The sequence below is a fragment of the Sinanaerobacter chloroacetimidivorans genome, assembly GCF_018128545.1.
GTDB classification, from domain to species: Bacteria; Bacillota; Clostridia; order Peptostreptococcales; family Anaerovoracaceae; genus Sinanaerobacter; species Sinanaerobacter chloroacetimidivorans.
Genome location: NZ_JAGSND010000014.1, coordinates 1 through 115,343 on the forward strand (window position 1 = coordinate 1; position 115,343 = coordinate 115,343).

At 41.6% G+C, this 115,343-nt stretch carries 106 protein-coding genes, 1 tRNA gene and 4 pseudogenes (1 of these 111 running past the window's edge); 96 read left to right on the forward strand and 15 right to left on the reverse strand.

Annotation, left to right across the window (positions count from 1 at the left end):
* Positions 1–220: 220 nt before the first annotated feature.
* The 3 pseudogenes from KCX82_RS16800 to KCX82_RS23275 form a co-directional block, all read right to left on the reverse strand.
* Positions 221–550: pseudogene (locus KCX82_RS16800) on the reverse strand (IS66 family transposase); the annotation flags it as partial.
* A 193-nt stretch (positions 551–743) separates the two neighbouring features.
* Positions 744–913, reverse strand: a pseudogene (locus KCX82_RS16805) (transposase); the annotation flags it as partial.
* A 42-nt stretch (positions 914–955) separates the two neighbouring features.
* A pseudogene (locus tag KCX82_RS23275) lies at positions 956–1,084 on the reverse strand (transposase); the annotation flags it as partial.
* 290 nt (positions 1,085–1,374) lie between these two features.
* On the opposite strand from KCX82_RS23275, the gene KCX82_RS16815 reads away from it, so the two are divergent.
* From KCX82_RS16815 to wecB, 19 genes and pseudogenes are all read left to right on the forward strand, one after another.
* Entirely contained in the window at positions 1,375–1,785 is a 411-nt protein-coding gene (locus tag KCX82_RS16815) for a transposase (RefSeq protein WP_227019658.1), read from the forward strand.
* On the forward strand, positions 1,782–2,126 hold the full coding sequence (locus tag KCX82_RS16820; protein ID WP_264373312.1) for a transposase: 345 nt from the start codon (positions 1,782–1,784) through the stop codon (positions 2,124–2,126). Before KCX82_RS16815 ends, KCX82_RS16820 begins: the two co-directional genes overlap by 4 nt.
* Before the next feature lie 248 nt (positions 2,127–2,374).
* Complete coding sequence (murJ, locus tag KCX82_RS16825) at positions 2,375–3,892, forward strand: murein biosynthesis integral membrane protein MurJ (RefSeq protein ID WP_227019659.1); 1,518 nt, start codon at positions 2,375–2,377, stop codon at positions 3,890–3,892.
* 179 nt (positions 3,893–4,071) lie between these two features.
* Positions 4,072–5,533, forward strand: a pseudogene (locus KCX82_RS16830) (IS5 family transposase).
* 54 nt (positions 5,534–5,587) lie between these two features.
* Entirely contained in the window at positions 5,588–6,529 is a 942-nt protein-coding gene (locus tag KCX82_RS16835; RefSeq protein ID WP_227019660.1) for an ATP-grasp fold amidoligase family protein, read from the forward strand.
* A gap of 14 nt (positions 6,530–6,543) precedes the next feature.
* Complete coding sequence (locus KCX82_RS16840) at positions 6,544–7,635, forward strand: Gfo/Idh/MocA family protein (RefSeq protein WP_227019661.1); 1,092 nt, start codon at positions 6,544–6,546, stop codon at positions 7,633–7,635.
* A gap of 3 nt (positions 7,636–7,638) precedes the next feature.
* Positions 7,639–8,781: a glycosyltransferase gene (locus KCX82_RS16845; RefSeq protein WP_227019662.1), complete on the forward strand. Its 1,143-nt coding sequence runs from the start codon at positions 7,639–7,641 to the stop codon at positions 8,779–8,781.
* Between the two features lie 13 nt (positions 8,782–8,794).
* Positions 8,795–10,114 carry a UDP-glucose dehydrogenase family protein gene (locus KCX82_RS16850; RefSeq protein WP_319633363.1) on the forward strand — a complete coding sequence of 440 codons (1,320 nt, stop codon included), beginning with the start codon at positions 8,795–8,797 and terminating at the stop codon, positions 10,112–10,114.
* Positions 10,089–10,694: an acyltransferase gene (locus KCX82_RS16855; protein WP_227019663.1), complete on the forward strand. Its 606-nt coding sequence runs from the start codon at positions 10,089–10,091 to the stop codon at positions 10,692–10,694. The genes KCX82_RS16850 and KCX82_RS16855 overlap by 26 nt, the downstream gene beginning before the upstream one ends.
* Positions 10,695–10,711: 17 nt before the next feature.
* A complete protein-coding gene (locus tag KCX82_RS16860; protein WP_227019664.1) occupies positions 10,712–11,842 on the forward strand; it encodes a DegT/DnrJ/EryC1/StrS family aminotransferase in 1,131 nt (376 codons plus the stop codon).
* 73 nt (positions 11,843–11,915) lie between these two features.
* On the forward strand, positions 11,916–12,575 hold the full coding sequence (locus KCX82_RS16865) for a hypothetical protein (protein WP_227019665.1): 660 nt from the start codon (positions 11,916–11,918) through the stop codon (positions 12,573–12,575).
* 20 nt (positions 12,576–12,595) lie between these two features.
* Positions 12,596–13,597 carry a hypothetical protein gene (locus tag KCX82_RS16870; protein ID WP_227019666.1) on the forward strand — a complete coding sequence of 334 codons (1,002 nt, stop codon included), beginning with the start codon at positions 12,596–12,598 and terminating at the stop codon, positions 13,595–13,597.
* A 21-nt stretch (positions 13,598–13,618) separates the two neighbouring features.
* Positions 13,619–14,716: a DegT/DnrJ/EryC1/StrS family aminotransferase gene (locus KCX82_RS16875; protein ID WP_227019667.1), complete on the forward strand. Its 1,098-nt coding sequence runs from the start codon at positions 13,619–13,621 to the stop codon at positions 14,714–14,716.
* A gap of 3 nt (positions 14,717–14,719) precedes the next feature.
* Complete coding sequence (locus KCX82_RS16880; RefSeq protein ID WP_227019668.1) at positions 14,720–15,130, forward strand: sugar 3,4-ketoisomerase; 411 nt, start codon at positions 14,720–14,722, stop codon at positions 15,128–15,130.
* Between the two features lie 13 nt (positions 15,131–15,143).
* Positions 15,144–16,163 (forward strand): dTDP-glucose 4,6-dehydratase, encoded by a 1,020-nt coding sequence (gene rfbB / locus KCX82_RS16885; protein WP_227019669.1) that lies wholly within the window; start codon positions 15,144–15,146, stop codon positions 16,161–16,163.
* A gap of 11 nt (positions 16,164–16,174) precedes the next feature.
* Positions 16,175–17,050, forward strand: coding sequence for a glucose-1-phosphate thymidylyltransferase RfbA (gene rfbA, locus KCX82_RS16890; protein ID WP_227019670.1), 876 nt, complete (start codon positions 16,175–16,177; stop codon positions 17,048–17,050).
* A 13-nt stretch (positions 17,051–17,063) separates the two neighbouring features.
* On the forward strand, positions 17,064–18,089 hold the full coding sequence (locus KCX82_RS16895; RefSeq protein WP_227019671.1) for a polysaccharide biosynthesis protein: 1,026 nt from the start codon (positions 17,064–17,066) through the stop codon (positions 18,087–18,089).
* Positions 18,086–19,198, forward strand: a complete 1,113-nt coding sequence (locus tag KCX82_RS16900) for a capsular polysaccharide biosynthesis protein CapF (protein WP_227019672.1) — start codon at positions 18,086–18,088, stop codon at positions 19,196–19,198. The genes KCX82_RS16895 and KCX82_RS16900 overlap by 4 nt, the downstream gene beginning before the upstream one ends.
* Positions 19,199–19,208: 10 nt before the next feature.
* Positions 19,209–20,333, forward strand: a complete 1,125-nt coding sequence (gene wecB, locus KCX82_RS16905; protein WP_227019673.1) for a non-hydrolyzing UDP-N-acetylglucosamine 2-epimerase — start codon at positions 19,209–19,211, stop codon at positions 20,331–20,333.
* Between the two features lie 40 nt (positions 20,334–20,373).
* On the opposite strand, the gene KCX82_RS16910 is transcribed toward wecB, so the two are convergent.
* The 6 genes from KCX82_RS16910 to KCX82_RS16935 all read right to left on the reverse strand — a co-directional run bounded on the left by KCX82_RS16910 (position 20,374) and on the right by KCX82_RS16935 (position 26,037).
* Positions 20,374–21,618 (reverse strand): glycosyltransferase family 4 protein, encoded by a 1,245-nt coding sequence (locus KCX82_RS16910; protein WP_227019674.1) that lies wholly within the window; start codon positions 21,616–21,618, stop codon positions 20,374–20,376.
* A gap of 16 nt (positions 21,619–21,634) precedes the next feature.
* Entirely contained in the window at positions 21,635–21,952 is a 318-nt protein-coding gene (locus KCX82_RS16915; protein WP_227019675.1) for a nucleotidyltransferase family protein, read from the reverse strand.
* Entirely contained in the window at positions 21,949–22,353 is a 405-nt protein-coding gene (locus tag KCX82_RS16920) for a nucleotidyltransferase substrate binding protein (protein ID WP_227019676.1), read from the reverse strand. Before KCX82_RS16920 ends, KCX82_RS16915 begins: the two co-directional genes overlap by 4 nt.
* A 63-nt stretch (positions 22,354–22,416) precedes the next feature.
* A complete protein-coding gene (locus KCX82_RS16925) occupies positions 22,417–23,361 on the reverse strand; it encodes an SDR family oxidoreductase (protein WP_227019677.1) in 945 nt (314 codons plus the stop codon).
* Positions 23,362–23,383: 22 nt separating this feature from the next.
* Positions 23,384–24,001 carry a sugar transferase gene (locus KCX82_RS16930; RefSeq protein ID WP_227019678.1) on the reverse strand — a complete coding sequence of 206 codons (618 nt, stop codon included), beginning with the start codon at positions 23,999–24,001 and terminating at the stop codon, positions 23,384–23,386.
* Positions 24,002–24,024: 23 nt separating this feature from the next.
* The gene (locus tag KCX82_RS16935; protein WP_227019679.1) at positions 24,025–26,037 is read right to left on the reverse strand and encodes an O-antigen ligase family protein; all 2,013 of its coding nucleotides are present in this window, start codon (positions 26,035–26,037) and stop codon (positions 24,025–24,027) included.
* A gap of 167 nt (positions 26,038–26,204) precedes the next feature.
* Here KCX82_RS16935 and KCX82_RS16940 point away from each other — a divergent pair, with 167 nt between their 5' ends.
* Together KCX82_RS16940 and KCX82_RS16945 are read left to right on the forward strand one after the other, a co-directional pair.
* Positions 26,205–27,326 carry a hypothetical protein gene (locus KCX82_RS16940; RefSeq protein WP_227019680.1) on the forward strand — a complete coding sequence of 374 codons (1,122 nt, stop codon included), beginning with the start codon at positions 26,205–26,207 and terminating at the stop codon, positions 27,324–27,326.
* The gene (locus tag KCX82_RS16945; protein ID WP_227019681.1) at positions 27,311–28,192 is read left to right on the forward strand and encodes a protein phosphatase 2C domain-containing protein; all 882 of its coding nucleotides are present in this window, start codon (positions 27,311–27,313) and stop codon (positions 28,190–28,192) included. The genes KCX82_RS16940 and KCX82_RS16945 overlap by 16 nt, the downstream gene beginning before the upstream one ends.
* 47 nt (positions 28,193–28,239) lie before the next feature.
* Here KCX82_RS16945 and KCX82_RS16950 read toward each other — a convergent pair whose 3' ends face one another.
* Together KCX82_RS16950 and KCX82_RS16955 are read right to left on the reverse strand one after the other, a co-directional pair.
* The gene (locus KCX82_RS16950) at positions 28,240–29,217 is read right to left on the reverse strand and encodes a hypothetical protein (protein WP_227019682.1); all 978 of its coding nucleotides are present in this window, start codon (positions 29,215–29,217) and stop codon (positions 28,240–28,242) included.
* A gap of 217 nt (positions 29,218–29,434) precedes the next feature.
* Positions 29,435–29,671, reverse strand: a complete 237-nt coding sequence (locus KCX82_RS16955; protein WP_227019683.1) for a permease of phosphate ABC transporter — start codon at positions 29,669–29,671, stop codon at positions 29,435–29,437.
* Positions 29,672–29,856: 185 nt separating this feature from the next.
* Here KCX82_RS16955 and KCX82_RS16960 point away from each other — a divergent pair, with 185 nt between their 5' ends.
* Positions 29,857–32,991, forward strand: coding sequence for a DEAD/DEAH box helicase (locus tag KCX82_RS16960; protein ID WP_227019684.1), 3,135 nt, complete (start codon positions 29,857–29,859; stop codon positions 32,989–32,991).
* Positions 32,992–33,126: 135 nt separating this feature from the next.
* Positions 33,127–34,167 carry a copper amine oxidase N-terminal domain-containing protein gene (locus KCX82_RS16965; protein ID WP_227019685.1) on the forward strand — a complete coding sequence of 347 codons (1,041 nt, stop codon included), beginning with the start codon at positions 33,127–33,129 and terminating at the stop codon, positions 34,165–34,167.
* Between the two features lie 119 nt (positions 34,168–34,286).
* On the opposite strand, the gene KCX82_RS16970 is transcribed toward KCX82_RS16965, so the two are convergent.
* A complete protein-coding gene (locus KCX82_RS16970; protein WP_227019686.1) occupies positions 34,287–34,430 on the reverse strand; it encodes a hypothetical protein in 144 nt (47 codons plus the stop codon).
* 139 nt (positions 34,431–34,569) lie between these two features.
* The gene (locus tag KCX82_RS16975) at positions 34,570–35,823 is read right to left on the reverse strand and encodes a TolC family protein (RefSeq protein WP_227019687.1); all 1,254 of its coding nucleotides are present in this window, start codon (positions 35,821–35,823) and stop codon (positions 34,570–34,572) included.
* Positions 35,824–36,029: 206 nt separating this feature from the next.
* Here KCX82_RS16975 and KCX82_RS16980 point away from each other — a divergent pair, with 206 nt between their 5' ends.
* The 7 genes from KCX82_RS16980 to KCX82_RS17010 all read left to right on the forward strand — a co-directional run bounded on the left by KCX82_RS16980 (position 36,030) and on the right by KCX82_RS17010 (position 43,137).
* Positions 36,030–37,430: a sigma-54 interaction domain-containing protein gene (locus KCX82_RS16980; protein ID WP_227019688.1), complete on the forward strand. Its 1,401-nt coding sequence runs from the start codon at positions 36,030–36,032 to the stop codon at positions 37,428–37,430.
* 271 nt (positions 37,431–37,701) lie between these two features.
* The gene (gene speB, locus KCX82_RS16985) at positions 37,702–38,664 is read left to right on the forward strand and encodes an agmatinase (RefSeq protein WP_227019689.1); all 963 of its coding nucleotides are present in this window, start codon (positions 37,702–37,704) and stop codon (positions 38,662–38,664) included.
* A 49-nt stretch (positions 38,665–38,713) separates the two neighbouring features.
* Positions 38,714–39,469, forward strand: coding sequence for a creatininase (locus KCX82_RS16990; protein ID WP_227019690.1), 756 nt, complete (start codon positions 38,714–38,716; stop codon positions 39,467–39,469).
* 12 nt (positions 39,470–39,481) lie between these two features.
* Positions 39,482–40,933 carry an APC family permease gene (locus KCX82_RS16995; RefSeq protein WP_227019691.1) on the forward strand — a complete coding sequence of 484 codons (1,452 nt, stop codon included), beginning with the start codon at positions 39,482–39,484 and terminating at the stop codon, positions 40,931–40,933.
* A complete protein-coding gene (locus tag KCX82_RS17000; RefSeq protein WP_227019692.1) occupies positions 40,926–41,588 on the forward strand; it encodes an SDR family NAD(P)-dependent oxidoreductase in 663 nt (220 codons plus the stop codon). The genes KCX82_RS16995 and KCX82_RS17000 overlap by 8 nt, the downstream gene beginning before the upstream one ends.
* Positions 41,585–42,367 carry an SDR family NAD(P)-dependent oxidoreductase gene (locus KCX82_RS17005; RefSeq protein ID WP_227019693.1) on the forward strand — a complete coding sequence of 261 codons (783 nt, stop codon included), beginning with the start codon at positions 41,585–41,587 and terminating at the stop codon, positions 42,365–42,367. Before KCX82_RS17000 ends, KCX82_RS17005 begins: the two co-directional genes overlap by 4 nt.
* A 20-nt stretch (positions 42,368–42,387) precedes the next feature.
* The gene (locus tag KCX82_RS17010; RefSeq protein ID WP_227019694.1) at positions 42,388–43,137 is read left to right on the forward strand and encodes an SDR family NAD(P)-dependent oxidoreductase; all 750 of its coding nucleotides are present in this window, start codon (positions 42,388–42,390) and stop codon (positions 43,135–43,137) included.
* A 118-nt stretch (positions 43,138–43,255) separates the two neighbouring features.
* On the opposite strand, the gene KCX82_RS17015 is transcribed toward KCX82_RS17010, so the two are convergent.
* Entirely contained in the window at positions 43,256–44,146 is an 891-nt protein-coding gene (locus KCX82_RS17015) for a DUF2935 domain-containing protein (protein ID WP_227019695.1), read from the reverse strand.
* A gap of 224 nt (positions 44,147–44,370) precedes the next feature.
* On the opposite strand from KCX82_RS17015, the gene KCX82_RS17020 reads away from it, so the two are divergent.
* The 8 genes from KCX82_RS17020 (at position 44,371) to KCX82_RS17055 (ending at position 51,497) form a co-directional block, all read left to right on the forward strand.
* On the forward strand, positions 44,371–44,730 hold the full coding sequence (locus tag KCX82_RS17020) for a DUF2512 family protein (RefSeq protein ID WP_227019696.1): 360 nt from the start codon (positions 44,371–44,373) through the stop codon (positions 44,728–44,730).
* A 288-nt stretch (positions 44,731–45,018) separates the two neighbouring features.
* Entirely contained in the window at positions 45,019–46,998 is a 1,980-nt protein-coding gene (locus KCX82_RS17025; RefSeq protein ID WP_227019697.1) for an MASE3 domain-containing sensor histidine kinase, read from the forward strand.
* Positions 46,999–47,132: 134 nt separating this feature from the next.
* Positions 47,133–47,209: transfer RNA gene (locus KCX82_RS17030), tRNA-Val, on the forward strand.
* A 211-nt stretch (positions 47,210–47,420) separates the two neighbouring features.
* The gene (locus KCX82_RS17035) at positions 47,421–49,016 is read left to right on the forward strand and encodes a transglutaminase domain-containing protein (RefSeq protein ID WP_227019698.1); all 1,596 of its coding nucleotides are present in this window, start codon (positions 47,421–47,423) and stop codon (positions 49,014–49,016) included.
* A 20-nt stretch (positions 49,017–49,036) separates the two neighbouring features.
* Entirely contained in the window at positions 49,037–49,552 is a 516-nt protein-coding gene (locus KCX82_RS17040; RefSeq protein ID WP_227019699.1) for a transcription repressor NadR, read from the forward strand.
* Between the two features lie 185 nt (positions 49,553–49,737).
* Positions 49,738–50,115 (forward strand): helix-turn-helix domain-containing protein, encoded by a 378-nt coding sequence (locus KCX82_RS17045; RefSeq protein WP_227019700.1) that lies wholly within the window; start codon positions 49,738–49,740, stop codon positions 50,113–50,115.
* Between the two features lie 92 nt (positions 50,116–50,207).
* Positions 50,208–50,741, forward strand: a complete 534-nt coding sequence (locus tag KCX82_RS17050; protein WP_227019701.1) for an RNA polymerase sigma factor — start codon at positions 50,208–50,210, stop codon at positions 50,739–50,741.
* The gene (locus KCX82_RS17055; RefSeq protein ID WP_227019702.1) at positions 50,742–51,497 is read left to right on the forward strand and encodes a hypothetical protein; all 756 of its coding nucleotides are present in this window, start codon (positions 50,742–50,744) and stop codon (positions 51,495–51,497) included.
* Between the two features lie 118 nt (positions 51,498–51,615).
* Here KCX82_RS17055 and KCX82_RS17060 read toward each other — a convergent pair whose 3' ends face one another.
* Positions 51,616–52,053 carry a hypothetical protein gene (locus tag KCX82_RS17060; protein WP_227019703.1) on the reverse strand — a complete coding sequence of 146 codons (438 nt, stop codon included), beginning with the start codon at positions 52,051–52,053 and terminating at the stop codon, positions 51,616–51,618.
* Between the two features lie 244 nt (positions 52,054–52,297).
* On the opposite strand from KCX82_RS17060, the gene KCX82_RS17065 reads away from it, so the two are divergent.
* The 58 genes from KCX82_RS17065 to KCX82_RS17355 all read left to right on the forward strand — a co-directional run.
* A complete protein-coding gene (locus KCX82_RS17065; protein ID WP_227019704.1) occupies positions 52,298–53,701 on the forward strand; it encodes a hypothetical protein in 1,404 nt (467 codons plus the stop codon).
* A 101-nt stretch (positions 53,702–53,802) separates the two neighbouring features.
* Positions 53,803–55,716 (forward strand): polysaccharide biosynthesis protein, encoded by a 1,914-nt coding sequence (locus KCX82_RS17070; protein WP_227019705.1) that lies wholly within the window; start codon positions 53,803–53,805, stop codon positions 55,714–55,716.
* Positions 55,717–55,805: 89 nt separating this feature from the next.
* Entirely contained in the window at positions 55,806–57,146 is a 1,341-nt protein-coding gene (locus KCX82_RS17075) for a glucose-6-phosphate isomerase (RefSeq protein ID WP_227019706.1), read from the forward strand.
* A 162-nt stretch (positions 57,147–57,308) separates the two neighbouring features.
* The gene (locus KCX82_RS17080) at positions 57,309–58,157 is read left to right on the forward strand and encodes a 3-hydroxybutyryl-CoA dehydrogenase (protein WP_227019707.1); all 849 of its coding nucleotides are present in this window, start codon (positions 57,309–57,311) and stop codon (positions 58,155–58,157) included.
* Positions 58,157–59,137: an LCP family protein gene (locus tag KCX82_RS17085; protein ID WP_227019708.1), complete on the forward strand. Its 981-nt coding sequence runs from the start codon at positions 58,157–58,159 to the stop codon at positions 59,135–59,137. Before KCX82_RS17080 ends, KCX82_RS17085 begins: the two co-directional genes overlap by 1 nt.
* A 331-nt stretch (positions 59,138–59,468) precedes the next feature.
* Positions 59,469–60,443 (forward strand): LCP family protein, encoded by a 975-nt coding sequence (locus KCX82_RS17090; RefSeq protein ID WP_227019709.1) that lies wholly within the window; start codon positions 59,469–59,471, stop codon positions 60,441–60,443.
* Positions 60,444–60,515: 72 nt separating this feature from the next.
* The gene (locus KCX82_RS17095) at positions 60,516–61,679 is read left to right on the forward strand and encodes an S-layer homology domain-containing protein (protein ID WP_227019710.1); all 1,164 of its coding nucleotides are present in this window, start codon (positions 60,516–60,518) and stop codon (positions 61,677–61,679) included.
* A 135-nt stretch (positions 61,680–61,814) separates the two neighbouring features.
* Positions 61,815–63,374: a transcription termination factor Rho gene (rho, locus tag KCX82_RS17100; protein WP_227019711.1), complete on the forward strand. Its 1,560-nt coding sequence runs from the start codon at positions 61,815–61,817 to the stop codon at positions 63,372–63,374.
* An 80-nt stretch (positions 63,375–63,454) separates the two neighbouring features.
* Positions 63,455–64,492: a DUF1385 domain-containing protein gene (locus KCX82_RS17105; protein WP_227019712.1), complete on the forward strand. Its 1,038-nt coding sequence runs from the start codon at positions 63,455–63,457 to the stop codon at positions 64,490–64,492.
* Positions 64,493–64,499: 7 nt separating this feature from the next.
* The gene (prmC, locus tag KCX82_RS17110) at positions 64,500–65,393 is read left to right on the forward strand and encodes a peptide chain release factor N(5)-glutamine methyltransferase (protein ID WP_227019713.1); all 894 of its coding nucleotides are present in this window, start codon (positions 64,500–64,502) and stop codon (positions 65,391–65,393) included.
* Between the two features lie 169 nt (positions 65,394–65,562).
* Positions 65,563–65,730 carry a hypothetical protein gene (locus KCX82_RS17115; protein WP_227019714.1) on the forward strand — a complete coding sequence of 56 codons (168 nt, stop codon included), beginning with the start codon at positions 65,563–65,565 and terminating at the stop codon, positions 65,728–65,730.
* Positions 65,708–67,372 carry a propanediol/glycerol family dehydratase large subunit gene (locus KCX82_RS17120; protein WP_227019715.1) on the forward strand — a complete coding sequence of 555 codons (1,665 nt, stop codon included), beginning with the start codon at positions 65,708–65,710 and terminating at the stop codon, positions 67,370–67,372. The genes KCX82_RS17115 and KCX82_RS17120 overlap by 23 nt, the downstream gene beginning before the upstream one ends.
* Positions 67,373–67,388: 16 nt before the next feature.
* Positions 67,389–67,952, forward strand: coding sequence for a propanediol/glycerol family dehydratase medium subunit (locus tag KCX82_RS17125; RefSeq protein ID WP_227019716.1), 564 nt, complete (start codon positions 67,389–67,391; stop codon positions 67,950–67,952).
* A gap of 45 nt (positions 67,953–67,997) precedes the next feature.
* Complete coding sequence (gene eat, locus KCX82_RS17130) at positions 67,998–69,338, forward strand: ethanolamine permease (RefSeq protein ID WP_227019717.1); 1,341 nt, start codon at positions 67,998–68,000, stop codon at positions 69,336–69,338.
* Positions 69,339–69,375: 37 nt separating this feature from the next.
* On the forward strand, positions 69,376–69,798 hold the full coding sequence (locus KCX82_RS17135; RefSeq protein WP_227019718.1) for a diol dehydratase small subunit: 423 nt from the start codon (positions 69,376–69,378) through the stop codon (positions 69,796–69,798).
* Positions 69,799–70,074: 276 nt separating this feature from the next.
* The gene (locus KCX82_RS17140) at positions 70,075–71,925 is read left to right on the forward strand and encodes a diol dehydratase reactivase subunit alpha (protein ID WP_264373313.1); all 1,851 of its coding nucleotides are present in this window, start codon (positions 70,075–70,077) and stop codon (positions 71,923–71,925) included.
* Positions 71,926–71,953: 28 nt separating this feature from the next.
* Positions 71,954–72,355, forward strand: a complete 402-nt coding sequence (locus KCX82_RS17145; RefSeq protein ID WP_227019719.1) for a glycerol dehydratase reactivase beta/small subunit family protein — start codon at positions 71,954–71,956, stop codon at positions 72,353–72,355.
* A gap of 37 nt (positions 72,356–72,392) precedes the next feature.
* On the forward strand, positions 72,393–72,905 hold the full coding sequence (locus tag KCX82_RS17150) for a YbhB/YbcL family Raf kinase inhibitor-like protein (protein WP_227019720.1): 513 nt from the start codon (positions 72,393–72,395) through the stop codon (positions 72,903–72,905).
* A 70-nt stretch (positions 72,906–72,975) separates the two neighbouring features.
* Complete coding sequence (locus KCX82_RS17155; RefSeq protein ID WP_227019721.1) at positions 72,976–73,326, forward strand: Na-translocating system protein MpsC family protein; 351 nt, start codon at positions 72,976–72,978, stop codon at positions 73,324–73,326.
* Positions 73,323–74,984: a propanediol/glycerol family dehydratase large subunit gene (locus KCX82_RS17160; RefSeq protein WP_227019722.1), complete on the forward strand. Its 1,662-nt coding sequence runs from the start codon at positions 73,323–73,325 to the stop codon at positions 74,982–74,984. Before KCX82_RS17155 ends, KCX82_RS17160 begins: the two co-directional genes overlap by 4 nt.
* A gap of 11 nt (positions 74,985–74,995) precedes the next feature.
* Entirely contained in the window at positions 74,996–75,577 is a 582-nt protein-coding gene (locus tag KCX82_RS17165; protein WP_227019723.1) for a propanediol/glycerol family dehydratase medium subunit, read from the forward strand.
* Complete coding sequence (locus tag KCX82_RS17170; protein ID WP_227019724.1) at positions 75,577–75,996, forward strand: diol dehydratase small subunit; 420 nt, start codon at positions 75,577–75,579, stop codon at positions 75,994–75,996. The genes KCX82_RS17165 and KCX82_RS17170 overlap by 1 nt, the downstream gene beginning before the upstream one ends.
* 63 nt (positions 75,997–76,059) lie before the next feature.
* Positions 76,060–78,309, forward strand: a complete 2,250-nt coding sequence (locus KCX82_RS17175; RefSeq protein WP_465250675.1) for a propanediol/glycerol family dehydratase large subunit — start codon at positions 76,060–76,062, stop codon at positions 78,307–78,309.
* A 131-nt stretch (positions 78,310–78,440) separates the two neighbouring features.
* Positions 78,441–78,641 carry a 50S ribosomal protein L31 gene (rpmE, locus tag KCX82_RS17185; protein WP_227019725.1) on the forward strand — a complete coding sequence of 67 codons (201 nt, stop codon included), beginning with the start codon at positions 78,441–78,443 and terminating at the stop codon, positions 78,639–78,641.
* 104 nt (positions 78,642–78,745) lie between these two features.
* Positions 78,746–79,813 carry a peptide chain release factor 1 gene (gene prfA, locus KCX82_RS17190; protein WP_227019726.1) on the forward strand — a complete coding sequence of 356 codons (1,068 nt, stop codon included), beginning with the start codon at positions 78,746–78,748 and terminating at the stop codon, positions 79,811–79,813.
* 15 nt (positions 79,814–79,828) lie between these two features.
* Positions 79,829–80,923 (forward strand): L-threonylcarbamoyladenylate synthase, encoded by a 1,095-nt coding sequence (locus tag KCX82_RS17195; RefSeq protein ID WP_227019727.1) that lies wholly within the window; start codon positions 79,829–79,831, stop codon positions 80,921–80,923.
* An 82-nt stretch (positions 80,924–81,005) separates the two neighbouring features.
* The gene (gene rpiB, locus KCX82_RS17200; RefSeq protein WP_227019728.1) at positions 81,006–81,437 is read left to right on the forward strand and encodes a ribose 5-phosphate isomerase B; all 432 of its coding nucleotides are present in this window, start codon (positions 81,006–81,008) and stop codon (positions 81,435–81,437) included.
* 70 nt (positions 81,438–81,507) lie between these two features.
* On the forward strand, positions 81,508–82,137 hold the full coding sequence (gene upp, locus KCX82_RS17205) for a uracil phosphoribosyltransferase (protein ID WP_227019729.1): 630 nt from the start codon (positions 81,508–81,510) through the stop codon (positions 82,135–82,137).
* Positions 82,138–82,190: 53 nt separating this feature from the next.
* The gene (tyrS, locus tag KCX82_RS17210) at positions 82,191–83,438 is read left to right on the forward strand and encodes a tyrosine--tRNA ligase (protein ID WP_227019730.1); all 1,248 of its coding nucleotides are present in this window, start codon (positions 82,191–82,193) and stop codon (positions 83,436–83,438) included.
* A gap of 133 nt (positions 83,439–83,571) precedes the next feature.
* Entirely contained in the window at positions 83,572–83,739 is a 168-nt protein-coding gene (locus KCX82_RS17215) for a hypothetical protein (protein WP_227019731.1), read from the forward strand.
* 197 nt (positions 83,740–83,936) lie between these two features.
* Positions 83,937–84,449 (forward strand): RNA polymerase sigma factor, encoded by a 513-nt coding sequence (locus tag KCX82_RS17220; protein WP_227019732.1) that lies wholly within the window; start codon positions 83,937–83,939, stop codon positions 84,447–84,449.
* 188 nt (positions 84,450–84,637) lie between these two features.
* On the forward strand, positions 84,638–85,582 hold the full coding sequence (locus tag KCX82_RS17225) for a hypothetical protein (protein ID WP_227019733.1): 945 nt from the start codon (positions 84,638–84,640) through the stop codon (positions 85,580–85,582).
* Between the two features lie 367 nt (positions 85,583–85,949).
* Positions 85,950–86,855: a hypothetical protein gene (locus tag KCX82_RS17230; RefSeq protein ID WP_227019734.1), complete on the forward strand. Its 906-nt coding sequence runs from the start codon at positions 85,950–85,952 to the stop codon at positions 86,853–86,855.
* A 189-nt stretch (positions 86,856–87,044) separates the two neighbouring features.
* The gene (locus KCX82_RS17235) at positions 87,045–87,971 is read left to right on the forward strand and encodes a PfkB family carbohydrate kinase (RefSeq protein WP_227019735.1); all 927 of its coding nucleotides are present in this window, start codon (positions 87,045–87,047) and stop codon (positions 87,969–87,971) included.
* A gap of 19 nt (positions 87,972–87,990) precedes the next feature.
* Positions 87,991–88,707, forward strand: a complete 717-nt coding sequence (locus KCX82_RS17240; RefSeq protein WP_227019736.1) for a GntR family transcriptional regulator — start codon at positions 87,991–87,993, stop codon at positions 88,705–88,707.
* A gap of 15 nt (positions 88,708–88,722) precedes the next feature.
* Complete coding sequence (locus KCX82_RS17245; protein WP_227019737.1) at positions 88,723–89,478, forward strand: GntR family transcriptional regulator; 756 nt, start codon at positions 88,723–88,725, stop codon at positions 89,476–89,478.
* Between the two features lie 344 nt (positions 89,479–89,822).
* Positions 89,823–90,833 (forward strand): SIS domain-containing protein, encoded by a 1,011-nt coding sequence (locus KCX82_RS17250; protein WP_227019738.1) that lies wholly within the window; start codon positions 89,823–89,825, stop codon positions 90,831–90,833.
* 19 nt (positions 90,834–90,852) lie between these two features.
* Complete coding sequence (locus KCX82_RS17255) at positions 90,853–92,019, forward strand: ABC transporter ATP-binding protein (RefSeq protein ID WP_405127711.1); 1,167 nt, start codon at positions 90,853–90,855, stop codon at positions 92,017–92,019.
* Positions 92,020–92,030: 11 nt separating this feature from the next.
* Positions 92,031–92,936: an ABC transporter permease gene (locus KCX82_RS17260; RefSeq protein WP_227019739.1), complete on the forward strand. Its 906-nt coding sequence runs from the start codon at positions 92,031–92,033 to the stop codon at positions 92,934–92,936.
* Complete coding sequence (locus tag KCX82_RS17265; RefSeq protein WP_227019740.1) at positions 92,937–93,770, forward strand: ABC transporter permease; 834 nt, start codon at positions 92,937–92,939, stop codon at positions 93,768–93,770. It abuts the gene before it with no gap.
* A gap of 38 nt (positions 93,771–93,808) precedes the next feature.
* The gene (locus tag KCX82_RS17270; protein ID WP_227019741.1) at positions 93,809–94,870 is read left to right on the forward strand and encodes an ABC transporter substrate-binding protein; all 1,062 of its coding nucleotides are present in this window, start codon (positions 93,809–93,811) and stop codon (positions 94,868–94,870) included.
* Positions 94,871–95,245: 375 nt separating this feature from the next.
* Positions 95,246–95,992 (forward strand): ABC transporter ATP-binding protein, encoded by a 747-nt coding sequence (locus KCX82_RS17275; RefSeq protein ID WP_227019742.1) that lies wholly within the window; start codon positions 95,246–95,248, stop codon positions 95,990–95,992.
* Positions 95,993–96,073: 81 nt separating this feature from the next.
* Positions 96,074–98,119, forward strand: a complete 2,046-nt coding sequence (locus KCX82_RS17280) for a COG1361 S-layer family protein (protein ID WP_227019743.1) — start codon at positions 96,074–96,076, stop codon at positions 98,117–98,119.
* Positions 98,112–99,443 carry an ABC transporter permease gene (locus tag KCX82_RS17285; protein WP_227019744.1) on the forward strand — a complete coding sequence of 444 codons (1,332 nt, stop codon included), beginning with the start codon at positions 98,112–98,114 and terminating at the stop codon, positions 99,441–99,443. Before KCX82_RS17280 ends, KCX82_RS17285 begins: the two co-directional genes overlap by 8 nt.
* Positions 99,440–101,767, forward strand: coding sequence for a PAS domain-containing sensor histidine kinase (locus tag KCX82_RS17290; RefSeq protein ID WP_227019745.1), 2,328 nt, complete (start codon positions 99,440–99,442; stop codon positions 101,765–101,767). The genes KCX82_RS17285 and KCX82_RS17290 overlap by 4 nt, the downstream gene beginning before the upstream one ends.
* Positions 101,745–103,109, forward strand: a complete 1,365-nt coding sequence (locus KCX82_RS17295) for a sigma-54-dependent transcriptional regulator (protein ID WP_227019746.1) — start codon at positions 101,745–101,747, stop codon at positions 103,107–103,109. The genes KCX82_RS17290 and KCX82_RS17295 overlap by 23 nt, the downstream gene beginning before the upstream one ends.
* Before the next feature lie 291 nt (positions 103,110–103,400).
* On the forward strand, positions 103,401–104,747 hold the full coding sequence (locus KCX82_RS17300; RefSeq protein ID WP_227019747.1) for an APC family permease: 1,347 nt from the start codon (positions 103,401–103,403) through the stop codon (positions 104,745–104,747).
* Between the two features lie 70 nt (positions 104,748–104,817).
* Positions 104,818–105,519 (forward strand): cysteine hydrolase family protein, encoded by a 702-nt coding sequence (locus KCX82_RS17305; RefSeq protein WP_227019748.1) that lies wholly within the window; start codon positions 104,818–104,820, stop codon positions 105,517–105,519.
* A 152-nt stretch (positions 105,520–105,671) separates the two neighbouring features.
* Positions 105,672–106,478 (forward strand): response regulator transcription factor, encoded by an 807-nt coding sequence (locus KCX82_RS17310; protein ID WP_227019749.1) that lies wholly within the window; start codon positions 105,672–105,674, stop codon positions 106,476–106,478.
* A 78-nt stretch (positions 106,479–106,556) separates the two neighbouring features.
* Positions 106,557–107,180: a manganese efflux pump gene (locus tag KCX82_RS17315; protein WP_227019750.1), complete on the forward strand. Its 624-nt coding sequence runs from the start codon at positions 106,557–106,559 to the stop codon at positions 107,178–107,180.
* A 298-nt stretch (positions 107,181–107,478) separates the two neighbouring features.
* The gene (gene speB, locus KCX82_RS17320; protein WP_227019751.1) at positions 107,479–108,375 is read left to right on the forward strand and encodes an agmatinase; all 897 of its coding nucleotides are present in this window, start codon (positions 107,479–107,481) and stop codon (positions 108,373–108,375) included.
* A 58-nt stretch (positions 108,376–108,433) separates the two neighbouring features.
* Complete coding sequence (locus KCX82_RS17325) at positions 108,434–109,900, forward strand: amino acid permease (protein ID WP_227019752.1); 1,467 nt, start codon at positions 108,434–108,436, stop codon at positions 109,898–109,900.
* A gap of 74 nt (positions 109,901–109,974) precedes the next feature.
* Positions 109,975–111,726 carry an amidohydrolase gene (locus tag KCX82_RS17330; protein ID WP_227019753.1) on the forward strand — a complete coding sequence of 584 codons (1,752 nt, stop codon included), beginning with the start codon at positions 109,975–109,977 and terminating at the stop codon, positions 111,724–111,726.
* A 362-nt stretch (positions 111,727–112,088) separates the two neighbouring features.
* A complete protein-coding gene (locus KCX82_RS17335; RefSeq protein ID WP_227019754.1) occupies positions 112,089–112,793 on the forward strand; it encodes a DUF421 domain-containing protein in 705 nt (234 codons plus the stop codon).
* A gap of 155 nt (positions 112,794–112,948) precedes the next feature.
* Positions 112,949–113,377 (forward strand): 50S ribosomal protein L13, encoded by a 429-nt coding sequence (gene rplM / locus KCX82_RS17340; RefSeq protein ID WP_227019755.1) that lies wholly within the window; start codon positions 112,949–112,951, stop codon positions 113,375–113,377.
* A 19-nt stretch (positions 113,378–113,396) separates the two neighbouring features.
* Positions 113,397–113,792 (forward strand): 30S ribosomal protein S9, encoded by a 396-nt coding sequence (gene rpsI, locus KCX82_RS17345; protein WP_227019756.1) that lies wholly within the window; start codon positions 113,397–113,399, stop codon positions 113,790–113,792.
* A 220-nt stretch (positions 113,793–114,012) separates the two neighbouring features.
* A complete protein-coding gene (locus tag KCX82_RS17350; protein WP_227019757.1) occupies positions 114,013–114,624 on the forward strand; it encodes a stalk domain-containing protein in 612 nt (203 codons plus the stop codon).
* A gap of 150 nt (positions 114,625–114,774) precedes the next feature.
* Positions 114,775–115,343: the 5' portion of an N-acetylmuramoyl-L-alanine amidase gene (locus KCX82_RS17355; protein WP_227019758.1), read on the forward strand. The gene runs 4 nt beyond the window's last position; 569 of the gene's 573 nt are visible here — the first part of the coding sequence; it begins with the start codon at positions 114,775–114,777; its stop codon lies beyond the right edge, outside the window.

Sequence of the window (115,343 nt, forward strand, 5' to 3'; positions counted from 1 at the left end):
TGTTTAATTCGAAATGCGTTTCCACAATTCATTCAAAATTTTTCATTTTGAGACTTGACTTTTAATAGTTAGTCTACACTGCCGTTAGTTGGCAGTAGTCAATGATCAACTATTGCTGCAAGTTCCTGCATATCTGCGGCAATTCCTTTGACCAGGGCAGATATTTCTCGAGAATTTCAGGGCTATGAATGTTTATGTTTGGAAGCTGCTCAAAAATGTATTACAGATATGGGAACGGATTCAGATCATTCTCCTTGGCCGTTTCAATTAAGCTATAAATTACTGCGCTAGCATCAGCTCCCTTTAGAGTGTTAGAGAAAAGCCAGTTTTTCCGACCGATAACAAAGGGTTTGATGGATCGTTCCGCCCGATTGTTGCTGATTTCCAGCCGCCCGTCAAGAAGGTAGCTTTCAAGATATTTTCTCTGCTTTAGGCTGTAGCTGATGGCTTCTCCAAGTTTGCTCTTAGGCAGCACAATCTGCTCATTTTTTTCTGCCCATGCAAAATATTCCTCAAGAAGAGGTTTCGCTTTCTTCTGGCGGCGTTTTGTCCGATCTTCAGGGAAATATCCCTGATTTCTTCATTGGAGCGCATTTACTCATTTGTCTGCATGAATGCAATTCATTACAAAATCAGAGAAAATCATCAAATTGTTTCTAAAGCAGCTTGGCATCGTCATTTGAAAACACGGATTTGGTCTTTGTAACCTTCTTGAACTGACCGGTGAAGTCCCTCGATAAATTCTGGTGAATGATGCACCTTTGATTTCGGCTTTTGGATATACCGCACCTATGGCTTCTCTAAATCCGTTAAGTCCATCTACACAGAATAGATATACATACGCCTCGACTTTTAATTCATTCAGGACTCAAAGCCAGAATTTGCTGCTATCATTTTCACCAATCCAAATACCAAAATCTCCCCTGTTCGAAGACAGATTTGCAGGCTGATCCCGTTAATTCTGCTCCGTAGAAAGTTGTTTAATCCATTTGTAAATAGTCATATCTGATACGACATACTCGCGACTCAAGTAGGATACTGACTTGCCTGAGCGATAAAGGTCTACAATTTGCTGTTTGAATTCGTCCGAATATCGGACACCGTTTTTTGAAACTGTTTGACACGCACCATTCCTTTTTAAATTTTAACCTGTTAAACTTCTCGTGGCTACACTTATATACTAGCACCAGTACCTATAAATAATAAATAATATATCAAATTTCAACAGAGCTTATTATCTGAGGAAATTGCATAATTCCTCAATCATTGAAAAACTGAATAAAATTTCGTGCTAACAAAAAGGATTTTACCCCTTTATGTCGAATATAGTAAGTGACTTAATCAAACCATCCGAAAGGAGTAAAATCTCTCACTATGTATATTCGACAAGAAACGCTGTTTTCCTTTGAAGAAATTTTAAAATTTCAGAAGGAAACCAGACTTGAATTGATTTTTTCCAAGTTGGACCTTTCCAAGTTATCAAAGAAGCTTGGAAAATCCAGCTATGCCAGAGGACCTAAAGGCTATTGTGTTATGAATCTGATCTATGCACTCATCGCGATGCAGGTTGAAAGGATTCCCACAATGAAGGATTTGGTTCAAAAGCTGAACGAGAATCCAGTCCTCCGTTACAACTGTGGTTTTGATATTCTTGGAAGTGTTCCATCCGAATCCACCTTCAGCAGATTCATGAGCGGACTTTCTTTGTCTGACGAGCTTTCCTCCTTGTTCAGGAAGATTGTCCTTCAGGTTTTCAGCCAATTTGCTCGGCAGGCTATCCAATGACCTATTATGGCGTAGACGGAGATTATCTGAAATTCAGATGCCCTCACGTTACAGGCCACTGCGATTGCCCGTTCGGTAGCAACTGGTGCTCCAATTCAAACTATGGATTAACCACGAAAATCAACTGGAAACAAAATCCCAGACATTACGGCTATCCATACAGAGGTTCTAAAAACTGGCAAAAGCTTTACAATTCGAGGACTTCCGTTGAGCGTATGTTTTTCCGGATGAAGGATTATCTCAATCTTGATAACATCCGATCGAAAGGAATTCTCAAGGCAAAAGAGTATGCGCTTTTAAACTGTATTGCTCTGGTTGCCGGAACCATTGCAGTAAACTAATTTTCAATCAAAACAGATTACACCGCAATGCGGTCTGTTTGTGATACATCAAATCATTGGGAAATACCATATTTACAGTCTGAAATTGAATTCAAATTCAAATTTCATAGTTCTATATTAATATGTTTTGTTTTTTAAATTAACCGGATTTGTAATTATGCAATTTCCTCATCTAAGCATTTACTGATAATAAAAAATAAAGTATAATAAATAGAGACAAAGGGGCACTATACCCATTAGGAGGATAAATGAAAACTATTGCTCAGACTGCAGTTTTGATGTCTATTTTAACCTTAGGATCAAAACTTTTAGGTTTTTTAAGAGAAATGGTAATGGCAGGTCTTTTTGGCGCAAATTATATAACAGATGCATATGTAATGGCACAAACAATTCCCAGCATTATATTTGCAGGAATTTTTGGTTCAATTGCAATAGCATATATGCCGCTGTATTCTAAAAAAATTGAGAAAGAAGGTAACAATTCTGCTAATCTATTTACAAGCCAAATTTTAAATATATTATTGATTACGTCAATTTTTTCATCTGTTTTAGGTATCTTTTTCTCAAATGCTATTGTTGGCATTTTTGCAAGAGGGTTTCAAGGAGAAGTTGCACAATTAACAAGTTTTTATATAAAGGTGACTTTCTCTTATGTAGTATTTTCTTCTGTTGCAAGCATTTTAGATAGTTATTTACAATATAAAAATGTATTTTTACAACAAATTATCATTGGATACGCGCAAAACATTATTATAATAGGTGTTATTATAATAAGTGCTTATACAACATATTATTTTTTAATTTTTGGTTTATTAATCGGATATATTATAAGAGCTATTTTAATATGGTTACTTGCTAATAGAAAAGAGTATAAATATTATTTTAAATTTAATATCAAAGAAACTCTTAAAGTAATATTACCATTAACCATACCCGTTTTCATTGGGAGCAGTTTCACCCAAATAAATATGTTTGTCGATAAGTCTTTAGCTTCAGGGTTAAAAGAAGGTAGTGTTGCAGCTCTAAATTATGCTACACTTCTCAATACCATGGTTTTAGCTTTGTCTGTGTCAATTCTAACAACAATTGTTTATCCTAAAATAACACAAGCATATTCATTAAACGATAATCAAAAATTAAATAGTATTATTCAAAGGAGTTTTACTGTTATATACATGATTGCCCTTCCTTTTTCAATGGGGGCAATTTTATATAGTAAGGAAATTGTTCAAATTGTATTTGAACGAGGAGCATTTAATTCAAATGCAACATATCTAACTGAAACAGCATATATGTACTATTCCATAGGCCTACTTTTCATGGCTATAAATGAATTATTGATAAGAATATATTATTCAAAACAAGATATGAAATCGCCAATGCTATTTAGTGCTGTTTGTGTTTTCATTAATATAATACTAAGTTTAATTTTTATAAAAAGTATGGGGCATAATGGCCTAGCACTTGCTACAAGTATAGCAACAATAAGTAATTCCGTGCTATTATATTTAGGTATAAAAAAGCATACAAGTATAAATATTATTCAATCCAAAATTAAAATTTTTAAAATAACTGTTGCAGCTACATTGTCAATAATTATATCATATATAGTGTATCTATTTATTAATTCACTATTTGTTGATAAAATAATAATACTTAAACTAGGTTTGACAATTATTCTAGCTATAATTATATATTTGATTTTATTGAAAATACTTAATATAAAAGAAATAACAAATATCAAGCAAATTATCTTCAAACAATAATTCAGATTTTATTGTGAAGGTAGGTTATTGTTTGCTCTATTAATTAGGGGCTGCTGAATAATCCGATACACGTTGAAAACATTGAGTTTATCGCCATTTTCTGATATAATAAGTGCAAGGAAAACAGATGAAAAATCGAAAAAGCTTGCACTTCAGTCACCGAAGATGGGAGAAAAGTCATGTATAAGAACAACGCAGGTCAAACAACATTGTTTGATGATTCAACAAACTTTATCGGCGCAAAATTGAATCCTGAGAATCGCTGGGTTAAGATGGCAGCGTTGATTCCCTGGGATCTGCTGGACTAAAAATATAACGAACAATTCCAGAACAAGAAAGTTGGAAATTTAGCCAAAGCCGCCCGAATGGCACTCGGATCCCATATTATCAAGGAAAAGTTTGCAATTTCGGATGAAGAAACCGTTGAGCATATCAAGGAAAGCCCATATTTACAATGGTTTATCGGATTGCCGGAATTCACGGACAAAGCTCCTTTCGATGCGAGCACCATGACGTGGTTCCGAAAAAGGCTCACAAAAGAAATGCTTGCGGAAGTCAATTCATACATCATCAATGATGGTAAGAAAAGCAAAGACGATGATAATCAACGTGGACCCGGACAGAAAAGCAGATGCAATGACGAGGAAAATACAGCCATTGAGAACAAAGGTACACTCATACTCGATGCGACCTGTGCACCGGCAGATATTAAATTTCCAACGGATGTATCATTGCTCAATGAGGCAAGAGAAAAGCTTGAGAATATGGTTAAAAGTCTTCACCAGCAATCAGGTCAAGGCAAGAAACCGAGAACATACAAAAAGAGGGCCAGAAGAAATTATCTCCGCTTTGCCCGAAGCAAACGGCCGACAATCAAAAAAATCCGCAAGGCAATCAAGCAGCAGCTTGGTTATGTGAGTCGGAACATTAAAACTGTTGGACGGTTGCTGGAAGAAGGCCTGCACCTCTCGGAAAAAGAAGAATCGCTGTTTTCGACGATCAAAACCTTGTACCGACAGCAGGAAGAAATGTATCGGGATCGAAAACATCAGATTGAAAACCGGATTGTGAGCCTCAGCCAGCCTTGGGTAAGGCCGATTGTCCGTGGAAAGACAAATGCAGCGGTGGAGTTTGGAGCCAAGGTTTCAATCAGCATGGTTGATGGATATGCGCAGATCGAGAAGCTGGACTGGAATGCGTATAATGAAAGTACAACCCTGATTGAAAGCGTTGTGCGATATCGGGAAGACAAAGGATGCTATCCGGCAAGAATTCTTGCAGACAAGATTTACCGCACAAGAGACAACCTAAGCTACTGCAGTAGGAATCAAATCAATATGAATGGTCCGGAAGACCTCCCAAAATCAAGGCGATCTACAGAGAACAGTGTCTGCAGGAAAAATCTGAAGCAGGCGAAAGAAACGCTGTAGAGAGCAAGTTTGGTGAAGGTAAACGAACTTATGGATTGAACCGAATATATGCAAAGCGACAGGATACAAGCGAAACCAGCATCTATCTGGTGTTCCTTGTAATGAACCGGAAAAAAGACTTCGTGTCTTTTTATACTCAAATATCAACCCATGGAAAAACAGAGTTTTTCCATACAGTATGATAAAAAACTGGGCGCTGATAAGCGTATAATGCGGATTATTCAGCAGCCCCTAATTATTAAGTTTATAGTCATTGGAGAATGGAATGAGAAAAATTGATATTGATATTTTAAATATTAAGATAGCATTTGAAAAAATAATATATATTTTACTTCCCGAAAGAATATTTAGAAGTTTAAGGTATTTTGTTTGTTATAGACATTGGTTTAAATTCAATGACCCAAAACTGTATTCAGAGAAAATCTGGTGGTTGAAATACTATAATAAAAAGTGTAACAAAGAATTACTTCAAAAATGTTACGACAAGCATAATGTAAGGGATTTCTATAAACAAGTGCTTGGGCCATTAGCTGAAAAATACCTAACGCAAGAATATGCAGTTTTTAATAATGCAAATGAAATCGATATAGAAAAACTACCAGACAGATTTATTCTAAAAGTAACTCAGGCTAATGGATTTAATATTATTTGCAAAGACAAGAAGAAACTGGATATGGATAAGGCGCGAACTACTTTGAATAAATGGCTAGACCAGTCAAAGCGATCAGGGAGATTCTTAGATGAAGGGTACTTGTTTGACGGTAAGCCTCTAATCCAATGTGAAGAACTATTAGAGGACGAAGATGGAAAAATTCCGAATGATTATAGAGTTCTTTGCTTCAATGGTGATCCTCAATATATCTGTGTTGATATAGATTCTATTGATCAAAATGGTGAAAAATCTGATTTTTATTTTAGAAATTTTTATGACACGGATTGGAACTTTATACCTCTATCCTATGGCAGACCTTTTAAAGAGGATGTTATTATAGAAAAGCCTCAAAATTTATTAGAAATGTTGAATGTTGCGAAAAAAGTATCTAAAGATTTTATATTTGTACGAGTCGACCTATATAACTTTAACGGACGAATTGTATGTGGTGAATTAACATGGACACCGCAAGGGGGAACCGGAAAATTAGAACCAATTAGTTATGATAGAATATTAGGACAAAAATTAACAATTCCTTCAAATATGAGGATATAAGCAGGAGAAATTAAATGATTAGAATAGCATTAATTGGTTGTGGGCGTATTTCCTATAAACATATACAAGCTATAATTCAAAACAAAGAAAAATTACAGCTAGTTGCAGTGTGTGATAAGTTTATAGACAGAGCAGAAAACAGAGCTAGTGAGTATTTCAATGAAACTAATCAAATTGTTGAAATTTTTACAGAATATAAGCACATGCTAGATGAAATTAGTTGTGATTTAATTTCCATATGTACAGAAAGTGGGTATCATTCTGATATTGCTATTAATTGCATGAATAAAGGTAAGCATATTATAGTTGAAAAGCCAATGGCCTTATCTAAATTTGATTCAGTGAGGATGTTAGAAACTGCTAAGTTTAATGATGTGAAACTCTGTGTATCTCATCAAAATAGATTTAACCCTTGTATACAGAAATTAAGAGAAGCAATTGAGCAAGGTAGGTTTGGCCGAATCTTTGCTGGAAATGCACGCGTTTATTGGAATAGAGGAGAGGATTACTATGCACAAGCGTTATGGCGTGGATCATACAGACTAGATGGAGGCTGCCTGATGAATCAGTGTATTCATAATATTGATCTATTACAGTGGATGCTGGGTGGAGATGTTGATTGGGTACATGGTCATGTGTCTAATTTTATGCATCCCTATATCGAAGCTGAGGATTATGGAAGTATTCAAATAAAGTTTAATAATGGAGCCATTGGTAATGTTGAAGGAACTGTATGTACCTATAATAAGAACTTAGAGGAAACGCTTACAATTATAGGCGAAAAGGGTATTGTAACAATAGGGGGATTAGCAGTAAATAAAATACTAACGTGGAGATTCCAAGACAATGGAGATAATGAAGAAGAAAAGATTAAAGTGTTCAATGAAGAAGTGGAATCAATATATGGAAATGGACATGCTTTTCTATACCAAGATATGATTGAAGCCATTAACAATGAAAGAGAACCTTATATTAATGGCTATGAAGGTAAAAAAGCGATGGAAATTATACTAGCGGCTTACCTATCGGATAAGGAAGAAAGAAGAGTTTCATTTCCAATAAAGGATATAAATTCTGAAGATTTTACAAAGCAAAGGGAAGGATAGATATTGAACATTCTACACATAGCTTTAGCCAGTGCTTTTACTGAGGGAATGACTTATCAAGAGAATTTCTTAATAGAACAGAATCTAATCGATGGACATAATGTAACTATTATTACTGACTGTCATAAATTTGTTAATGGAAAGATGGTTATATGTGAAGAAGAATATTCAAAAATGAGAAATGGAGCTACATTAATACGACTGCCATATGATCGTATAATAAATAGTTTTGTTTCTGGAAAAGTAAGAAAATCATCTAAATTAAAAAATATTATAGAATTAATAAGGCCTGACGTTATATTATTTCATGGTTTGGCTTCATGGGAATTGTATACTGTAGCTGATTATAAACAGAAGAACCCTAGCATAAAATTATATGCGGATAGTCATGCTGATTATTATACGTCTGCAACAAATTGGTTGTCGAAATATCTTTTACATGGATTTTTTTATAGAAAAATAATTAAAGATTGTCTTTTTTATATAGATAAAATATTTTATATTTCTGTCAACTGTAGAGTTGTACTTAAGGATTTATACAAAGTTCCAGAGAAAAGAATGGAATTTTTGCCTCTGGGAGGGATAATATTAGATAATAATATTAAAGAGAAAAATAACAAATTAATAAGAAGAAAATTAAACCTTACAAATGACGATATTTTTTTAGTTCATGCTGGTAAGTTAGATAAAAATAAAAAAACTATTCAGCTTTTGAATGAGTTTTCAAAAGTAAAATCAGATAAACTAAAATTAGGAGTTATAGGTAGCGTTTCTGAAGATATAAAGGAGACATTTTATAATTGCATAAAGTCTGATCAAAGAATAACCTATCTCGGTTGGAAGTCATCTGATGAAATAACAAATTATTTAAATGCATGTGATATATATATCCAACCGGGTAAAGTTTCGGCCTTAGCTGCTAACGCTATTTGTGCGGGTGCTGCCGTAATTTTAAATGATGTACCTGATTATAAACCATTTGTTATTAATAATGGCTGGCTGATAAAAGAGACTGCAGAAATAATTAAAATTTTAGAGTGCATAAAAGATGATAGAGAGAAAATACAACGCATGAAAGTGCAATCCATTGCCATAGCTAAAAAATACTTAGATTATAATCTAATATCACAACGTTTGTATTTCTAACAGGAGGAGTATTGTGAAAATTACTGTTATAGGAACAGGTTATGTTGGATTGGTAGCCGGTTTGGGCTTTTCTGACTTTGGAAATGATGTCGTTTCACTAGATACTGATCAAGAAAAGATAGATAAACTTGTCAATGGACAAGCACCGATTTATGAACCTGGAATTGAAGAATTATTATCGAGAAATTTAAAAGCTAAAAGAATAATTTTTACAACAGATAAAAAATATGCAATTGAGCATGGAAATATAATATTTATTTGTGTTGGTACTCCACAAACTAATGAAGGAGATGTTAATCTAGATTATGTATATCAGGTTGCACATGATATAGGAAGCTATATCAATCAGTATAAGATAATCGTAAATAAATCAACTGTTCCAGTAGGTACTGCTAGGGAGATAGGCAGAATCATAAAAAACACCATAGAAGAAAGAGAGGCATTAATAAAATTTGATATTGCCTCTAACCCTGAATTTCTGAGAGAGGGTAAAGCAATTAATGATTTTTTTAATCCTGACAGAATAGTTTTAGGAACTGATAATGCTCAATCATTAATAGAATTAAATAAAATATATAGAGTTTTCGCTAGATCTAATAAACCAATTATAAAAACTTCAATTGAAACAGCTGAAATGATAAAATATGCTACAAATTCCTTCCTTGCAACTAAAATTACATTTATAAATGAAATGGCGAATCTTTGTGAGAAGGTTGGCGCTAATGTTTTAGAAGTTGCGTCTGCAATGGGTAAAGATGGTAGAATTTCTCCAAAGTTTTTACATCCAGGCCCAGGTTATGGAGGCTCTTGTTTTCCTAAAGACACCAAGGCATTGGTAAATATAGCCAAGAAGCATGGGGCTAAACTTTCAATTTTAGAAAGCGTAATACTAGCAAATGAATTTCAAAAGAAATTAGCGTCTCAAAAAATTATTAAAAGATTTCCTACTGGGGGAACGATAGCGTTACTTGGATTAGCTTTTAAGCCTGATACAGATGATGTGAGAGAATCGCCTGCTTTAGAAATTATTAGAACTTTAGCCAGTACTGGATTATTTCAATTAAATGTTTATGATCCTCAAGCAATGATTCAATGTAAGAATGCGCTAGCCCCTTCCTCTTCGGAATTTATAAAATGGTGTTCAAGCGCATTTGAAGCATGTAGGCAAGCTGATGCAGTAGCAATAATTACAGAATGGTTTGAATTTAGAAATATGGATCTTGAGGAACTGAAAATATTATTAAACTCACCAGTTATCTTTGATTTTAGAAATATTTTTAGAAAAGATGACTTGGAATCACTAGGTTATGAATATTATGGAGTGGGAATATAATATGGAATATTTTGCACATAGCACCGCCGTTATAGACAGAGGGGCTTATATTGGCAAAAACACAAGGATTTGGCATTTCTCACATGTCAGTTCAAAAGTACGGATAGGAAAAAAATGCAATATTGGACAAAGTGTTTTTATAGACAATAATACAACAATAGGAAATTATTGTAAAATACAGAATAATGTTAATATATATGAAGGTGTAGTATTGGAAGACTTTGTATTTTGTGGACCTTCAATGACCTTTACAAATGTTAAAATCCCCCGGGCTCGTTATCCAAGAGAACGAGGAGGATGTTACTATTTAAAAACTCTGGTCAAAGAAGGTGCATCAATCGGAGCCCATGTGACGATTGTCTGCGGAGTTACCATTGGAAAGAATGCTTTAATTGGTTCGGGGGCAGTTGTTACAAAGGATGTACCTAATCATGCTATAATAGTAGGAAATCCAGGGAAACAAATTGGCTGGGCATGTGAATGCGGGAAAAGGCTTTATAAAACAGAAGATGTCTTTCATTGTTCGGATTGTGAGAAAAAGTATAAAGAAAATACGGTAGGGTTAGAGGAGCTAAAATAAAAATTAAGAGAAGGTCGGTGACACTATTGCAATTTATAGATTTGGGAAAACAGTATGAGGCTTTGAAAGATGAGATTGATGCACAAATTCATAAAGTGCTACTTTGTAATCAGTTTATTATGGGACCTGAAATAGATGAGCTGGAAGGCAAATTAAAAACATTTATAGGAAGGAATCATTGCATTACTTGTGGTAGCGGAACAGATGCTCTTCAGATAATTTATATGGCCTACGGCCTAGGTAAAGGAGATGCGGTTTTTTGCCCAGATGTCACATTTATCGCGAGTATCGAGCCAGCCTGCCTTTTGGGAGCAACACCGATTTTTTGTGATATTGATAAGAAAACATATAATATAAGTATCGAAAGTTTAAAAGAACAAATTAATAGAATTGAAAATGAGGGAATTCTAAAGCCAAAGATGGTGGTAGCGGTTGACTTCTTAGGAAATCCTGCAGCTTTTGAGGAACTTAACAAAGTGTGTAAAGAGCACAATTTAATACTGATAGAAGATGCGGCTCAAGGAATGGGGGCCCAATATAATGGGAAAATGTGTTGCAGCTTTGGACAGGCAAGTGCAACATCTTTCTTTCCTGCAAAGCCACTGGGTTGTTATGGAGACGGTGGTGCAATTTTTACAGATGATGACGAAATAGCTGATATTTGTCGGTCGATTAGAGTTCATGGAAAAGGGGAAACAAAATATGATAATATTCGAATTGGAACGAATGGACGCCTGGATACTCTGCAAGCAGCTGTTCTTCTTCCAAAACTTAAGGCGTTCCAAACTTATGAAATGAAACGTAGAAACATTGTAGCTAAAAGATATGATAATTATTTAAAAGAGAAATATATTATTCCATATATAGAATCTAAGGCAGTATCTATTTATGCACAATATGCGCTTTGCGTAGAGAATAGAGATCAGAGGGATCTAATCTTAAAGAAACTAACAGAAGCAGGGATTCCAAATATGATCTACTACCCAACGCCGATGCACCGGCTGAAAGTTTTTAGTGCGCTTGGTTATCGGGACGATGAGTTCTCAATTTCAAATCATTACTGTAATACAACATTTTCTATTCCAATACATCCTTATTTGAATGAAAAGGAGCAAGATATAATAATTAATACTCTACTAAATATTTAAATAAAAAATAAGGAGAATAAAAATGCTTTATACTTCTAAACACTATTTTAATTTTGGTAAGCAGCTTAATTCTATGAATGTACTTATCAACGAGGAAGGATGGGATGTTGTAAGGTGTGACGATAATAATACTCCTTTTTCAATTCCAAATAAGGAAAAATTTTTTATTGAAAAAGCGATAGGACTATATAAAGAAGAAACTGAAGATATAGCAAACTTGATTTCTGAAATAGGATTTAAAGAGATCTTTTCAGCTGGTTGCGGCTGCGGATTCTTGGAATATAATCTAAAGAAAATAAACCCGGAGTTAATTGTAAAAGCCACTGATTTTAACTCAAAATCAATAGAAAGATTAAAAAGTGTTTTTAAATTATGTGATTCCATAGAAACGTTTAACATATTAACTGATAATTATAGAAGTTCTGATGATTTGCTTTATCTTTTTTTTAGAATTGATACCGAAATACATGATGCCGAGTGGTTAAATGTTTTCCGTAGAATGCATACTGATAAAGCTAGATATATTCTGATTGTTGCAACAGAATTTCTTACTTTTGAAAGGTTCATTAAAGAAACAATAAAAGGGGTACTTAGAGGAATTAAAGGATATACTTTTTGTGGATATATCAGAACAAAAGATAGCTTTGAAGCACTTTGGGGTGACTACTATAAAATTGTAAAACTATTGAAGATAGGTTCTCTTAATGGATACTTACTTAAAATCAATAAATAAACAATAAGGAGAAACTAACCGTGAATCATCTTTGCACATTATTTGACAGATTCTATCTTGACAAGGGTTTGGCACTCCATCGTTCACTTTTAGATACAGGAGATGATTTTACTTTATTTATTTTTGCTTTTGATGACATATGCTATGACATATTAGTCGATATGAAGCTTGATAAAGCCGAGGTCATATCTTTAAAACAGTTCGAAACGGAAGACCTCTTAAAGGTCAAGCAGAACAGAACAAAAGCGGAGTACTGCTGGACGTGTACCCCTTGGGTAATCCGGTATGTTTTAGATCATTATAACGTTGATATGTGTACCTATATTGACGCAGATTTGTTTTTTTTCCAATCACCAGATATTTTACTAACTGAGATACGAGATAAAGAAGACAGCGTCATTATTACAGAACATAGATTTAAGAAAGACCATAATTACGAAAAACTGGTACAGGATCATGGCAAGTATTGTGTTGAGTTCAATACTTTTAAAAATGATGAAAAAGGGAACCTTGTTTTAAATTGGTGGAAAGACAGATGTTTGGAATGGTGCTATTTTACGAAAAACGGTGACTTGCTCGGGGACCAAAAGTATCTGGACAAATGGACAAGCCAGTTTGAGGGGATCCATGAATTGCAAAATCTCGGTGGTGGTGTAGCGCCTTGGAATCTTGATCAATATAATCTTTGTAAAATCGAAGGAAAAAAGATTAAATTGATTGAAAAGATAAGCGGAAATGAATTCGATTTAATATTCTATCATTTTCAGAATCTCAGATATATTACAAATAGACTAATTAACATAAAATCTGGGACTAAAGATAGATATCTTAAATATTCTATCTATTTCCCGTATCTTACATGTATCGAGCAATGTAGAGAAATGTTAAAAAATAATTACAGTATTACGTTTGAGACTCAAAAGAGCTGTTCGGGAAACAAAATAATATCATTTATTCAACGAAATTTTATGCAGTTTAAATGTAAAAGTTTATCGGATATAATTGATCTGAAAAAGATTTAATACAATAGGAGAAGGAAGAACATGATCGTCCCCTTTAATGATCTTCAAAGAGGATATAATTTATTTCAAGCAGAATATGAATCAAAAGCATTAGAGATTCTTCGATCTGGCTGGTACATTCTCGGACAGGAGGTAAAATGCTTTGAGAACGAGTTCTCGGAAGCTAATGAAGTAAAGTATTGTGTCGGTGTCGATAATGGGTTAAATGCACTTACATTAAGCTTACTTGCACTCGGAATTGAAACAGGTGATGAAGTAATCGTTCAATCGAATACTTATATCGCTACAGTTTTAGCGGTGACACATAATCATGCAATTCCAGTTTTTGTAGAACCTGATAAGTATTACAATATAGATGTTAATCGGATAGAAGAAAAAATCACTTCTAAAACAAAAGCTATATTAGTGACACATTTATATGGACAAGCTTCTCAAATGGAACGCATTGTAGAATTATGTGATAAGTATAAATTGTTTTTAGTTGAGGATTGTGCACAGGCTCATTTTGCTCAATATAATAACCAAAATGTAGGAACTTTCGGGCAAATAGGATGCTTTAGCTTTTATCCAACTAAGAATTTGGGCGGATTCGGAGATGGGGGAGCAGTGCTTACTAATAATGAGGTCCTTGCGACTAAAATAGCAACATTAAGGAATTATGGAAGCAATAAGAAATATAATAATGAAATTGAGGGATTCAATTCTCGTTTAGATGAACTCCAAGCCGGTTTACTTCGTATAAAATTAAAGCATTTTAATGATTTAAAAAGGAATCGAATAAAAATTGCAGAGCGTTATTTACAAGGAATTGACAATTCTATTGTTTATTTGCCTAACGTTAGAAAAGGCTCAACAAGCATTTGGCACCTTTTTGTTGTTCGAGTTGAGAATCGGAAACGTTTTAGAAAATATTTACAAGATTACGGAATCACAACAGAGATTCATTATCCAATACCACCATACCTTTCGGACGCATACATGTATTTACAATATCAAACGGGAGATTATCCATTAGCTGAAGAATATGCTAATACAGTTGTATCACTTCCTATATTTGATGGAATGACATTAGCTGAAGTTGACTATGTAATAAATATAATTAATCAATTTAGGGGTTAAGTTATGGATTCAAATAGTAAAAGACATTATCAGTACGAACTAACAGAATTAGGTGATAACAGAGGCGGATTAATCGTTTTAAATAGTGAAGGTGAGATTCCATTTAGAATAAAAAGAGTGTTTTATATTTACAAAACACAATATGGTTCAATAAGAGGCAATCACTCTAATATTGACTCGAGTTTTGTTATGATAAGTGTTAATGGTTCTTGTATTGTTGAGGTAGATGATGGTTTTCAGAGAACCACTTACAAGTTAGACAGCCCCACTAAAGCATTGTATATTGAAAAAGGCTTATGGAAGACTATGAAAGATTTTTCGGATGATAATGTACTTTTAGTGTTCTCTGATAATGAATATAATCCAAATGAATATATTAACAATTATGATGATTACGTCAAATTGATGAAATAAAAAGGAGATAAAGATGAGGGTTCTAGTAACAGGCGGAGCTGGATTTATTGGCAGTAACTTTATTTATTATATGCAGCAGAAGTACCCAGACTATGAGATCGTTTGCCTAGACAGTCTGACCTATGCGGGGAATTTATCTACTTTAAGCGAAACTTTAGGTAAAAGCGGATTTGAATTCATAAAAGGGGATATAACAGATAAGGCTAATGTTTATAGACTTTTTAAAGAAAAGAATTTCGATATCGTAGTAAATTTTGCAGCCGAATCTCATGTCGACCGTTCCATTGAAGACTCAGGTATATTCCTTTCTACAAATATTTTAGGAACTCAGGTTCTAATGGATGCGTGCAGAAAATTTAATACTAGAAGATACCATCAGGTTTCAACAGATGAAGTATATGGAGATTTACCGCTTGACAAAATCGCTCTATTCTTTACAGAAGATACACCTATCAAGACTTCTAGCCCATATGCTGCATCAAAAGCATCTGCAGATCTCCTAGTCTTGGCTTATTATAGAACATATAAGCTGCCTGTTACAATTTCAAGATGCTCTAATAATTATGGGCCATATCAATTCCCCGAAAAGCTTATTCCGCTAGTTATTTCCAGAGCATTAGCAAATGAGACAATACCGGTATATGGAAGAGGTGAAAACGTCCGAGATTGGCTTTATGTAGAGGATCATTGTCAAGCTATTGATTTGATTATACATCATGGAAAAGAAGGGGAAGTGTACAATATTGGTGGACATAATGAAAAAGCCAATATTGATGTTGTACGAGAAATTATTTTTATTCTTGGGAAATCAGAATCTCTAATCACCTACGTTACGGACAGGCCCGGGCATGATATGAGGTATGCTATTGATCCAAATAAAATTTATAACGATTTAGGCTGGGTACCTTCAACAAAGTTTGATAAAGGTATCCAAAAGACAATTCACTGGTATTTAGATAATAGAGAATGGTGGGATAATATTATCAGCGGTGAATATAAACATTATTACGACAAGATGTATTTAAACAGATAGGGGGTATTTTTTTGAAAGGAATTATTCTGGCAGGCGGAACAGGAAGCAGGCTTTTTCCAATCACAACAGCCGTATCTAAGCAACTTTTGCCGATTTATGATAAACCTATGATATATTATCCATTATCTGCTTTAATGCTAGCAGGGATTAAGGATATACTCATTATTACCAATCCTGAAAACATAGGAAGTTTTCAAAAACTTTTGGGAAGCGGAAATGATTTAGGAATAAAAATCTCTTTTAAGGAGCAAGCAGAACCAAGAGGATTAGCGGATGCTTTTATAGTTGGGGAGGACTTTATTGGGAAAGACCATGTAGCTCTGATCCTTGGTGACAATATTTTTTATGGACAAGGCTTTAGTGATTCTCTTGAAAAAGGAGCATCTATAAGGCAAGGGGCTATGATTTTTGGTTATTATGTTAATAATCCTGCCAGTTATGGAGTTGTCGAATTTGCAGAAGACGGTAGTATAATCTCTCTAGAAGAAAAGCCTAAGCATCCGAAATCCAATTATGCGATACCAGGATTGTATTTTTATGATAATAATGTAATTGAAATTGCAAAAAATGTTAAGCCCTCAGCTAGAGGAGAGCTTGAAATAACTAGTATTAACGAGGAATACTTGAAAAGAGGAAATCTGAAGGTTGAGCTTCTTGGAAGAGGACTTGCCTGGTTAGATACAGGGAATAGTACCTCCTTGTTACAAGCCGCCAACTATGTTGAAGCTGTGCAAAACAGACAAGGTTTATATATAGCTTGTATAGAAGAAATTGCTTATAGAAAAGGCTTTATCAATAGCGATCAGCTATTAGCGATAGCGGATAAGTATAAAAATACAGAATATGGAAACTATATTAAGCTACTAGTAAACCTATTAAATAAATAGAAAGGTCTTCTTTATGTTTAGAAACAAAATCTTACTTATCACCGGCGGTACCGGCTCTTTCGGACATGCCGTCTTAAATAGATTCTTAAAAACGGATATCACAGAAATCCGTATTTTTTCACGTGATGAAAAAAAACAGGATGATATGCGAAAGGAATATAATAATGACAAACTGAAATTTTATTTAGGAGACGTAAGGGATCTTGCTAGCGTAAGGAATGCAATGCATGGAGTAGATTACATTTTCCATGCTGCAGCATTAAAGCAAGTACCTTCCTGTGAGTTTTTCCCTATGGAAGCAGTAAAAACCAATGTAATAGGGACCGATAATATCCTGACTACGGCAATTGAAGCAGGTATTAAAAAGGTCATCTGCCTTTCAACCGATAAAGCAGCATATCCGGTTAACGCCATGGGAACATCCAAGGCTATGATGGAAAAAGTGCTGATTGCAAAAGCAAGAACCGTGAGCCAAAAAAAAACCCTAATCTGCGGTACCCGGTATGGCAATGTCATGTACTCCAGAGGATCTGTTATTCCACTTTTTGTGGAACAAATCAAATCCGGACAACCTCTGACAATAACCGACCCCAATATGACCCGGTTTATTATGAGCTTGGATGAGGCTGTAGAGTTAGTACTTTTTGCTTTTGAAAATGCTGAAAGTGGAGACATCATGGTTCAAAAAGCTCCGGCTTCCACCATTGGTGATCTGGCGCAGGCTGTAAAAGAACTCTTTAACGTTAATAATGATATCAAGATTATTGGTATCCGTCATGGCGAAAAAATGTATGAAACACTTCTTACCAACGAAGAGTGCGCTCATGCAATAGACATGGGAAGCTTTTACCGAGTACCTGCTGATAAACGGGATTTAAACTATGATAAATATTTTATTTCTGGAGAAAAGGAACGCAGTACCCTGTCAGAATTTAACTCCAATAATACAGAATTGCTCAATATTAAGCAGATTAAAGAAAAACTGATGCAAATAGAGGAAATCAGGTTAGAACTGGATGCCTGGAGGAAATTGAAGTGAAGATACTTGTTACAGGTGCGAATGGTTTCATTGGGAAAAATCTGATAGAAGAACTGAAAAATCAAAAATATGAAACGATTTATGAATATGATGTTGATAAATCCGAAGATGCTCTTTTTGACTACACGAAAGACTGTGATTTTGTATTTCACCTGGCAGGTGTCAATAGACCAGATAACGAAAAAGAATATATGGAAGGGAACTTTGGTTTCACTTCCTTGCTGCTTGACTATCTCAAAAAGAATCATAATAAATCCCCAATTCTGATCACTTCTTCTATTCAGGCTTTACAGGACAATCCTTATGGACAAAGCAAGAAAGCCGGTGAGGAATTGCTGTTTTGTTATCAGCAAGAGACAGGCTCAAAGGTATATGTATATCGCCTGCAGAATGTTTTCGGAAAGTGGTGCAAGCCTAATTATAACAGTGTAGTCGCTACCTTCTGCCATAACATATCCAATGATATTCCTATTACAATCAGAGACAGGGAACATATTATAAGCCTTGTTTATATTGATGATGTAGTTAAAACATTTATTTCTGCCATGGAAGGAAAAGAATGCTGTGCTAATGATGGATTGTACTATGTAATGGCGGTGAACCCGGTAAAGCTGGGAGAGCTGGCTGACTTACTTTATGCTTTTAGAGAATCAAGAAATAATCTGATTGTTCCTAACATGGCGGAATCTTTCGTTAAAAAGCTATATAGTACGTATTTGAGCTATCTTCCCGAAAATCAGTTTTCTTATCCTCTAAAGATGAATATGGATGATCGAGGGTCATTTACCGAGTTTATTAAATCTCCTGATAGAGGACAGGTCTCGGTTAACATTTCCAAGCCGGGTATAACAAAGGGAAACCATTGGCATCATACAAAAAATGAAAAGTTTTTAGTCGTTAGCGGAGAAGGTGTCATTAGATTTCGTAAAGTGGATGGTGAAGAAATTATAGAATACAAAGTTAGCGGAGATAAATTGGAGGTTGTAGATATCCCTCCGGGTTATACGCACACAATTACGAATATCGGCGTAACGGATTTGGTTGCCATCATGTGGGCAAATGAGCCCTTTGATCCGGAGAAGCCGGATACAATTTTTTTGCAGGTGTGAGGTTAAACAAATGAAGAAACTTAAGGTTATGACAATAGTAGGTACCAGACCGGAAATAATACGGCTCTCAGAGGTCATAAAAGCCTGTGACAGACATTTTGAGCACGTCCTGGTGCATACGGGCCAAAATTGGGATTATACCTTAAATCAGATATTTTTTGAGGATCTGGAGCTTCGAGAACCGGATTACTATTTAGAGTGTGTTGGGGAGCATCTGGGTGAAACCATGGGAAATATTATATCCAAATCCTATGAAATCATAGCAGATATAAAACCGGATGCCCTACTTATTCTTGGCGATACCAATTCGGCCTTGGCAGCGATTTCTGCAAAACGGCTTAAAACTCCTATTTTTCATATGGAAGCAGGAAATCGGTGCTTTGATCAGAATGTTCCGGAGGAGATTAACCGCAAAATTGTGGATCACATATCCGATATCAATCTACCTTATACGGAACATAGCCGAAGATATTTACTTTCGGAGGGATTCCGGAAAGAACATATTTACGTTACCGGATCTCCTATGAAGGAGGTTCTTGCAAAGCATCGGGATAAGATTGGGAGCAGTGATGTTTTGGAACGTTTAGGACTTGAAGAGGAAAAATATATCCTGGTATCCGCCCACAGGGAAGAAAATATAGACAAGGAAGAAAACTTCATGTCCTTAATGACCGCTATCAGCAATGTGGCTGAACGATATCAGCTTCCAGTCATATACTCAACTCATCCAAGAAGCATGAAATTCATAGAAAAGAGAAGTTTTCAATTTCATCCGTTGGTGAGAAATATTAAGCCTTTAGGATTTATGGATTATAACAAGCTGCAAATGAGCGCTTTTTGTGTTCTCTCGGATAGTGGAACTCTCTCAGAAGAAAGTGCCATGCTGGGCTTTAAAGGGGTACTGATTAGAACATCAACGGAAAGGCCGGAAGTCCTTGACAAGGGCACCATTGTTATCGGGGGAATTCAGACAGAAGACATCGAGCAGGCGATTGAATTAGCCGTATCATCGGTACCGGTTGGTAAGGATTTTAGTCTTCCTTACGACTATGAGGATGAAACAGTTTCGATGAAGGTTGTAAAAATCATTCAAAGCTATACTAAGATTATCAATAAAGTAATTTGGGACAAATAATTGCCTTCTATCTCTATTTTAGGAGTTTACAAAATTTCGTCTATTCTTGAAGATAACTGATTAAAGAACTGAAAAAAGCTTCAGACGAAAAATTTTTCTCATAATATGCTTTGGAACAATCGCCGTATTTCCGGCGATTTTCTTTATCCTGAGCGAATTCAAGAATAATCTCGGCTAATCCTTCATCATCCTCGGCTGGACAGCAAAGCCCGCATTCGGCGTCCTTTATAACCTCAGAGACTTCTCCGTCAATGGCAGCCAGCAGGGGCTTCCCTGCAGCCATATAGGATTGTACCTTACCAGGTAACGTATAAGAAATAAATTCATTCTTTTTCAGTGTAACAAGAAAAGCATCCGCCATTTCATAAAAATAGGGCATTTCTTCCAAAGGGTGTCTCCCGTGAAAGGTTATATTTTTTACACTCAGGTCTTTAGCCATTTGGATACATCTTTCCGATGCAGATCCATCCCCTACAATATGAAAGTGAATATTGCTGCAGCTTTCCAAATGCTTGGCGGCTTCTATAATTGTTTCGACACTTTGCATTTCCCCAACATTACCGGCAAAGACCAGATTTATATTATTTTCTTGATCCTCTGAACTCTTTACAACAGTATTGGTAACTGCAGAAAACAAGGCTTCCGCGTAGATTGGAAGGTAATAAATATTTTGATAAATACCTAATTTATTTTGAAAGTAGGTACGAAAGTTTTTAGAGCTAATGAAAATTTTATCTGCTTGTTTATAAATCCATTTACTTAGAAAATATATTAGCTGATAAAGTACACCATGATTTGGCAGACCAGCAGAAACGATGCTTTCCGGCCATAAATCAAAGCAGTATAAATAAAGAGGCTTTTTCAGCTTCCTTTTTAATATAATTCCAGGCAGTACCATGGTAACAGGAGAATATTGAAAAACCAGAATCTTGTCAAAGGATTCCAAACTTTTCTTGGCTAAATTATATGCTATTTTGGAAGTATGGTATGCAAAGCTGAGATAATTCAAAATTAAATTCTTCTTTCCACTTTTACGGGGAGATAGTTTGGATCGAATAATCTCTACACCATTGATTTCTTCCAAATAAGCCTTTAATTTTGGAGAGTAATTACTTTTTGTCGTTAGAGAGTCCCACTCATAGTCATCAAAGATATTACCGCTGGGGTAATTCGGTAAACCGGTAAGGACAATAACCTCATGACCCATCTCGGCTAACTGAAAGCAGACATCGTTGATACGAAATTGTTCCGGATAAAAATATTGACTGATAACCATCAGCTTCATAAAAGTCTCCCCATAATTATTTAAAATTTTTATTTTCCCATATAGAGATACCGATGTCGTCGATATGTTTTTTTAGAGCTTCGTTAGTGATTCCATGATAATCAATAATGTCAAAATGATATGGCAAATTTAATACTTCATTTAATTGATCGTATAAATCTAGTATTGTCTTGCGGCTTATTCCTTTTCCAAACAGTGCTAAATCAATATCCGATCCGGTCTTATAATTACCCATAGCTCTGCTGCCAAAAACAATAGCTTTTTCGAGCTCCGGACATTCAGCCAGGGTACGTTGAATGATTTGAACCTCATTTTCATTCAGCCCGAACATCATTCCAATTCCTCCGTTAAAGTATCGTGAAGAGCTTCTAATAATGGAAAGTAGTCATCTTTTATAATAGAAACCAGTTCTTCCACTTTTGATTTATCGTAGGTGTGAACCGTGATATTTCTATGTGCTAAAGCTTCCAGCCATATTTCTCCATCCTCAATCAACTGGATTTCGAATGATTTTTTGACCGCTTCTCTAGGGGAGTTTACCTGATAGCCTTCAGACTCAAGGTAATCCTTCATGACCTTCCAAGCTAATTCAAAGGTGGTTTCAAAAATCTGAATGAGACCTGCCTGCTCTAATTCGGAAAACTCCTCCTGATCAACATATTTATCCAGAAGTAAATAGGAACTCCGGAAATTTTCATATCGCTGTTTCCACCGGACCTCCTTCAGGTTAGACATCTTATCACCCTCCCCCTTCTTCTTAATATTTATAAACATTATACCGAATTTTTTCTTTAGAGTCTAATACTTAATATCGGTATAATCCACACGAACTCCACTTAAATATTCTTCAATCTCCTCCTGGATTCCGGCTTCAAAGGAAATGGGGCTGTAACCAAAGTCCTTGGCTGCAGCTTCATGATTAAAGGCTTTATCTTCCTGCATCCGCATAACCTGTTCTACCGTAATAATAGCGTTTTTAAAGACGGCATTATATACTCTTGCAGCTAAAATAGATAAAGATATTGGAAGCTTTATAATTCTTACCCTGCTGTTAAGGAAAGTTTTGATTATCAGTATAATGCTAAGATAAGAGAGAGGTTCCTTGCCTGATAGGTCATATTGCTTGTTTTTCGTGGTCTCGGAATGGGTAATTACGTCATAGTAAGCATTTCCCAGATCCCTGGCATGGACAGGCTGCATAAGGTTGCTTCCGTTACCAAACAGAGGGAAAAATCTATGTTTGCTTAGATACTCTACTAGCCTGTACATGTTCTTATCCTTGGAGGAACCATAGATCATAGTAGGTCTTAATATGGTACAATTCAGAACACGGTCACCTTGATTATTAGCGCTGCATCGTTCCAAAATCCCATCTTCCATCCTTATATACTCTTCGGAAGCACTTTTGTATTTTGAAAAACGTCCCGTCGTATGGACTAGTATTGCCCAGTCCACTTGATTTTTTATTGCAGAAGATACAAGTTGCTCTGATAAACCTATACCTGCAATGTGAACAATAGTGGTTACTCCTTTTAAGGAATCCTCTAAAAATTTTTCATCTTCTAATTGGCCAACGGCATATTCAACATCTAGTTTGCACCCATCAAAAATCTTATACTTTTCAGGTGCATGTTTTTCGTCTTCTCTCATAACACAACGAATTTTACCGTTGTACCCTTCCGCCTCCAGACGTTTTAAGAACCATTTGCCGCTATGACCGGTTATCCCAGTAATGTATAGCATATTTTTTATCTCCTGTACCAAATTAAGAGTGCTTAGGGCCCCCTTCAGAGACTCCTTTGCTCGTTAAAACACTTCCGATGGTCATAAATAAAATTTTTATATCAAGTATTAAACTTAGATTTTTTGCATAATAGCCATCCAAATCAGCCTTAACGTCAATGGGAAGTTCGTCCCTGCCATTTACCTGGGCCCAGCCGGTTATCCCCGGCTTTACAGCATTGGCACTTACTCCGCTTTTTTCAGCTTGATTTTCCCTAGCCTCTAAAAGATCATACTGATTCCATAGTGCCGGTCTTGGCCCAATAAAGGACATTTCACCTCTTAGAATATTAAAAAGCTGAGGTAGTTCGTCCAAACTGGACTTCCTTAGTATACTACCCGAACGTGTAATAAAGCTCTCGGCATTTTGAAATAAATGAGTAGGCATATCTTTAGGCGTATCAGTTCGCATGGTTCTGTATTTGAGAATCATGAATTTTTTTCCGTTTTGCCCAACTCTTTTCTGACGAAATAAAACCGGACCCTTAGAATCCAGTTTTATGATGATCGTGATCAATAAAAGTAAAGGTAATAGTATGATGGTCAATAATACGGCAAATAAGAAATCCAGTATTTGCTTAACCACTTGGTATCTATTCATGGACTTCACCTTTCATTGTTATATTATTCTACTGAAGCGTTCCTTTTGTTTAGCATCATGTTAATTGCAATCCCTGTACCAAGTAAACCATAAAACATAGGCATTACGGATACGGTACTGTCATTTACAAGCCCGGAGACAAGGAAACCACATATTCCCAAAAAAATGCCAGCTCCAACATAGGAGACAAAGCTATGATATCGTTCTTTTTTATAGATCAGGTAGCTCTGTATTATATATATGCCCCAAAGTGCTAATAATGCCAGCATTGAGATACCGCCTGTACCGATAATAGCTCCGAAATACATGTTGTGAGGTTTATCGACTACAATATTAATTTCGTTGCTAAATGTCCCTGAATTATACTTTCCTACATAATCATCGTGAGGGAAATAAATACAGAAAGTATCTGCCCCATGCCCCAAAATTAGAGTCTCTTTCAACATCGGGATAGTTCGGGACCAGATGTAACCACGCCCACTACCAAATTCCAAGTTATTTTCCCAGCCTATGGAAGGAACTCTACGAAGATCCATAAGCTTACCTAAACCTGTAAAATACTTTGGACCTTCTTCTGTAAGCTGGAAAGGCCATTCATTTCCGTCAGTGCCAATAACAATATAGTTATTTCCAGAATCATCCTGAGCAGGTCTTACTGTAATCCGATTAAATCTTTCATCATCTACTTTATAAATCGGTGAAATATTGGTCGGAACAATAGATAGCCTTTCACCAGAAGAATCATTGACTTTTAGGGCAGTAGGATCTTCAGGATAAGTTGTAAATATAATTTCATTTCCATTAAAACTGATTTCAATTGCATCACCTGATGTTACCATATAATCTATGGTGTGTCTTTCATCAGCAGATTCTGTTATCCCAGAAGAAGTAACTTCTTCAATCTCCTGTGAGATTCCCTCTTCCTTAGTATCTTGAACAACCTGCCTTCCAAGCACGCTATTAATAGCACCAGTAAGCTCAGGTACCCATCGTTCATAACTTAATCCAGCCACTATAACTGTCAGTATCAACAACATCGCCACTGGTTTCCACCAGTTTAGGATTTTTTTATTTAGAACTATAATAGCAGCAATAACAACCACTGCCATACCCATCAGACCCCCGGAGGAAGCAGATCCTATTAGGTTGAAAACCTGCAATGTAAATAATGCCGCCCAAAGGACTTTTTTCCAAACCGGTTCCTCCTTTCCCAGCATAAGGGATCGAATGAAAAGCAATCCGAAGAGTGGGATGAGCAATGTGAGATAGAAGGACACGTAGTTAATATTATATACCGTTTGATAAATCTCTCTATTTTGGAAGGTGAAGTTTAAATTATCTACTTGATCCCAAAACCAACTGGGCGTAATTAGTTTTTTTCCAATGGCTGTTCGGAAAAAGTCATGATCCAGTGCTTGCGTTATACCCAATAATCCTAAGAGAGTGCTGGTTACAGCCAAGGGGTAAATGATCCATTTTACGTTCTTCTCTGAATTAACTGAGTTAATAATAAAGAAAAGAAGAACCATATAGCTTAATAAAGTCAAGGTCCCCTCAAATCGGTCATTCCAACCCCAGAGAGCAAATAAGTTATAATCAGAAAGAATATAGGATAGCAATACAAGTATAGAATATACTATCATCGGAATATAAGCAAAGCTTCGCTTTATATAAAAACTTTGGGTAAAAACTCTATATAAAAGCAACACTAAAGCCAGGATTGCACAGACGAGAATGGCCACCATCTTATAATAGCTGAAGAAGTCAGTGAGGTTATTGTCTCCTCCGCTCCAAAAAAACTGCTCCATTGGTCTTTGATAGGTGTGCATTCTAGTAATCATGATAATCACAGCTGTAAAAAATGCTGCCACTAGCATTTGGAACCAATGAGTGCTTTCCTTAATTCCCGGCGCCAGGCTCATGTTAAACAGATAGTCCTTCGATGAGTGATTATATAGATTGTCATTAACTTTATTCGCTTCTTTCTTACTTTGGTTTTTCTCATTTTTCTTTATATCCTTCGTCCCTTTTGACATTTGTTCTCCTCCTGATTAGAATGAATATTTATTTGAATTTTAAGCATTTGCAGCTATAATATTATATAATAAGATGGATCAATGGACAATACAAATTTTGGATTGTACTTATCATACGCGTTTTCTATCGGAATTATGAAAAACAAAAGAAAGAAGGCTCTATAGAAATGAAAACAGAGGTAGTAATGGAAACTATAGAAGATTTGAAGGAATTTATGAAGCAGCTTCCGGAAGAATCCAGGAGAGAATATGAACTAGCTATTACAAAATTAGTGACTCAAAAACAAAACCCTGAATTTACATACTGGTTAAAACAGCTTATGGAAAATGAGGATGAAACCATTGCCTATGCTGCCTTTGTCTGTTTGAATATTTATTATCGGAGGGATCATGACTATACACAACTGGAACTTTTGATTAACTCTCAGCGTTCCAGATTTCAACACCATATCAGCTTTTCTCACATAGAACTTCTTTCTCTTATCGGAAATGCCAGAAAGGAACCTACTATGGCAAATCTGATTCAAGGCCACCAGAATATCAGCAAAATGCCCTCCAATGCAGGGATTCTACATATATTCGCAGATCTTACTGCAACGTATTATGAGTTAAAGGACACCTATCAGAATACCAAAACAGAAGTGATAGAGAATGGTGAAGCTGAAAACATGCAGAAGCAGGAATGGCTAAGCAAGGCATTCTACGCTGTAGAGGAGGCTATTCAACTACAGAATTACGCGAAATTCTTTTGTACCAGAGGTAGAATTTTGGCGTTAATGGGTAATTTCGATGAGGCGATGGAGTCAATCAAGGATGCTATCGATTTTGAGGATTCGTCCGAGAGGGATTATGCTATCCGCATCGGAAACTACCAATATCATAAACTGTCGATTTTGGCAAGAATGCAGAATCAACAGATTAAGAATCTTGTAGAGCATTATGAAAAAAGAATAAAGCAAGAGAACCAAAAAGTGCAGCAAGAGCTGATAGAAACAACCAAGAAAATAGAGAACTCAACCATAAAGAATCTGGAATTTCTGGGGCTCTTTGCCGGAATTATCGGATTTACTATAGGAAGCATCAGCATTGCTGGAAATTTGGCTGAAAAGTCCTTCGCAGGAGCCGCAGGACTCATTATCGTTCTTATGGGGGCATTGCTTTGTGTCTTTTCTGGTTTTGGGGTTATTCTACATGGTTTGGAAAAAGGAAAGCGAGGCAGAAATATCGTTGTGTTTTTGGCAGGGCTTACTGTGATGGCAGGAGGGCTTCTATTGTGTTTCAATCTATAAAGTACATATCAAAACCAGGAAATATCATTAACGAAGACTATGTTGGCTATTCGGATTCATTTTTATTTGTACTGGATGGGGCAACGGGATTGGGAAATAGAAAACCAAATGAAAAAGGAACGGAAGCCTCAAGATTTGTTTCCCTTGTGGGAGAACGGCTTCAATCATGTTTAGAGGATCTTTCAAAGAATACAAAAGAAATTTTACAAAAAGCTGTAAGAATATCGGAGAATTATACAATAGACAAGACCTTCTCTGACTCTGAGCATGCTGAACTTATTGAGCATAGCCGAGGACAAGCTTATCTTAGCCCATCTGCCAGCATATCAATTTTTCGAATCAACGGTACTCTTCTGGAATATTATGGTTTGGGCGATTGTACGGCAACCATTCAATTTCAGGATGGCAGTATAAGAACAATCCATGAAGATACCATTACCTTAATGGACCAGAAGGTAATCGCAACCATGGCGGAACTTGCCAGAAAAAAGGCAGTTACTGTTAGAGAAGCCAAAAATGAAATAATCCCTTTCCTAATTGAGAATCGAAATAAAAAAAACACCCAAGAGGGATATTGGACTTTGGATGCCACTGGCATAGGCATTGCGCACGGAATACATTTGACTTTTCCGCTTCAGGAGGTACAAAGTGTTTCACTGATGTCTGATGGGTTTGCCCAAATCTGCGATACTTTTTACCTGGTAAGGAATTTTGATGAGCTTCATGAAAAGATGGCTAAGGAGGACTTGTCTGATATGGTGAAAGAACTGTTTGATATTCAGGATACGGATCCGGATTATAACCAGTATCCTCGGTTTAAGCATCGTGATGATACGACAGTAATCTTTAGTATTCTTAATGGTTAACATTACCATATTGAGAGGCAAGGCAGCCGGGAGGCTGCCTTTATTGACTAAAATACATAACCGGTTATATCAATACTTGTAAAATATCCAATAAGGTTTTGTGAAACTTCCAGGGTAAAAGAAAAGGAATTTTCAGTATAGCTAAAATATCCTACGCTGACATAAGAATTGCTGGGGTTGGTATATTTCTGGAAGAAAGAAGAGCCGCCTTCATCATATAATCTGCCATTGCTTTCTCTTCCCGTTCGAAACACATCATCAACAGTTATCCTTTCGTCATGCTGGGTATATTTTTTGGCCACGGTCTCCCCGGAACCTAAAGGAATGCCTAAATAGTTTTTATCTACATAAGAACGTTTAATAGTACCGTCCGAATTTTTAACAATATAAAACTCTGCCACTAAAATATCATCGCTGAAATAGCTATCAACCAGGCGAATCATCTTTGGAAAATACCCCGGTATACCTGTATCAAAGTTAAAAGTATACCGTTTTCCGGTATTGGTACCCGAATAGGTCCATTCAGCCGTGGTTTCCTGATTGTCTTTTATTTCAAAAGAACACTTATACCCTCCAAAATTTCCGTTACGTGCATCCGCGAGACCTTCGTTGATTTCATCCAGCTCAGTTTGCAGCCATTTATCTTCACCTTGTACATTAATTTGCCTCGTATCCAATTCCGCCAGGATATGAATAGGCGGAACGAGAAATTGGCCTGTTTGTCTGTTGTACCATTTACCAATTAAAGAAGTGTCATTCGTCTGGATTAAGATTTTATTCGGATCCGTGATTTCTGTTTCTGAAGAAATTACTTCCGTAACAATATCTTTCTCTCCAAGAACTGCATAATAGAATAAAATAACGTCTTCAAACTCACCGGTATTTCTGTTGTATCTCTTGCCAATCAGAGTTTGGTCGTTTGACGGAATCGAAATATATTTGTTATCCGTTATCTGTGAGGGGAGTGCAATAATCATTGTAACGATATCCCTGTCATCCAGATAAGCATAATAATACATATTCATTTTTTTATCCTCTTTCTATTTTTCACAAACAAAAAGGCATATTTCACGCCTTTATTTTCTTGTCGTTTGTGTGATGGAAGGTTGGTTTACGACAATCCCGCTAACCACCTTCTCTACCATAGTATAAAGCACCCCTGAAAGAGGTGCTAAAAAACGACATGTTTTATTAGTTTAACTTATTTGTAATAAAATTATAATATACATACTACGAACCTGATTATAATAATTTCTTTTCCGGATCATCGGATACAATTCTTAATAATTTCGTGATCAGCGGCGCATAACTAAACACAAAGAAAATACTCGCCCAGGCAGCCGTCTTCTTTTTGTGCTTTCTGGGGATCGCCAGTCCCCACAGGATTCCAGCCGAGCATAAACAAACCTTCAGCAATGCCATATCCGCTACGCTCATCTCATCTTTGTATTTCTGCGCATATTTACATAATGTTTTCATCCCATATCCCTCCTTATAAAATGTTTTTTCTTTCGTTTGATCGTCCATGATAGTATAAACAGTTTTACTAATTATATCACATTCGAGGTTTGGAAGGGGATTCTGTGGTATAATTTTAAGAGATAGAATAAAATTATAAACTGATATGGAATTGAATTCATAAAATCGATGGAGGACAACCTTTCATGCATATAAAGTCAAAGCTTCTTCTGAATCATACACAGGATTTTAATGATTATCAGGGAATGGAAACCAAAGAAGATATAGAAATGAAGATAAAAGTACTGAAAGAACTCAACGAATTTCATGAGAGATATAAACCGGTAAAAAATCAAAATTCATCCCCAGCCGTATATACCGATCCAAGGATTAAGTCGCTGATCAACCGTTACGTAATGGATGAAGTGGTAAAGGCTACTTCAGACGAGAATGTAAAGGTGATTCCCAAACTGGAATTGGAGGACGGCGAGGCATTTTTAAGTATCACTGTGGGGAGCGGCAGGCAGTATGTCGTAAGGAATCTGGAAACCTTCTGCAATCATATGAAGACAAGAAGCCGGACTTCCTATGGCAAGGAGTTGGATTTGCTGCATCATATCAATTCTTTTGAAAAAGAGTCCCAGCCGTTGGTGAACTTTGTCCTTCAGAAATTGGAGGATAAAACCCAATATCCAACAGAAGGCATCAACTCGGCAACTCGTTATGGCTATCATTATGGAATCAGAAGTTATGGCCTTGCAGGTGACAAGAAGTATATGAAACTTTTGCCCTATGGCCTCGACGAATTTTTTCAGCTTTATCTAAACAACAAGGTCAACATCAGTGTGAACGGCAGTACGGAGGCAGCACTTTTTCAGGACAGGACCCCGGAATTTTATCTGGAAATCAAGAAGCTTGAAAAGCAGAAAGGCTATGCTTTACTGCTGCCGGATTGCCATTACATGCTTGGTAAAAACCATATTTACCTGTACTGCAGTGATCATTCCCAATATGGAAGAGAACAGGGCATCAGCAATACCCTTTGCCGATGCAGCCGGGATTTCTCACGAAAACTGGAGGATATTATCAAGGCAAAGCTGGAATCCCGATATCTGCTTACCATCTCAAATGAAGACATGGCCTCTTTCTGCATCAATGTCTTGTCAGAATTGAAAGAGTATGCAGAGATCAGAGGTGACGTTGAAGAACTGAAAGAGTTTGCTCCCGATGAGCTGCAGACTGCTTTTTATCTGGATGCACCCCAGCATGATATGGTAACCGCTGTGGTGAAATATCAATATGGAGAATTGGAAATCAATATAAACTCTTTGGATTCTTATGTATCCAAAGGGATCACCAGAGATGAGAAAAAAGAGAAAAAAATAGCCGCCATCGTACAGAAATTTTTTAAGAATCAGGATCCTGCCCATCGGTTTCTTTACTTGACGGGGGATGAAGAGATTTATCAGTTTATCAGCGAAGGGCTGGGAGAATTTTTGAAGCTGGGCCAGGTATTTGCCTCGGAACGGTTTAAAGGTATGGGAATCAAGAGGCCGCCTCAGATCACCGTAGGAGTACAACTGGAAAGTGATCTCCTGAATATAGAACTGGACACGGGAGGGCTTCCGCTGAGTGAAGCCATGGCTGCTTTGAGTCAATATAAACAAAAGAGAAAATATTACAGGATGAAGGACGGCAGCTTTATAAAATTGGAGGATGCCGGTTTTTCCGAACTGTCTGAAATGGTAGAGGGGCTCGGACTATCACAAAAGGAATTGAATGAAGGCCGAATTGCCGTACCCAAATATAGAGCCATGTACCTGAACCAATTGCTGAAAGCATCGGATAATATCACCTTTGAAAGAAATGGACACTTTAAAAACCTGATCAGGAACATGAAGGCGATTGACGAAAGTGATTTTACGGTGCCGCCAAGCCTGGACCGCATTATGAGAGAATATCAGAAAGACGGCTTTCGTTGGCTGGCTGCCATGGACAGCTTTGGCTTTGGGGGGATCCTGGCAGATGATATGGGCTTAGGGAAAACGCTGCAAATTATTTCCCTGCTACTCTCAAAAAAGGAGGAGGATGAGGATAGTAAGGCCCTGGTGGTCTGCCCTTCTTCTTTGATTTTAAACTGGCAGAACGAGATTCAGAAATTTTCCCCCCAATTGCAAGCATTGGCAGTCATCGGAACGTTGGAGGAAAGAAAAGCCTTAATAAAAGAAATTGACGATGCAGACATCGTCATTACTTCTTATGACCTTTTGAAACGGGATGTAGAACGGTATCAGCAGATTCTGTTCCGGTATCATATTATCGACGAAGCTCAATATATCAAAAATCACGGCACCCAAAATGCGAAGGCAGTGAAGGCGATCCGAAGTCAGCAGCGTTTTGCCCTCACCGGAACCCCGATCGAGAACCGATTAAGCGAGCTCTGGAGCATTTTTGACTTTCTCATGCCTGCTTATTTATTCAGCTATAAAAAATTTAAAGATTCTTATGAAACAGAGATCGTCAGAAACCAGGATCAGGCAAAAATCGCCATGCTGAGTAAGCAGGTTGCTCCTTTCATGCTTCGTCGCTTAAAGACCAGCGTTCTGAAGGAATTGCCGGAAAAGATCGAAACTGTAGTCTTTTCTCAGATGGAGGGAGAACAGAAGAAACTCTACCTTGCCAATCTGGCAAGAATAAAGGGGGAAATCAACCAAAATATTCAGGAAAAAGGTTTTGAAAACAGCAAGATCATGATTTTAGCCTTGCTTACCCGGCTGCGTCAGCTTTGCTGTCATCCTTCCCTATGCTACGAGGATTATAAGGAGGGGAGTGCCAAGCTGGAGGCCTGTTTGGAACTGGTGGCGGAAGCGACATCGGCAGGGCATAAAGTTCTTCTTTTCTCTCAATTTACTTCCATGCTGGAGCTGCTTCGGAGCAGGCTGGGGGAAGAGGGGATTTCTCACTATCTTCTGACGGGCGCCACTTCAAAGGAAATGAGAATGGAACTGGTGGAGCGTTTTAATCAGGATGAAACAAAAGTATTCCTGATTTCTTTAAAAGCCGGAGGAACCGGCTTGAATCTAACCGGGGCTGATGTGGTTATCCATTATGATCCCTGGTGGAACATTGCGGCACAGAATCAGGCTACGGACAGAACCCACAGGATCGGTCAGAAGAACAGCGTACAGGTCTATAAGCTGATAGAAAAAGGAACTGTTGAAGAAAAAATACTGAAGCTCCAGGAGAGCAAAAAGGATCTCTCTGATGCCATCATTAAGGATGACATGGCAGGCTTGGGCAGCTTGTCCAAAGAGGCGCTGATGGAGCTGCTGCAGCCCTAGGTCAGCCCTGAGGGAAAGCTAAGGAATTGTAAAAATTAGCACTTTTATTTATTGACCTTGTCCTGATTGTGGTTTATAGTAGAGATGTATTTGGGAATCGCATCCGGGAAGATGCGTATAGAGGGGGAAAAGGACATGAAGAGATTTGCAGTTTTATTTGCAGCAGTGGCATTACTACTCAATACCTGCACCATAGGAGTTTACGCCGATGCTTCCGGCACAGCCGTACAGAAGAAAGTCATGCTTTATTTGAAGCCGGACGTTACGGTGGAATTAAACGGTGTCAGGCAGATTTTTAAAAATATAAAAGGTGAAACCGTCTATCCCATCATATACAATGGGACAACCTATCTTTCGGTACGTGCGGTTTCCGCCTTAATGAAGGAACCTATCGAGTGGGACAGCGGGAGTAAGACCGTGTTTATCGGAAAGACACTGTCCTATCCAAATAAATCTTCAGCACCAATCCCTACCGGTGCTGCCATTTCCGCCGATGAAAAGGATACTGAAAAGATAACGGCTGCTTCAAGTCTGGTAACGGGATATTCGAAACCGGATGTTCTGGTTATGTATGACTTTGTCATCCAATCCTTTCAGGATGTCAACGGTGCGACCGTATACCCGATCATCTATAACGGTACCACCTATCTGCCGGTGAGAGCCGTATCCAACCTTATGAATGAGCCTATAACCTGGGATGCAGCTGCTAAAAAAATATGTATCGGGGATGGGAAACAAGATACGGAGGAACCAAAGGAGCAGGAACCAGCTGAAAAAATCAGCGCAGCTGCAGCAAAGCTAAAAGACCTCTATGACAGAGAAGAGACATTGTATTATGAAGCTACGGCAAAGATCACAAACCTGAAAACTGCCGAAACCACCGAGGATAAGCAGGTCATTGCGGCATCTGCCAGTGAAAACTATGTGAGAGCACAGGCAATTACCGTTGAAATCAAATCCATAGATCTGTCTTCTTTCACGGTCGAAGAGAAAGCGGCTCATGAAAAGCTCCTGGCTTTTGCGGAAAGTACGGAATATTATGTGCTGGTTCTTGAAAATATCGCTTATCTTGCCGCTTCGGATGCGGACTACTCTATGCTGGCGGAAACCTTCCTGTATTTTGCCATGGAGTCTCAGACCAAAATGAATGAAGCAAGAGCCGTGATTGTTCAATAAAAAATAACTACAAAAGGAAACAACTTCGGAACCGCCTTAAACTAAAAAATAAATATAATTTAAAATAAATCAGAAAAAACGCCCTATGTAATCATAAGGCGTTTTATTATTCATCACTTTTATCTTTGCGAAGCCCAAAAGGGCAGTTCATCGTTTTCAGTTACTTTTTCATTTTTACTATATTCAAATTCTTCCTTCAAAGATTGGAAGAATTTTTCACTTTCTTCAAAATAAAAGTCCTGCTGTTGGTTCTCCATGTTCATGTAATCGATCTCCTCTCTATTTTTGTCCACCCTATCATTCTATGCTCTATATTGTAAAATATGATTCGGGTTTTGGTAATAGCTATTAACATCCAAAAATAGGAGATCTTTCGACATGTTTCCGGCTAGGAGTTACCTCTTACGGAATCAATGCCGGCGTTGTTCCAACACCGCTTGAAAGCTCGTAATCGTTTACGGCAAGATTATACTCCAGCAGTGTCTTTGAGTAGGTAAGCTGTGCGTTATAATAACCAAGCTGGGCCGTCTCCACATCGGAAAGGGTTGCCATTCCGGCATCGTACTGGAGCTGTGCCAACCTTTCGGTTTCTTTTGCGTTTTCCACAGTCTTTTTCCCGGTCTGTACAGCTGCATATTTTTGGTTCATTTCCATATATTTATTTCTGACATCGCTTTCTACCGTTAGCGGCGCATTTTTATATCCTGTTTCTGCCTTCAAAACATCCATCTGCGCTTTGATATATTTGGAAGAATTTTTTGGGTAAGCGGTATAGTTTTTAAATGCCAGATTTGCTACCTGTAAGCCATAGGCTGCTTCAGAAATTTCATTTCGGCTGGCAAGAGCTCCCTTAATGGAATCAGCAAGGGACTTACTTGATAAAGGAACTTCTTTAATAATATCAGTAAGGGTTACATTTTGCATTAAATTATAGCCCATAAACTGATTAAAAGCCATCTTCATGGTTTTTAATCCATTTTCAGCAGCCAGCAGCTGATCCTTTGCCTCATTTACGGAAATCTCAGCCTGAAGAACATCGTTCTTGGATACCGTACCCAGCTTGAACTTTAACTGGGTATTCGTCAGGAGCTTTTCCTTTAAAGCAAGGTTGTCTTTTGCTATTTTTGCCTGATTTTCAAGCTCTTTTAAAGTATAGTAATTTTTCAGTGTATTGGTTTTTAAATCATTGATCTCTGCCTCGTAATTCTTGGGCCCTTGGGCAGTGGCATACTCTCTGTTTGCTTTTGCCATCTCTTTATTTGAGGAATCATAAGCCCAGGAACCTGATTTTTCCATTTGCTTTAACGTTTGTACCGATTCTCCATAACCCTTGGCAACTCCGTCTGCGCTCTGTCTGTTCAGCTCAGCCAACTTTGCCCCTGGGCTGTCTGCCAGCATTTTTTTGTAGGCAGCTTCCAAGGAAAGCTTCACCTCTTGTCCGGTGAAATTCATATCAGGAATCACAGTAACGGCAGGGGTGGTGGAGGTATCCCCTTCTACTGCTGCGGGTGTTGCTGTGTCTGCTGCCGCTACGGCCTCAGAAGTCACGGCAGATGGGCTGGCAGTATTGTCCGCCGGTTTTTCTGCTGCAAATGCCGCCGATATTCCTCCTAATATGAGTAACAAAACAAGGCTTGTACTAATAATTCTCTTCATGTAATCTCAAATCCTTTCTTTTTTGTTCACACTTCGTTCATATTTCTGACTCGTCGGTCAGTAAATTCATTTTACTCCTAAAATGTGAGTTCTGTCAATATACAGTTCACTCTTTCTTGTCGGTTAGAGCATTGATTTTTTTGGATTTCTAAGATATAATTGGTGAAATCATAAGAAACAGGAGCAAGGGGGAAGAGGAGCCGAAAATGAAAGAAATCAAAGCCGTATCCAGTGAGGTAGAATTGTTAGAACAAATTGACATCTTTCAAACAGCTTTTGAATCTTCATATGATGGGATTCACATTCTTGATAGTGCCGGCAATACTCTTTATATTAACAAAGCCTGTGAAAGAATTGAAGGAATTACCATGAAGGATGCCTATATGTTTAATATCAGGGAAATGGTAGACCAGGGAATCTATTCGGAATCGGTGACCTTAAAGGTCCTTGAGACCAATGCGGCGGCTACCATTATTCAAAAGGTGAAGAACGGGAATACCGTTTTGGCTACAGGCACCCCAATTTACAAAGATGGTAAAATTGACAAGATAGTCGTAAACTCCAGGGATGTTACGGAATTGAATTTTTTAAGGAAGGCATTATCTGAAAAAGAAGAACTTACCGAAAAATATCAGGAGGAGATTCGTTTATTAAGACTGGAGAGTCTGAAAAACCTTGGGTTTATTTCAAAGAGCCCAAACATGGAGAAAATAAAGGATCTGGCAGTAATGGTTGCCAAGGTTGATTCTACTGTTCTGATAAGCGGCGAATCCGGGGTCGGGAAAGGTGTTCTGAGCAAGTACATCCATCGCTTGAGCAGCAGAAAAGAAGGACCTTTCATAAAAATTGACTGCAGTGCCATTCCTGAAAGCCTTTTTGAGTCGGAAGTGTTCGGGTATGAAAAAGGAGCCTTTACGGGAGCGGAAAAAAGCGGAAAAGTGGGTCTTCTTGAGCTCGCCAACGGGGGCACTGTATTTCTTGATGAAATCGGAGATATGCCCCTGCATCTGCAGCCTAAATTGTTAAGAGCCATTCAGGACAGAGAAATTGTTAGAGTAGGGGGAAAGCAGGCCGTTTCCATTGATGTCCGTTTTATCTCGGCTACCAACGGGGATTTAAAGCAGATGGTGAAAGACAAAACTTTCCGTCCGGACCTCTATTATCGACTGAATGTGGTGCCTATTTTTATCCCTCCTTTAAGGGAAAGAAGAGAGGATATGATACCTTTAATCCAGGATATCACAGAAAAAATAAATAGCCGTTATAACTTGGACAAAAAGATCTCCAAGCAGGTAATCGAGATGATGCTGCAGTATGACTGGCCGGGGAATGTAAGAGAACTGGAAAATATAATTGAAAGAATGATGGTTACCGAAGAGGATGAATTCGGCGTTCTCCAAAACTTGATCGGCAAAAAGGAGCAAGCGGGTTCGGCTGAAAGCTACCGGCAGAAACTGGAGGAATACGATAAAAAACTTCTGTTGGACTGTATCAAAGAGAAAGGCAGTGTATTAAGAGCGGCAGAAGTGTTAGGGATGGATCCTACAACCATGAGACGTAAGCTGCATAAATATAAAGTACCAAAGGCCTATTGGGCTGAAAAATGAGAATGTTGATAAATGCATAAATGCATTTAAGGTGCATCGTTGCATTTAGTTATAAGATTTCGTTTAAATGATAGTAAAAGAAAGGTACGGACGAGGGCCCGAAAATGCATATTTGCATTTTCGGGCCCTCTCATCAATTCTATAGGATGCGTACTATATGTTATAAAAGATTGATATTCCAATAGGATAGTAATGGAGGCCGGTCATTTTTAAATTGGCATAGATGTTGCGTAATTTATAATTGCAAATGTAAACGTATAAAGGAGGAATTATGAAATACGTACCTATCAATTCTTTAGAAATCCCTAGATTTGCTGAAGTGAAAACCTTTATGAGATTACCCAATGTAAAAACGGTAGAGGATATTGATTATGCGGTAATTGGGATCCCCTTTGATACAGCGGCAACCTACAGAACCGGAGCAAGATTTGGACCCTCGGCAATACGGGAAATATCCTCTCTGATCAAACCCTATAATGTTCCCCAGGATGTCGATGTAACAGAATGGCTTTCCGGTGTTGATTACGGCGATATTCCGGTTGTTCCGGGATATATCGAAGATACCTATACAAGAATCGAAGCAGGATTGGATCCCATTGTGGCAGCTGGTGTGATTCCTATTTGCCTGGGGGGAGATCATTCCATTACCCTTGGTGAATTGAGAGCTGCGGCGAAGGTACACGGACCTCTTGCGTTGGTTCATTTCGATTCGCATTTTGATACGATAGATTCCTATTTTGGCAATAAGTATAATCATGGAACCGTGTTTAAAAGGGCATTGGAAGAAGGACTTCTTGATGTAGAGCACTCTGTTCAGGTAGGGATGAGGGGAACCTTTTATTCGCCGGAGGATCTGAAGGGATCTCGTGAACTGGGTTTTCATGTTATCACCGCTTTCGAAATGAGGAAGCTTGGTCTTCAGGAGGTAACAAGGCAAATCATAGAAAGAGTCGGAAAAACCAAGGCGTTCTTTACCTTTGACATTGACTTTGTAGATCCTGCCTTTGCTCCCGGTACCGGGACCATTGAAGTGGGCGGGTTCACAAGCTATGAAACATTGGATATGATTCGGGAACTGAGGGATATTGATTTTGTAGGATATGACCTGGTTGAAGTCTTGCCAAGCTTTGATCCGACTCAAATTACTGCATTTTTAGGCAGTAATATAGTTTTTGAGTTCATTTCTATCATTGCTTACCAAAAGAAGATGAGGCAAGGGTCTCAGATAAAATAAGGCAAGGCAGATGATGCAAAACAGATTCGTTAATAAAGGAGGAAACAAAATGACTTGTAAAATGCAGGAGATGACCTGGCAGGATTTTGATGAAATAAGGAAAGAAGGGATTGTGATATTGCCCGTGGGATCAACAGAGCAGCACGGTCCTCATTTGCCGCTTTCTGTGGACGCTATTATTTCGGAGGGGTTGGCAGTCATGATAGCAGAAAAAGTCCGGGGGGCTGTTGCTCCAACCATTTGCTATGGCTACAAATCTGCTCCGCTGAGCGGAGGAGGTCCTTTCTTTCCGGGTACTTTGGATTTAAACGGTCTGACCCTGATGAACCTGGTAGGAGATGTTTTAGAGGAGCTGATTCGTGACCAGGTCAAGAAGATTTTAATTGTCAACGGCCATTATGAGAACGAAGCCTTTATTCTGGAAGCGGTAGATCTGATTTCGAGAAAATATCCGGATGTAAAGATTGTTGAAGCCAGCTGGTGGGATCAGATATCTCAGGAGGTTATGGACCGTGTCTTTGACGAAGTCCCATTTCCTGGCTGGGCACTGGAGCATGCTGCTATTGCGGAAACCTCTTTAACGATGTTCTTCAGACCTGACCTGGTGAAATTCGACCGTTTAATCGAAGATGGAGTAGAAGAGGAGTTAACTTATCAGGTGTACCCTGCACCTAAGGAGATCGTCCCGAAATCAGGGCTCCTTGCAACTGCCAGAACAAGCTCTCTGGAAAAAGGGAAATGGCTTGCTGAAGATATTGCGGAGTTCTATAAAAAGATCGTATTAAAAGAATTTAATAAAAGTTGAAGGAGGAATACCATGAGTATGGATGTAATCAAAACGAAAGGGAAACCATTTGTAGATTCTGAAGTGGATGGAGCCCAGAGAAGACTTGAGGAATTGGGCTACCGGCAGGAACTAAACAGAAATTTATCCATTACAGGGAATGTCGTAATGGCATTGTCTAACGTATCTCCGTTAATGGCAGCCTTTGTATATGCTTTAGCTGCCTTTGCAACAGTTGGAATTGCGACAGCTCCGGCTGCTTTGATCCAGGGATTTAATGTTATCTTGATTGGATTTATTATTGCTGAGCTGGGGTCTATTTATCCGGTATCAGGCGGCCTTTACTCCATTATCAGTTATATACTTCCGAAACCCCTTGTATTTGTAGCGGTATTCACCTTTATGATACAGGCATTTATTTATCCTCCTTCCATCGCTTTGGGTGTCGGACAGTATCTTCAAATCCTCTTTCCGCAATTACCGCAAAGCGTATTTGCAACCAGTGTCATTGCAGCGATAACATTTATTGCAGCGTTATTTATTGGACTGAACAGCATTGTAACAAATAACCGACTGGCAAAAATACTGCTTCTATTGCAGCTGCTGGTTATTGCGGTATTTTTGGTGGTATGTTTTGCAAATCCTCAGAGATCATTAGGAGATATTGTTTTTTCACCGCAAATGCTTGATGGCCAGGGAAGTGGATTGACACCGGCAGGATTTGGTGCTGTGTTAATGGGAATTGGAATCTTGTGCGCGTCCATTGACGGCTATCCTGCATCGCTGGGATTTTCAGAGGAAACCAAGGGATCCTGCAGAAACATCGGCAAGGCCGCTTTGATTTCTGCCGTTTCAACTGCTGTTCTTATTGTAATCGTCCTGATCATGAGTATGATTGCCGCTCCTGATCTGCAGCAGTTTTTAACGGCTCCATCCCCTCTGCTGTACACCGCTGAGACTTATCTGGGCGCCTTGGGTTCAACTCTGGTCAATGTAGGTATCATTATTGCATCCTTTAGCTGCCTTGTTGTGATTATCAACTACATGGCAAGAGTTATTTATACCGGGGGCAGAGATGGAATCTGGCCGAAAAAGATCAATGAGTTTTTGACAAAAGTATCTTCAAAATCGCAGATTCCCTGGGCTGCAACTACACTGATTGCTGTGGTAGGATGCTTCCTTGTATTTTACTCCAACCTCGTTGTTTTGGTGATTTATGGGGGCCTTGCTGCCGCTACGGTCTATCTGCTCCTTGCAATAGGATCCATTAATAGCAGAAGAAAAGACCCGGAAATTACAAGGCCTTTTAGAATGCCCCTGTTTCCGATACCATCGATCCTCGTCATTCTATTTCTTATCATTGCTATAGGTTCACAAACTCCGGATGTTATGCTGGCGGTAGGGATCTTTATTATCCTGGCTTTGGTGTATTATTACGCTTATATAAGGCCTAGAGACATGAAAGGAGAGAAGACAAGTGAATAATATCAGCCCCAAAACAGCTTTGATAGCAGGAATCAACAATGAGGCGGGAGCAGCAGCGGCATACAGGCTGAAGGCTTCGGGATGGACTGTAATCGGTACGGATATTGTTGCGGCAGAGGACCTGAATCGTAAGGAGTTGGACGGTTATTTCAGTCTCGATATGACGAAAAGGACCTCTTTCCTTGATATTGCTTCAGAAGTAGAAAGAGAATATGGTCCGGTTAAGGCACTCTTTTGTGCTACCGGTTTTGAAGCTGATAGGCAAAGTCGTTCCTTTTCAGATACTTCCATGGAGCAGTGGCAAAGAACCTTGGAGGGCTGGCTGAAAAGCAGCATCAATGCATGTGCTGCGGTGGCACCTTATATGATTGGAAGGAAAGAAGGAAGAATTATGATTCTTTCTCCCGATTACAGCAAGGTAGCGCAAGAGAATATATTAAATGCCGCAGCGGCCGGTACCCTTCATGGATTTGCAAAGAGCTTTGGGGTGGAGGCGGCAAAAGAGAATGTGTTGGTGAATTGTATTTTTGCAAACCTGCCTTTTGATACGGAAGCGATAGCGGCTGCGGTACATTTTTTAGCAGAGAGCGGCAATTACGTATCGGCCCAAGTGATTTCAATACACGGCAAAGAAAAAGGGGGTGCGGAGGAATGATTACATATGAAGAATTAAAAGGCAAGGCAGTCCTGATTACCGGCGGGACTCAAGGCATTGGTGAGTCGGTAGCACAATATTTTTCAGAGCAAAAGTGCAAGGTGGCTATAAACGGCAGACGTCTGGATGAAAAGGTGCAAAGGGTTCTGGACAGAACCGGGGCTTTCCCTGTCATGGGAAATATTTCGGATCTGAATGCAGCAGTAAAAATTGTAGAAGATACTGTAAACGAATTTGGGAAAATTGATATCTTTGTTGCAAATGCAGCAGGTATGAGCATGAAGCCATTTCTGGAGCAGGACGAAGCAGAGTGGTGGGATCAGGTAAATATTAACCTGACCGGCCATATCGCCTGCATTAAGCCTGTTTTACAAAATATGATTCAAATAGGAGGGGGCACGATTATCATTGTCAGCTCATTTTTCGGAACCTTGGGATGGAATAATGCAACAGGTTACGGGGCTTCCAAATCCGGTCTTTTAACCTTGGGCCAATATCTGGCCAGAGAATATCAGAAATATAACATAAGGGTTGGAATTATCGTGCCGGGAGTGATCAGAACACCGCAATTAAACATTGATGCCAAAGATTTGGGGATCTCGTATGAAGAGGTATGTGACATGTATGCAAGTGAAATCGCTATGGCCCGACTGGGGAAACCGGAAGAAATTGCTGAAATGGCAGTATTTATGGCAACTGAAAAAGGCGGAAGAGCCCTTAGCGGAAGGCATATACAAGTAAGCGGCGGAGAATATCGGACGACACCATATTATATTTAACATAGAAAAGGAGAGAAAGAATGGGTAAGTTAGATAACAGGACGGCAGTAATCACCGGAGGAAGCCGCGGAATAGGCAAGGGAATCGGCATGTGTCTGGCAAGAGAGGGAGCCAATGTTATATTCTCATACTTAAAGAATGAAGAGGCAGCGGCAGAAACAGTAAAAGAACTTGAAAAATTAGGCGTGAAGGCCCTGACAATCAAGGCAGACGTAAGCAATGAAGCGGATGTGGTACATATGAAGAATATCGTGAAAGAAACCTTCGGCAAGATCAATATTCTGGTTAATAATGCCGGAACCATAGGTCTGGAGGTAAGTGTTGCCGATATGGAAACGGAAGAATGGGATAAGGTAATCGGAACGGACTTAAGAGGAGTGTTTTTGACTACGAAGCATTTTATCCCGCTCATAGAAAAGGATCCCGTAGGAAAGATCATGAATATTTCTTCTGAACTTTCTAAAAAAGGAAGAGAGAAATATGCGCACTACGCTGCGGCAAAAGGCGCGATTAATGCATTTACAAAATGCCTTGCCCTGGAATTGGCACCGGACATCCTGGTGAATATTATTGCACCGGGGCCCATTGAAACGGACATGATCCTCTTGGACATGGAGCCGGAATGGATTGAGAAGGAAAAGGAAATTCCTCTGCGTAGATTGGGTAAGGTAGAAGAGATTGGCGCTGTGGCAGTACTCCTTGCTTCTGACGATGGAAATTTCTTCTGCGGACAGTTTATCAGCCCCAATGGCGGAGCTGTGTTTGTTTAAAATATTGCAGGAAGAATATAACGACAATGGTGGTGCCCTCCTGGATGTCGGCCAGGGCATTGAGTTTCTTTTCCTGAAGCTTTACAAGGTCAAGTTTCAGGGCGCCACCCATACCGTCCTATTGATAAGTCTGCAACAGCCTGATGTAATGATTTGCTTCACGCAAAAGATGGTCAGTGTAAAGGGACAGCATAATGGCTTCTACTTTACAGGAGATGAGACCTTGCGTGATCAGTCCTTTAAAATCCCCGAATTCTCTTACTTGAATCAGGGGATTTTCATCGGTTGGGGGAATCAAAAAGGCTTTTTCCAGGAGTTCGCTAAAGTAGTTGGCAAATCGGTTGGCTTCGTAAAATAAGTCTGATTCCACTGGGTCCAGGAGGCCTCGGATTGCCTTTGCGTGATCGGCCATCAGGCGGTTCCAGAAAAATTCATCCTGGGGCAGAAACATGTCGGCAGTTTTATTTTGAAGATTTGTCAAGGTTCTGTAATAATCTCTTCCTTCCAAAACCACATGCTCAATGACGGAAGTGTATAGTAAGGTAAAAATCTGGCAGGAAGCCTGGCGATTCAGTAAATTGGTCTGAAACTGCAGAAATGCTTGCATTTGCGATAGAATCCGTTGATTTAACGCAAAAACCTCCTGTGCCTTTAGATCTGTTACCATTGTCGAGGGATTCATGGGTTCGATATTCGTTTCCATCAGCGTCAGGTTTCTGTTAATGGCAATCCCGGTGTATTGCTGGGTTAATCTTTCTGCTTCATCCGTATATCGGGTATAAAATTCTCCGGAGTGTAAGGCTTCTCTTGTGACAAAACCATTTGATTGGCTGATAACGGCTTCCAGCAAGGCTTCGAATTGCTGTTTAAAGTTATCCGCTTCCAAAGCCAGCTGCCTCTCTGGCGGAAGAATGACGCTTTCGATAAAAATCGCGTGTTCTTTCATAATTCTGATCCAAAAAAGATTTGCTTCAAGAGACATTCGTACGAATTCTTCGCTGGTTAACATAATAACCCCCCAAATACCTTAAATATTATATAATATGTTGGCATAAATGAAATATTCCTGCGACGGAAAATCGAAACCACGATAGATTTTTTGTTCCGGCAACAAGATGTCAATCTGGTCATCGATTGCCATTACAGCAAGCTGCCGATCATCGAACTTCGCGTCGGAGAATACATAATCTTTTTGAGATCAGAGATAATAAGAATAGAAGGAGGTGGAGAAAAATGAAACATGCAATCGCTTTATTGATTAAATTTGCCATGGTTACCGTGATATTGGAAATCATACTATTGACTTTTACTAATCTGGAATTTTGGAATATATTTTGGATATCTGTGACAGTATCCCTGCTGACGTATCTGCTGGGAGATATCATTATCCTTTCTTCCACAAATAATACACTGGCTATTATCGCCGATATCGGCTTGTCGTTTTTTCTCATTTATATGTTCAATTATATTTGGTTTGATTCAGAGGTTACATTTGTCAGCTGCCTCGCCGCATCTATCTTGCTGGGAATCGGTGAACAGTTTTTCCATAAGTATGTTGAAAAAAACGTATATCACAAAACAACCTATGCTTAAGTGTTATACTGAAAATGCAAAATAAACAACAAAAAATCAAACGCCCGAATGCAAGAAAGCTCTAAAAATCGATAAAATCTTATTAGAGTTGTTTCAAAAAAAAGGCGTTTGCTTTTTTTATGCTTGCATTCTTGTCTAAATTTGTCGCATAGACTTACTTTATGCAGATAATTTCTTTATTAACAAGTTTACAAATCTGTCGATTAATAATACAATATGTAGTTGTAAGTTTTACCAATTTGAAAAGGAAATGAAATCATCATGCCCCAGTTTTTTACACACAAATCCATGACCCAAGAGACTCTGCTGGAAAAAATAAATACAATCTTCATCCCGATCGTCTTCTTCATTGGGATTATTATGATAGGCTTTTATAACTTTCTGTTATTTCACAGTATTGCAGAACTTTTCAGCATATCCATTGCTTCGGTTATTTTTATCATCTCAATTAATACCTATAAATTCAACCACAGCAGCTATAACCTTTCGCTGCTTGGAATTGCCTTTGGCTTTATCGGGATCATTGATCTTTTACATACGTTAGCCTATAAAGGCATGGGTGTTTTTCCCGAATTTACTGCGGACCTGCCAACCCAGCTATGGATTGTCGGCAGATTTATAGAAAGTATTTCCCTGCTTCTCTTCTGTACCTTAATGAGCAGAAGAGGCAAGCTATTGCAATTTTTTTACATATATTTTGCGATTACCGTATTTTTATTGTTATCTATTTTTCATTGGGGTATCTTTCCTTCTTGTTATATTGATGGTACCGGTTTGACGTCTTTTAAAATTGCCAGTGAATATATCATCTGCGGAATTTTGGCGGTAACAATTTTCTTGTTGTACCGCAATAAAAAACGTTTTATACAGAAAGCCTTTCGATATTTGATTTCAGCCATTCTCTTTATGATTCTGTCGGAGATCTGCTTTATGTTTTACCTAAATGTATACGGAATAGAAAATATGGCAGGCCATATTTTGAAAATTATATCGTTCTATTGTATATATAAATCCATTGCGGAGGAAAACCTGAAGAAACCATATAGAGAACTCTATTATAGAGGAAGAGACTACTACAAGCTGATCAAGCTGCTGCCGGAGGCAGTGTTAATCCATGTGAAGGGCAGGATCGTGTTTATCAACGATGCCGGCTTAAAGCTTTTCGGTGTTTCCAACTCAAATCAAATTTTAAATACCTCCATATTTAAATATATAAATCCGGAAGATCAGGTGGACATGCACCATTGGCTGATGCGTCCCAATGACGGGGAGAACAGATATCCTAGTACTTTAGTGAATTTCATTGCGTCAGATCAAAAAAACAAAGAAGTGGCGGTCTGCACCGGTCCGTATATTTACAATAATGAATGTGCCGCCATTATGGTTCTTCACGATCTTTCTCAGCAAAAGCAAGTGGAATCGCTGGAGAAAAAAGTAAAGCAGGGAGAAGAACTGTTAAAGGAAAGAACAGAATATGAAAGGCTGAGAACTATATTTTTTGCCAATTTATCCCATGAATTCAAGACGCCTCTCAACGTGATTCTTGGAGCCGTTCAGCTTTTGGAACACACTGAAAAAGATTATGAAACGGTTAAAACCGTCAACAAATATATCAAATCCATAAAGCAGAATTGCAACCGGATTTTACGGCTGACCAATAATCTGATCGATATTACAAAGGCGGATTCAGGGTATTTGAAGCTGAACCTGTGCAATTACAATATTATCAGCATTTTGGAGGATATTGTGGTAACCGTTGCGGATCATGTAAGAAGCAATGGGGTCGAAATTGTGTTTGATACGGATGTAGAAGAAAAGCTGATGGCCTGCGATCCCGATAAAATAGAAAGAATTATGCTCAACCTTCTTTCCAATGCACTGAAATTCTCCGATAACCAGGGTGTTATTACAGTCAATGTGTATGACAGAGCGGAGAGCATTTCCATTTCGGTACAGGATAACGGCATTGGAATCCCGGAGGACAAGCTGGGCACCATTTTTGACCGATTTGTGCAGGTAGATCAGAGCCTTTCCAGAAATACGGAAGGCAGCGGAATTGGGTTGTCTTTGATCAAAGCTTTCGTTGAACTGCATCAGGGAACCATTTCCGTAAACAGTGAAATGGGGAAGGGTACTCAATTTTTGATCGAACTTCCCTGCAGACTGGTTGAAGAGACTTATCACAGAGAAGAAAAGGAAAGCTTTATTCATCAAAATCGTATTGAAAAAATTTCGGTGGAATTTGCAGATATTTATTCAATCACTTAATGGATGCCAGGGGCATCCTGGCGAATTTAGGTAGGGAGCTTCAACCAACGGTGGAAGGATAATTTTGATTCTGTATTTTTTTCGATTGCAGTTAACCAAGGAGTATGTTATAATCCAAATTACGAAATGTCCAAGGGCGGTTAGCTCAGTTGGCTAGAGCGCCTGCTCGACAAGCAGGAGGTCGTTGGTTCGAGCCCAATACTGCCCACCATAATACCTTATAGGATTCGAAACAGATCCAAAGAAGAAATAAGAATGTTATCAACAAAGGAAGTTGGATTGATCCAACTTCCTTTATTCGCTCTCCCAATGTATAGCGGATCAAGGGAGATGATCGGACAATTTATACCAGGGGATACACCATGCTGAATACTTGGTTCGCCAGTTATTCAGAAATTAAAACAACGAAAGGGGTAGGTTTCATGAAAAAGACCAGACGTATTATCTGTATTGCCATGGTTCTAGTAATGATGGCAGCCGCCGGCATGCCGGCATTTGCATTTACTGAAAACGAAAGCCGAAGTGTGGAGGAGTTTTTCATTGAAACAGATCTCCTGAAGGGCGACGGGACAAGCTACGGGCTGGATAAGGAGTCTACGCGGCTGGAAGCCGTTATTATTCTTATCCGCTTGCTGGGGAAAGAAGCGGAGGCCCAGTCTAAAATCAATGAGCCCTGCAGATTTACCGACGTGCCCCAATGGGCAGCCGGGTATGTAAACTATGCCTGGGAAGCGAATTTATCCAAAGGGGTAAGCGATACCCTTTTTGGCCCCAATGGTAAAATCAGTGCACAGCAGTACAGCACCCTATTGCTGCGGGCATTGGGCTATAACGATCTTCAGGGCGACTTTAACTGGCAGAATGCGCTGGGCAAGGCGGAGGAGCTGGATATCCTTCCTGAGGATATGATACAAGCCTATGAGACTCAGAAAACCTATACCAAAAGAGATTTAACGGAGACCTCCTTCTGCTATCTGGAGGCTGCCTATAAAGGAACCGATACTACCTTGATCGATCAGCTCACCGGCAGCGGTGTTATTTCCGATAATCTGGCAGCACAGTACGGCTTGGGAATATCAGGCTGGACAGAGGTGGCCACAGGATATGACGGGGAAAATACTTTTCAGTTTCAACTGAGCGGAAACAGGCTCACTGTCACAGGAGCCGGTACGGATGAGGATGAAGCCTGGATTTTGGTTCAGATAAAGAATGCTGCCAGCGGTAAGGAACAGCTCCAGGAGGTGGCCAGACGGGACAGCAGCAACGAATATAATCTTTCCGTATCCCTGGCCGGAATCCCCGCAGGGGAATATTACGTAGACCTTTATGGCAATAAAGAAAAATATAATTATTACAGCAGCATCATTCTTTCAACCATCAAGCTGAAAAAGACCAAGGAAGGCTGCAACTTCATGGTTTCTCCTGCCTATGGTCAGAATCTCAGAATTCATCTGGGCAATCTGCTGGAGGACCAACATCAGAAGATGACCATCATGACCAGAGCGAGCAAACAGAGCATCAGCACCATAACGTCTCTTGCCCAGCAAATCACCCAGGGAGCTGAAACGGATTATGAGAAGATAAAGGCCATCCATGACTGGGTTGCCGACAATATTTATTATGATAAAGATTTTCTGGACGGAAAGACTAAGATCACCAATATCACATCCATTTCCGTACTGGAAAATAAATATGCGGTGTGCAGCGGCTATGCGAACCTCACAAAAGATCTCATCAATGCGGCGGGAATTCCTTGCAGGCAGGTATTTGGATTTGCTTTAGGGATCTCTACTGATACAGATTGGGAGAATATGTCCGAAAGAAATCTTGAACCTAATCATGTCTGGAATGAGGCCTATGTCGGAGGCAGATGGGTGATTCTTGATGCCACATGGGATTCCGGCAATACTTATACCGGCGGAAAGTTTACCTATGGCGGCGGTCCGGAGGATCTTTACTTTGATACCACTTTAGAATTTCTTTCCAATACCCATAAGTCTATGACGGAAGAATTATAAAAGATCGGAGGGAAGGAAAAATGTCCGGAGAGGAAAGACGGAAGAAAATCATAGAACTCTTAAAAAAGAATCAGGAGCCTATTTCCGGAGGGGAACTGTCAAAGCTTCTTGGTGTCACCAGACAGGTCATCGTTCAGGATATAGCTTTGCTTCGGGCTGTAAACCGAAACATTCTCTCCACCACCAAAGGATACCTTTTGTATTATCAGGAGGACCAAAAAGTAAACCGGTGCTTTATGGTGAAGCATACCAATGATCAGATTGAGGATGAGCTTTGCACCATTGTGGACGCCGGCGGAAAAATATTGGATGTTATCGTGATGCATGATATTTATGGAGAAATATCGTCGGATCTGATTATAAAAACGAGACAAGATGTTGCAGATTTTATTTCAAAGTTGCGGAATCAGCAGACGGTTCCCTTGAAGGAGCTCACAGGCGGTGTGCATCTTCATACGGTAGAAGCGGATTCTGAGACGATGCTGGATCGAATTGAAATGCTTTTAAAGAGTAAAGGCTATTTAATAGAAAATTAACGAAAAATAAGAGAGGTGATATCCTTCCTGGAAAGGGTAGATGCCTCTCTTTTGTTCGTAATCAAAAACTTTTTTCCTCAATTTACACTGAAAGTTATATTGAATGGAACTGGCAGTTTATTTAGCAGGGTAACTTTTAGGGTTAAACTTTACCTAATAAACTATAGATAGGAGTAATTTTTTTCATGAGGGTAGAGTTAGATTTGAAAGCAATGGGGAAGAGAATTCGAAACCAAAGGGAGCAAATGCGGTTGACCCGGGAAGAATTGGCCGAAAAACTAGGGGTATCCAGTAAATTTTGTGCAGATATCGAATATGGGGTAAAAGGAATGTCTCTCAGTACACTTTTAAACCTCAGCATCATATTAAACCTATCAGTTGATTATATTTTAAAGGGGTATGGGGACCAGCTCGGTATCCGGGATGATGACAACCGGGTACTGAAAGAGAGCATTATGATTCCGCTCAACTCCTGCAGCAGGACACAGTTGAAGCGTGTAGAACAAATGGTTAAAATATTTGTAGCCGCTGTCAATGAAGACCATGAAAGCTATGATACATAATGAAAATACCTTCTAATCGAAAAACCTTTCGCCGCATTGCATCACAGCAAAATTTACAGCAGTAGTACAGTTTAGTCTAAGTGGGGAGTAAAATGGGATCAGAGAAACAAGGGAATGATTACAATTTCTTGGAGGAAAAGTTGATTTCGTATAGTGTTGATCTGCAGAAATTCATCTACACCTTGACGAAAGATAACGATGCCAATGAAGAGATCTTGCAAAACACCATTGCCACAGCATTTGCCAATCTGGACAAATTGCGAAATCCTGATATGATCAAAACGTGGATTTTTAATATTGCAAAAACCGAGACAAGTCATTATTTCAGAAAGAAACATATCATTGGGTTCCGCCCGGGTGTTGACGTTGGTACGGATGCCGTTGAAATCCCGCAAAAGGACATTCTGGACATGATTATGGAGGCTGAGTTTGAAAAAGAGCTCAAGTCTTTGGTTAATAAGCTGGAAGATAAATATTGCAGAATCATTATGCTGCATTATTATTACGGACTGGATTTAAAGGAAATCGCGCACATTTACAACCTGAACTACAGCACGGTAAGGACCAACCACAGACGGGGCATAGAAAAACTAAAGGAACTATATGAATCAAGGAGAATTGGTTAAATGGCTGAAAGGAACTCTTTTGAAAAGGAACTGAAGAAAACTTTGGCGAAAGCGATGGAGGATGAGGAATCACCATCCTTGGATTTTTATGCAGATTTAAAATACATAGAAGTAAGTCCTGAATATATTGCCAGAAGTATTGTCAACAGCAGAAGAAAAAATGAGAAACGAAAGGTATCCAGAGCGGCCTCTGTTGCTGCGGCCTCTTTTATGATTCTTGCTGTTTCCAGTGCCATTGCAATATTGATTTCCTCCAATCCTGTCGACGCCATAAAAAGCAAACTCGAGCGGCAGTTTATCAAGGTCCGGAATGTTCTTGTGATCAAAGACGATAATCCGGCTCAGATTGATACTATGGGCGGCGTGGAGAAGGAAATAGAGGACTGGAAGGATATCGGCAATGCGAAGAAATTCCTTCAAGAATTATTTGTCCCCGGGTATATTCCGGAGGGGTATGAGTTTCAGAGCCTAAAAATAAAAAAAGATGGTGAAATTGGGTACTACGCTAAATATCAATTCATAAACAGTGAAGGTTCTTTGCTGAGCATCAATCAGTATTACACGGAAGATGAGCCGGATACGGTGGTAACAAATGCAAATAAAATGATAGAAACCAATGCGGGAAACGTCTATATAACCGTTGATGAATTCACTGAAACGATCATAGGGACATTTTTTGCAGGCAATGATAAAATTGTAATTTCTGGTGCAATTTCCGAAGCAGAGATCGAGACTCTTTGCAATTCTATCCAGTAACAAAACAAGACCCTCCTTTATGCACGAGTCATACGCATTTTGCATGAGCATAAAGGCAAGGTCTCATTTTATCATTTCCTATGATTTTCGTTTATTTAAAACCCCTTGATTGACTTGACTAAATTGAACTGGAATAAAGAGTTACTGTGGAGGTTACAGAACCTACCTTGTCCTTGACGACCACTTTCAGACGGTAGGTAGTGCTGGATGATGTGCTCCAATTATCCGTCACATAGATCCCGTTATCGTTATACACCGTTTCTACTCTGGAAGCTCCTACACTGGACCAGGTTTGTGTGCTGTAATTGTAGGATTGAAGGGTAATGGTAGTTTGAATGTATTCTGCGATCGTATAGGTATCGGCAGAAACAATAGACTGGGAAGTGTTGGTTCCTGTTCTGTAGAAATTAACCGATGCGGTACCGATGTTTTGCGGCTCGATAATGGATTGGGCGACGGACCCATCAGGAGCTTCGGCGAATACGGATCCGGACATTGATAGGATGACTGCCATTGCCAGGATGAGACAAGTGATTTTTCTTTTTGTTTGAAACATGATGATTTCCTCCTTAAAAAAATTTATTTATCTATTAGAGGAAAAAAAACAAAAAAATGTTGCAAAAAAACACAAAAAAACATTATTTTTTTAAAAAAATTGAGACATTTTTCAAAAAAAAATCCTCTAATATATGATGCGAGTAAATAATCCCTATTTGGGTGGACAAAAACGCAATTATTTTTTTACCAGGTTAAGAATTTGCTGCTCTAAAAGCAATATTGGAAGATGAGGGGATAAACAAATGAGATATGCACTAGTAGACGATGCTACACTGCAAGCGGTAAAGCGGCTGGAGGGGAAAATTGCCATCAAAAGCAGGCATTCGATTGATGGTGACATTCTCGCGCTGGAAAACCTGCTGCAAGCAATTTTATTTTATGACAAAGTGCTGTATGTCGATGATAATGATGCGAAAAACAGGAAAAGCCGAAAAAAACTGTTTGAAAAATTTCCTGTCGTATCTTTGGACAGCAATACTTTGAAAGAAATGATGGATCATACCAACCATGTGGTGGATGATTTGATCCCTTGCATTGAGGGAGGAAGCTTCACCGATGAAAGCTTCTCAAATTTTTTTCGGTCTATGAAATTAAATCTCAAATTCACCTGGGATATGAAATCAAATGTTTATTATTTAACTCAAAAAATTCAGCAGACGCCTGATGTGGATGTTTCTTTGAACCTGAAGCTTCTCGGGATGCTTTATACAGAACTGTCGGATAAATCTTTCATTGAGAATATCAATGAAAGAAGGCCTCTTCTCTATGATTCCTTCGGACAAATCATCAATAACCAGTATCGCGTCTGTGACATGGATGGCAAGGAACACGAAACCAAAATATCCAAACAGGCGGAGGCGCTGTTCAGTGCCTTGAATTGTCTGGCCTATCGTACCACCTTCTACACGCTTCTTGCCAAAGAATTGAAAGCAGATTCCGTGCTTTCTCCCATAAGAAGCGCTTTCCAGCGGTACTATTTAAAAAAATTATATACGGAGGACAGACTAAGTGATCCGAGCCAGGAGGAAGCCGCCGCTGCCGGCAGACAAAACTCCATTTCGGCGATCGACTCTCCGGTGGTTTTAAAACATAGCCTGCCGCTGTTTTCCCTATGGATCGCTGAACGGATGAAAGGCGGAGCGAGCTTTATTGATGCCGCCTATGAGCTGCGCGAGGACAACGATTTTGTACTGGCTAGGCTGCATCTGAACGAGATTGACGGCATGCTGGAAACGGGACACGCGGAATTTGTCAAATTCGTCAATTCCATCATTTCAGAACTTGATAAGCAAATGGACAGGATCATGGAAAAGTATATGACTGCTACGAAAAGAGGAACACCGGTCTCCTCCAGAATTCTGACCGGTAATCTGGCGGCTTCGGCAGAAGGGTTCCCCTTATTGAAGGACTTTACCTACTGCATGAAGCCTGCGTCTGAGCATCCTATGGGCCGCGCCTGGAAAAGCAGATTCGGAGCAGTGAACCGATACCTTACGGAAGATCTGATGCAGCTTGACGCTCTGGGAGAATTCTATGACATTATCACATCCAAAATAGTCTATGAGGACGAAACTTATCTGCATAACATCAAGGTAATCAATAACGAACTGACCTATGAGAACGCCTGGTGGACCATTGCCATGTAACGGAATCTTAACTTGAAATAAAAAAGGAAAAAGGGTACACTACTGTTGGAGCAGTATGATTTTTTCTTGCAAAGAAGATCAAGGGCTCCAATAGTCTTATTTTGGAAGGGAATTTTGCTTATATGGTGAAATATTCACGAATTGCATTATTATTATTTGCGGATATCATCTGCATTAATTTTGCCTATATTTTATCCTTTCTGCTGCGTTTTGAATTTGATATTTCCGATCCCTTTTGGGGATATTTTGCCTCCTATGCGAATAATCTGCTTTTCATCACAGCAGTAAAGCTTGCGGTATTCTGGGCCCTGGGCCTTTATCGCAGCTTGTGGAGATATGCGGGAACAGAAGAACTGGTGAAAATCGTTCTGGCAGCTTTGGCGGCGACGGCAGCGGCAATCGTTTATCTGGAATTCACACAGCAGTTTTTCCCGAGAAGCATCTATATTTATAGCTGTATACTGGATATCATTCTCTTAGGCGGCACCCGGTTTGCCTACCGGGTATTTCGCGATTTCAGAAATCCGGGTACCTTTAACAGTTTCGTTCTGGGCTTCGGAAAAAAGAAGGAGCACGGAGATGAGATCAGCAAGGTTATGGTGGTTGGTGCCGGCGATGCAGGAGCAACCATTATCAAAGATATCAAACAGCATCCGGAATACGGGAAAAGAGTGGTGGCTGCCATAGATGGCGACCCGAATAAATTAAATCGCCGAATTGCGGGAGTCAAAATTATGGGCGATCATTATGCCATTCGGCAGATAGCTAGAAAGAACGCCATCGACGAAATTATCATCGCCATTCCTTCTGCAAACAAAAAGGCCATACAGGATATCGTAAACGAATGCAATAAAACTCGCTGCAAGATGAAGATTTTGCCGGGAATCAGCGATCTGATCAACGAAAAGGTAAGCATCAGCAAGCTCAGGGACGTTGACATCGAAGACCTGCTTGGAAGAGAGCCGGTTCAGGTAAATCTCCGGGAAATCAGCGGTTATCTGGAGGGGAAAATCGTCATGGTAACCGGCGGCGGTGGCTCTATCGGTTCAGAGCTTTGCAGGCAGATTGCACGTTTTCGCCCGAGGAAGCTTATCGCAGTGGATATCTACGAGAATACGGTTTTCGAACTGGCTGGGGAGATGAAGACCGCTTATCCTCAACTCGAATTTGAAGTGGTGATCGCTTCCGTAAGAAGCAAGAACAGGCTTCGGGAAGTCTTTTTGAAATATAAGCCTCATGTGATTTTCCATGCGGCAGCCCACAAGCATGTGCCGCTGATGGAGAACAATCCCAAGGATGCGGTAATCAACAATATACTTGGAACGAAAAACATGATCGATCTGGCCGATGAATATGCGGTAGAAAAATTCGTTTTGATTTCTACGGATAAAGCGGTGAATCCGACCAATGTCATGGGGGCCACCAAACGGGTAGCGGAAATGATTCTTCAGGATAAAAGCACCCGTTCACGGACAAGCTATTCGGCGGTTCGGTTTGGCAACGTACTGGGGAGTAATGGAAGCGTCATCCCCATATTCCGTAAGCAGATCGAGCGCGGCGGTCCGGTAACCGTAACCCATGAGGAAATCACCAGATTCTTTATGACCATACCAGAGGCTGTGCAGCTGGTCATACAGGCAGGAGCCATGGCTCAGGGCGGTGAGATTTTTATTCTGGATATGGGAGATCCTGTCCGCATTATGGATCTGGCAGAAAATGTCATCCGGCTTTCAGGGTATGTCCCGTATGTGGATATCGATATTGAAATTACCGGTCTGAGACCGGGGGAAAAGCTTTACGAAGAGCTTCTTTTGGATGAAGAGGGTATTGAGAAAACCGCTCATAATAAAATTTATGTAGGGCATCCTCTGCCGCCCACACCGGCACTCAGTGAGCTTCTTGAACAGGAAGGCATGTGCGTGGAAGACAGCGTCCGAGGGATCACCTTTATGAAGGATGAGGAAGTAAAGGACTGGCTTCAGAATCTGGTGCCGAATTATCAAAGAAAAAAGTAGTCAGCTTTGGAGCTGATAGATGAAATAAAAGTAGTCAGCTTTCGGAGCTGATTCTAATGAAAATAAAAGAAGTCAAGGGGGTAATGACAATGAAAAGAATGGTAAACCTGGATTTTGCCGGATCACTCATTGACCTGAAGGTATTGGCTGGAGATGTTCAGAAAGTAAGAGAAGCGCAGAAAAAACTTTATGCCGGAACAGAAGACTTTACCGGATGGGTGAAGCTTCCCTTCACTTATGACAAAGAGGAAACCAAAAGGATCCTAGAAACCGCAGAAAGAATCAGAACGCAATGTGAGGTCTTTATCGTAATCGGGATCGGGGGATCCTATCTGGGCGCCAGGGCTGCCATCAGCGCCCTGAAGCAAAGAGAAAAGGAGAAAAGCGGAAAGCCTGTACCCGAAATATACTTTGCAGGACAAAACCTCAGCGGAACCTATCACAGGGAGCTCCTTGAAAAGATTAAGGACAGAGAAATCTGCCTTTGTGTGATATCTAAATCAGGCACTACCACGGAACCGAGCATTGCCTTTTCCGTGCTGAAAGATACCTTATATAAAAAATATGGAAAAGAGGAAGCCAATAAACGAATTTATGCGATTACCGATGCTGCTAAGGGAACCCTCAGAGAGGAAGCAGATCGGGAAGGATATGTCACCTTTACGGTACCCGATGATATTGGCGGCCGCTATTCCGTATTGACACCTGTTGGACTTCTGCCTATTGCAGTGGCCGGTATTGATATTCTCGATATGTTGGAAGGCGCGAGAGTTGGGGCCAAAGTCTGGACGGCGGGACCTTGGGAGGCCGTACCCGAAAACCAAGAGGACATGGGCAGTGAGTCGGATATCACTCAGATTTCTTCTCCGGGCCTTCTTGCCCTTACCAGGGTATCGCTGCTGAACCGGGGAAAGTTTATCGAGGTGTTTGAATACTATGAACCTCAGCTGCAGTACTTTACCGAATGGCTGAAGCAGCTTTTTGGTGAAAGTGAAGGTAAAGACGGAACGGGAATCTTCCCGGCCTCCCTGCAATTCAGTGCAGACCTTCATTCTATGGGCCAATTTCTTCAGGAGGGAAAGCAAATCTTCTTTGAAACCATTCTGAATCTGGTGCATCCGGATAAAGACCTGATCGTTCCGGATGATGCCGGAGAACTTTTGGCAGGAAAAAGCCTGAACGCTGTAAACCGTGCTGCCATGGAAGGCGTTATGGCTGCCCACGCAGCGGTGGGGGTCCCCATGATCAGAATTGATATCCCCGAACTGTCCCCCTATTATTTCGGGCAAATGGTCTACTTCTTTGAAACCTCCTGTGCTCTCAGCGGATACCTGCTGGAAGTGAATCCTTTCGATCAGCCGGGGGTTGAAAGTTATAAGAAGGAAATGCGCAGAGTCCTCAAGGGTGACAATAACGAAGCGAAACGGTGAAACGGCGCAGAGGCAAGAAAACTTTTCTATAGTTGAAAAATTTTCTGTGGTTTGCGTTATAATGGTTGAAAAAACCTCAAAAAAGAGGTACATTAGTAGAGGAAACTGCAATTGACCTGGTAAATGAAAATCATTTTATCATGTGAAAATGGAGGATATGGTATGAATAAAATAGGTGTTCTAGGAACTGGGACTATGGGTGCAGGAATCATTCAGGTACTTGCACAAAACGGATATGAAGTGGTACTTCGGGCCAGAAGAGAGACTTCTGTAGAAAAAGGAATTGCAACTGTTAATAAAAACCTGGACAGACTGGTTGCCAAGGAAAAGATGACTGCGGAGGAGAAAGATGCTGTAATGGCAAGAATTCACGGCTCCACGGACATCAACATCGTAGCGGATGCCGATTTGATCATCGAAGCAGCTACGGAAGATATGGAATCCAAGAAAGCTTTGTTTGCAGAACTGGATCAGCTGTGCAAAGAAGGCACTATCATTGCAACGAATACTTCCTCTCTGTCTATTACGGAAATTGCTGCCGCTACCAACAGACCTGACAAGGTAATCGGAATGCATTTCTTCAATCCGGTTCCTGCCATGAAACTGGTGGAAATCATAAAAGGACTGGCCACCTCTGACGAAACCAGAGATACCATTCTTGAATTGACAAAGAACCTGGGAAAGACCCCTGTAGAGGTGGAAGAAGCTCCCGGTTTCGTAGTAAACAGAATTTTGATTCCTATGATCAATGAAGGAATTGGTATTTTAGCTGATGGCGTTGCCAAAGCTGAAGACATTGACCAGGCTATGATGCTTGGTGCAAATCATCCAATGGGACCTTTGGCTCTTGGAGATTTAGTGGGACTTGATGTATGCTTAGCTATCATGGAAGTGCTGCATGCAGAATATGGAGATGACAAGTACAGACCGCATCCATTGCTGAAGAAAATGGTAAGAGCAGGTAAACTTGGCAGAAAATCTGGAGAAGGATTCTTTAATTACAACAAATAATGAAAACATTTTTAAAAACATTTATAGCAGGCTTTTTAATATTTACAATAATCTTAGTCCCCATTCAATGGGGACTAAGTCTTGTAGGCAAGGTGAGAGTTTTCAGCGGTACGGAAAATCTCATGGATGATATGCCCTATCTGGTGGATAAGAATAGTCCCTTCTTTGAAGCGTTTAAAGATAAGAATAGAGTAAATGTATTGTTGATCGGAGTAAATGACGGGATGACGGATACCCTGATGCTTGGAAGCTATGATCTGGATGCTCAGCATGTGGACATTATATCCGTGCCCAGAGATACATACTATCCGAGAGACGGGGTGACAAGCCCAGCTGCGAAGAAGATTAATTCCATATACCACAATGAAGAGAACGGCAAGGCATTAGGTACTGCAATGGCCGTAAGCGACGTATTAATGGGTATGCCCATCAACTATTATGCAGTAGTTGAATATGACACAGTAAGAAAAGTCGTGGATTCCATGGGCGGAGTTCCTATGAATATTACTTTCCATATGCACTATAATGACCCTTATGATACACCGCCTTTGAAAATCGATATTCCTGAAGGCTATCAGATTTTGAATGGCGATAAAGCGGTGGAGTTTCTGCGGTTCCGAAAGGGTTCCAACGGATATTCGGGTTATCCGGAAGGAGATATTGGCAGAATCAAGGCGCAGCAGGAATTTGTAAAATCTGCGTTCCGGCAGGCTCTTGGCTTCAGCCTTCCAAAGGTAACCAAAACGGTGATCGAAAATGTGGATTCCGATTTGCCCATCGGAATGGCTGCAAAAATTGCAGCGAAAGCCGTAGGACTTTCGGGCGAAGATTTAGAAGCGTACCTGCTTCCGGGTGAATCCGGTACCAAAGATGGTGCTTCTTACTGGTATCCTGATGAAGACGATATTGAGAAAATGTTAACTCAAATTTATAATATGGAACCCGAAACCGGGTCGGATACTGAAACTGAAAAAGAATAATCCATGTAATAAAAAAGTAATATAGGGAATTTCTCTTCCCTATTTATTTTTTTGTCCAAAAGGTATAAAATATAACGATTAATGGGTATTATAATTGGAGGCTGCTGAACAAACTAAAAAAATTTTACATATCCGTTTGTTCAGGGCAGATCGCATCTGTAAAAAGCAGGCCAATCCTGTGGAAACGCCTGCTTTTCAGCCTCCAATCCGGCGAGCCGAATCAAGCTGAATGCTGAATCAGTGGTATTCAGTCATTTTTGAATGTTCGGTAAGCCTAACTGGGGAAAAGAGAGGAAAGATTCGAAGTATGAAACCGGTAATGAAATCAGAAATGAACGTAAAAAAACAAAGAAGCCCTGTTGCTAGTTTTTTCAGAACCTTTTTATTAGCATTCCTGCTGTTTGTCCTTTTATGCACACCTGGTATGGCCATTTTCGGAAAGGTAACAGGCCAGACCATCTTTGGAGAACCCCCTGTGGTCTTGGAGGAAGAACTTCCGGTGCTGGTCAGCAAGGATAGCCCGTTTTTTGAAGCATTCAGCGACAAAAATAGAGTCAACATACTCCTTTTGGGAGTTAACAGTGGGTTGACGGACACCATTATGGTAGCAAGCTTTGACATGGACGCCAAGCATGTGGATTTGATTTCCGTGCCAAGAGATACGTATTACCATAGAGACGGCTATAACGGGGAAGCAGAGAATAAACTGAACGCGGCCTATCGAAAAAATCCGTTAAATACTGCGAAGGCAGTCAGTGAAATCCTGCTGGGTATGCCGATCAATTATTACGCAGTCATCGACTATAAAGGCGTTGAAAAGATCGTGGATTCCATGGGCGGCGTGCCTATGGAAATTCCCTTTACGATGAAATATAACGATCCTTATGATAAACCGCCGCTTGTGATCAATATTCCAAAAGGGCATCAGGTGTTGGACGGTAAAAAAGCGGTTCAGTTTTTAAGGTACCGTAAGGGATATACAGAAGGAGATATCGGCAGAGTGAAAGCACAGCAGGAATTTATGAAATCCGCTTTCAAGCAATGCCTGAGCTTTGAACTCCCGAAGATTGCGAAAACAGTTTTTGAAAATGTAGAGTCGGATATTACCATCGGTAAAGCCACAAAACTGGCTACGAAAGCGATGGGAATTACCTCGGAGGATATCACCACCTATATGCTGCCCGGAACACCACAGTCGGCAGCTCCCTGGTATGTGATTCCTGATGCGGAGGGAACGGCAGAGATGATAACACAAATTTATTCTATTGAGCCAAAGACTACCTCAGAAGCTGCTGTGCAGGAGTAAAAGAGATGAAAAGGCTCATATTATGAGGATCTGGTCAAAACGTATGGTGCCTGGCACCGTTGAGGTAACAAAATGAGAAAGCGAACAAGCTGGCTGTTAATCCTTTTTATGACAATGACCTTCGCTGCCGGAGGGCAGTGGCTCCAAAATCCCTATACTTATGGGATGAGTGCTGCTGATTTCACCGATGTGAAGACCTCGTACTGGGGTTATCCGTACATAGATTTTTCTGCCAATAAAGGAATTATCAATGGTTATCTGACTCCAAAGGGAACCTATCAATTTCTTCCTGAAACTCAAGTAACAAGAGAAGAGGCCATGTCCATGCTGTATCGCGCCCTGGCGGCAGCCGGGAAGCTGGAAAGCCAGGAGGATTTTTCTGCCGATTATCAACAGCTTTTCACTGCTCACAAAATTGCCGGCTGGGCTCAAAAATATGTAGCTTATGGGTTAAAATATAATTTGGTTACGGAGGCAGAGCTTTTGGACTTTACCGACGATGAAAGCGGTTATGGAAAATTAGCTCCGAGAGAACAGGCAGCTGTTTGGACCGGCAAGGCTATGAAAAAAAGCCTAGCTCCGGCCTATTCCCTTATCTATTCGGATAAAGATGATATTTCATCAGGTGCTTTGCCTTATATAGATCTTTTGTATCGCCAGGGAATTATGCAAGGGGATGATACAAAAATGTTCCATCCTGCCAATGGCATTAAGCGTGCAGAATTCGCAGCCATTGCCAACCGTGTATTTGAAGCTGCAAAAACGGATGACTATCAGGTGGAAAAGGAAGTTCAATCTTATCGCGGGACTATCGTATCCGTGGATTCCATAAATAATTTAATTATGATGACACAATCAGACGGAACTGCAAGAGTGATTCAAATAAATGCCAAAACACAGATTGTAATTGATGGAAAGTTGAATTATAATGGTCTAAAAGGAATGAAAACCGGAGTTTCTTCTGTGGTGGCATGGGGCGCATTTCTTGATCAAAGCGCAGGCCAGTCTGCAAATGCGTTGCAGCTTCATGTTATAACAAAAACCGAATCACGAGTAGGACTCATCACTGCCATTGAAAAGGTAAACGGTACCACCTCGGTACTAACCGTCAAGAATGCGGACGGAGACGAAATTCACTATGTTGTGGATCGAAATAGTCAGATTCTGAATACACCGGTAAAAGGCAAAGAAGTAACCTTTATTTGTGATGGTGTGAAAATTCTTGAAATCAAGTAAAACATAATTCGATTCGTAATCGAGTCCGCCTTCCTACCTAATTTGCCTGGAAATACATAACAAAAATGAAAATACTATGAGGAAAATAAAAATGAAGAATTTAATGCTATCCGGATATACCAATAGGGAGGGAATATGGAGATAGAGGTTTTAAAAAACAAAAAAGTATCGGAACTGCGTGAAATTGCAAAGACCTTTCAGCTGGAAGGCTTTGATAAAATGAAAAAAGCAGAACTGATCGAGGCACTGACAAGGTCTGGTCCGACAGTACCTCAGGGCGAAATGCTTTCCGAGAACAAAACTGGTACGGAATATAAGGAAGCTGTCCCTGCGGAAAAGGCAACTAAAGAGAGAGAGAGCAGACCAGAAAAAACGAAGAAGTTCGAAAAAGAAAAGAAAGAAGCAACAGATATAAAAGAAACTAGAGAAGTAAGAGAAGCAGAGACTGTTAAAAAAGAAGTAAAAGAAGCAGAGACTGTTAAAAAAGAAGTGAAAGAAGCAGAGACTGTTAAAGAAGAAGCTGCCGAAAAAGAATCTCCCTCTGCACAGGAGAAAAAGATTCAAGGTCCGCGGGAGGACCGGCCTGAGGTAGAAGGTATTCTGGAAATTGCAGAAGGCGGTTTCGGATTTCTAAGATTCCATAATTTCCTTACCAGTGATAAGGATATCTATGTTTCACCATCTCAAATCAGAAGATTCAATTTAAAAACAGGGGATAAAATTAAAGGAATTACAAGAAGACCAAATGAAGGGGAAAAATTTGGTGCTTTGTTGTATGTAAATACAGTAAACGGAGACGAACCGGGAGTCGCCATCAGAAGACCGGATTTCGACGATTTGACGCCGATTTTTCCTAATCAGCGTATCTCATTGGAAAGCGGAGCAACAGAGCTTTCCATGCGGTTGATCGATATCGTGGCGCCAATCGGAAAAGGTCAAAGGGGACTGATTGTTGCACCACCGAAGGCAGGTAAAACCGTGCTGCTGAAGAAAGTGGCCAACAGTATCGAAAAGATCTATCCGGAAATTGAAATGATCGTACTGCTTGTGGATGAAAGACCGGAGGAAGTCACGGATATGCAGCGATCCATCGGCGGAGAGGTTATATACTCTACCTTTGATGAGCTGCCGCAGAATCATGTAAAGGTTGCGGAGATGGTTCTGGCAAGGGCACAGCGTCTTGTGGAACACGGCAAGGATGTGGTAATCCTGCTTGACAGCATCACCAGGCTGGCCAGAGCCTATAATCTGGTGATTCCACCTACCGGAAGAACCCTGTCCGGCGGACTTGATCCCGGAGCTTTGCATAAACCGAAGAAATTCTTTGGAGCCGCAAGAAAGATGGAAGAAGGTGGCAGTATTACGATTCTTGCCACGGCATTGGTAGAGACAGGCAGCCGTATGGACGATGTCATCTTTGAGGAGTTCAAGGGAACAGGAAATATGGAGCTGCATTTGGATCGCAAATTGTCGGAAAAACGTATCTTCCCTGCTATCAATCTCAATAAATCAGGAACAAGAAGAGAAGATCTGCTGATGAGTCAGGACGAGCTGGAAGCCATATGGACCATGCGAAGAGCTATGGCCAATATCGGGACCCAGGAGGTTACGGAAAACATTATTGATCAGCTGGCTCATACGAAGAACAATGCGGACTTCATTCAAATCATTAAAAAAACAAAGCTGGAAAGTTAAATAAAATAATCAGAAAAAGACACAGCTGTAAAATTGAAGGTAATAATCATAAAAGACAAAGCTGGAAAGTTGAATAAACAATGGATTTTAAGAAAATTTTTATAAAAAATGCCTGTCCGACTAAAGTTGGAGGACAGGCCGTGCTGGAAGGCATCATGATGAAAGGCGAAGACCGTACTGCAGTGGTGATAAGAAAGCCAAACGGGAAGCTTCACATCAAAACAGAGATGTTGAAAAAGCCGGGAAAACTGCGGAAAATTCCGATACTGCGGGGCGTGTTCGTCTTTGTGGATGCTCTGGTTACAGGAACCAGAACACTGCTTTATTCTGCCGAGGTACTGGAGGACAGCGAAGGGGGAGAAGCCTTTGAAAAGGATAAACTGACCCTCTGGCTTGAAAAAAAATACGGAGAAAAAGGCGCTTTAAATGCTATGCTTTACGTGTCCGTTTTTCTCGCCATCCTGTTTACGGTAGGGATCTTCATTATAGGCCCTACGGCAGTGGTCAGCGTAATGAAATATGTGACACAAAATGAAGTCGCGCTGAATCTAATCGAAGGAATTTTTCGTATTCTCGTTTTTGTATTATATATTTTACTTATTTCAAAGATGAAAGATATACAGACGGTATTCCAGTTTCATGGAGCGGAGCACAAATGCATCCATTGCTATGAAAATGGCCTGCCTTTGACGCCTGAGAACTGCAAGCCTTTTAAAACACTGCATCCCAGATGCGGAACCAGCTTTCTCATGTTTGTCATGGTAATCAGTCTGCTGCTGTTTTCCCTGCTGGGATGGCCAAACCTTTTTTGGCGCATAGCATCCAGATTGCTGCTGATTCCTGTCATTGCGGGGCTTTCCTATGAGCTTCTTCGATGGGCAGGGCGTAGTGATTCCGTTATTGTAAAATTTCTCAGCGTTCCGGGACTTCTGCTTCAGAAGCTTACGACAAAGGAGCCCGAAGAAAGACAGCTGGAGGTAGCTATTGCTGCAATGAAAGCAGTACTGGTCTCGCCGGAGACCCCCACCTATGAGGGTGAATGCGACAGAGAAGGCAATCTAGTGCCAACGGTGCCAAAAGAAGCGGAATCAGATGAATTGGAGCAAGAACAGGAGTAAACCATAGATGAGTCTAATCATAAAAGAACTGTTACAAATTGGAGAATCTGCCCTTCAAAAAGCCGGATGTATGGACCCTAAAATCGATGCGGAGATTCTTTTGTGCCATATGCTTGCTTTCAATAAGACCCAGCTTTTTATCAAATCGCCTACCCTTCTGGATGAAAAATCATGCGAGGAATACTTTAAGCTGATCGATATCAGGGCCGGCGGTATGCCCGTACAATATATCACCGGGGTTCAGGAGTTTATGGGCATCCCTTTTAAAGTAAATGAAAATGTATTGATTCCAAGACAAGACACGGAGACACTCGTGGAAGACGTGATTGCCATGCTGCAAAAAGGCTTAAAAAATGTAAAAAAACCATCCGGGGGTTTTCAGGTTCTGGATCTGTGCTGCGGCAGCGGCGCTATCGGTGTAAGCCTCTGCAAGCATGTAAACAACGTTAAGGTAACCGCTGCGGATATCAGTAAAAAGGCTTTGGAAGTTGCAAAAGAAAACGCACAGCGAGCGGGCGTGGAAAAGCGGATCCGCTTTGCTGAGAGCGATTTGTTCGGATCTTTAAGAAAAGGACTGGGCGGATCGAAATTCCACCTTATCGTCTCCAATCCCCCCTATATTGAGAGCTCGGTAATCCCAACCCTGCAGAGGGAAGTGGCTTTGCATGAACCAATGCTGGCTCTGGATGGCGGAGAGGATGGTCTGGATTTTTACAGACGTATTTTTACGGACGCACCTTCGTACCTGAAAAAGAACGGTATGCTTTTTCTTGAAATGGGGCATAATCAGGCAGCGGCTTTGACTGCACTGGCCTCGGAAACAGGAAAATTCGAAGACATTCGTATCATCAAGGATTTGGCCGGATTGGACAGGGTATTTGAATGCAGGCTGGCAAATTAGTTCTGCGATAAATTGTCAGACAATTTTAAATATTCCTTGACAGGCAGGCTGGAAAAGTGCATAATTAGGTAAAACAAAATATTGGCAGATGGATATAGGCTAAGTAAGCAGATAGAAGTAAGCCGCAAATGAAAGTAAAAAACGTTGAAAGACGCTGCAGCTGCAGGACATGAAAAAGGGTCAGGCACACAGCACAAATCGACAGTTTTTAGCTGATCATTTGTGGTTTTTTTATTATGTAGCAAATATCGCTTTCTGCGATATTGACGGAATATCAAAGAGAGCTTTGCTTAACTTTATAAAAGGAGGTCACGATGAAAAGGTCAAAGCGGTTTGAAAAACTGGAAAAGATGCCAATTAATCAGGATGGTTTTTCCTATGAATGGGAAGAGGTAGGTCTCATTACCATGGAATCTCCCAATGATCCGAAACCGAGTATCCGCATTGAAAACGGACGGATTATGGAGATGGATGGCAAGGAAAGAAAAGATTTTGACTCTTTGGACAGATTTATTGCGGACTACGGAATTAACGTACAGGACGCAGATATGTCTATGGCTATTGATTCTTTGGAAATCGCAAGAATGCTGGTGGATATTCATGTCTCCCGGCAGGAAATCGTAAAAATCTGCGGAGGATGTACTCCTGCAAAGCTGGTAGAGGTTATCAACCATCTCAATGTGGTGGAAATGATGATGGCGCAGATGAAGATGCGAGCCAGAAAAAACCCGGCTAATCAGGCACATGCCACCAACCTGGATGACAATCCGGTGCTGATTGCCGCCGATGCCGCCGAGGAAGCCCTAAGGGGTTTTGCCGAGGTGGAAACCACCTGTGCTCTCGCCCGTTACGCACCCTTTAATGCCATTGCACTAATGCTGGGAGCGCAAACCGGAAGAGCCGGAGTCCTGAATCAATGCTCCATGGAAGAGGCCACAGAGCTGGAACTGGGAATGCGAGGTTTCACTTCTTATGCGGAGACCCTCTCCGTTTATGGGACGGAAACAGTCCTGATCGATGGCGGAGATACGGCTTATTCCAAGGCATTTTTAGCATCAGCCTACGCTTCCAGAGGGATCAAGATCCGCTTCACCTCCGGCACCGGTTCTGAAGTGCTGATGGGAAACGCCGAGCAAAAGAGCATGCTTTATCTGGAGGTAAGATGTTTGTATCTGACAAAAGCCTGCGGCGTTCAGGGAATCCAAAACGGCTCTATCAATGCTATTCCCCTTGTTGCAGCCCTTCCAAACGGTTTCCGGGCCATTGCTGCGGAAAACCTTATTGCATCTATGCTGAACATAGAAGTGGCAGCCGGAAACGACACTGCCTTTACTCATTCCGATTTCCGCCGCGGAGTGAAGCTAGCCATGCAGTTTATGCCGGGCACCGATTATATTACATCAGGCTATGGAGGAATTCCCAATCTGGACAATGTATTTGCCGGCTCCAATGAGGACTGTGATGACTACGATGACTGGTACGTCCTTCAGAGAGACATGAAAGTGGATGGAGGAATCAAACCCATCAAAGAAGAGGAAGCAATTGCTGTAAGAAACAAGGCGGCCAGAGTCTGCCAGACAGTATTCCAATGCCTGGGGCTGCCGGAGATCACAGATGAAGAGGTGGAAGCTGCAACCTATGCCTATTGCTATCAGGATATGCCCCCGAGAAATAAGGCTGAGGATATGAAAGCAGCCACAGACATGATGGAAAGAGGAATCACAGGGTTCGATATCGTAAAGGGACTTTATGAAAACGGCTTTGAAGACATTGCGGAAAGAGTGATGAAAATGCTGAAGCAGCGCGTAATCGGCGATTATCTTCATACTTCTTCCGTTCTGGACGATCAGTTCCGGGTCATGAGCGCTATCAACAATCAAAATGACTATATGGGTCCCGGAACAGGCTACCGGGTAAGCGACGAACGCTGGGCTGAGCTGAAGGAAAAATTCAATGCTCTGAAGCCCCAGGATGTATAAGAAGGAGGGAAGAGGCATGACGGACGAAAAAGATATCAAGATCCAAGTCAATGAACTTGGTACGGCCCAGGCCGGAACCAGCGCTGATGAAGTTGTCATTGCAGTTTCACCGGCCTTTGGAACCAGAATTAAAAAGAGCATCATAGACATCGGATTGGACAAAATTCTGAAAGAACTATGTGCCGGTATCGAAGAGGAAGGGATGAAATACCGGTTTGTTAAGGTGTACCATTCTACGGATCTGGCCATAATTGCCAGCCAGGGTTCCAGGCTTTCAGGCTCGGGAATCTGTGTAGGATTGCAGTCCCGAGGAACCATCGTCATTCATCAGCGAGATCTGGTTCCCCTGGATAATCTGGAATTGTTTCCCCAATCACCTCTCTATGATGAAAAAATTTACCGAAAGATCGGAAAAAATGCCGCAAAGTATGCCAAGGGAGAAAATCCGGAACCGGTGGAAATCCTGAATGATTATATGGTGCCGTCGAAATATCTGGTGAAATCCACCCTGATGCATTTTAAAGAAGGCGAAATGATGGACAAAACAAAGAAGGCCATGAATGTAGATATTATTTTTTAATCCTATGGAATCATTCTTTAATTTCATAATAAAGGAGGAAATGAAATGTCAGATAAAAACGTTACGCTCCATGAAACGGGCGAATTAAAAAAGGTACTGAAACCGATCCATCTTTGGGCTATCGCGGTTGGGCTCGTAATTTCCGGTGACTATTACGGATTCAGCTATGGCTTCGCAACCGGCGGTCCGGTATCCTTCCTGGTATCCTTCATACCGGTAACCATTATGTACGTTACCTTCTTATTCTGTTATACCGAGCTGGCAACCAGCATCCCGCATGCAGGGGGGCCTTCTGCCTATGCCAGAAAGGCTATGGGACCTTTCGCAGGCTTCATTACAGGTTTCTCTGTACTGATTGCTTTCCTGGTATCCCCTTGTGCCGTTGCCATCACCACCGGCGCCCTGGTGAATTACCTGATTCCTTCTATTCCAGCAGTTTGGGCTACGGTTGGTTTCTTCTGTTTCTTTGTACTGATCAACCTGTTCGGCGTAAAGTCATCTTCCGTGCTGGAGCTGGTGGTTACTCTGGTCTCCCTGGCCGGTCTGGTAATTTACACAGCGGTTGCCGCTCCCCACTTTGAAGCATCCAATTTCTTTACGGAACCAGCCTTTACCAACGGATTTGCAGGCGTTGCCGGCGCTATGACCTACGCCATGTGGTTCTACTTTGCTATAGATGGGGCAGCCATGCAGGCGGAAGAAATGGAAAACCCAAGAAAGGATATTCCGAAGGGATATATTCCGGCTATCATTACCCTGTTCATCACTTCTCTGATTGCGATCTTCCTGCCGGCCGGTATTGCCGACTATAAGGAAGTGGCTCTGTACGACTATCCTTTAGCTAAGTCTCTGGAGCTGGCTCTTGGTGCCGGAAGTGCCTGGCCTAAGGTCATTGCGGTTGTTGCGCTGTTCTCCATGGTAGCTTCCTTCTCCGCCATCGTACTGGCTTTCTCAAGACAATCCTTTGCTATGGGAAGAACGGGTTACCTGCCCCCTGCCTTCGCAAGGCTGAACAGCAAGGGGTGTCCAACCGTAGGCTTGCTGGTTCCTGCCGCCTTTGCCCTGGCGCTGGCTATGACGGGTCAGACTGCCGTAATGGTTACGATCTCCGTATTTGCAGCCCTGATTATGTACACCATCGTCATCATCACCACATTTGTCCTGAGAAAGAACGAACCGGATATGGACCGGCCTTTCAAGGTAACCTACCCAATCGTTCCGGTAGTGGCTCTGATTACGGTAATCCTTTTATTTGTTTGTGTATTGGTTTATAATATTTCCGTACTAAAGTGGGTTTTGGCAGTCTATGCGGTGGCCATCGTGTATTACATGCTGTATGGCAAGAAGTACCTGCGCCCGATAGAAGAAGAATTCAATTTAGATTAAAAATTCCCGTCAGAACCGTATTGGAAGGAGGCCCATTATGACTGAAAAGCTTGATGCATTAAAAGACTATCCCATCTACGAAAAACGGCCGGAGCTGATTCAAACCCAGACAGGCAAATCGGTAGATGAGATCAATATAGAGAACATATTATCCGGCAAGGTTACACCGGATGACTGCCGAATCAGCGCTCAGACTTTGGAATATCAGGCGCAGATAGAAGAGTCGGCAGGGAATCCCCAGATTGCGGCGAACTTCAGAAGAGCTGCGGAAATGACCAGAATTCCCGATGAACGGATCATCCAGATCTATAACCGTATGAGACCCCATGTTTCCACAAAGGAAGAATTATTAGCCATAGCCGAGGAGCTGGAAACAAAGTATGATGCGAAGATCAATGGCGCATTGCTGCGGGAAACCGTTGAAGTCTATGAAGACAGGAAGATGTTCAGAGTAGATTAAACAATGGTGAAATAATAGACTTTAAATAACGATTCATCGAGACCGGTCATCTATCTGCAATTCCCTCAGCCGTCGAATGAATGATTCTATAGAGTTGTACATTCTTGGCTTCGAAGTCATTGCCAGACAGATGACACGGTCTCATTTAAAAAATTTTAAATAAAGCAATTTCATATTGATTTACTGATCTATAAAATTAGAGAACAGCTTGGCGCTGAAGCAACTAGGAACCAGCGTAGCTCAAATCATTTTCGGACAAAGACAGGGAGGGAAGGCATGATCAAATATGTAGCCGGCGTGGACATCGGGAATGCCACCACAGAAACCGCTCTGGGGAAAATCGAGAACGGTGTTCTGACGGCTTGCGTCAGCGGCATTTCCGGAACTACCGGAATCAAAGGAACAAAGGAGAATATACAGGGAATTATCCATTCTCTCAAGGATGCAACAGGGAAGCTGAGTGTGGAACTGAGCGCACTGGACCTGATACGCATCAATGAAGCAACACCGGTAATCGGTGATTTTGCCATGGAAACCATAACAGAAACCATCATAACGGAGTCCACCTTGATCGGACACAATCCGGACACACCGGGAGGCATCGGTCTGGGTATCGGAAAGACCATTCTGATCACCGAACTGGATCATGCGGATAAAACTGAAAAATATATTGTTGTCGTTCCGGAGGAAATAGATTTTCTGGATGCGGCAAGAATCATTAATGATAAATGGAATGAAGGCTATGAAATAGAGGGTGCCATATTAAAAAAGGATGACGGCGTACTGGTCTCAAACAGGCTGAATCGAGTGATTCCCATTCTGGACGAAGTGGAGGTTATCGGCAGAGTCCCTCTTGGGATGCTTTGCGCTGTTGAGGTTGCAGCACCGGGAAGCTGCATCGATCTGCTTTCAAATCCCTATGGCATTGCTACTGTATTTCAGCTGAATCCAAAGGAAACGAAGCAGATCGTTCCCATAGCAAAAGCACTCATCGGGAACCGCTCCGCCGTGGTGATTAAAACACCCGCAGGGGAGATAAAGGAACGCAGGATTCCCGCGGGAGAAATTACCGTGCACGGCGGTCAGCGCTCCTACATGGCGTCTGTGGACAGGGGTGCCAGAGAGATTATGAGTGTAGTGGAAAAAGTAAATGAGATTCTGGACATTACCGGCACCCAGGGAACCAATGTAGGCGGCATGCTGGAAAAGGTGCGCGCCGAAATGGCCGCTTTAACAGAGCAGGATTATAAAGATGTATTCATCAAGGATCTCATGGCGGTGGATACCATCGTTCCAAAGGAAGTACAGGGGAATCTGGCCAATGAATTTGCCATGGAAAAGGCAGTGGGCATCGCGGCAATGGTGAAAACCCACCGGCTCCATATGGAGCGCCTTGCGGAGGCGCTTTCTGAGGAATTGAGGATCCCTATAGAAATCGGCGGCGTAGAGGGTAGCATGGCGGTGCTTGGCGCCTTAACCACACCGGGAACGGAAAAGCCTCTTCTTGTCCTGGACATCGGAGCAGGATCCACAGATGCCTGCTTCATCGATGAAAAAGGTAATACAAAGCCCATCCATCTGGCTGGTGCGGGAAATATGGTGACCATGCTGATCAGCGCAGAACTGGGCCTGGATGATTTTAAACTGGCGGAGGACATTAAGAAATACCCCCTTGCCAGGGTAGAATCCCTGTATCATATCCGGCATGAGGACGGAAGTGTGCAGTTCTTTGAAGAGCCCATTGACAGTAAGCTTTATGCCAGGACTATCATCGTAAAGCCCGAAGGCTGGAAAGCCGTAAAGACTAAAAAACCCCTTGAAAAGATAAAGCAAGTCAGGAGAGAAGCAAAGGAAAAGGTTCTGATCCAAAATATATTGCGGGCATTGCGAAAAGTCTCCATTACAGGGAATATCAATGAGTTTGAACATGTTGTACTGGTGGGCGGTTCCTCCCTGGACTTTGAACTGGGGAATATGGTCACGGAAGTGCTTTCCTATTACGGAATCATCAGCGGAAAAGCCAATGTGAGGAGTACGGAAGGGCCGAGAAATGCTGTTGCCACAGGCTTGCTCCTATCCTATCTGAGGGATTTGGAAGAACATGAGGTCCGTGAAAGAAGGATATAAGAGAAAGATATGAGAGAAGGCTAAAATGATGGGAGATAAGAGTGGGAAAACTTTGCAGATAGAAATTTTCTGTAGTCCGGAGGGGGAAGCTTTCGCCAGAGCTGTCGGTTATGGACTGGAAGAGGAAGGACTGCCTTACCAGGTAGAGACGGGAGAGGAATACTCTCCGGAGACGGCCTATGAATCTTCCCAACAGGGAGGGTTGGGTGTCTCTGTTCTGATAAAGGAGGGCTGGATCTCCGTTTACACCAGACAGTTGAAAGAGAAAAGACCCCTTTTTTATGAACCGGCAGCAGACCCGGACATCGCCAAGCTGCTGGGGAAAAATGCGGCACGTATCGTCAAAAACAAGCCCTTTCTTGAGATCGATTCCGAAATGGAGAATAGGAAGGATCAGAGTCTGGCTCCTAAATGGGCAGCCCAGCTTTGAGTGATGATACCTGTGAAAAAAAGAGAAGGTGCATAGGATGTTTTTATTGAAAAGTGAAGGAATACAAGATGGCTGGATCCTGGATCGTTTTGGGATCAAATCCGAGGAAGTAATAGAGGGAGTTCCCCAGCGGTCTTTTCCGTTATCCTGGGAAGGAGCGCCGGCAGGCACCAAATCCTTTGCCATCGTATTTCAGGATTACGACAATGTTCCCGACGAAGGATTCAGCTGGATCCACTGGCTGGCGGCGGATATCCCCGGGAATGTGACATCTCTTCCGGAACATGCGAGCAGGGAAGATGCGGAGCTGATACAGGGCACCAACAGCTGGGCGGTTCCCTATGGCCCCTATGCGGATATTTCAAAGGATCTCACTCTTCATTACGGCGGTCCGGCACCGGGGAGAAAGCATCTGTATGAGATGAAAATTTATGCTCTGGATACCCTTTTGGGTCTCCGTAAAGGGTTTTACTATAACGAACTGTTCTGGGCCATGGAAGGACATGTTCTTGGAGAGAGCACATTAAGAGGATATTATTCAGAAAGGTAGTTCCACATTAAGAGGATATTATTCAGAAAGGTAGTTCCGGCGGATGACCAGGCAAAACTACGACAACAAAATGATGAATAAATTGCGGAAGGAAGTTGAAGATTTTTATAAATCCTGGGTTCATAAAAATTTTCAAAAAGGCCTGCGGGATGTCAAAGTGATCATTACGGGAAATCTCGTAGTGATTATTGGTATTGAATTTTTAACTTTCGTCGAGCAGTCCATCCTGGATGACGAATACAGCAAGCAGGCGGTAGCCCATACCAGGAGAAAACTGGTGAGCAAGTTTTTTCCTATTTTGAAGCAAAATCTTGAGTTGATCCTGTCTCAGGAGATCGCTTACTATTTTGTTGACTTTTCTATGGATGACAACATGTCCTGCATGACCATTATTTTCGAGGGGGAGATTGGTGAGAGATGAAACGATCAAAAAGATTTGAAGTATTGGAAAAAAGACCTGTCAACCTCGACGGATTTTCTGAGGAATGGGCGGAAGTGGGGCTGATTGCCATGGAATCCGACTATGATCCGGAGCCGAGCATTGAAGTTGCAGAGGGCGTGATTGTAGAAATGGATGGAAAGAAGAGAGAGGACTTCGATTCCATAGATTTATATATTGCAGACTATGGCATCAATATAGAGAACGCCCGGGAGGCCATGAAGCTGGATACGCTGGAAATAGCCAGGATGCTGGTAGATGTCAATGTCCCGCGGGAGAAGGTCATTGAAATCACCACTGCCATTACGCCTGCAAAGATCACAAAGGTGATGAGCCATTTAAACGTAGTAGAAATCATGATGGCCCAGATGAAGATGAGAGCCAGAAGAAGGCCGTCCAATCAGGCCCATGTCACCAATCTGGATGACAACCCTGTGCTCATGGCGGCAGATGCCGCAGAAGCGGTGCTGCGTGGATTCTCGGAAATTGAAACTACAACGGCAGTGTCCAGATATGCACCTTTTAATGCGCTGGCTTTGCTGGTAGGAGGCCTTTGCGCCAGAAAGAGAGTCCTGTCACAATGTTCCCTGGAGGAATCTCTGGAGCTGAAGATGGGCATGCAGGGTCTGACATCCTATGCGGAAACCGTATCTGTTTACGGAACCGAGGCCGTCATGACCGACGGGGACGACACCCCCTGGTCCAAAGGCTTTCTGGCTTCGGTCTATGCTTCCAGAGGAATCAAAACCAGGTTTACCTCAGGCACCGGAGCGGAAGTCCTCATGGGAAATACGGAAAAAAAGTCCATGCTGTATCTGGAGGCCAGATGCCTTTACCTAACCAAAGCCTGCGGTGTGCAAGGGACCCAGAACGGTTCCGTTAGCTGCATCGGGATTCCCGGGGCGGTTCCGGGAGGTTTTCGGGTGATTGCGGCGGAAAATCTGATGGCTTCCATGCTCAATCTGGAGGTTGCATCGGGAAATGATCAGACCTTTACTCATTCCGACATGAGAAGAATGTCCAAGGTCTTTATGCAGCTTCTTCCCGGAACGGATTTTATTACTTCTGGTTTTAGTGCTATGCCTAATTTTGATGATATGTTTGCAGGATCCAACACGGATTGTGACGATTATGACGACTGGTACGTTCTCCAGCGGGATATGCGGGTGGACGGAGGCCTTACGCCTGTAAGGGAGGAAGATGCCATTCGGGTGCGCCATTACGGCGCCAAGGCGCTGCAGGCTGTATTTCAATATTTTGATCTCCCGGAGATCCGGGAGGAGGAAGTGAAAGCTGCCGCCTATGCCTATTCCAGCTTTGATATGCCCAAGCGGAACATGGTGGAGGATCTGAAGGCTGCAGAAAAGTTTCTTGCCCATTATAACGGGCTGGATGTAGCAAAAGCATTATGGGAAAAGGGTTATCATGAGGTTTCCGAAAATGTGCTGGATATGCTGAAACAGAGAATTACGGGAGATTACCTGCACACCTCTGCCATCTTCGATGAGGATGCCGGCCTGGAAAGTGCGCTGAACGACCCGAATCTATATGAAGGACCGGGTACCGGCTATCAAATATCCGAGGAGCGCTGGGGCAAGCTGGTGCAGAGGGAAAATATCTTAGGACCAAAGGACTTTTAGAGGTGAACAAAATGGCAGAATCAGAAAAACAATACGTACTGGAGATTACCGAACTGGGAGAAGCAAGACCTTCGGGACGGTCCGATGAGATCATTATTGCGGTATCCCCATCCTTTGGTGTACAGCAAAGAGAGACCATCGTGGGTTTATCCCATGCCATCGTCGTGCGGGAGCTTGCCGCAGGAGTGGAAGAAGAGGGGTTTCATCCGCGGTTTATAAAATATTATAACAGTTCCGACTTGAGTTCCTTTGCCAATGAAGCGGCTAAGCTCAGCGGGTCGGGCATCAGCATCGGCATACAGTCGAAAGGGACTACTATGATCCATCAACGGGATTTGGAGCCCCTTGACAATTTGGAGATCTTTCCCCAGGCTCCCCTGTATGACGAAGAAATTTATCGAATGATCGGAAAGAACGCTGCCAGATACGGAAAGGGGAATACGCCGGAGCCGGTTCCAACGCTGAACGATCAGATGGCTCTTGCTAAATATCAGATCAAAGCGGCCCTGCTGCATATTAAAGAAACGGAGCTGGTAGTCAGTAAGAAGCCTCCTGTGGATCTGGAGCTTCATATAAAGGAGGTAGTCGGGTAATGGATACGTTACATTCAAAAAAGGATTATCCTTTGGCAGATAAAAGGCCGGAACTGATCTTAACCCCAACAGGAAAAAAATTGGATGAGATCACAATGGAAAAAGTTCTGGAAGGCAAGGTTAAGGCGGAAGACTGCAGAATCAGCGCCAACACACTGGAATATCAAGCCCAGATCGCTGAATCCGCCGGAAATAGGCAAATGGCGTCAAATTTGCGGCGGGCAGCGGAGCTTACAGCCTTTTCTGACGAACGAGTTCTGAAAATCTACGGTACGTTGCGGCCTTTCCGCTCAACAAAAGAAGAGCTGCTTGCCATAGCAGAGGAATTGGAGTCTAAGGGCGCCGTTTTAAATGCAGCCTTTGTACGGCAGGCCGTACAGGTGTACGAAAAAAGAAAGAAATTCAAGGGAGATAAATAGGCACTCCTAAAAAGCCCAATATAAATAAAAGCTTTGCCAATTTAATTAAGGGAGACAACTGTTTTGAAACGATCCAAGCGCTTTGAAAAATTAGATAAAAGACCGGTGAATCAGGATAGCTTTTTTGTGGAATGGGCGGAAGGCGGACTTTCCGCTATGAATTCCCCCTATGATCCCCAGCCCGGAATCCGGATAGAAGACGGAAAGATCGTAGAAATGGACGGGAAGCGATATGAGGACTTCGATTCCCTAGAGCTTTTTATTGCCCAGTACGGCATCAATCCGGAGCGTGCGGAATGGGCCATGAGTCATTCCGCCGCTGCCATTGCCAGAATGATTGTAGATATCAATATCAAGCGGGAAGATATTATCAAGATCACCACAGCCATCACACCGGCCAAGATGCTCCAGGTAGTAAAATGCCTAAATGCAGTGGAACTCATGATGGGGCAGATGAAAATGAGGGTTCGGAAAACCCCTGCAAATCAGGCTATTGTAACCAACATCAAGGATCATCCGGCACTGCTTGCAGCCGATGCAGCGGAAGCAGCCCTGCGCGGCTTCTCCGAGATCGAGACTACCTGTGCTGTTTCCAGATATGCGCCCTTCAATGCGCTGGCAATTCTGGTAGGGGCTCAAACCTGCCGGGGAGGCGTTTTGACCCAATGCTCCATGGAGGAATCTTTGGAGGTGAGGATGGGAATGCTGGGGCTCACAAGTTATGCGGAAACCGTATCCCTTTACGGAACAGAAGCAGCCATGGATGATGGAGATGATACCATTTGGTCCAAGGCCTTCTTGTCTTCCGTATACGCGTCCCGTGGCATCAAGATGAGAGTGACTTCGGGAACCGGTGCTGAGGTTCTGCTGGGTCACAGCGATAAAAAGTCCATGTTGTACCTGGAAATCCTATGTGTTTTTCTGGCTCGTGCCTGCGGTGCCCAAGGGGTGCAGAACGGCTCTATCAGCTGTATCGGAATTACCACAGCCGTTCCGGAAGGATTTCTTGCCATTGCCGCTGAAAACCTGGTGGTATCTCTTCTGGATCTGGAGGTTGCCTCCGGCAATGATCAGACTTTTTCACATTCGGATCTGCGCAGGACTGCAAAATTGCTCATGCAGATGATGCCGGGCACCGATTTCATCACCTCGGGCTACAGTGCCACTCCTAATTTTGATGATTTGTTTGCAGGTTCCAACACGGACTGCGATGATTATGACGATTATTATATGATCCAGCGGGATATGCAGATTGACGGAGGCATTGAACCCATTCTGGAGGAGGATGCCATTACGGTAAGAAACAAGGCGGCCCGGGCCTGCCAGGCGGTATTTAAGGGGTTGGGCCTTCCTCCTATCACCGAAGAAGAGGTGGAAGCAGCCACCTATGCCTACTCCAATGAGGAAATGCCCAACCGGCATATGGCGGCAGACCTTGTGGCAGCCCAGGAATTTCTGAATAAAGGCGTCAATGCCATCGATATCGCTGGCGCTTTATACCGTTACGGATTTCCCGAAGTGGCGGAAAACGTACTTATGATGCTGAAAGAACGGGTTTGCGGCGACTATCTGCAGGTGGCGGCCATCTTTGACAGAGAATTTCACACACTTGGAGGTCTCAATGATCCCAACGATTATCAGGGTCCCGGAACCGGATACCGTCTGAAAGGAGAACGCTGGGAGAAGCTGAAAAAGAAACCTTCAGCCCTCGTTCCTGATAAAATTCTGGAAACCCAGGGGATACCGGACAAGACAAAAGGATTTTTTAACCTGATGGAAAAGAAGACCGCAGAGGTACACGAAGCGGATATCGTGGTAGGCATTTCTCCGGCCTTTGCCAATAAAGCTACAGGAACGGAAATCTACAACAATCAATTCTTAATTTTGGAAAATATTCTGGAAGGTGTTGCAGAAGAAGGACTCACAGCCGCCATCGTGAAAATTTATCATACGGACAATCTGGGGGAAATAGCCAAGCTTGCGGCAGGATACAGCAGAACAGGCATCGGCATCGGCATTCAGTCCAAAGGAATGGTACGAATCAATCATGTGGACCTGCCGGGAGAGGACAGCCTGGAGGTCTCCTTTAACATGCCGTTTTCAAGTTATTCTTTATATAAGGAAATCGGCATTAACGCCGCTTTTTACGCAAAAGGGAAGAAGCCCTTGCGGGTATCCGACAAGATCAAGCCCGGCGGACTGACCAATTATCAGGTTACCATGATTAAGCTCAGTTCGGAGGAAAGCGCCTTTGTCAACAGACGCAAAAAACCGGCTCTTATGGTAAAAACTACGGAGTCAAAAGACAGTTAATGCAAAAATACAAGAAAAAACAGGAAGGAAAAAAGTTCTTGCGTATTTTTACTACTTATGCTAATATGTAATAGCTATCGTTTAGAATTGAAAATTTCAGATAGATACTTATTTGAAAAGAGGTGAAAAGCATGAAGGAAGGAATCCACCCAAATTATAAGGAATGCACTGTTACATGTGCATGTGGAAACACATTTGTTACGAAATCGATGAAAGAAGAAATGAGATTGGATGTATGCTCTGCTTGTCATCCGTTCTTTACGGGACAGCAAAAGTTTATCAATCGAGGCGGACGTGTCGAAAAGTTCAAGAAAAAGTTCAATATCGAATAAGCAACAAAATGAACTGGAAATTTTATTTCCAGTTTTTTTTCGGAAAAAATTATGGTATACTATTTGGGATTAAATTTAGAAATGAGATTAGGAGTTGAAAATAAATGTACGATAAATTGGATTTTATTCAGGGGAAATACGAGGATCTTTCCTTGAAGGTGTCGGACCCTGATGTAATCAGTGATCAGGCTACCTGGCAGAAGCATATCAAGGAAATGTCAGAAATGGAGCCTATTGTAAATAAATATAAGGAATACAAAAAAGCTTCCGATGATCTGAAGGACACAAAGGAAATGCTCAGTGACGGCGGCATGGATGAAGAACTGAAAGAGCTTGCCAAGATGGAGCTTTCCGAGCTGGAAGAAAAGGTAGAAATTTTGAGCAATGAACTGAAAGTTCTGCTGCTTCCAAAAGACCCCAACGATGAAAAGAATGTAATTCTGGAAGTCAGAGCCGGTACCGGCGGAGAAGAGGCCGGACTTTTCGGCAGCGACCTTCTGAGAATGTATATGAGATACGCAGAACGACGCGGCTGGAAGACAGAAATGATGGATGTGAACGATACCGGAATCGGCGGTATTAAAGAAGCGGTTATCCTCATCAAGGGGAGAGGGGCTTATTCCAGACTCAAATATGAAAGCGGCGTACACAGAGTGCAAAGGGTACCGGAAACGGAATCCAGCGGACGTATTCACACTTCCGCAGCGACTGTAGCGGTGCTGCCTGAAATTGATGACGTTGAAGTGGATTTGAATCCGAATGATGTTCGTGTAGACGTTTACCGTGCATCCGGAAACGGCGGCCAGTGCGTAAACACCACGGACTCTGCGGTTCGACTAACCCATGTTCCCACTGGACTTGTGGTAACCTGTCAGGATGAAAAATCCCAGTTGAAGAATAAAGAAAAAGCCTTCAAGGTTCTCAGAGCCAGACTTTATGATGCCAAGCTTCAGGAACAGAACAAGGAAATCTCTGAAGCCAGAAAAAGTCAGGTAGGCTCCGGAGACAGAAGTGAAAGAATCAGAACCTATAACTTCCCGCAGGGTCGTGTATCAGATCATAGAATCGGGTTAACAATATATAAACTGGATTATTTTCTGGACGGTGATCTGGATGAGATCATCGATGGTTTGATTACTTCGGACCAGGCAGAAAAAATGAAGAATTTCTAATTAAAGGAAGAAAAAATGGAAACCAAAATTTTCGATGTAAGTGATTTAAATAAAAAGACTCTGGAGCTGTCCGTCGTTTATGATGATGAAGAGGCTAATGCGAAGGTTGACGCGGCCCTGGAAAAGGTGGATGAAGCCGCAGAAATACTGAAAAACGGCGGGTTGGTCGCATTTCCAACGGAAACGGTATACGGACTCGGCGCCAATGCTTTAGACCCTAAGGCAGTTGCAAAAATCTATGAAGCAAAAGGAAGACCTTCGGATAATCCTTTGATCGTTCATATCTCCAGAGCAAGTGACATCGGTGAGCTGACTCCCATGTTGACACCTAAAATTATAAAGCTTATCGATCATTTTTGGCCGGGGCCTCTGACTATGGTGCTTACGAAAAAGGATAATGTTCCGGATATTACCACCGGCGGGCTTGACACGGTGGCCATCAGAATGCCGGATGATCCTGCAGCTTTGGAGCTGATCAAGAAAGCAGGCTGTCCGGTAGCGGCACCCAGTGCTAATATTTCAGGAAGGCCAAGCCCTACCAAGGGTGAACATGTCGTAGAGGATCTGAATGGAAAAATTGACGCTATCCTCGTCGGCGGGGACTGCAGAGTGGGGATCGAGTCCACTGTATTGGATATGACCGGGGAGGTTCCTACCATATTGCGTCCGGGCATTCTTACAGCAGAAGATATACAGGCTGCTATAGGCGGAAAGGTGGAAATGGATCCGGCCCTTTATATAAATCGCCCACGGGATGTTTCCGAAGAAGACTCCGAAGGCCCTGCACCAAAAGCACCCGGAATGAAATATACACACTATGCGCCTAAGGCTGACATGACCATTATCGAAGGCCAGCGGGACAGAGTAAAAAAGGAAATAGAGCGTTTAAAAGGTCTGAATGAAAACCTTGGGCTGAAAGTCGGCGTTATTCTTTTTGAAGAAAAAGCTTTTATTGAAGCTGCCCATGATTTTTTCGCAAGGCTTCGTGATCTTGATGAAGAAGGCGTAGACTTAATCTTGGCCGGAGCTTTGAGTGAGCAGGATGGAGTTGGCTTTGCAGTAATGAACAGAATGCTGAAATCAGCAGGATATCGAATTGCAAAAGTATAAATCAAAACAAGCGAACACAACTTGTTTTGTTCTCTTATAAAAGATGTAAATTGAAACAATTATTTTACCAGGGAGGTGTCGTATGAAAATTGCATTGGCAGGGGATCACGGCGGTTTTACGCTGAAGGGGCAGGTACAGGAATATCTGCTGAATAAGGGATATGAGGTTCTTGATTTGGGTTGTAATTCGGAGGAATCCGTAGATTACCCCAATTATGGAAAAGCCTGCGGAGAAGCAGTGGTGAAGGGTGAAGCCGATAAGGGAATCGTCATCTGCGGAACCGGTATTGGAATTTCCATTGCAGCCAATAAAGTAAAAGGAGTACGATGTGCTCTCTGCACCAGCACTTTTATGGCAGAGATGAGCAGAAAGCATAATGATGCCAACGTTCTATCTCTAGGCGGAAGAATACTGGATCAGGATACTGCTTTTGCCATCGTTGATACTTGGCTGGAAACAGAATTTGAAGGCGGACGCCATCAGCGCAGGGTTGACTTATTAAATAATATGTAAACAAAATCAAAATTTAATTTTGTATTAAAATTTTAAAAAATTAGTTACAAGTGTAAAGGGAGGAAACACAATGGGAAAAGTATATGTATTTGATCATCCGTTGATTCAACACAAGACTGCTATGATTCGGGACAAAGATACAAGTGTAAAGGATTTCAGAGACCTGGTGAAGGAAATCTCCATGCTGATGGCATATGAAGTAACCAGAAATTTACCTCTTATGGATGTGGAAATTGAAACTCCGATCTGTAAGACTGTGATGAAAATGCTCCAGGGCGAAGATATCGCTATCGTTCCGATTTTAAGAGCAGGACTTGGTATGGTTGACGGTATGCTGGCGCTGGTGCCAAATGCAAAGGTTGGTCATATAGGATTATACAGAGACCCGGAAACCCATCTTCCCGTGGAATATTATTGCAAGCTTCCTTCCGATATTGAAAACAGACAGGTGATTGTAGTGGATCCAATGCTGGCTACCGGTGGCTCCGCATCTGCTGCGATTAATTTTATCAAGGAAAAAGGAGCTAAAAAAGTGTCCTTTATGTGTCTCATCGCCGCACCGGAAGGAATTGAAGTGCTGCAGAAGGATCATCCTGAAGTGGATATCTACATTGCAGCCAAGGATAGCCATTTAAATGACCATGCCTACATAGTGCCTGGTTTGGGAGATGCGGGAGACAGATTATACGGAACAAAATAAAAGCAGTACTCGTTTCACATTTGTACGGGTAAAAAAATAAATGAGGTTATATTATGGCAGAGTTACAACAAGAGAGAAACGTATATGACGTTTTAATGGAACGTGGTTTAATCAAACAGACCACTCACGAGCAAGAAATCCGTGAATTGCTTGGAAAAGAAAAGGTGACATTCTACATCGGATTTGACCCCACTGCAGACAGCCTTCATGTAGGTCACTTTATGCAGATCATTGTCATGATGTACATGCAGAAATACGGCCACAAGCCTATTGTTTTGATCGGCGGCGGTACCGGAATGGTAGGAGATCCTTCCGGCAGATCTGACATGCGTACCATGATGACAAAAGAGGTCATCATCAACAATTGCAATAAATTTAAAGAAACCTTCAGTAAGTTTATCGACTTTTCCGACGGAAAAGCCATTATTGATAACAATGCTGACTGGCTTTTGGAACTGAACTATGTGGACTTTATCAGAACCATCGGCAGACATTTCTCCGTAAACAGAATGCTGACGGCGGAATGCTTCAAGCAAAGGCTTGAGACCGGTTTGTCCTTCCTGGAATTCAACTATATGCTGATGCAATCCTATGACTTTTTGGAGCTGCATCGAAGATATAACTGCAAGATGCAGTTCGGCGGAGACGATCAGTGGTCCAATATCCTTGGCGGTGTGGATCTGGTTCGCCGGGAAATGGGAGATCAGGTTTACGGCATGACCTTCGCTTTATTAACCACAAGCGAAGGAAAAAAGATGGGAAAAACCCAGAAGGGTGCCCTCTGGCTGGATCCCAATAAGACTACCCCTTACGAGTTCTATCAGTATTGGAGAAACGTTGAAGATGCCGATGTGAAGACTTGCCTCTCCATGCTGACCTTCCTCCCTATGGACGAGGTCAATGAACTGGCCAGCCTGAAAGATGCGGAAATCAATAAAGCCAAGGAAGTTCTGGCTTATGAGGTAACCAAATTGGTTCATAGCGAAGAAGAAGCGGCAAAAGCTCAGGAAGCTGCCAGAGCACTGTTCTCAGGCGGCGGAAACCTTCAGGATGTGCCGAAAACTCAGATGCCGGCATCTGCTTTTGAAGGAGAAGGTATGGGTATCGTCAGCCTGATTGCAGACCTGAAACTGGTATCCAGCAAGGGCGATGGTTTCAGAACCATTGAACAGGGCGGACTCAGCATTGATGATGTCAAGGTTACGGATACTAAGCTTATGGTTACCAAGGACCTTTTCAAGGATGGAAAAATCCTGATTAAGAAAGGGAAGAAAACCTTCCATCTGGTGGAGCTGATATAAAGTCATACAGAGTTTATATGGTATTAAAATAAAATGTAGAGGCAAAGTGAAATTTGCCTCTATTTTTTTGAGTGAAAAAATCAACAGTCTCCGCAAAAAAAGCATGATCCTTATTTCTTTCTTTTTTCTGATAATGATAATCTTAATCATCGCAGCGTACATTGTTAACTTACTTAATCTGCATGCTATAGCCATCGTCATGATGTCCATACCACAGGGATTCGCGGTGACGATACTTTTTATTCTACTGCTGGGAATGATAAATATTGCCATAAGTTATTTAAATGCAAAAAAAAACTGAGAAGGAGTAGATTGCATATCCGGCATTGAAAGCTTTTCGTCCTTCTTAGACAACATTTCGTCCTTTTCGCCTTGACGAAGCGATAAAAACTCGCTCTAATGAATACAGTTAAACTTATAATTGCAGCAGAATTTATGGTTGACGTCGGACTTAGAATCATTGAAACCTGTCTTTTAGCTCGAATAGTAAGGTGAAATATGGATATCGGACGAACAAAAAGGCGAACCTTTGAAACGATATGTAATACATACAGTAAGGATTTACAAAGATTTATCTATACTTTGACAAGAAAAGATCCCTTTGCGATGGAAGAGATTTTTCAAAATACGATGGAGGAAGCCCTTAAAGGATTAAAGTATTTACGCGACGAAAGCAAAATGAAGTCGTGGATCTTTTCAATAGCGAAAACGGAAGCCAGGCGGTACTATGCAGCGAATCGGAAATTCTATAATAATGAATTTATTGAGTTAGATGAAGATACGTTTTCGATACAGGACAATGAGGATTTTACTGAGTTAATTGCTAATAGCTATTTACTTAAATCATTAGTTAATGAAATTTCAGAGGATGAGCAGCAAATTTTTATTTTGCACTATTACTTTGATCTTCCACTGATAGAGATTTCGGAAATTCTACATATTAACTATAATAACATCAAATCGATGCATAGAAGAGGAATAAATAAAATGAAAAAGAAATGTTTCTTATAATAGGCAAATAAATTTTTTAAAGTTCATATTTAAATGCAACTTTTTCAGAAATTATCTCCCCTAATAGATGTTACGCATTAAATGTCATTTAGATTTTCAAATGGGGTGATGCTTATGATAGTAAAGTAAAATTAGAATTAAAAATTTAATTCACTAAAGAAAAAAGATTTAAGAAAGGAAGAAAAGAAATGAATAAATTATTTCCAATCATTTTGGCTTTAATATTATTATTATCAATGAATGCTCAAGTTTTTGCAGCTGCAACCAATAATGATTCAGACACAACTCCAATAATAAGATCTGAAAATTATGACCATATAATTGATACAACTGAGATAATGAGTTTTTTGGAAAAAATCGACAATAAGGAAAAAAGAGATATATTAGAAGCATATTTCTTTATGCCGGTAACTGTAACAGAATCTAATAACAAAGCTCCTATCGATACTGCAAAAGTTTCTCAAGAAGCGAAGGAGTTAGCTAATCTATCTGTAGCTGACTTAAAATTAAAATATAAAAGTTTAATGAAACAAAAAGTAAAAGAGATAAAATATAGTGAAAATGTTTTAGCAACACCATACATGAAAGAATACCTTCAACAAAATGAACCCGATTTAGTAAACTCACTTCACGATAAATGGGCAGATAGTGAAACAGTAATATCAAATAATATCGAATTTGATACTACTAATGAGTTTTCTACTATGAGTATTGTTCCGATGAATTATTATAAAGCGCTGTCCTACGATTCACTAGCCGTCACAGTTCTTTGGGCTTCTTGTAATGTTGATTGGAATTATGATAGTTCTACAAAAAAAATAACTTCACTGCTGCCAACAACAAATTTTTGGTACACAGGAGTTTCCCCTTGGTATCACATACTAGATCCCCAAGGTCTCTATAAAAATACACAGTTTATTAAACCGAATAGTACAGGAGATCGAGGGTTCGTTCAGAAAGGCAGACTAATATTATGGCAAGATGGAGGGGCGTATACTCCTATATCAATGTTTAAATTTAATTTAGTTTTTTCTCCATCAGCGACAACCACTAGTAAAATGTTGCTTAATGACACTGGTTGTCCTCCTACAAATATAGTTGCAGATCCGGTTAATTGGGGTGGGGGTTATTAATGCGAACTTTATGATATAGCTCACAAGAATAAGAATCGTATTAACAAATAAATTAGATAGAATCCTAGGTTTTGTGTAAACTCTAAAATTGATATAGAATATAAAAAAATGCGAAAGGATTAAGGGCGATGGAAAGCTCTTAATCCTTACCCGTAGTGTGTATAAGCTTTTAAGCAAATCATCAATATAAGGAACCTAGGGTGTGTAAAGAATTTTGATCTTCCTTGTCTTAATTCAACCTGTCTGCAAAATGGATTTTAAGCTGAGAATGAATAATTTCCCATTATAAGGGAAATATAAAAAACCAAAAATAGTTAAGAATAAGAAATTTGGAAATTAGAGATATGTAAAATTTTAGGAGGATATCATGAATAAGTCACTATTATTAACTATTACTATATTAACCACTCTCTTTTTATTTAGTTGTGGTGAAAAAACCCCATCTCAAAATGACATGGCATCTAATAGTCTGAATAAATCTATTGAATCTATTTTATCAGTAAATAGTATTTCTTATGTATCAAATTATGAGCAAAAACTGACTACAGATGCTGACACAATAACTACGATAACTACATCTGAAATTAAAAGAATAGATGAACCTTTTGTGATATGGAATAAGGTCCAAAATACCGAGTCCCATACAAATGCACAAACAAAGGAAACAAGTAACGAATCATATCAAGAGCGTACTAAAGATGGGTTAGAACTGTTTTATAGGGGAAAAGATACGGAGTGGACGAAAAGTACCATGAATGATACAGCTCAAGTAAATCAATACATTGAACACTCAAAAGCATTTATTGAAGCTTGTTATTATCTTCTTAATACAAATTTAGATAGCTTTAAAATGATAGAAAATCAGGATGGATTACTTAAATTTAGTGGAAACATTAGTCAATCTTCAGTTGTTGAAGCTTATGAAAAATACTTTAGGGAATTTTATATCGACAGAGGTTTAATTAGGGGGGATAAAGAACTTTCAAATAAGGATGAATTACTAAAAGAAATAACCAGTGGCGAAATTAATGAGTTAATGGTTGGTATTCCGAGCTTAGCCTTCTCAGATAAACCCACACCTATAATGATTTGGGTAAATGGAAAAAATAATGAAATTAGCAGAATTGAAATTAATAAAATTGATGTAACTCAAGCAATATTAAATAAATCATTTGGGGGAACAAATAATAAGGTTCCAAAAGTAGAAAAATCTATATTAACGTATGACGTACTAGAAATTAATACCTTTGATGAAATACCAAAACCTCAATAAGAACATTCTTCTCTGAAATTTTACTTTCCTATAAAATATACCGCATTAGATACTGTCTCCTAAAGTATTGTTACATATTAGGAGATAGTTTTTTTGCAAAATTTACCAAAGAAGATCATAAACAATTATTAAAAATTAGAGCATTGACATAACCTCAAAAAGAATGTAAATTGAAACCAATATGGTGTTTTGATAGACCAGCGATACGGCCTTGCCATATATCATAAGATCAACAATACAACCAGAAAGGATTCACAGATGAAATTTGCAGGAATGGGAGATAATGTAGTGGACCGCTACGTCAACAAAAAGGTCATGTTCCCAGGGGGGAATGCAGTGAATTTTGCTGTTTATGCCAGGAAATGCGGGATGGATGCCGCCTATTTAGGAGTCTTTGCCGATGATCCCGAGGGAAAGCTGATACGCAATGCCCTGCTGGAATTAGGGGTTGATGTTTCCGGCTGCACCGTTATGGAAGGTACGGCTACGGAACGATGTGACGTGATTTTGGTTGATGGAGACCGGACCTTTGTAGGCAGCGGCTGGGAGGATGGGAAAGAACGAAAGACCTTGAAGCTGGGGCAAAAGGAACTGGAGTACCTAAAGCAGTTTGATGTGATCCATTGCGGCTGTTACGCCTATATGGAGGATGAGATGCGGAAGCTAGGGGAGTTTGACTGCATTCGAACCTTTGATTTCTCGTCGGAAGAGGAATATCGATCAGAGGAATATTTGAAGATGGTCTGCCCCTATGTGGATATAGCGCTTTTTTCCGGGGCGGAAATGAGCGACGATCAGATCCGTGTTTTGGAAAAGAAGGTAAGATCCTATGGGGTCTCCTGTGTGTTGGTGACCAACGGTACCAAGGGGCAGCTGCTGTTTGAGGGGGACCGTGAACATCGGGGACAGGTAAAACGCATCGAACCCGTTGATACCATGGGAGCCGGGGATTCCTTTTTTACTGCTTTTGTTGTTTCGTTAGTAGGACAAGGCTGGGAAAGGCATGGGAAAATGGAAGAAGGCATGATTCAGGAAGCCTTTGCTTCTGCTGCGGATTTTTCTTCTAAAAACTGTCTGGTGGAGGGTTCCTTTGGATTTGCCACTCCTTACGAGTAAAAGAAAGAAGGGCGTTTGAATGGGAAAAAGAGTATTGACCCTGGAAGTGCTGCTTTCCAAGGAAATTGAATATATGCTGGAGTCGGAGGATTATAAGGAAAAACAAAAACTTCCCTCTGAACGTGAATTGGCGGAGTATTTCGGTGTCCAGAGGCTGACCATAAGAGGGGCTTTGCAGATTTTGGTGCAGAAAGGGATCTTGATCTCGAAGGAGCGGTACGGATATTTTGTGGCACCGAAAAGAATCCGTTTTGCATTGAACCAGTCACAATCCTTTAAACTGATGATAGAGAGAATGGGTAAAACCTCCTTTGTCAAGCTTTTGGAATTCGAAAAGATGAAGCTTACGGACAAGCTGGCAGAAAAAACCCTTCTGGCAGAGGGTACTGAAATGTTTCGGATTCTCCGATTGCGTTACGAAAATAAAAAGCCTATAGCGCTGGAAAAATCCTATATTGTTTGTGATTTGGCAAAGGGGCTGACGGAAGAAGACGTGCACAACAAATCTCTGTATGAGACCTTAAAGAAGAAATACGGAATCTCCGTGGCCCACTCCAACCAGCGGGTTTCTGTGGTTTATGCCAACGGCCTGGAAGCCGAACTCCTGAAGGTGAGCCTGTCCAAGCCTATGATGAAGTATCAGGGGCTGGTTTATGAAAAGAAAGGCAGGCTTGTAGAATATTTTGAGAATATCATGCTCATTGAAAGAATTGAGTTTATTAGCAAACGAAGCTAACGGAAGGAGGAGGCCATGACGAAACCCACCGAAGAACAGAAAGAAAAAGAGAGCCCTCTGTATGTGAAACTGCAGGATATGATCATGAAAAAGATAGAAGCGGGCGAGTACCTCCCGGGAGAAAAACTGCCCAGTGAGAGAACCTTGGCGGAAATGTACGGAATCAACAGAATGACAGTGAAAAATGCCATCAATGCGCTGGAGGCCAAAAACTATTTATACCGCCAGCAGGGGAAAGGTACTTTCGTTCAGAAAAAGGACTTCCACAAATTAAATCTGGGTTTTCTGAATGAAGCCGGCAACTGCGGAATTACAGCCATGGTGAAAAGCCAGGGCATTCGTATCGCCAACGAAGTGATTGTGAAGGGAACACTGACCGGAAGCCGCTATATCAGCAGCAAGCTTACGATTCCTACGGAGGCGGAGGTTTATTCCCTTCATAGGATTCGTTACGGAAATGAGGAGCCCATTGCTGTGGAATACACCTATGTTCCATATGCCTTGTTCCCGGATATGGATCAGGTGGACTTTAAATATGTTTCCCTATACGATTATATGGATTCGAAAGGTTGTATGCCTGAAACCTTTGAGCAGAAATTCCAAATTATCGAGGTGCCGAAGAAGGAAGGCAAATATCTGGAGCTGGAACAGGGACAGGTGGTTTACTACTTCGAATTTATCGGATTAGACGGGAGCGGCAGAGTGGTTGAATATACGGAAAGCTATACCAGGACCGATAAGGCGGAGTTTTTCTTTAAGATCAATGGATAAAAAGACCAACGGACAAAAAGATCAATGGATAAAAAGTTCAATGGATAATAAGTTCAATGGATAAAAAATATGAAAATTGCAATGATGCAAGGCTTTGTAACTTTCATATTTTTTTTCATCTGGTCTAAAAAATGAAAAGATTGATTTTTAAGTAAAAGATGAAAAAAGAAATCGTTTCCTCTAAAATCTGGTATAAAACCACCACAAAAATGGTTTCAATAAAATTGTCGAATTGATCTTGATATTTCAGAAAAACTTGGTATGCTAAAACTAAAAAGTGGTTATTGGATATCAAGGATGATATGGGTGACTATCGGATCTAATTTGACGGAGGAATGTGGAAAATGAGAAATTTTGATGTGGAAAAATACCTGGCGGATGGAAAAACAGCCTATGGACAAAGGGCAAATATAGAAGCGCTTGCAGATAAGCTGACGAAAAGAGGATTCCATAACATCGTGATCATTGGAATAGGAGGAACCTGGGCGGAATGGTCACCGGTGGTTCAGGTGATGAGACATTATACGGATCTGCCGATTTATCTTGAAAATGCTGCAGAGCTTTGCGTGAGAACGGATAAGCGATTTCTGACAAAGGATTCTCTTGTTATTACCGCCTCTGCTTCCGGCGATACGAAGGAAATCCTTGCTGCAGTAAAAATGTGCAAGGAAATGGGGATTGAAGTAGCCGGTTTTTCTAAGAATGGAGAAACGCCTTTGGCTAAGGAGCTTGATTATCTAATTGCAAATCCATGCGGGGACTGTGAAGATTCCTATCTCATGTTCTTCCTGCTGGCCTTGAAACTGCTGCATAACAGGGGAGAATTCCCGGACTATGTGAAATTCGCTGATCAGATGTCTCATTTACATACCAATCTGGTGAGGATCAGAGAAGAATTTGAACCGAAAGCAGCGCAGATCGCAAGAGCGTATGCGAAAGAACCTTATAATATATTTGTCGGTTCCGGAACTCTTTGGGGGGAAACCTTCTTATTTTCCATGTGCATTCTGGAGGAAATGCAGTGGGTGAGGACAAAGTCCGTCACATCCGCTGACTTTTTCCATGGCACCCTTGAATTGGTGGAAAAGGATGTTCCGGTATTTTTGTTTAAGGGAGAAGATGAATACCGTGAACTGGACGAGAGAGTGGAGCGTTTCTGCAAACAACATACGGAAAAGTTAACGGTAATTGATACGAGAGAGTATCGGCTGGAGGGAATTGACGACAGCTTCCGGGTCATCTGCTCGCCAATGATTCTGACTGCTCTTGTAACGGAACGGCTGGCTGCCCACTACGAATTAAATACCGGACACAGCTTGAAATTCAGACGTTACTACAGACAGTTTGACTATTAGAAGCCAGGAGGAGGAGAAAATGGCTGAACATACGGAACATGCCGAACAAGCGGAACACGCAGAACCAATGAAAGACACAGATCCAATACAATCTGCAGAACGAATTGTTTCCTTAATCGATGTAGATAAATACTTTGGCACCAATCATGTCATCAAGAAATTTAACCTTCATGTAAATCAAGGTGAATTTCTGACTCTCCTAGGGCCCTCGGGATGCGGTAAAACCACTATTTTAAGAATGATTGCCGGCTTTGAGGATTCCAGCTCCGGAATGATCCTGGTACAGGGCGAGAGGGTAGAGGATAAGGAAGCTTATGAACGAGATGTAAATACAGTATTTCAAAGCTATGCCCTTTTTCCTCATATGACGGTATTTGATAATATCGCCTACGGGCTGTCGGTTAAGAAAGTCCCAAAGGAAGAAATCAAAGTCCGTGTGAAGGAGATGCTGGAGCTTGTGCAACTGCTGGGTTTTGAAGGCAGAAAGCCTGATATGATGTCCGGCGGACAAAAACAGCGTGTGGCAATCGCCAGAGCGCTGATTAACAACCCAAAAGTACTCCTTCTGGATGAACCCCTTGGAGCCCTGGATTTAAAGCTTCGAAAGCAAATGCAGATCGAATTGAAACGGTTGCAGAAAAAGCTGAATATTACCTTTATTTATGTTACCCATGACCAGGAAGAGGCCATGGCCATGAGCGACCGCATCGCAGTGATCAATAACGGCGTACTGGAGCAGCTGGATACTCCGGGTCGGATTTATAAACATCCCAAGACAAAATTCGTTGCAGACTTTATCGGAGAATCCAACCTGTTTGACGGTGCCGTAAAGGAAAGCAAGGGCGCATGCAGCAGTGTGGTTTTGGAAACCGGCACGGTTCGGCTTCAGGCCGGCTCTGAAGAGATTCCAAAAGAGGCTGCATTGATTCCGGACCGAGATATCACTATCTGTGTCAGGCCTGAAGTAATGAAATATTCCAAAACTCCGGTAGAAGGATTTACCATCACGGGAGTTGTCAAGGATGTGATCTTTGTCGGCTCCCAGTACCGGACCTTGATCGTCATGGATGACGGATATGAAGTAAAAGTGAACCGGGTCAAGGTAGATAAGGAAATCACAGAGGGTGACCGTGTGTATCTATATTGGGATCCGGAAGATGCCATCGGCATTGGAACCGGAAATTAGGAGGGGATACCATGCGCAAGAAAGAAGTAAATTCCGATGCATCCTCCCTTGACAAAAGAAGGAACCGTAAAAGGAATACAATTCCGGCTTTGGCTATGGCAGGCCCCGTCTCCTTCTGGATGATGGTCTTTGTCCTGCTGCCGCTGACCTATGTTGTGGTTATAAGCTTCATGACGCGGGACGCCTACGGCGGAGTGGACTATAAATTTACTTTGGATAACTATATCACCATGTTTCAGCCTATCTACCTTAAGGTCATCTGGAAATCCATTGAACTGGCCTTTTTGACAACGGTGATTTGTCTGCTCATCGGTTATCCATTTGCTTATTACATAGCCAGAAAGCCTTCCAAGCTGGCCGCAAAGCTATTGATGCTGATTATGATCCCCTTTTGGACCAATTGCCTCGTTCGCCTGTACAGCATCAATTTACTGGGGCAGCCAAATGGTTTTTTTAATAAGTTCCTGATGAATATCGGACTCATATCAAAACCCCTTGATATTTTGTATTCTGATGGAATTGTGGTGGTAGGTCTGCTGATTTCCATGCTGCCCTTTGCTGTGCTGCCGCTTTACGCCTCCATTGAAAAACTGGATAAGGCATATCTGGAGGCATCATCGGATTTGGGTGCCAGGCCGGCCGTAACCTTTTGGCGGGTAACGGTGCCCCTGACCCTTCCGGGTATCGTGGCCAGTATCATTCTGGTGTTTATCCCGTCTCTGGGCATGTATTATGTACCGGAAACCTTGGGAGGAGGAAAGGTCATGCTCATCGGAAACCTCATCCGAAATCAATTTCTGGTGACAAAAAACTGGCCCTTCGGAGCCTCGCTTTCTATCCTTCTGGTCCTTATCACGCTGATTATGCTGTGGCTTTACACAAGAATAGCCAGGTTGGACGATATGGAGGTGTTTTAGATGGCAGGCAAAAAAAGAGAATGGAAGCGGAAGCTGGGAAAGAGCATCAGCACCATTTACGCCATTCTGGTGTATGCATTTATTTATGCGCCCATTGCCATCATGGTGGTTTTCTCCTTTAATGACCAGAAGACCAACTATTACTGGAAAGGGTTCACATTGCAATGGTATGAAAAGCTCTTTAACCATTCGTCCATCGTGGAGTATCTCTGGAACTCCTTATTTATTGCAGTGGCTGCCACGTTGATTTCCGTTATCATAGGAACCATCGGTGCGGTAGGGCTTATACGGTTTGAATTCCGGATGAAAAAGCTGGTGAATCATTCCCTTTATATTCCTATAGTCATTCCGGAGGTGGTGCTTGGTATTTCTTTACTGATGCTTTTTGAAATCATTCATCTGCCGCTGGGCTTTTTCGCTATCATATTATCTCATGCCACCTTTTGCATCCCCTTTGTCATTATTATTATGCGAGGGCGGCTTGCGGGGATGGATTTATCCGTGGAGGAGGCTTCGATGGATCTGGGAGCAAACCGGATGGTGACTTTTTTCAGAGTAACCCTGCCTATGCTGATTCCCGGCATCATATCCGGCGCTTTCATGTCCTTTACGCTATCCATTGATGATGTTATCATCAGCAATTTTGTTTCGGGACCTTATTCGACCACACTGCCGGTTAAAATCCTGTCTCTGGTCAAAACAGGACTTTCCCCAGAGGTCAATGCGCTGGCAACCCTGATGATTGCAGTGATCCTGCTGGCATTGCTTTTGAATACGGTGGTGCAAGCTCTTGTGAAGAGAAGGGCTTTAACACATACAAAAAGTTATTTTTAAGAAAGTCGTTATGAATACTATTGAGGAGGTAGTGGCTAATGAAAACAAGGAAACAGTTTCTTTCTTTTCTGCTGATTGCTGTAATGGTCGTCTCCCTTGCGGCCTGCGGCGGCGGAAAAGAAGAAAAAGCACAGGGAGAGCTGAATATTTACATGTGGTCGGAATATTTATCCGACAGTGTTGTCCAGGGCTTTGAAGACGAGTACGGAATCAAAGTAAACATCTCTTACATGAATTCATCCGAAGAAGCGACGGCAAAGATCACCAGCGGGGGCGGAGATCAATACGATCTGGTAATGCCTTGTGATGCGGATATGACAGGCTTGATCAACGGCGGTAAGCTTGCAGAAATCAACCTGGATAACCTTCCGAACTTTAAAAACCTTGGAGATGCTTACAAGTACAGAGAATTTGACCCGGAAAACAAGTATGCGATCCCCTATTTAATGAACTATGTTTATGTAATCTATAACCCGGAAACCTGCCCGGTTGAAATTACAAAATACGAAGATCTTCTTTCTCCGGAGCTAAAAGGACAGATTGCCTCCATCACAGGAATCAGAAATCTGTTCCCGGTAGCTCTTGTGGCTCAGGGATACGACCCTAATACCACAGAGGAAAGTGAAATTGCGGCGGCTTATGAATGGCTGCAGAAATATATGAAAAATGTAAAATACATAAACAGTGATGATACGGAGCAGGGAATTGTGAGCGGTGCCTGTTCTGTAGCCCTGGTATTTGACGGTCAGGCCGGAAGAGCTTTCGCGGAGGCTCCTCACTTAAAGGTTGCCGATCTTTCGGATCCCATTCAGCTTGGCGTAGATGAATTCGTGATTCCAGCTAACGCAAAGAATAAAGAAAATGCAGAAAAGTTCCTGAATTATATCTTGGATGCTGAAGTCATGGCTGAAAATCTGGTGGAGAATCCCTATACTTGCCCCAACGTTGCTGCCATTGAGCTCACCGAAGATTCCTATAAACTGAATCCGGCAATCAATATTCCGCAGCATATGAAAGAAAATTATTTCTTGCAGCTGGATATCGGTGATGCGGCTCCCATCTATGACAAGTATTGGACCATGCTGCTGTCCGAACAGTAAAGAAACCGAACCCCTCAAGGGAAGTACTGTCCGATCATTCAATTCATATTAATAAGATTGATTAGAAAATAAATAACAAAAGGCTGCATGACGTTTGGATTGCCCGCTGTCCGCCTGACAGGGTACAGTTCATGGATGCAGCTTTTGTTTCGCCATTCTTCTTTTTTTATTGCCAAAAAATGATAAATAATTTAGAATGAGAATGTTAAGGACTTTGTGAAACTTTTGGTTATTTTTTCCGTCTAATAATATGTTGTGTATATCAATTTTCAAATGACATTCTGTGTTATGGCATAATTTCTTTCAGTTTATTTTCCATGTTACGGCATATTATTTCAATTCACATTTCAAATTGGGTAAGAGAAGGGGTATTCTATGGAACCATTGATCGAAGTAAAACATGTTCGCAAGGTTTATCGCATGGGGGACGAGAAGGTTGTCGCCCTTGATGACGTTAGCCTGGACATTTATAAAGGGGAAATTGTCTGCTTCCTCGGGACCTCGGGCTCGGGGAAATCTACGTTTTTGAATATGGTGGCAGGCCTTGAAAAACCTACAAAGGGCGAAATTTTTATTGGAGGCATCCCTATCCATAAATTAAACGAAGAAAATGTCACGCTATTCAGGCAAAAAAATATCGGCTTCATTTTTCAGGCCTATCATCTGATGGCAATGCTTACGGCATTGGAAAACGTCAGTCTTCCCTTAATTTTTCGCGGAATTGATAAAAAAAAGAGAGACAAGATGGCAAGAGACATGCTGAAAGCAGTGGGTCTTGTGGGTTACGACAAGCGAAAGCCCTCTCAGATGAGCGGAGGGCAGCAGCAGCGTGTGGGAATTGCCAGGGCGCTGGTAGGGAAGCCTAAAATTATTTTCGCTGACGAGCCTACCGGAAATCTGGATACGCATACGACAAAAGAGGTCATGGACATTATGCTGAATATGGTCAGGGAAAACAACCAGACGCTCATTATCGTTACCCATGACAGATCCATAGCGGAGTATGCGGACCGTATCGTTACCATACGCGACGGGAATATCGTTTCTGTGGAATGCAACAAAAGTCCGATCCGGACTGAAGAGGGAGGAGATTCATCGGATAGTATGGCTGCCATGATATAGATTATAGAGACAAAGAAATAAAAAAGAAGAAAATAAAGAGAAAATAAAAAGGTGTGTATTTGCAGAAGAAGGAGATTTAAAATGAACAGCAAAAGAAGGAAAGCAGTACTTGTCGCACTAGCCGTCATCCTGTGTTTTGGCTTCCAGTCAATTCCCATGCTCCAGTTTTTATTCCCCAATGGGGGGAATCTGGCTTACGCAAACATCATAGTGGATACCAGTATGGTTGGAGCCACCTCGGCAGTTCAGGGGGACCAGAACGTAGTCATCAGTGTAAAGGTGGAAAATAACTTAGAAAGCAATGCATTTACTTTCGACGAGGCGGTACTGGACTTTGACGATTCCGACGACATTGCCATCTCTGGCGGGACAACAGCAGAAATTACCCTTGAAAAAGGCAATGCGGTAACTTTGAGCTTCTATCTGAACGTAGGCAAATATGCGGAAACAGGAACCAGAAAGGTGTCTCTTAAATTAATTAATGACAAAACTGTTGTGCACGAAAAACCATTCTTTGGGAATTTCACCATCTACGAAAAACTAGCAACCCCCAGCGGAGGTGCCGGGACCTATGTGGCGGCTCTCGACATAACCCATGAAATAAAACCTGCAGAGGGATTCTCAATCGGCACAGACAACAATATAACCTTTAAATTATTTAATAACGGCAACTCGGTCATCAAAAACGCCACATTAACCTTGACTATGCCCGAGGGGCTTTCCGTAAACAATGCCAGCAATTCTTTCAGTATGGGATACATATCAACTGGCAGCAGAAGAGAAGTGACCTTTCCCATTACGGTCAGTGATGATGCTGTAACAAAGACTTATGCCATTGAGGCAAAGATTACGGGACTGAGCTATTCCAATGCGGAGGTCAGCATCAGCAAAACCTTTTACATACCGGTAACCGGCACCGGAAGCACCTCGGCACTGAAGAATCTTGAGATCAGCAATATCAGCATTCCCAATCAGGTGGCAGGGAAGGAAGATTTTACCCTGTCCTTCCGGCTGAATAACAGAAGCTCTTCAGGGGTAAAAAACCTTAAGGTCTATGTAGCTGTTCCTGAAGGAATTTTAAACAAAACCAGGGATACCTTTATTGAAGCCAGCATTCCTGCGGGGGGCAGTAAGGATTATTCCATCACCTTATTTGCGGAAGATCCGTCAAAGGAAAAGACGTATTCCATAAAGATTGCAGCTGCATCGGCACAGGCAGATTCCGCCGATTCAGTGGTTCAATATACCAGCGTCTATGTCAAGGCGGTGGCAGGGAATTCTAAAACGCCTCAGCTGATGGTGGACCGGTATAACTACGGCGGTACCTATGTGCAGGCAGGGGATGACTTTCTTCTCGATTTGGGGTTATATAACACAAGCGCAACCCATACTCTGACAAACATCAAAGTAACGGTAAGCTCCGAAGACGGTACTATCATTCCTGTAAACAGCAGCAATTCCTTTTTCGTGGATGGTATCGGCACCAAGGAGCATGTTTCACAGGCACTGCACCTTTCGGTAAAGCCCACGGCTGAACAGAAGACCACAGCGTTGACCGTCGATATGTCCTATGAGGATGGGTCAGGCAATGCCTTCACCTCAAAAGATGTAATTTCGATCCCGGTTATGCAGGACACAAGACTTGAGGTGGATGATGTCATCGCACCGCCGGAGCTGTACGTCGGAATGCAGAGCGGCGTATCCGTTCAGTTCTATAATATGGGTAAAACAGTTCTGAACAATCTGCGGGTGACAGCTGAAGGAAATTTTGATACCATGGAATCAACCAGCTATTTTGTCGGCAATATGGAAAGCGGAAAGAGCGATTCTTATGATTTCAGCTTCATTCCCAGAGAAGCGGGTTCTATGGAGGGCAAAATCATATTTACTTATGAAGATGCCTCCGGAAACGAACAGGTTTACGAGAAATCCTTCGCTTTTGAGATCATGGGAGAAATGCCGGTATTTGATGAAGGCATGATGCCCGTAGACGAAGCGGGAGCGAGTGGCGGAAAAGGAAAATGGATTGCCCTGGGTGTCGTTGCTCTGCTTATCGTCGGCGGTATTATTGGATGGAAGAAATTCCGAAAGAGAAAAATCAATCGGGAGATGGAGATAGATGAATAATCGGGATTTACTCAGCCTGGGAATCCGGAATCTCCTGCGCAGGAGAACCAGGACCCTGTTGGCTGTTATCGGCGTTGTGGTGGGTACCTGCGCCATTGTGGTCATGCTGTCCATCGGATTCGGTCTTTCCGCCAGCTTTCAGGAGCAGATCGAAAGCTACGGAAACCTTCATCTTATCGATGTTTACAGCGGCGGCGGATATATGATGGGGCCGGGGGGAGGTCAGACCAAGGCAGCGGTATTGGATGACAAAACCCTTGCTTCCATTGAGAAAATAAAGGGAGTGGCGGCAGTATCGCCCAAGGTGCAGATTTACATGTCCTTTGGAATCGGAAAATATATTGCACAGGCTTCCGTCATCGGCATCAGGCCGGAAGTGATGCAGAAATTCGGGTATGAACTGCAGGATGGAAGACTTCTGCAGGCCGGGGATAAATATGCCGTGGTTTTTGGAAATCAAGTACCCAGTTGGTTTTACAACCCGAAAAAAACCTGGGGCAGCAGCTGGGGAGGTGAAGCTCAGGTAGATGTGATCACGGACAAACTGATCCTCACTGCTGACGATATGTATGGTCAAAAAAGACAGCAGAGCAGTGATCAGGAAAAAGTGAATTATAAGGAATATAAGGCCAAAGGGGTAGGGATTTTGGCAAACCCCAGCGATGATTCGGCCTATAACGTCTATATGAACCTGGACACTGTAAAGACCATCCGGGATGAAGCAGCAAGAGCCAGAAAAGAAACCGTGTCGAAGTCTCAGAATTACGAATCTGCCATGGTCTATGTGGGAGATATCGATGACGTGGAGGATGTGAGCAATGCCATCCGAGAAATGGGTCTGCAGACAAACAGCCTTAATGATTGGCTGAAATCCATGCAGGACACGGCCAGAATGATTCAGGGTATTTTGGGTGGAATCGGCGCCATCTCGCTGTTTGTCGCCGCTTTGGGAATAACCAATACCATGATCATGTCTATTTATGAGAGAACCAAAGAAATCGGCGTCATGAAGGTAATCGGCGCCAACCTGTCAGATATCAGAAAGATGTTTCTTTTGGAAGCAGGGATGATCGGCTTTATCGGCGGTATATTGGGCCTCATCCTGAGCCTGATTCTGTCCCTGCTGATGAATACTGTTCTAAGCGGAATTATGAGTGTCATGCTGGGAAGTATCGGAGGAGGCGGTTCCACGGTATCTATTATTCCCTGGTGGGTCGCTTTGGGTTCCCTGTTTTTTGCCACCGGCATTGGTATCCTGTCCGGATACGGACCGGCCAGAAGAGCAATGCGTTTAAGTGCTTTAGAAAGTTTGAGGAACGAATGATAAAAAAATCTTTTGTGCGCAGAATGATGATCCTGTTTATTGTGATCTGCCTGATCCCCTTTTTCATATTTACTTCGATCTTTGTAAACAGAACGATCGGGATTGAAAAAGAGAGGGTTGAGGACAGCCTTTCTGCCCTTGTGGAGGAAAAGGCTTCTGTGCTGCAAAAGGATTTAAAAAATATCGAAAATGAAGCAGTGAATCTGGCTCAATGGGCATCCTACACCATGGAAGAAACTAAGGATCTCAGGGAGATTTCCACGGAATACGGAAGAAATGAGGAGTACGTTTTTGAGCGGGATAAGGGGGAAGGACAAGCGAAATCCAATGTTTTTCTGCCAAATGATATTGAACTGACCCCGGAGCTGACAGCTGAAGTCATCAATACGGAGAAGATGGAAGGCGCCATGGCGAGCATTTTCCAACAGAATCCGGACGTCACCTACACATACCTCATTACTGCCAACGGTCTCCTGAGAGTGTATCCCTATTTGGATAATGATACCTTTACTCCGGATCATGACCAGCGCAGCGATTACTTTTATACCCGGGCAGTGGGCGTGAACAACCCGGAAAGAAAAGCAGTCTGGACAAACCCCTATTATGACTACGGGGGCAACGGCTGGATTATCACCTGCTCCTGCCCTTTTTATGTGAATGAGAAGCTGGGTGGAGTGGTTTGCGTTGATGTATCACTAAAAAATCTAGCTGGCTCCATAGCGGATTTCCGGCTGGGAAACAGCGGTTTTGCCTTTGTTATTTCGGAAAAGGGTGACGTGATTTATCATCCTGAAATGCTGGACATTATCAGCGAGATGGGGGATCAGTTCCAAATCAACCTTTTGGAGCAGCGGAATTCACCGGAAGGGTACCAACGTATTATGAAGGATATGACTTCCGGAAAGACCGGTATTGAAACCTATTATGACGGAAATCATGAGGAACACATGATTTCCTTTACTCCGATATCGGCGCTCAACTGGAGCATCGGTATAGAAGTAGAAAGATCGGAATATTCCGTTGGGGCCAGCTATCTTACCATGGGCTTTTGGGGCCTGCTGGCGGTATTGCTGCTGATTTGTCTCCTGATGGCCTGGATCCTTTCCAGAAGAGTGACGCAGCCTATCAGAAATCTCACTGTGGACGTACAGAAAATGGCTGACGGAGAGTTCGGACAGGTTCGGGTCACCACCGAAGATGAGATTGGCTTGCTGGGGGACGCCTTCAACTTGATGAGTAATGAAATCAAAGACTATACCACCTCTTTGCTTTACCGCAAAAATCAGCTGGAAACCGTGTTCAACAGCATCGGCGGCGTTATGATGATCCTCAAGCCTGATTTCTCTATTGTAATGATGAACCGGGAAGGCCTGGAAACTCTCAATGCAAACAGCGGAGAGGAGATTCTCGGTGAGAAATGTTACCGATTGCTGCGTATGGAAGAAGAACCATGCAGGAACTGCCCTGTAAAGCAGACCTTGGAAAACGGCAGTTCGAATCATCGTGAGATGATACAAAATCAGAATATCTACGATGTTGCAAGTTATCCCGTTTTTGAAAACGATAAAATTGAAGAGGTCGTAGTCTATAGAAGAAAGATCACGGAGCAGGTCATGATGGAGCGTGAACTGTTCCAATCGGAGAAAATGGCCGGGGTGGGCCAGATGGTGGCCGGTGTTACCCATGAGCTGAAAAATCCGTTAGCTATCATTAAAGGCGCTCTTTACCTGATCCGAGCCAATAAGGATCACCCAGAAAAACAGGAAGAAGCGGTAAAGGAGATTAAGGCCAGTGTGTCCCGGGCAGAAAAAATCATCTATAATATGCTGGATTTTTCCAAAGCCTCCAGGATAGAAAAGGAGCTGATCAATGCCGGCAGCCTGCTGGAGCAGATTTTGCTGCTGGTACGCCAGGATTTTGTGAAACGAAGAATCAATGTAAAAATTGACCTGGATGAGAATCCTATTTACCTTTACGGTAATGGAGATTCCTTCAAGCATATTTTCCTCAATATCATTACCAACGCCATCGACGCCATGCCCCAGGGGGGAGACCTTCACCTTTCTGTGAAGAAAATAGAAAATGACCGGACGGAAATCATCATTTCCAATACAGGGGAAAAAATTGAAGATGAAAATCTCGGAAAGATCTTCCAGCCCTTCTTTACGACCAAGGAGAATGGAACAGGCCTGGGTCTTTGGATCGTAGCAAAGGAGGTTTCCCGAAACGGGGGAACCATTCAGGCCTTTAATGACGGCATTACCAGAATGGGGGTGGTACTCCCGGGAAAGGAGACGGACCATGAAGAGAATCTTAATGATTGATGATGATTTGAGCTTCCTGAAAATCTATTCGGAAATATTAAAAGGAAGCGGTTATGATACCGTAACGGCCTACGGAGGACCGGAAGCGCTGGAATTGCTGGAGGAAGAATATTTTGATATTGTCATTACCGATGTTGCCATGCCGGAAATGAATGGAATCGAGGTATTGAAGCGGATTAAAGGCGAGTATCCGTCTACCCTGGTCATGATGCTTACCGGGGAAGGCTCCATTTCAGGAGCGGTGGAAGCAATGGAACTCGGCGCCTATACGTATCTGATCAAACCCCTGGAGATCGATCAGCTTCTTTTAAATATCAAACGAGCCCTGGAATATTTGGAATTGAACTCAGAGAATCAGCAGTTGAAAAGCAGGATTTCCAGTTTGGGCCATGAAGGACGTCTGATTGGAAGCAGTGCTCCCATTGCAGAGCTCAGAGAACAGATTATGAAAACTGCGCCGACCAATGCCAATGTGCTCATCACCGGCGAAAGCGGTACCGGGAAGGAGATCATTGCAGATCTGCTGCATGAAAACGGGTTGAACAAAGGCGGTCCCATGATAAAAGTTAACTGTGCGGCACTGGCGGAATCCGTTTTGGAGAGTGAAATTTTCGGTCATGAAAAAGGTGCCTTTACCGGTGCTTTGGCCGCAAAACCCGGCAGATTCGAGCTTGCACGCGGAGGAACGTTGTTTCTGGACGAGATTGGGGAACTTTCATTGAAACTTCAGAGCAAGCTGCTTCGTGTGCTGCAGGAAAAGGAATTTGAACGGGTAGGGGGTACAAAGACCATTAAGGTGGATTTCCGGCTGATCGCCGCCACCAACAGGGAATTATCTAAAGAGGTAGAAAAGGGAACCTTCCGGGAGGATCTATATTACCGAATCAATGTGGTACCTCTGGTCAGCCCGCCTTTACGGGAAAGGACGGAAGACATCCCTGTATTGTTGGAACATTATCTTGAAATCTACTGTAAGGAATTGAAAAAAGCCCCTGTAAAGGTGACGGAACAGGCCATGGAAATTCTGAAGAAATATCACTGGAAGGGCAATGTCAGGGAACTTAAGAACCTTACGGAGCGGCTTGTGGTATTCTCCGACGGAAGAGATATCAATGCGGAGATGCTGCCTGAAGAAATACGGGGCCAGGGAAACTGGAGCCAGGATTTTCGTCAGATGGATTTTCAGGAAGCAAAAAGATATTTTGAAAAAGAATATCTGAGCTATATGCTGAAAAAGAATCAGTGGAATATTTCTGTCACTGCAGAGGAAATTAAAATTGCCAGAAAAAATTTACAGTTAAAGATCAAGCAGTTGAATATCCGAAAAGATACAAAAAAGTAGCACTCTGCTACATAATTGTCCATGCCCGACTTTAGCGGCAAATTACAGTAATTTTATATTTAAAAAATGTGATAGGAGCAGGTATTATGGTGTTTTGCCATCATTACCTGCTATTTTAATTGTCCTTTTTTAGTATGTCACCACACATGATCGTCTTCTGTTGTAACAAAAAAGTAGCACCTGAAAAATGCTTTTTTCCATAAAATCAACCATTTTCAATAGAATTAGGGTTTGGCATGATCGTTGCTCTATAACCTGACTGAAATTATTTTTAGAAAGGTGGAGGTATTCATGACAACCAACACGGAAAATATGGGTTATACACAAGAACTGAAACGTGTTTTGACCCTGAAGGATCTCGCGATTTATGGAATCGCCTTTATGACGCCCATTGCACCTGCTTATATTTACGGCAGTGCTTCGGCAATCACAGGAGGAACGCTGGCTCTTGCCTACATCATCGCTATGGTGGCCATGCTGTTTACCGCTTACAGTTACGGACATATGGCAGCTGCGTTCCCCATTGCTGGCTCTACCTATTCCTATACCCAGAGAGCTATCAATCATCATCTTGGCTTCTTTGCCGGGTGGGCGATGTTCCTGGATTATGTGCTGGTACCCCTGGTCGTATTCATGGTGGGAGCATCTTATGCAAATGCCGCGGTTCCCTCGGTTCCCTATGTGGCATGGGTGTTTATCATTGCAGCGGTAGTCACCGTTGTAAACTATTTCGGTGTGCAGATGGCGGCCAGAACCAATCTGATCCTGGTAGGAATCATGGGAGCTATCGTTATCGTTTTTATCGTAGTCTGTGCTTTTGCAGTAACAAAAGGAACAGGGGAAGGAACCCTTATTTCTGCCAGGCCTTTTTACAACCCTGACGGTCTGACCTCCGGAATGCTCATCGCAGGAGGAGCCATCGCCTGTTTCTCCTTCCTGGGCTTTGATTCCATCACAACGATGGCGGAAGAAGCTGTAAACCCCAGAAAAGACATTGGCCGTGCTGCCATTATCGCTTGCATTCTCGGGGGAGGCATCTTCATTCTGCAGGCTTATATGGCACAGTTAGTCTGGCCGGATTATACCGCCTTTGAAACTGCTGATACCGCATTGTTTGAAGTGGCACAGCTGGCGGGAGGCGCTGCTATGGCAGGATTATATACCTTCGCCGTTATCCTTTCCACCTTGACTGCAGGCCTTACCGGCCAGTCCAGTGCGGCAAGATTATTATACGGCATGGGAAGAGACGAGGTCTTGCCGAAGAAATTCTTTACCCATCTGCACCCGAAATATAAGACTCCGGTTTACAACATATTTATTATGTGTACTATTGGTGTGATCGGCGCACTAACCATGAATATTTCGCTGGTAGCGGAGCTTTTGAACTTTGGCGGTCTCTTTGGGTTTATGTGCGTAAATTTGTCTGTCATCGTTTACTACTACTTTAAGCAAAAACAGAAAAAAGTACTGCAGTATTTTCTGCTGCCTGCTTTGGGCTTTGTCATTTGCTTCTATCTCTGGATCCACTTATCAACAATTGCTTTGACCGTGGGCGGCTCCTGGCTGGCTATCGGTATCATTTATGCGGCTATCGAGACCAAAGGGTTTAAAAAGAAACCACCGGTTTTATCTGAATAATCATCATTTGAAGAACCATTGGAATAATTCATTCCATTGATTATCGTCAGCAACAAGGAGGAATTACAAAATGAAACCAAATCCCAAATACTTATCATTCTATTATGAAACCATGACGGAGTTCCCAGACTTCATTACAGACCCCAAGAAAACGGCTTTACTGATCGTCGATATGCAGAAGGAATTTGTCCTGAGAGATTTCGGAGATGCCCTGAAATTTAAGGAAGCCGGTGAATGGGAACGGTGGATCCCCTTCCATGACAGACTGGATGATATCGTCATTCCCAATAATGTGAAGCTTTTAAATTATTTCAGAGAAAAAGGAATGCTGGCCACATTCGGAAGGATTGCCTGCCTTCGGCCGGATGGAGAAGACCGGGCGCCGGTGCAAAAGTCCGAAGGGTGGAATGGAATCTATGTTTACGTAAATTCCAGAGAAGCGGAAATGATTGATGAACTGACGCCGCTGCCGGAAGAAATCGTAGTCAACAAGACCACGGACAGCGTAACATTAGGCACCAACTATTCCCAGCTCATCAGAAACATCGGTATCGATACGGTGGTGGTTACGGGAATCGTGACGGATCAGTGCGTTGCGGGAACCGTCAGAAGCCTTGCCGACGAAGGCTTCCGTGTAATTTGCGTAGAGGATGCCTGTGCGGCTCCGGATATTGCGCTTCATGATGCGGAACTGAAAATCATGAACCAAATTTATTGTCAGGTATTAAGCACCGAGGAAACCATTGCGGCTTTGGAGGGCAAGCTGAAATAGTAAGGCTGTAGGCCAAATAGAAATAGTAAGGCTGCAGGGCAAGCTGAAATAAAGACTCTATTGACTAAAGCAGTGGATTTGCTCATAATATGGGTAGATGATCATTGGTATCTTCTGGCTCTTTCTTTTGATTCTCTATTTGATGGAAAGGGGTGATTCCACTGCTTGAGCAATGGGAATGGGAAAAAGTAAACCAAATTACCTGTGAAATCGGCCAAAGCCGTGATATAACCGGGATGCGCAGAGACTTTCTGACGTTGCTGGGACAATTGGTTGCCTTTGATCTGGCTGATTTTTATCTGAACGATACAGCGACTCTCGGCAGGGTCAGATTGGTGGACCCCGTGGTGGTGAGCAGATTTTCCAAACAATTCAATGAAAAGTTTATGGCGGAATATGATAAATGTTACGGGCAGATTGACTATGTAAAATGGGTGTTTTCCAGCCACGAATCTATTGTCTACAGGGAATCCGACTTGATTAACAATGAAATGAGAACCAAAAGCGCTTTTTTTCTGGACTATTTAAAGCCGGCAGGATTTCTGCATGTGGCAGGAATCAGCATTGCAAAGGAAGGAAGCTGCATCAGTGCCATCACCCTTTACCGGACTGAAAAAAGAGGGGATTTTACCGATAAAGAGCTTTACATACTGAACCAGCTTTTACCTCATCTTCAGAGTAAACTATCCAGGGAATTCAATGTTATTGATTATAACATTGAGAAAATCAGAAAGGGATTTTCCCTGCTGGCCTATCAATATCATCTTTCCAATCGGGAAATAGAAATTCTGAAGCTGGTGTGCAGCGGGCACAATAATTCTGAGGTGGGCAATCAGCTTTCCATCAGCGTAAATACGGTGAAAAAACATATGAGCAATATCTTTGACAAGCTGGGTGTTGACAGCCGGACTCATTTGTTCAACCTGCTTTTAAGAAACAATAAGGAATTGTTTGAATAGAAATTTTAATATAGAGTCACACCTGTTCAGGCTGAAACATAGACTGCTGTTGTTAGGAAACAATGGAGGATGCAGTATATGTATGCATTTTTACTTGCGCTGTCGTTAAATATCGATAGCCTTAGTATCGGTGTCAATTACGGATTGCGAAAGATTAAGATTTCTTTTCCGGCCTTAATTACAATCGTCATGATGTCTTTGGGAGCGCTTACCCTTTCTTTTTCAATAGGGCATATTATATTCTCATTTGTCTCGATTTTTGTCTCTAAAATGATCAGTTCCTTCTTACTCATTTCACTGGGCTGTGTGCTATTTGCTCAAACGTTGATGAATATTCATTATCCGGCAGCAAGCGAAGCGTTTATTATTAAGAAAATAAAGATCAAGCCGCTGAATATTATTGTAAATATCGTGAGGGAGCCGGAAAATGCAGATATTGATCATTCCGGTGTTATAGACTTTAAAGAAGCAATCTATATTGGATCTGCACTTTCAATCGATGCATTGACCATAGGATTATCCTTGGCCGCCTATCAGATTCACTTACCGGGGTTTTTAATTTTAACCGCTGTGACCAATTTCTCATTTCTGGTTTGCGGAGAATTAATCGGCAAATTCGTAGGGAAGTTCATATCAGAAAACAAGCTGAAAATGGCAGCGAGCATCACACTTATATTATTGGGACTGACAAAACTTGCTTAGGTTATGTGTAAAAAGAAGAATTTTTGCAAGTAACGAAAAAGAAGTACTTAGATAAGTTACTTAAAAAAGAACATCTTAAGAATTATAGAACGAAAATGCATGATTTTGCTTAATGCAATGAACATGCATTTTTTTATTTTGCCCTGAACCGTCTCAAAAAAAGATTTCATAAAAAATTATAATAATACTTAAGTAGTATTGGCGTGTAAAAAATACTACCAACGTATGTTTTAATATTCTGACAATTGCTTTACAGTGACAGGTAGATACTATTATTTAGAAACAGGAGGACAGAACAATGATCGACTTAAAGCCTTGGGGCGACCTGAATACTGAGGATATGGAGAAAGCGAACCTGCTCATTATGGGAGTCCCTTTCGACGGAGCGGTTAGCTGCGGAAAAGGGGCGGCGCTGGCACCGGAAAAAATAAGAGCGCTGTCCCGTTATCTTCCGGCCACGACGGAAACGGGAACCATAATCAAAAACCTGAAAGCCTACGATGCGGGAGATGTGGCCGTAGATCTGGACTGGGCCAGGTACTACAAAGAGGTGGAGGATCGGGCTTACGACCTGATGAAAACGGATAAATTTTCTCTGTTTCTCGGCGGGGATCATTCCGTGACGATTCCTTTACATAAGGCTTTTGGCAGGTATTCAAAAGAAAAAGGGCTTGGAAAAATCGGCGTGATTCATTTTGATTCTCACGCGGATATCTGCGACACCTATGACAGCCACAAATGGTCCCATGCCTGCACGGAAAGAAGAACGGTGGAGGATGTGATCGGGACCGGGGATCTGGCGTATCTGGGCTTACGCAGCTACGAAATCGAGGAGCTTGAATATTTTAAGGGGCATCCGGAAGTACTGGTGATCAAGGCCTATGATGTATTCAAAGAAGGATATCTGGCTTGCTACCACAAGCTGGAGGAGCGGTTCCACGATTATGACGCCGTGTATTTTACTCTGGACATCGATGTGGTGGATCCTGCTTTTGCACCCGGTACAGGAACCCCCGAGGCGGGAGGCCTGACCAGCCGGGAAATTCTCGAACTGACAAAACTTCTGATCGGAAATCTGCCGGTCAAGGCAATGGATATCGTCGAAGTATCCCCTCCCCTTGATCAGGAAAACGACATAACATCCTGGCTGGCTTTAAAAATAATTTATGAGGTGTTTGGCTGCTTAGACAAGTAAGCGGGGCGTTGGAATACCCGTTTACTAATAAAATAAAAAAAATATTAAGGAGGTTATCATGAGTTATAAAGCGGATGTGAATCCAAACGGATCAGATGACAGCCAGGGTGGATCTTTACGAAGAGGCTTAAAGAAAAATCAGGTTCAAATGGTTGCACTCGGTGGTGTTATCGGATCGGCATATTTTTTAGGCACTGGATACACGCTCAGTGCGACGGGACCGGGAGCAATCGTAGCGTTTGCTTTTGCTGGGGTTTTGGTATTTATGATGATGCTTTGCCTCGGAGAATTGTCTGTTGCGATGCCGGTTGCAGGCTCGTTTATCGGATACACTTCGGAGTTTGTGTCTCCGGCGGTTGCTTGTGGGATCGGTTGGGCATACTGGGCATGCATCGTTGCGTATGTTCCTTCGGAATGTGTGGCTGCAGGTATTATCATGAATAATTTTTTCCCTATGATACAGCCCTTTTATTGGGCAGTTCTTTTTGGACTATTGATTACGATTATTAATATCGGAAAGGTTGAAGGTCTGGGAAAAGTGGAATCTGTTCTCGCTTTGACTAAAATAATAGCAATTCTTGCATTCAGTGTTCTTGCGATTTTAATCTTCCTGGGGATCATAGGAAGCGAGCATTCTTTTATCGGAACAACCTATGTTATTGACAGAGGCGGCTTCTTCCCGGTTGGAGCCTTTGCACTTGTGCTGACCATGGTAATGGTACTGGTAAACTATGGCGGTACCGAAATTGTCGGATTAACAGCGGCAGAAGCAGAAGATCCTGCTACTGCAATCCCGGCAGCAGTCAAAAATGTATCGGTCAGAATTGTTGGACTATATGTAATCCCTTTATTCCTGCTATCCCTGATTTTCCCCTGGGATCAAGCAGGGACGGAGGAAAGCGTTTTTGCAGCAGCTCTGGGTTATCATGGATTAAACTGGGCTGGCGGATTGTTCAGCTTTATTGTTTTGATCGCAGCCTTTTCCTGTGCAAACTGCAATTTATACGCCTGCATTCGTGCATTGTATTCGCTGGCAAAGGAAGGAATGGCTCCAACCGTATTCGGAAAATTGAATAAAAAGAGCGTACCCTCCAATGCGGCTTTATTCAGCCTGATTCTCATATGGATTGTGATAGGCTGCTATTCCTTTGATACAAGCGGATTTTTCTATACGTACTTATTAGCCATTTCGGGCTTTACCGGAGCACTTTGCTGGCTGACAATATGCCTCGCCCAGGTAAATTTCAGAAAGAGATTCCATGCACGCGGATACACCCTGGATGAGCTGAAGTTTAAAGTTCCGGGGAGTCCATACACCGGATATATTACGGTAATCTTATTTACTCTATGCTTGCTGATCAATGTATTGAGCCCGGATTTGCGCCCTGCATTCTATATCGGAGTACCGGCATTTTTAATTCCGGCAATTCTGTATAAGGTGCTTAAGGTAGCTGATCGGCGGGGTGAAGAAATCAAAAAACTGGTTGATTTCGACGGAATGTATCCTCCGAAGAATCGGGGATGATCAAAAGACCCGTTAATGAAATCAAACCGGATAAGGTTTTTGTTTTATTAATAATAGGAAGGGAGTAAACAATAATGAAAAGAAAAGTTATTGTATTCGGCTTAGTAGGTTTACTGATTTTGGGAACTTTTTTCGGCTGCAGCAAAGCAGCGTCTACCAAAGAGGCAGAGTCGGCTACTCTTGTTCTAAAAAACGGTGCCATCTATACCATGGATGAAGAGGATCGTGTGGCTTCAGCAGTTGCAGTCATCAATGATCAAATAGTATATGTCGGGGACGATGCGGGAGTTGAATCGTATGTAGGCGATGACACAGAAGTAATTGACCTGGATGGAAAAATGGTAACACCGGGCTTTATCGATGGACATATCCATGCTGCATCAGATCAGCTTTCAAGATTGTACAGTGTGTACTTAACAGATACTGAGCCTGACATCAAATTATATCAAGCAGCATTAAAAGAATTTGCAGAAAAACACCCTGAGCTGGAGGTAATTATCGGGAGAGGTTTTCAGCTTAAGGCCTTTGGTGACGAAGGACCTACAAAAGATGTATTGGATGAAATCATAAGCGACAGACCGGTTATTATTAGTGATACATCAGGTCACGGAGACTGGGTCAACACAAAGACACTTGAAATGGCAGGGATAACAAAAGATACGCAAGCTCCTGCGGGCGGCGAGATCTACAGAGACGCAAACGGAGAGCCTTCCGGATACTTATCGGATGCCGGAGAATTGATAGCGAATTTAACCGAAAAAACGAAAACTACACCGGAGCAGTTCTTTGAAGCATTTAAAGTGTTTGAAGATGAAAGTGCTGCAAAAGGTATTACCGGCATTAACAGCATGGGCTCTGATATTGCTGCGCCCGTTATTTGGAAAATGATGGACGACTATGCGAAAACGGGCGAAATGACCCTGCGTGTGAAATTTGCCCACAGAGCTGTAGACGGCGATGATCCTGCACAGATAGTAAAGGAGCTCCAAGACGGTCAGCAATATGTTTCCGATATGCAGAATATAATCGATATCAAGACCTTTATCGATGGTGTTCCGGAAGGAAAGACCTCCTATCTTCTTAAGCCCTATGCAGCTACCGCAAACATGGCTGAAGATTACCGCGGCGAAGCGATGTGGTCGCAGGAAAGTCTGAATGAATTTGTGGCTGCCGCAGATAAAGCCGGTTACGCCGTTGATGTTCATGCCATGGGAGACGCTTCTTCAAGAATGTTTATTGATGCAGTCGAATATGCATTTGAACAGAATGGGAAGAGAGATGCCAGGCATAACCTCATCCATGCGAATTTACTGGATCCGGCCGATATCCCAAGAATGGGCGAACTGGGCATTTATGCCGGAATGCAGCCAATCTGGTTCTACAAGGATCCAATCTTCTCACAGCTTGAAATCCAAATGCTGGGACAGGAACGATTTGATCAGGAATATGTCATCAGAGACATGCTGGAGGCAGGAATCATCATGACCGGTTCCTCTGACAGCCCGGTAACTACTGACAACAGGCCGCTTATTGGTATCGAATGCGGTGTAACCCAGTGTTCTCCATATCCGGGCGGCGGTCAAGGCGATCCTGTATTTGTGCGTAATGTAAATCAGACCGTTTCTGTAATAGATATGCTGAGATTCTACACGATCAACGGAGCGAAAGAAATGTTCATGGAAAAAACCATCGGTTCGATTGAAGTGGGGAAAAAGGCTGACATGGTGGTCCTTACGCAGGATATCACAAAAATTAAGCCGGATGATATTTCTGAAACAGAGGTTGTAAGCACCATCTTCAATGGCAAAATTGTGTATCAAAAATAAGCTGCCATAAAATATCATTATTGCGCTGACTATTCAGCAAGGAACAAAGCAGCCTTTCAGAGTTGATCTCTTGAAAGGCTGCTTCAATGTTAATTAATTAAGGAGGAATTTATCAAATTGTATCGCCTTATTTAGCCGAAGGCTTATAAAAGTGGAGCCCTTCGATCTCACAGACAAATTCCATTTTTTGTTCGATGGTCTTATCTTCCGTAAAATTCGGATTGACGAAATAGTATGTATCGTCGGTCAGCTCCGTTACTCCCGTAACCCCTTTAACTTTTGAAAGTATAAACGAGCAAATATGAATATTCTATGATCTCCAGTGAAGAATAATAGATACAATATCAAGCAGGAGGATCGGAATGGATAACTTATATGTTGTATATACTTCACTGGGATCTATTATCGTACTATTTTTGTTAACGAAAATAATGGGCAATAAACAAATGTCCGAATTAAGCATGTTCGATTATATCACGGGCATCACCATTGGTTCCATTGCTGCCGAAATGGCAACAGCTCTGGAGAAATTTGAAAAGCCGCTCATTGCTATGCTGATCTATGGGCTGGCAGCGGCTTTTATTTCTATTGCCTCTTATAAGTCTATAGTAATTCGAAGAGTTGTAACGGGAAAACCGGTTGTTTTATATGATAACGGAAAACTTTATAATAAGAATTTAAAGAAATCAAAAATTGATGTTAACGAATTTCTGGCATTATGCAGAAGCAACGGATTTTTCGATTTGTCAAACATTGAAACTGCGATTTTGGAAACCAACGGAAAAATCAGTTTTCTGCCCCTATCCACCCAACGGCCTGTCAATCCCGGTGATTTAAAATTAAACCCTCAGCAGGAGAAAACTGTAGCCAATGTGGTAATCGACGGCAAGATCATGCATACCAATCTGAAAAACACGGGAAAAGATGAGAATTGGTTAAATATACAGATGAAATCCCAGGGAATTTCCAATGTAAAGGACGCCTTCCTGGTCACCTGTGACAGTGACCATCAAATAAAAATTTATTCAAAAATAGAAACGGAATATAAACGGGATATTTTTGAGTGAATTTTTGCCTTGACAAACCTAATGCTAAAATATTATAATAGTCGTGCATTATGTGTAAAAATCCATTAGCCCCGGATTTTACGTATAGAATTTGTTGCTAGGGTGGGGTGAAACGCGCTAGCGAAAGAAATGAGTGAATGAGGAGATTATTGAAGATGAAATCATTTATCGCTAAACCTCATGAAGTGGAAAGAAAATGGTATATAATCGATGCTGAGGGCAAGACTCTTGGTAGATTAGCTACCGAAGCTGCTTCCATTTTAAGAGGTAAGAGAAAGCCAATTTTTACACCACATGTTGACACTGGAGATTATGTAATTATTATAAATGCCGAAAAAGTTGAAGTAACCGGCAAAAAGAGAAAAGAAAAGGTTTATAAGAGACATACCGGATACCCTGGCGGACTTCGTGAAATTACTTTTGACAAGTTGATTGCAAAGAAGCCGGAAGAGATCATCAGACATGCTGTAAAAGGCATGATGCCGGATGGAAAATTAGGCAGACAAATGTACAAGAAACTCAAGGTTTATGCTGGTCCTGAACATAAGCATGCAGCTCAGCAGCCGGAAGTTTGGAATTATTAGGAGAGGGGAGGAATCGTAAATGGCAAAATTGCAATACGCCGGTACAGGCAGAAGAAAATCATCCGTTGCTAGAGTCAGATTAATCCCTGGTAAAGGCAATATTACAGTAAATAAAAAGTCTCTTGAAGATTACTTCGGAATGGAAATCTTAAAGAGAGAGGTAAGAAGACCTTTTGAGATTGCCGGAGCTGAAGGCAGATTTGATGTTATCGCCACAGTAAGAGGAGGCGGTTTCACAGGTCAGGCCGGAGCTTTAAGACATGGTATTTCCAGAGCTCTTTCTTCCGCTGACAGAGAAGCGTTCAGAGCTCCTTTGAAAGCTGCTGGTTTCTTAACAAGAGACCCAAGAATGAAGGAAAGAAAGAAATACGGACTCAAAAAAGCGAGAAGAGCTTCTCAGTTCTCAAAACGTTAGTTTTTACGGACTACAAACCCTCGGATTATTGCAATTCGAGGGTTTTTTAACGCCCCAAAAAGTTTGAATAGGATTTCGATTTTTTATTTAATAAAAAAGGATAATCATCTGTAAATTTAGAATGTTTTGCTTGAAATCCCTGGAAAATATATGTAAAGTATAGAGTAATACGTTATTTCAACTGTATATCAAAAATGTGTATCTGAAAAAGGAGAAATCTATGAAGAAAAAGGGATTAATTTTGGTAGTGCTAATGGTCTTACTATCATCTACAGTAGTTTTTGCTGCCAGTGTGAATGGTACTTTTGCAGGACTGCCCATTGTCAATGTAAAAGTGAACAATGAAACACTAAAGCCAAGTGTTCCCGGAATCGTTCTGCAAGGGAGTACAATGCTTCCGGCCCGAGCCGTTGCAGAGAGCCTGAATGCGGTGGTCAGCTGGGATCAGACAACCATGACTGCTTCCATTGAAAAGCCCGATGTGACAATGTGCTTTGTGGACAGCATTGAAGAAATGGATGATGAATCCTGGGTAATCAGTCCCTTCGGTATTTTGGACGTGGGCCAGGACCAGGACGTAACCGTATATTATGAAGTTGGACCTATGAAAGAAAAGCTTTATGAGTATAGAATCATTGTGAAGGCTCCCAACGGTGATATTATAAAATCATCGGAGACTGACAGCTATGAGATCACGGCATACGGCATGGTAGGGTACCTCACCATTGACGACATTGATTTTACAAAAGCCGGCAATTATAAATTCGAATTCCAGATCAAATATGACAATGCCTTTAAAAGCGTTGAAAGTAAACTTCTTGTAATTGAATAAAAATTAATAGAATAACAGGAAATATTCCTGCAAAGGTATAAAGACCTCAAATGCATAAAATTGCATAAAGTTGAGGTCTTTTTATTTGCCCTTTCATATTTCTCTGTGAGCCGGCATATGTTTAATAGATAAAAAGGGGGGTGTTCAGTTTTGCCCAACATCTATTTGGATCCGTCGGTAGAGGAAAATGAATATGTAGGCGGAGGCAATGAGGAATATTACATGAACCTCATTGTTGATGCCATGATACCCTATTTAAATATTGCCGGTATCGGGTTTGTAAGAAATAATCCGGATAATACATTAAATCAAATTATTGATCAATCCAATGCCGGAAATTATGATCTGCATTTATCCCTTCGATCAACTCCAGCCTTGCAGATCCAGCAGGGGCCGATCGTTTATTATGACGCGTACAGAACGGAAGCACAGAGCGCAGCATATAAAATAACCAGGAATTTATGGTCAATCTATCCGGACCCCAACTTGGTGAATATGGTTCCCAATTCCACCTTATCACAGATTGCATTGACGAATGCGCCTACCGTTCTGATAGACCTTGTCAATCCTAGGAATTATGAAGATACGGAGTGGCTGCGGAATAATATCTATAAGGTTGCCAGGAACTTGGTTTTCGGGCTTACGGATTATTTTCAAATTCCATTTAATGTGAGACGTGATCCAATTGAATCAAGACCGGAAAATGTTAATGTACAAGG

Excerpts from the sequence above, each read along its gene's own strand:
- rplM (WP_227019755.1), top strand. The coding sequence starts at position 112,949 with ATGAAATCATTTATCGCTAAACCTCATGAAGTGGAAAGAAAATGGTAT.
- KCX82_RS16880 (WP_227019668.1), top strand. The coding sequence starts at position 14,720 with ATGGATTCAAATAGTAAAAGACATTATCAGTACGAACTAACAGAATTA.
- KCX82_RS16855 (WP_227019663.1), top strand. The coding sequence starts at position 10,089 with ATGAATATTATGGAGTGGGAATATAATATGGAATATTTTGCACATAGC.
- KCX82_RS17080 (WP_227019707.1), top strand. The coding sequence starts at position 57,309 with ATGAATAAAATAGGTGTTCTAGGAACTGGGACTATGGGTGCAGGAATC.
- upp (WP_227019729.1), top strand. The coding sequence starts at position 81,508 with ATGGGAAAAGTATATGTATTTGATCATCCGTTGATTCAACACAAGACT.
- KCX82_RS17090 (WP_227019709.1), top strand. The coding sequence starts at position 59,469 with ATGAACGTAAAAAAACAAAGAAGCCCTGTTGCTAGTTTTTTCAGAACC.
- KCX82_RS17295 (WP_227019746.1), top strand. The coding sequence starts at position 101,745 with ATGAAGAGAATCTTAATGATTGATGATGATTTGAGCTTCCTGAAAATC.
- KCX82_RS16955 (WP_227019683.1), bottom strand. The coding sequence starts at position 29,671 with ATGAAAACATTATGTAAATATGCGCAGAAATACAAAGATGAGATGAGC.
- KCX82_RS16995 (WP_227019691.1), top strand. The coding sequence starts at position 39,482 with ATGAGTATGGATGTAATCAAAACGAAAGGGAAACCATTTGTAGATTCT.
- KCX82_RS17045 (WP_227019700.1), top strand. The coding sequence starts at position 49,738 with ATGAGGGTAGAGTTAGATTTGAAAGCAATGGGGAAGAGAATTCGAAAC.
- KCX82_RS17065 (WP_227019704.1), top strand. The coding sequence starts at position 52,298 with ATGAGATATGCACTAGTAGACGATGCTACACTGCAAGCGGTAAAGCGG.
- KCX82_RS17215 (WP_227019731.1), top strand. The coding sequence starts at position 83,572 with ATGATAATCTTAATCATCGCAGCGTACATTGTTAACTTACTTAATCTG.
- KCX82_RS17305 (WP_227019748.1), top strand. The coding sequence starts at position 104,818 with ATGAAACCAAATCCCAAATACTTATCATTCTATTATGAAACCATGACG.
- KCX82_RS17060 (WP_227019703.1), bottom strand. The coding sequence starts at position 52,053 with ATGTTTCAAACAAAAAGAAAAATCACTTGTCTCATCCTGGCAATGGCA.
- KCX82_RS16835 (WP_227019660.1), top strand. The coding sequence starts at position 5,588 with ATGAGAAAAATTGATATTGATATTTTAAATATTAAGATAGCATTTGAA.
- wecB (WP_227019673.1), top strand. The coding sequence starts at position 19,209 with ATGAAGAAACTTAAGGTTATGACAATAGTAGGTACCAGACCGGAAATA.
- KCX82_RS17245 (WP_227019737.1), top strand. The coding sequence starts at position 88,723 with ATGACGAAACCCACCGAAGAACAGAAAGAAAAAGAGAGCCCTCTGTAT.
- KCX82_RS17035 (WP_227019698.1), top strand. The coding sequence starts at position 47,421 with ATGAAAAAGACCAGACGTATTATCTGTATTGCCATGGTTCTAGTAATG.
- KCX82_RS17275 (WP_227019742.1), top strand. The coding sequence starts at position 95,246 with ATGGAACCATTGATCGAAGTAAAACATGTTCGCAAGGTTTATCGCATG.
- KCX82_RS16875 (WP_227019667.1), top strand. The coding sequence starts at position 13,619 with ATGATCGTCCCCTTTAATGATCTTCAAAGAGGATATAATTTATTTCAA.
- tyrS (WP_227019730.1), top strand. The coding sequence starts at position 82,191 with ATGGCAGAGTTACAACAAGAGAGAAACGTATATGACGTTTTAATGGAA.
- KCX82_RS17150 (WP_227019720.1), top strand. The coding sequence starts at position 72,393 with ATGTTTTTATTGAAAAGTGAAGGAATACAAGATGGCTGGATCCTGGAT.
- KCX82_RS16840 (WP_227019661.1), top strand. The coding sequence starts at position 6,544 with ATGATTAGAATAGCATTAATTGGTTGTGGGCGTATTTCCTATAAACAT.
- KCX82_RS16820 (WP_264373312.1), top strand. The coding sequence starts at position 1,782 with ATGACCTATTATGGCGTAGACGGAGATTATCTGAAATTCAGATGCCCT.
- KCX82_RS16925 (WP_227019677.1), bottom strand. The coding sequence starts at position 23,361 with ATGCTATACATTACTGGGATAACCGGTCATAGCGGCAAATGGTTCTTA.
- eat (WP_227019717.1), top strand. The coding sequence starts at position 67,998 with ATGTCAGATAAAAACGTTACGCTCCATGAAACGGGCGAATTAAAAAAG.
- KCX82_RS17095 (WP_227019710.1), top strand. The coding sequence starts at position 60,516 with ATGAGAAAGCGAACAAGCTGGCTGTTAATCCTTTTTATGACAATGACC.
- KCX82_RS17195 (WP_227019727.1), top strand. The coding sequence starts at position 79,829 with ATGGAAACCAAAATTTTCGATGTAAGTGATTTAAATAAAAAGACTCTG.
- KCX82_RS17010 (WP_227019694.1), top strand. The coding sequence starts at position 42,388 with ATGGGTAAGTTAGATAACAGGACGGCAGTAATCACCGGAGGAAGCCGC.
- KCX82_RS17230 (WP_227019734.1), top strand. The coding sequence starts at position 85,950 with ATGAATAAGTCACTATTATTAACTATTACTATATTAACCACTCTCTTT.
- KCX82_RS16930 (WP_227019678.1), bottom strand. The coding sequence starts at position 24,001 with ATGAATAGATACCAAGTGGTTAAGCAAATACTGGATTTCTTATTTGCC.
- KCX82_RS17250 (WP_227019738.1), top strand. The coding sequence starts at position 89,823 with ATGAGAAATTTTGATGTGGAAAAATACCTGGCGGATGGAAAAACAGCC.
- KCX82_RS17325 (WP_227019752.1), top strand. The coding sequence starts at position 108,434 with ATGAGTTATAAAGCGGATGTGAATCCAAACGGATCAGATGACAGCCAG.
- KCX82_RS17225 (WP_227019733.1), top strand. The coding sequence starts at position 84,638 with ATGAATAAATTATTTCCAATCATTTTGGCTTTAATATTATTATTATCA.
- prfA (WP_227019726.1), top strand. The coding sequence starts at position 78,746 with ATGTACGATAAATTGGATTTTATTCAGGGGAAATACGAGGATCTTTCC.
- KCX82_RS16960 (WP_227019684.1), top strand. The coding sequence starts at position 29,857 with ATGCATATAAAGTCAAAGCTTCTTCTGAATCATACACAGGATTTTAAT.
- KCX82_RS17240 (WP_227019736.1), top strand. The coding sequence starts at position 87,991 with ATGGGAAAAAGAGTATTGACCCTGGAAGTGCTGCTTTCCAAGGAAATT.
- KCX82_RS16895 (WP_227019671.1), top strand. The coding sequence starts at position 17,064 with ATGTTTAGAAACAAAATCTTACTTATCACCGGCGGTACCGGCTCTTTC.
- rho (WP_227019711.1), top strand. The coding sequence starts at position 61,815 with ATGGAGATAGAGGTTTTAAAAAACAAAAAAGTATCGGAACTGCGTGAA.
- KCX82_RS17335 (WP_227019754.1), top strand. The coding sequence starts at position 112,089 with ATGGATAACTTATATGTTGTATATACTTCACTGGGATCTATTATCGTA.
- KCX82_RS17270 (WP_227019741.1), top strand. The coding sequence starts at position 93,809 with ATGAAAACAAGGAAACAGTTTCTTTCTTTTCTGCTGATTGCTGTAATG.
- KCX82_RS17050 (WP_227019701.1), top strand. The coding sequence starts at position 50,208 with ATGGGATCAGAGAAACAAGGGAATGATTACAATTTCTTGGAGGAAAAG.
- KCX82_RS17170 (WP_227019724.1), top strand. The coding sequence starts at position 75,577 with ATGGATACGTTACATTCAAAAAAGGATTATCCTTTGGCAGATAAAAGG.
- KCX82_RS17025 (WP_227019697.1), top strand. The coding sequence starts at position 45,019 with ATGACCCAAGAGACTCTGCTGGAAAAAATAAATACAATCTTCATCCCG.
- KCX82_RS17260 (WP_227019739.1), top strand. The coding sequence starts at position 92,031 with ATGCGCAAGAAAGAAGTAAATTCCGATGCATCCTCCCTTGACAAAAGA.
- rpiB (WP_227019728.1), top strand. The coding sequence starts at position 81,006 with ATGAAAATTGCATTGGCAGGGGATCACGGCGGTTTTACGCTGAAGGGG.
- KCX82_RS17330 (WP_227019753.1), top strand. The coding sequence starts at position 109,975 with ATGAAAAGAAAAGTTATTGTATTCGGCTTAGTAGGTTTACTGATTTTG.
- KCX82_RS17055 (WP_227019702.1), top strand. The coding sequence starts at position 50,742 with ATGGCTGAAAGGAACTCTTTTGAAAAGGAACTGAAGAAAACTTTGGCG.
- KCX82_RS17315 (WP_227019750.1), top strand. The coding sequence starts at position 106,557 with ATGTATGCATTTTTACTTGCGCTGTCGTTAAATATCGATAGCCTTAGT.
- prmC (WP_227019713.1), top strand. The coding sequence starts at position 64,500 with ATGAGTCTAATCATAAAAGAACTGTTACAAATTGGAGAATCTGCCCTT.
- KCX82_RS17115 (WP_227019714.1), top strand. The coding sequence starts at position 65,563 with ATGAAAAAGGGTCAGGCACACAGCACAAATCGACAGTTTTTAGCTGAT.
- speB (WP_227019751.1), top strand. The coding sequence starts at position 107,479 with ATGATCGACTTAAAGCCTTGGGGCGACCTGAATACTGAGGATATGGAG.
- KCX82_RS16950 (WP_227019682.1), bottom strand. The coding sequence starts at position 29,217 with ATGAATATGTATTATTATGCTTATCTGGATGACAGGGATATCGTTACA.
- KCX82_RS16980 (WP_227019688.1), top strand. The coding sequence starts at position 36,030 with ATGAAAGAAATCAAAGCCGTATCCAGTGAGGTAGAATTGTTAGAACAA.
- speB (WP_227019689.1), top strand. The coding sequence starts at position 37,702 with ATGAAATACGTACCTATCAATTCTTTAGAAATCCCTAGATTTGCTGAA.
- KCX82_RS17105 (WP_227019712.1), top strand. The coding sequence starts at position 63,455 with ATGGATTTTAAGAAAATTTTTATAAAAAATGCCTGTCCGACTAAAGTT.
- KCX82_RS17120 (WP_227019715.1), top strand. The coding sequence starts at position 65,708 with ATGAAAAGGTCAAAGCGGTTTGAAAAACTGGAAAAGATGCCAATTAAT.
- KCX82_RS17265 (WP_227019740.1), top strand. The coding sequence starts at position 92,937 with ATGGCAGGCAAAAAAAGAGAATGGAAGCGGAAGCTGGGAAAGAGCATC.
- KCX82_RS17075 (WP_227019706.1), top strand. The coding sequence starts at position 55,806 with ATGAAAAGAATGGTAAACCTGGATTTTGCCGGATCACTCATTGACCTG.
- KCX82_RS16970 (WP_227019686.1), bottom strand. The coding sequence starts at position 34,430 with ATGAACATGGAGAACCAACAGCAGGACTTTTATTTTGAAGAAAGTGAA.
- KCX82_RS16920 (WP_227019676.1), bottom strand. The coding sequence starts at position 22,353 with ATGTCTAACCTGAAGGAGGTCCGGTGGAAACAGCGATATGAAAATTTC.
- KCX82_RS17280 (WP_227019743.1), top strand. The coding sequence starts at position 96,074 with ATGAACAGCAAAAGAAGGAAAGCAGTACTTGTCGCACTAGCCGTCATC.
- KCX82_RS17285 (WP_227019744.1), top strand. The coding sequence starts at position 98,112 with ATGAATAATCGGGATTTACTCAGCCTGGGAATCCGGAATCTCCTGCGC.
- KCX82_RS16935 (WP_227019679.1), bottom strand. The coding sequence starts at position 26,037 with ATGTCAAAAGGGACGAAGGATATAAAGAAAAATGAGAAAAACCAAAGT.
- KCX82_RS16940 (WP_227019680.1), top strand. The coding sequence starts at position 26,205 with ATGAAAACAGAGGTAGTAATGGAAACTATAGAAGATTTGAAGGAATTT.
- rfbB (WP_227019669.1), top strand. The coding sequence starts at position 15,144 with ATGAGGGTTCTAGTAACAGGCGGAGCTGGATTTATTGGCAGTAACTTT.
- KCX82_RS17015 (WP_227019695.1), bottom strand. The coding sequence starts at position 44,146 with ATGTTAACCAGCGAAGAATTCGTACGAATGTCTCTTGAAGCAAATCTT.
- murJ (WP_227019659.1), top strand. The coding sequence starts at position 2,375 with ATGAAAACTATTGCTCAGACTGCAGTTTTGATGTCTATTTTAACCTTA.
- KCX82_RS17160 (WP_227019722.1), top strand. The coding sequence starts at position 73,323 with ATGAAACGATCAAAAAGATTTGAAGTATTGGAAAAAAGACCTGTCAAC.
- KCX82_RS17040 (WP_227019699.1), top strand. The coding sequence starts at position 49,037 with ATGTCCGGAGAGGAAAGACGGAAGAAAATCATAGAACTCTTAAAAAAG.
- rpsI (WP_227019756.1), top strand. The coding sequence starts at position 113,397 with ATGGCAAAATTGCAATACGCCGGTACAGGCAGAAGAAAATCATCCGTT.
- KCX82_RS16815 (WP_227019658.1), top strand. The coding sequence starts at position 1,375 with ATGTATATTCGACAAGAAACGCTGTTTTCCTTTGAAGAAATTTTAAAA.
- KCX82_RS17165 (WP_227019723.1), top strand. The coding sequence starts at position 74,996 with ATGGCAGAATCAGAAAAACAATACGTACTGGAGATTACCGAACTGGGA.
- KCX82_RS16910 (WP_227019674.1), bottom strand. The coding sequence starts at position 21,618 with ATGAAGCTGATGGTTATCAGTCAATATTTTTATCCGGAACAATTTCGT.
- KCX82_RS16975 (WP_227019687.1), bottom strand. The coding sequence starts at position 35,823 with ATGAAGAGAATTATTAGTACAAGCCTTGTTTTGTTACTCATATTAGGA.
- KCX82_RS17145 (WP_227019719.1), top strand. The coding sequence starts at position 71,954 with ATGGGAGATAAGAGTGGGAAAACTTTGCAGATAGAAATTTTCTGTAGT.
- KCX82_RS17255 (WP_405127711.1), top strand. The coding sequence starts at position 90,853 with ATGGCTGAACATACGGAACATGCCGAACAAGCGGAACACGCAGAACCA.
- rpmE (WP_227019725.1), top strand. The coding sequence starts at position 78,441 with ATGAAGGAAGGAATCCACCCAAATTATAAGGAATGCACTGTTACATGT.
- KCX82_RS17350 (WP_227019757.1), top strand. The coding sequence starts at position 114,013 with ATGAAGAAAAAGGGATTAATTTTGGTAGTGCTAATGGTCTTACTATCA.
- KCX82_RS17140 (WP_264373313.1), top strand. The coding sequence starts at position 70,075 with ATGATCAAATATGTAGCCGGCGTGGACATCGGGAATGCCACCACAGAA.
- KCX82_RS16990 (WP_227019690.1), top strand. The coding sequence starts at position 38,714 with ATGACTTGTAAAATGCAGGAGATGACCTGGCAGGATTTTGATGAAATA.
- KCX82_RS17220 (WP_227019732.1), top strand. The coding sequence starts at position 83,937 with ATGGATATCGGACGAACAAAAAGGCGAACCTTTGAAACGATATGTAAT.
- KCX82_RS17300 (WP_227019747.1), top strand. The coding sequence starts at position 103,401 with ATGACAACCAACACGGAAAATATGGGTTATACACAAGAACTGAAACGT.
- KCX82_RS17135 (WP_227019718.1), top strand. The coding sequence starts at position 69,376 with ATGACTGAAAAGCTTGATGCATTAAAAGACTATCCCATCTACGAAAAA.
- KCX82_RS17155 (WP_227019721.1), top strand. The coding sequence starts at position 72,976 with ATGATGAATAAATTGCGGAAGGAAGTTGAAGATTTTTATAAATCCTGG.
- KCX82_RS16965 (WP_227019685.1), top strand. The coding sequence starts at position 33,127 with ATGAAGAGATTTGCAGTTTTATTTGCAGCAGTGGCATTACTACTCAAT.
- KCX82_RS17085 (WP_227019708.1), top strand. The coding sequence starts at position 58,157 with ATGAAAACATTTTTAAAAACATTTATAGCAGGCTTTTTAATATTTACA.
- KCX82_RS17125 (WP_227019716.1), top strand. The coding sequence starts at position 67,389 with ATGACGGACGAAAAAGATATCAAGATCCAAGTCAATGAACTTGGTACG.
- KCX82_RS17020 (WP_227019696.1), top strand. The coding sequence starts at position 44,371 with ATGAAACATGCAATCGCTTTATTGATTAAATTTGCCATGGTTACCGTG.
- KCX82_RS16915 (WP_227019675.1), bottom strand. The coding sequence starts at position 21,952 with ATGATGTTCGGGCTGAATGAAAATGAGGTTCAAATCATTCAACGTACC.
- KCX82_RS17005 (WP_227019693.1), top strand. The coding sequence starts at position 41,585 with ATGATTACATATGAAGAATTAAAAGGCAAGGCAGTCCTGATTACCGGC.
- KCX82_RS16865 (WP_227019665.1), top strand. The coding sequence starts at position 11,916 with ATGAATGTACTTATCAACGAGGAAGGATGGGATGTTGTAAGGTGTGAC.
- KCX82_RS17290 (WP_227019745.1), top strand. The coding sequence starts at position 99,440 with ATGATAAAAAAATCTTTTGTGCGCAGAATGATGATCCTGTTTATTGTG.